Origin of the sequence: Paracoccus liaowanqingii, assembly GCF_004683865.2 — a bacterium.
Classification (GTDB): domain Bacteria; phylum Pseudomonadota; class Alphaproteobacteria; order Rhodobacterales; family Rhodobacteraceae; genus Paracoccus; species Paracoccus liaowanqingii.
Window position 1 is genome coordinate 56,883 of the sequence record NZ_CP040761.1, and the last position, 112,236, is coordinate 169,118.

Sequence of the window (112,236 nt, forward strand, 5' to 3'; positions counted from 1 at the left end):
CTGCGGCGAGACCCCAAGCCGTTCTAAACCATGGACAAAGTCAGGCCAGCAGCCGTTCCGCGGTCGCTTCCGAGGTGATCAGCCCGGTGATCAGCCGTCCGACCAGTGCCGCGCGAATCGCCGGCAGCTTGGACTGGCCCGAGGCGACGGCGATCACGTCGCGGGCGGGCCGGCAGGGCAGGGGGGCCGAGGCCACGCGCCGGTTGAAGGCGCAGTCGATGATCCGGCCTTGGGCGTCATAGACCCAGCTGGTGATCTCTCCGACAGCACCCGCGCGCGCCAACTCGGCCATCTCGACGGCAGAGAGGAACCCGTCCACATGCAGGGGCGCGGTCATGTCCATCTGCCCGATGCCCACCAGCGACAGGTCGGCCCGCGCGCACAGGTCAATGGTGTTGCGCGCCGCCTGCTGGGCCTGCATCGCCGCCAGTTCCGCCGGATCGCGGGCCAGCACCGGCAGCGGATAGGGGAAATGCGGCGCGCCGATGCGCTCGGCCAGCCGGATGGTGGCGTTGTAGGGCGTGGCCGAGCCGTCCTCCATCATGTTGCCAAGGCGCGAGACGACGACATGCTGCGGGCAGGACATGCGGGGCAGCTGTTCCACCATGGCGCGCAGGTTGCGCCCGGTGCCCAGGCTGACGATGCGCCGTTCGGGCGATTTCAGCACGCGCTCCAGATGGGCGGCGGCGGCGATGGCGATGCCCGCCAGCAGGTCCGGTGCCTCGGGGTCCGAGGGCGCGACTTCGGCCAGCGTCAGCCCGTAGCGGTCGGCCAGCGCCGCGGCCAGGTCCATGCAGCGCCCGATCGGATGGTCCAGCCGCACCTTGACCAGCCGTTCCGACAGCGCCATCGCCACCAGCCGCTGCGCGGACTGGCGGCTGACGCCCAGCTTGCGGGCGATCTGGTCCTGCGTGTTGCCCGCCACGTAATACAGCCACCCCGCGCGGGCGGCGTCGTCCAGGCGCGTGGTCTCCGGGGTGAAGCGGTCGGCGCTCATCCCGGCACGCCCTCGATCCGGGCCAGCAGGGCGGGAAAATCGCGCCAGTCGGCGAAGCTGTCATGCCCTTCGGGCGCGGGCTGGCCCGCCAGATGCGCCCCGCCCGCATAATGCAGCACCCGCATCCCGGCGGCGCGGGCCGCGGCGAGGCCCGGGGCGCTGTCCTCGATCACCAGCGCATGGGAGGGCTCCGCGCCCATTTGGGCGGCCGCGAACAGGAACAGGTCGGGGGCGGGCTTGCCCTGCGCCACCTGGCTGGCGGTGAAGACATGCGGGCCGAACCGCGTGGAAAGCCCCAGCACCTCCAGGGTCCGCGCCACCCGCGGCGGGCTGGAGGAGGTGGCCACGCAGACCGGCCGGTCCAGCGCCGCCAGCAGCTCGACGATGCCAAGCGTGGGCGCCAGGTCGGTGGCAAAGCGGTCCAGCAGCCGCGCGCGATAGCGGGCCTCGAAATCCTCGGGCAGCACCCGGGCCAGCCGGTCGCGGATATGGGCGGCGACGGTCGGAAAGCTGCGGCCCAGGAAATCGCGGCGCACGTCGTCCAGCGTCAGCGCGATGCCCAGACCCGCCAGCTGGTCGATCAGCACCTCGGCCGACAGGATCTCGCTGTCGGCGATCACGCCGTCGCAGTCGAAGATGATCAGATCCACCCGCATCGCGCCGCCTCCTGTCGGTTGCCGCAGCCTTAGTCGCATTTGCGCCCGTGGGAAATAGCCCAGCATCGCCGCCACGGAACCGCCCCGCCCCGGCCGGGTTGACGGGCATGAGCACAACCGACCCCGCCGGGACCCATCCCGCCCGCCATGTCCGCCCCGAGGATCACGACCGCGCCGTCTGGCTGCGCGCCGGGGCGTGGCTGGCACTGGCGGCGGGGCTGCTGGCGCTGCCCTTCATCGTCATCCTGATGGGCGACCCGCCCGCCGCGCGGGGTCTGACGCGCGACCTGTCCCTGGGCCTGGGCTTTGCCACCCTGTCGCTGGCGGGGATGCAGTTCGCGCTGACCGGACGGCTGAAGCCGCTGTTGCATCCTTTCGGCGCCGACATCGTGGTGGTGTTCCACCGCTTCCTGTCCTGGGGGCTGGTGGCGCTGATGCTGGGGCATTTCGGCATGCTCTACATCTGGCACAAGGACGATCTGGGCGTGCTGAACCCGCTGCAGGCGGAACTGCATATGACCGCCGGGCGCGTGGCGATGGGCTGCTTCCTGGCGCTGGTCGTCAGTTCCGAGTTCCGCAAGCGGCTGAAGCTGGACTATCTGTGGTGGCGGTACCTGCATGTCGCGCTGGCGATCACCGGCTTCGGCATGGCGATCTGGCATGTGCTGGGCGCGGGGCATTTCACCGGCCAGGACGGCACGCGCGGGCTGTGGCTGGCGGCGACGCTGGCGTGGCTGGGGCTGCTCCTCTGGACACGCCTGCTGCGCCCGTGGCAGCAATCGCGCAACCCTTGGCGCGTGACCGAGAACCGCGACGAGGGCGACGGCGTCCATACGCTGGTCCTGGCCCCCGAGGGCAAGCCGCTGCGCGGCTGGCGCCCGGGGCAGTTCGCGTGGCTGGCCATTGGCAACAGCCCCTTCGCGCTGCGCGAACACCCCTTCACCATCTCGACCGCGCCCGACAAGGGCAACCATGTGCGCTTTTCCATCAAGCCCCTGGGCGATGACAGCAAGCGTCTGTCGCAGACGCCGGTCGGCGCGCGGGCCTGGGTCGACGGCCCCTATGGCACCTTCTCGGTCGACCGCGAGGCCGATGCGGGCGGCTTCGTGATGATCGCGGGCGGGGTCGGGGTGACGCCGGTCATCGCCAACCTGCATGCGCTGCAGGAACGCCGCGACCCGCGCCCGGTGATCCTGCTTTATGCCAACGACGATTGGGACCAGATCGCCTTCCGCGACCAGCTGGCCCGGATCGCGCAGGACATCGACCTGCGCGTGACCCATGTGATCAAGACCCCGCCCGATGGCGGCGACTGGCCGCCCGAGGATCACGTGACGCGCGACGGCATGATCGATGCCGCGGCCCTGGCCGATCTGCTGCCCCCCGAAAGCCGCGACTGGCCGCACATGCTGTGCGGGCCCCCGCCGATGCTGGACGCCGTCCGCACCGCCCTGCTGCAGATGGGCGTGCCACGCCGCCGCATCGACAGCGAAATCTTCGAGATGGTCTGACAGATGCGCCCGATCCTTGCCCGCGTTCTTGCCGCCGCGATGGTGGCCTTGGCCTTCGGGCTGGCCTTGGCCTTCGCGCTGGCCCTGCCCTCGGCCTGACCCCCTCAGCCCGGCATCTGCAGGATGCCCTTGTCGGCCAGTTTTGCGTCGGCCTGCTTCGCGTCTGGCGAGGCCTCGACCTCCAGCCGGCGGCGGGGCAGGGCGCCCGGCTGGTCGTGCTGCAGATAGGCCAGCAGATGCTCGCGGATCTCGCAGCGCAGATCGAAGGCGCGGCCCGCATTGCGCGCGCTGGCCAGGATCCGCACCTCGGTCACGCTTTCGCGGAAATCGGTGACCTGCAGCGCGAAGACGTCCTTGTCCCACAGCGCCGAGGCGCGCACGATCCGCTCGGCCTCGGCCCGCAGGTCGGGGATGCTGACGGCATAGTCCACATACAGCATCACCACCCCGATCAGCGTCGCATCCGAGCGGGTCCAGTTCTGGAAGGGCTGTTCCATGAAATAGCTCAACGGCACGATCAGGCGGCGCTTGTCCCAGATGCGGATGACGACATAGGTGCCGCCGATCTCCTCGACATTGCCCCACTCGCCATCGACGATCACCGCGTCGTCGATGCGGATGGGCTGGGTGATGGCCAGCTGGATCCCCGCAAACAGGTTCCGCAGCACCGGCTGCAGCGCCAGACCCACGACCAGGCCCGCGGCGCCGGCCGAGGCCAAGAGGCTGACCCCGTATTGCCGCACCCCGTCGATGGTCATCAGTATGGCGCTGATGCCCACCGCCAGGATCAGCATCGAGCCCACCTGCTGCAGGATGCGCGACTGCGTGACATGCTTGCGCGCCAGCAGGTTGTCCTCGACATCCATGCGGAAGCGGCGCAGGTGCAGCGCCACCCAGATTTGCAGCGCCGCCCGCGCCACCATCGTCAGGCAGGCGATGAAGGACAGCAGCAGCACATGGCGCAGGGTCGCGGTCTGATCGACCGTCAGGGGGGCGATGCGGGCGGCCAGCGACAGGCCGACGATGATCAGCGCTAGCTGCACCGCCATGCGGGTGCGCGCCAGAAGCGGCCCCCAGAAATCGCTGCGCCTTGAGATCAGGCGCAGCACGACGCGCTGGATCACCAGCCAGCCCAGCCATGACAGGCCCAGGGCCACCAGAAAGATCAGCGCGGTTTCAGTCCAGCGGTCCATGCAATCCTCGTGCGTCTTGGGATCCTCGGGGGCGCGTGTCGCGCGCCTCCGTCCCGGGCGCAACCCCCGCGTGCAACCGCCCGTTCCGCACGGGTCCGCCTTACGGGCAGGGGGCCCGCCCCCCGCCGCCGCGCAGGCAGACGGTGCCGCCCTGCCGGTCGATCTGCCCGCCGGGCAGGCAGGGTGCGGTTCAGTCCGGTGCCCCCTCCGGTGCCGCCCCGTCCAGCGCGGCCGAGATCGCGTCGAAGACCAGCAGCGGATCGACGGGCTCGCGGCCAAGCGGCTTGGGCTGGGCCATGTGCGTGGCGATCACCACGCCGCGCGCGGGGTTGATGTAGATGTTCTGTCCCTGGATGCCGATCGCCGCATAGGCGCCGTCCGCGATCGAGGGCTCGGTCCAGCCCGGCCACCACATGTAGCCATAGTCGATCTGGGCCCCGCCTGTCAGGACCTGCGGCTGGCCTGCCGTCTCGGTCCAGCCCTCGGGCAGGACGGGCTGGCCGTCGATCATCCCGCCCTCCAGGAAGAACTGGCCGAAGCGGGCATAGTCGCGCAGCGTGGCCGACAGGCCGCTGCCGCCGATCTCGGTGCCGTCGGGGCTATCCAGCCACCAGTTGGCATCGGCCTCCATCCCGTAGGGCTGCCAGATCTTCTGCGACAGGTAGTCCGACAGCGGCTGGCCGGTGGCGCCGGTCACGATCTCGGCCAGGACCTGCGTCTCTCCGGTGGAATAGGTGTGGTGGGTGCCGGGCTCATGGGCGCGGGGCAGGGCGGCCATCACCTCCATCGCGGCGCCGGGGCGCTGTTCGATCTGCGCGCGCAGCAGGGCACGGCGGTCCGAGGTAGGGTCGGTATAGGTCTCGTTCCACGCCACGCCCGAGGCCATCAGCAGGATGTCGTGGATGCTGACCCCGTCATAGGCGCTGCCCGCCAGCGCGGGCACGTACTCGGTCACCATGTCGTCCAGGCCGCCGATATGCCCGTCGCGGATCGCCGCGCCCACCAGGGTCGAGGTGACGGACTTGGCCACCGACATCGACATCCAGCGCGTGTCGGGCGTGTTGCCCCGCTGATAGGTCTCATAGACCACCGCGCCGTCCTTCAGCACGATCATCCCCGCCACATTGTCCAGCGACAGGAAGTCGTAGAGGTCATGGGTCGCCTCGCCCACCTGATAGGTCAGCGTGGCTTCCAGATCGACCGGGGCCTGTGGCAGGTCCCGGGCCGTGTCGCCCGCCGCGATGGTGCGGGTCGGGAACAGCCGGTCGATGTTGCGGAAGGTGCTGACGGCCAGATCGGGGGTCAGGTGGCCGTCATAGACATCCTCGATCGTGCCGATGGGCTCGTCGGCATGGGGATAGCCCTGGGCCGCTGCGGACAGCGGCAGGGCAAGCCCCGCCAGCAGCAGGGCCAGGGGGGTGGGCAGGCATCGGGTCATGGGAACCTCCATCCGGTCGGCGCGGGGGGCGTCCCCGACATGGAAGGCCAGATCTGCGCGTCCTGCAACAGAAAGCTGCGGGCGCCCCCGTCAGTCCACGGCCCCGGGCAGGGTGCCGCCGATCCGCGCCGCGATATGGGCCGCGATCATCGTGTCCAGATGCGCGCCCCCGCCGTTCTTGAAGACGGTGATCTCGTCCGACGCGGCCCGCCCGCAGGTGCCCGGCACCAGATCGTAGAGATCGCCGATCACGTCGGCCTCGGTCAGCACGCCCGCGGCGATGGGGATGGTCAGCTCTCCGATATGGTGGATCGTCGTCGCGCGGCTGTCCACGAAGACGCGGGCCTCGCGCATCAGGGCGTCATCGGCCTCGCGCATGTCCGCCTTGTAGGCGCCGATCAGGTCGACATGGGTGCCGGGCCGCACCCAGTCCCCGTGCAGGACCGGCTGCCGTGCCATCGTCGCGGTCGAGATGATGTCGGCCTGACCCGCCGCCGCCGCCAGGTCGGTCACGGCGGTGACGCCATAGCCCTCGTCGGCCATCTGCCGGGCCAGCGCCTCGGCCTGCTCGGGGCGGCGGGCCCAGACCTGGATGCGGTCGATCTGCGGCATCCCGGCGCCATAGGCGCGGACCAGCCCCCGCGCCAGCGTGCCTGCGCCGACGATCAGCAGGCTGGTGCTGTCGGGCCGCGCCAGCAGCTGCGCGCCCAGCACGGAATCCCCCGCCGTCTTGAACTCGGTCACCAGCGCGCTTTCGATCACGGCGCAGAGGGTGCCGTGGTCGGGCTCGAAGAACATCATCGCCCCCTGCACGGTGGGCAGGCCATGGGCTGGGTTCCGGTCGAAGACCGTCACCGCCTTCACGCCGTAGCCCACCCCCGGCAGATAGGCCGCCCGCGTCAGCATCGTCCCCTGCGCGGGCCCCAGGAACAGATCGCCCAGTTCGGGGCGGCCCGCCTTGTGGCCTTCGCGCAGCGCCGCGATGGCGCCGGTCCAGTCGATCCGGCCATGGGCCGCGGCATAGGTGATCAGGTCGAGGGTCATGGCCGCTCCTTCAGGTGGGATCAGGCCAGGTGCTGGCGGAACCAGTTGATGGTACGGGTCCAGGCCAGCTCTGCCGCCTCGGCGTCGTAGCGGGGCGTGGAATCGTTGTGAAAGCCGTGGCCGGTGCCTTCGTAGATATAGGCCTCGTAGGGGGTCCCGGCCGCGTCCAGCGCCTGCTGGTAGGCGGGCCAGCCCTCGTTCACGCGCGGATCCTCCTCGGCGTAATGCAGCAGCAGGGGTGCGCGGATGCGAGGCGCGTCGGCCGGATCGGCCTGCCGCCCGTAGAAGGGCACCGCCGCGCCCAGATCGGGAAAGGCCACCGCCGCCGCATTGGCCACGCCGCCGCCATAGCAGAAGCCCGTGATGCCGACCTTGCCGGTGACATCCGCATGCGCCGTCAGGAAGTCGATGGCGGCGAAGAAGTCGTTCATCAACTTCTCGCCATCGACCTGCTGCTGCAACGCACGGCCCTCCTCGTCATTGCCGGGATAGCCGCCCAAGGGCGTCAGCCCGTCGGGGGCCAGCGCGATGAAGCCCGCCTTGGCCACGCGCCGCGCGACATCCTGGATATAGGGGTTCAGGCCCCGGTTCTCGTGCACCACGACGACGCCCGGCGCGGTGGCCGTGCCGGTCGGGCGGACCAGGTAGGCGCGCACCTCTCCGTGGCCCTCGGGCGAGGGATAGGTGATCCATTCGGCGCGGATGTCGGGATCGTTGAAGCTGACCTGCTCGGCCAGCGCGTAATTCGGCGACATCATTCCCAGGATCGCCACGGCGGTCAGCCCGGTCACCGCGAACTTGGCCGCCCGGTCCAGGAACTGGCGCTTGGTGATCACGCCATGGGCGTAGAAATCGTACAGCTCCCGCAGCTCGGGGCTGAAATCCTTGGCGGTCAGGCGCGGGCTCATCGGCGTCTCCTGGGGCTGGACTGGGAAGTGCAGAGTGTCGGCCCCCCGCCCGCCGCGTCAAGGGGCAGCTTGACCCACCCCCCTCTCAGGGCGCCAGCAGCCGCCGCGCCGCCCACCAGCTGGCCGCCGCCAGCACCCCGGCGGTCGCCAGGCACAAGGGCAGCCCGCCCAGCTGATAGCTGAGCCCCGACAGTAGCGTCCCCATCAGCCGCCCCGTCGCATTGGCCATGTAGTAGAAGCCCACGTCGCGGGTGATCCGTTCGGCCGCGCCGAAGGCCAGGATCAGGTAGGAATGGACCGAAGAGTTGATCGCGAAGACGAAGCCGAACAGAAGCAGCCCCCCGATCAGCGTCACCGTCAGCCCCGGCGTCGGCTGCGGCACGATCCATGCGGCGGCGGCCAGCGCCAGCGGGATCGGCACCAGATAGGCCGCCCACCTGACGGCCTTGGCGGTGATCGCCGCCTCGGGCTGCTGGCGTCCGCCCAGCAGGCGGGGGGCCGCGGCCTGGACCGCGCCGTAAAGGATGATCCACAGCGCCATGAAGCTGCCGACCAGGAAGAAGGCCTCGCGCCGCCCCTCGGGCGTGCCGTCCGACAGGACCGCCTGGAAATAGATCGGGATGCCCACCACGAACCACACGTCGCGGGCCGCGAACAGGAACATCCGCGCCAGGCTGAGCCGGTTGACGCGGGCATCGCGCGACCGCCAGCCCGACCAGCCCTCGGACGACTTCATCCGGCCCGGCAGGCCCGGCGGCAGGAACAGCGCCACCGCCAGCAGGATCGCGGCCAGCACGGCCGCCATGGTCCAGATCGCCGCCTGGAACCCGGCCAGCCCCAAGGCGGCGGCGCCCAGAAAGAAGCCCAGGCCCTTGACGGCGTTCTTCGATCCGGTCAGCGCCGCGACCCATCGGAAAAGACCCCCGTCCTCGGCGGGCGCCAGCACCTTCACGGCGGATTTGGACGACATCTTGGACAGGTCCTTGGCCACGCCCGACAGCCCCTGCACCGCCATCACGAAGACGACCGAGGCGCCCACGCCCCAGGCCGGGTCCAGCTGCGCCAGCGCCGCCAGCGCCACGATCTGCAGCCCCAGCCCGGCATAGAGCGTCGCGGCTAGCCCGAAGCGCGCGGCCAGCCAGCCCGCCGCTAGGTTGGTGACGATGCCCGCGACCTCGTAGAAGACGAACAGATAGGCCAGCTGCACCGGCGAGAAGCCGAGCGCGTTGAAATGCAGCAGCACCAGCATCCGCAATGCGCCGTCCGACAGCATGAAGGCCCAATAGGCCGCCGTCACCGCCCCGTAGGCGCGCAGCGGGTTCGCGGCGACGCTCATGCAAGCGACCCCGCCACCAGGCGCGTCACATCCGCCAGGCGGCAGGCATAGCCCCATTCGTTGTCGTACCAGGCATAGATCTTGACCTGCGTGCCGTTCACCACCATCGTCGAGCCCGCATCCACGATCGCGCTGCGCGGATCGTTGACGTAATCGGTCGAGACGAGGGGCCGCGTCTCGTAGCCCAGGATCCCCTGCAGCGGGCCCTCGGCGGCGGCCTGGAAGAGGGCGTTCACCTCGTCCACGGTGGTCGGGCGCTCGACCTCGAAGACGCAATCGGTCAGCGAGGCATTCAGCAGCGGCACCCGCACCGCATGGCCGTTCAGACGGCCCGCCAGTTCGGGATAGATCAGCGTGATCGCCGTCGCGCTGCCGGTGGTGGTGGGGATCAGGTTCATCAGCGCGGACCGCGCGCGGCGCATGTCCTTGGCGGGGCGGTCCACGATGGTCTGGGTGTTCGTGACGTCATGGATCGTCGTGATCGATCCGTGGCGGATGCCAAGCGCCTCGTGGATGACCTTGACGACCGGCGCCAGGCAGTTCGTCGTGCAGCTGGCCGCAGTGACGATCCGCTGGCTGCCGTCATAGAGATCGTGGTTCACCCCATAGACCAGGTTCAGCGCGTCGCCGTCCTTGACGGGCGCGCTGACCACGACCTTGGCCACGCCCGCGTCGAAATAGGGCGCGATCCGGGCGGCGGTCTTGAAGACGCCGGTGCAGTCGATGACCAGATCGACGCCCATCTCGCGCAGAGGCAGGGCCTCGATCGTGCGCGCATGGGTCAGGCGGATGGACTGGCCGTCCAGCACCAGATGGTCGCCCGCAGCCGCGACAGGCGTGGTCCAGCGCCCGTGGACGCTGTCGAATTCCATCAGCAGGGCGTGCTGGTCGGCGTCGCCCTCGGGGTCGTTCAGCAGCACGATGTCGCCTCCGGCACCCTGGTCGATGAGGGTGCGCAGGGCCAGCTTTCCGATGCGGCCAAGGCCGTTCACTGCAATGCGGGTCATGTCCGGGATCAGTCCTTCGTCAGGGCGTCGGCGTCGATGCGGTCGACGCGGGTCTGCAGCGTCAGCCGGTCCAAGCTGGCCACGGGGAGGGCGGCGAAGGCCTCGATCCGGCGGCGCAGGCCGCCATAGGTGCGCGCGAAGGCCAGCGCCTTCTCGGCATCCGTCCCCTCGGCCTTGACCGGATCGGGCAGGCCCCAATGGCCGGTGATCGGCTGGCCGGGCCAGGGCGGGCATTCCTCGGCCGCCGCCGTGTCGCAGACGGTGAAGACGAAATCCATCACCGGGGCGCCGTCCTCCTGGAACTCGGACAGGTGCTTGGACCGCATCGCGCCGACGTCGTGGCCGTTGCGGGCCAGCACGTCCAGCGCGAAGGGGTTCAGCTGGCTGCCCGGGCGGGTGCCGGCGGAATGGGCGACGAACTTGTCCCCGCCCAGGTCGCGCAGCAGCGCCTCGGCAAAGATCGAGCGGGCGGAGTTGCCCGAACAGATGAACAGCACATGATAGCCGGTGTCACGCATGGTCGTTTCCCTGGATGTCGGAAGGGGGGACAGAAGATCGGGCCGGGCGCGGCCCAGATCCAGCGCCAGATAGCCCAGCAGCGCCTCGGCCACCGCAAGGTCGACCGAATAGAACAGCGACCGGCCCTCGCGGCGCATGGCGACGAGGCCGCAATCGGTCAGGTCGGAGAGGTGATGGGACAGGGTGTTGGCCTTCAGGCCCAGGGCCTGCGCGATCTCGGTCGGGCGCACGCCGCGCGGCGCAAAGCGCATCAGCAGCCGGAAGACCGCAAGGCGGCCGGGATGGCCGAGCGTGGCGAAGGCATGGGCGGCATGTGTCTGTTCCATGTTTCCTGAATACAGGAAACGACGTGGAACGCACGTGAAGTTTTGATGTCGGCCCGGTGACGGGGTCCAAAGGCCGCGCGGGCGGGCGCGGCCTTCGTCGGCAGGGTCAGGGCTTCTTGGGCGTCTCGGTCTTGGGCTCGTCCATCTTGGCGGGATTCATCACGTCGAAATCCTCGGGCTTGTGGGGGACGCCGTGATGCGAGCCCTGGGCGTTCTCGTGGCGGGGCTCGCGGTCCTTGCCCATGCCGGTCTCATTGTTCTTGGTCATCGCCGTCTCCTTGGATGGGGTCGTCCCCGGGGCCTGCTCGTGAGGAGGGAGGAGGCAGGCCCCGGGGACGGGAGCGTTGAACGGCCCACACCCCCGGATGTTCCCGACGATCCTGCGGGAAGATCCGCCGCCTTGTGCCACAGCGCGCTCAGGCCTGCGGCGCGGGTCCCGGCGCCTCGGTCGCGGCGCGGCACAGGGCCTCCAGCAGGTGGCGTTGGTGGATGGGCTTGTCGACCCGCTGCACGTCGGCAAAGATCCCGTGGCGCCCGGTGAAATCCGCCGAGGCATAGGCCGAGGCCAGGATGAAGGGCACGCCCAGATCCCGCAGACGCTCGGCCACCGGCAGGACCAGCTTGCCATGCAGGTTCAGGTCCAGCACCGCCAGATCGGGCTGCGCGCGGTCCAGCAGGGCCAGCGCGGCCTCGACCGATCCGGCGGGGCCGTGGACGCCATAGCCGTGTTCCTCCAGCATCATCTGGATGTCCAGGGCGATCAGCGGCTCGTCCTCGACCACCAGGACGAAACGGCCTGCCGGAAGATCGTCGTCGTTCATCTGGTCATCCGTGCTGCGGAAAGGTCAGTTCGGCCCGCAGGCCCTCGGGCCGGAAGTCCAGCCGGGCCTGCCCGCCCAGCTCGTGTTCCATCGACACCTCGATCAGCTTCGTGCCGAAGCCCTGGCTGTCGGGCGGCGCGGTCTCGGGGCCGCCGCTCTCGTTCCAGTGCAGCCGCACCATCGGCATCCCGTCGGGATCGTCCTCGGGCGTCCATCCGATGCTGACCTGCCCCCCGTCGCCCGACAGCGCGCCGTATTTCAGCGCATTGGTCGCCAACTCGTGCAGGACCATCCCCAGGGACATGGCCTGTGTCGGCAGCAGCGGCACCTGCGGGCCCGGCACGACCTCGATCCGGCTGGCACCGTCGCGATAGGGTTCGATCATCTGTTCGGTCAGCTCGGTCAGGCTGGTCGTGTCGCGATGGGCCGCGATCTGTAGCGACCGGCCCAAGGCATCCAGGCGAGAGATCAGGTCGTCGCGATACTCGACCGCCGAGCGGTCCTTGACCGAGGTCTGCCGGGCCAGCGCACGGGTCACCGACATCAGGTTCTTGATGCGGTGGTCGAATTCGCCGATCAGGATGTCCTTTTCCGCCTCCTTGCGGCGACGCAGCGTTGCGTCGACGATCGAGACCAGCAGGATGCGGTGGTGGCGGTCGGGATGCTCGACCCGCTGCGCGGTGATCAGCATCGTCTTGCTACCCACATGCGGGAAATCCGCCGTGACCTCGTAGTCGTAGATCGAGGCGCTCTTGGGCACGACCTCGCGCAGCAGCTGGTTCAGCTCGTCGATATCCCACTGCCCGTCGCCGAGCGCGGTGAAGGACTGACCCACGGTTTCGTCGGCGCTGGCCTCGAAGGCGCGGTAGAAGGCGGGGTTCGCGCTGATCACGGTCATATCCGGCCCCAGCACCAGCAGGGGGTCGCGCAGGGTGTCTACAATGCCCGTCGCGCGCACATGCGAGCTGCGCAGCAACCGATAGAGTTCATCCAGATCCAAGCCAGGCCTCCGTTGCCGTACATTGTGGCCGGAGTGTCGCACCACCCGGCAGTGGGTGACAGATGGAATCTGCCGATCCAAACCCGAGGGGCCTGGCCCAAGTTCCCACGCGGCCACAGAGATGACCACCTGCCTGCCGAAGGCACGGGCAGGGCAGCGGGGCGGTCCGTGCAGGGTGTAGATCTGAAGATCCCAAAATGCTATACGATAATAATGAAGATTATGTCTCACCACCCACTAGCAACCCATGCAGGTCGATGTTGTGGGGCAGGGGTCTTTACCAAGTTGGTACACACCCCACCCCGCGTTGTCGGTTGGATTGGTCATCGCCTGCCGGTTTGACGTTCGATCCGCTGCTGCTGCGTGTCGGCCCTACCCTGGGACTTCACGCGGACCACGGACAGCGCCGGGATGCCCGCCGCGCCGCACAAGCTGCACTTTGCGCGGCTCATCATGTCCTTTGCCTTTTCCCAGTCATCATAGGCCAAGTCCGCACTGTGACCGCATCGGCATCGGAGGATGAACTGTACGGGCATCGATGGCATCCTGTTTATGGAGCCGAAAACGGCAGAAGGTCGGGACACTGAAAAGGCTATGACAAAGGATATCAGATGACCGACTATTCGGCGATCTTCATGATTATTTCTATGATGGGCGTCAGCTCTCGCACCCTCGTCTCTGTGATGCGCCGCCACCGTCCCGCCGCGCCGGTGGCCGAGCAGATCCTCGATGGCTTGGTATGGGGGGCGCTTATTGCCGTGGGGCTGATCGCGTTCGGAGCGCGTGTCACCGGATAGGCAATTGCCTTAATCGGTTCTATGCGCAGGGGTGAGCGGATCAGCCGGGGGTTGTGGCGCAGAGGGGTCAAGCTCCCACACGTCGAGCCATGCTAGGAAGGCCGGGTCGCCGTAATCCTCGCGCCCGGTTTCGTCGAAATATTGCTGCCGCAACAGGCCACGCCATTTCCGGGGTTTGTAGAACAAGCGCATTTCATAGTTCTTTCAGGATGATAAGGGTCTCATGACCAGCGGGTGTGGCCCACCGAACCTTCATATCATGCTTAGGTTGTACATTTAAGACGTTTGTCGTTCGTATGACGCGCGCAATGTTTACCTTCGGCTCACCTGCAGAATTGCTGTCCCTTGATTGACATGCATCTGCTTAAATAAGTAAGTTTCTCCATGCTCACTGAATTTAAGCGTTTGTTTCGCAATCATCGCCTCAGCAAAGGCGCTGTACGATGACACGGGAATGTTGAAAGTGCGTGGGTTTTCTCCCCGCACATCCTCAACTTCTGCGGTTTTTCCTCCGCTGAAATAGACAGTGGTCATGCGTTTCTCCTCCGCTTTCCCATCGTAGGTTATCCCCCCATCAGCGCATCAAACAGCCCCGCCGATAGCGGCGTGCTGGAAAAAGGCCCCGGCACCATTCGATGCCGAGGCCCCTTTGCCCTGACGCGGGCTGCGCACGTGCTCGTGCGGTGACTGCCCCCGGATTGCGCCGTGACAATCTGCGCCGCGCCCCCCAATTGGCAAAGGGCCGCGCCGTGACGGGGTTTTTGGCCATGTCAGCCGGGCACTCACCGTCTAATCCCAGATGCTTCACAGGTGAAAATCTTAAGCCCCGCAAGGCGCATCCAGGCCTTATCTCGTCATCCCCCGGTCATCGCATCAAACAGCCCCGCAGACGGCGGCGTGCTGGAGATTATCGGCGCGGCGGACGTTCCTCGTGTCTGATGGGCCATCCGTCGAACAGCATCCTGCATCCATACATCGTCCAGGGCTATGAAGATTTTAGCATGGTGCGGGAAAATGGGGCGGCGGTTTACCTGCGTAGGTTGCAAGCGCCTCCTAGGTGACTCAAGCCATGCAGCCCTGATCTGAAATAAGGGCATCGACCATGATCTGCCAGATCAGTTCAAAGCCGCTGGTCCATCGCGTCGGGGCGCCAGCGGTAAATCTGGGGAGGCGTTGTGCCACGGTCCTTCACTCATGCGAAAATCTCCAATTCGTCCATATTTTGCGCATTTGCCCACACGCCGGACCCCGCTGAGGGGGCAAAGTTGACGACTACCCTCTCGTCATCACATTCTCTTGACTATAGAGAACGAAAGACGCACAACTCAACCTTAAGGTGAATGCATCTCCTTTGGAGGTTTCCCGATGTTCTTCATTTCCATGGCAACTGTAGCGTTCGCAATTGTTCTCACTGCGATGCGGATGGAAGGGAGGAGCGGACGCTTCCGGGACAGCCATTTCCCCAAAGAGGATATGCTCTACCTCAAGCTTATTGGCATCAGCCTTCTAATAGCAGTCGTGACCTTGGTGTTGTCCCGCGAGTTCTGGAGATAACGTTAAAGGATCATACTGCGGTTAGCTCCCGTTCGATCAGGCCGCTATAAGCGTTGTATAGGGAGTGTTATAAATCCGACCAGCTGGAATTGAGCCAACGACTGGTTCACAGGCTGCTGAATGATTTTTAGAGCGAAGGACCTTATGAGGCGCTCTGGCCAGACACCTCACCTCAAGAAACCGATGACTGATGGCTGCCCAGGGGTGGTCACCCCAAATTCAGGCATAGTCCGGGTTGCCCTCGTTCTCAGACGAAAACCGACTTTCGTTCGGATGGCTACGCTGCGCCTCAGTCGTGACGCCCCGGCAAAAAATCTACATGATGCGCTTCCTGCCTTTTGTTACTCTTGATATTGTATTTTTGAGATGATCCGGAGACTGGTGTCGATGTGTGACGAAATGGGCCAACTCGAAGTATTTCCTGATCGCGCTTACCTGCGTCGGAAAGACCCCTCACGCAATATGCATCGTTTTTATCTTATGGCTGTGCAGCGTGATCTTTTTGGGCGCGCCAGCCTCATCCGGGAGTGGGGTCGGATTGGCAGCCCCGGAAAGCTGTGTGTCGAACACCATCCGGACGAAGGGCGCGCAGTGGATGCCCTATCGGCATTGATGGCCGCGAAACGCAAGCGGGGCTACGCGTCATGAGCAGCTGGCACAATCAGGCGGAGCTCAAGCGCCTTGATGACGCGCTTCTCAAAGCGGCGGAGACCAATGACGACATCATGTTTCTGTCGGAGCTTGACGGCTTTGTCGCGGGTCTCCTGGTCTGCCCGGACATGATCCCGCCAAGCCGCTGGCTCAAGGAAGTCTGGGGAGGGACGGGTGAGCCGACTTTCGACAGCCTGGCAGACATGCAGGCGCTTCTCGACCTCATGATGGGGCACTACAACCGCGTGGCCCGGATGCTGACCGCGCCCGCCTCCTATGGCCCGGTTATGGATAAAGATCACAGCGGTCAGGTCATCGTTGCCGATTGGGTGGAGGGGTTTGTCCGTGCGGTGCGGCTTCAGCCGTCCAGTTGGCGGCGCTTGAGTGCGAGCGACGATCAGGAGGCGATTGCAGCCTTTTCACTCATGCTCGAAATACCCTTGGTGGGGACGGGAAAGGGCGATCTTGATGATGTAATGGCGGCAAAGCTGGTCGAGGATGCCTCTGAGATCATCCCGGGCCTTGTGCTCGAGATGAACCGCTTCACCAAATCGCTCCCCTTTGAGGCTCCGGGAGGGGTGCTTCCATTTCCGGCGAATCTTTCCGGCGAGCCTGTCAGAAGTCAAACAACAGGGCGCAATGACCCTTGTCCCTGCGGATCAGGGCGAAAGTACAAGAAATGCTGCGGAGCAAACTGACCTTTTGCCCTTTTCCAGCGCTTTGCCTTTGCTATGAATGTCACACGCGCCTGTAGCTCAGCGGTTAGAGCAGGCCGCTCATAACGGCTTGGTCGGGGGTTCGAATCCCTCCGGGCGCACCACAGGAGCTTGCGTGATGGAGCGGTGGACATATCAGACTAAAAAATGCGGGGCCTTCGGGCGTCCGGGTTCAAGTGCCGGCGCGGGCACCACCTCCCTGACACCTCTTCGCGACAGCTGACTTTTCGTCAAGCCAGGTCCGTCTGTGCAAAGTCATCCTCCTTATAGAGCAGGGGAACATGATGCGACTTCGCACAGGCGTAGGACAGCGCGTCGCCCATGTTCAACTGCGCCGGATGCCCGACGAGCTTGCCGTAGGTGGCAAGCGCCTCGACTGCGGCGCGGCCCATGCTGGAGGAGATCATCATTTCCTGCGCCTGGATTGCGTCGAGTAGGTCGTCGACAAGATCACTCGCGATCTGAACGTCCTCAGCCGTCGCCGGGCCTGCGCTGCGCAAATCCCTGCGCGTTCTGGCAATGGCCAGCGTGGCCTCCAGGCGCACGATGGGCGAGACCCGCAGCTTGCCCCGCGCCGCCTCCATTGCCTCCATCAAGGCAGGCGCGTCAGGTTCGTTCTTCAGCACCGCAACCAGCGCGCTCGCGTCGATGAACATCAGTCTTCCCCCCACATGCCGTCCATGAATGCCTTGTCATCACGGCCATCAGCCACAATGCCAGATGCCGCTGCGCGCCTCTGGATCGCGGCGACGCGGTCAGCGAGGCTTTCCTTTGCAGCAAGGGCGGCAATTTGCGCCGCAAGTGCCTGACGCACCGCTTCGCTCTTGTTCTTGACGCCTGTCATCGCGCAATATTTTGCAACGAGGTCGTCGATTTCGTTGCCCTTGATGAGCATGGTCATGGGTCTATCCTTTAAGGGTATCTCTATATATACCTCTTAGGGATATACCTAGGCAAGCGTTGGCTTGGCCTGTCATCAGACGCCATTGAACAAAGGTGTCCGATATGACGATGCAGTGCTCTCGATGCGGTATGGATTCTCATTGTGCAACGGTCTGCCATGCATATCTGGGTCCGTTGGAGACCATCCCGGAAAGCTCGGACAAGGAGCGAAACACGGGGGGAGGCTTCTGGACAGTGCTTTTCATGATCGCTGGTCTGGGCCTTCTGATGCAGGTGTCTGCACTGTTTTTGTAGCTTGCCCGGGCGTCCCCTTCGGGCCGCGCCCCCGGTTCCTGCCGGCTGTGCCGGCCTCCACCCGATCTTGTCAGGGCGATGCGCCCGGCTGCGCTGCACGGTTGACTGTCTTGTCCCAAGCCATCCCCCGCACACCGGTCCTGGGCGCCCTGCCCTGCCCATCTCGTCCCTGACGGGCGGGACCGCTGACGCGAGGTGGGCACCTGGTTGTCCAGTCGCGCGCTGAAACGACCTTGGGAGTGAAGGCGCGGGACCGGAGCAGGCTGTGAGCGAGACCACGGGGATCGAGCGTCAGCCTGTGGGCAACCGGGTGCCATGTGACAGCCGATGTCGCAGAACAACGCCCCTTCTCCTGAAGAAGACTGAGATCCCCGCACAGGCGCGGTGATCGCGATGCAGGGGGGATTTGGACAAGCCAAACGCCCCCTGCCATTGCCCGGGCCGCGCCGAGGCGCGTCCGTCAGGGGGCCGCAAGCCCCCCACCGCAACAGGAAAACACTGCACATCCTGCGGGGCCGTGTCCTCGCGCTTTGCGCTGCGGTCCGCACCACCCCCTTGTCCGTTTGATTTTCCCATTGCGGCGGTCCCCCCCTGCCCTCGCCGGGAGGCAAGGTTTCAGGAGAGGGGCGCGCTTCGCGCTTCCTCGCCAGAAACCCCGCCCATTTTGGGCACCCGAGCACGGCGCAGAGACCGGGCGGGACTGTCGCAAGAGAAGGAAAGCCACATGGCCAAAGCGTTCGATCTTTATCAGCACGTCACCGACAGCATCATTGCCAGCATCGAGTCCGGCACCCCGGCATGGCGCAAGCCCTGGACCGGCGACAAGGGCGGCGCACCCTTCCCCCTGCGCAGCAACGGCGAACCCTATTCCGGCATCAATGTCCTGATGCTGTGGCTGGCCGCCGACGCCAAGGGCTATCGGTCCCCGTTCTGGTTCACCTATCGGCAAGCGAAAGAGGCGGGCGGGCAGGTCCGCAAGGGCGAGACATGCGCCACGGTTGTCAAATACGGCACCTTCGAGCGTGAAGACGAGGCCACCGGCGAGGACCGCCGCATCCCCTATCTGAAATCCTACAGCGTGTTTAACGCCGAACAGATCGAGGGGTTAGCGGTGGAATACTATGGCACCCCCGCCGAGGCATCCCGCGACCTTGGCACCGAGGCAGACCCGACGCTAGACGCTTTCTTTGCAGCCACCGGGGCCGAGATCCGCACCAGCGACGAACCGCGCGCCTACTACGACCCCGCCGCCGACCATATCCATATGCCGCCGATTGCCACCTTCCACAGCGCGGCGGGTTATTATGGGACGCTGGCCCATGAGGCTTGCCACTGGACCGGACACAGCACCCGGCTTGACCGGTTTTCGCGCTTCACCGACCGCAAAGCGTATGCGTTCGAGGAACTGATTGCGGAAATCGGCAACTGCATGGTGTGCGCCCAGATTGGCCTAACCCCGGATTTTGAACAGTCCGGCGCCTACCTGAAAAGCTGGTTGCGGTTATGCTCACCTCGTCATAACCGCAGTTATCCGCAGCAGCCCATAATGCGAAGGAGCGCGGCTTTACCGCTTGAAACCCGCGGCATTCGGCGTCCGGGGAAGGAGTTTGCTCAGCATTATTTTCTGCCAGACCTTTGTTGTCGTTTTGACCAGCAAAGGAATCGATGATGTTGAATGCTAATTACGAGCTCATTGCTGAGCTCAGAATTGTACTGACCAAGCAACGGTACAGCCCCGTTGTGATCGGGAACTACTGCGCCTATGCGCGAGGGTTCGTCGAATACCTTGTGCAGCAGAACATCGAGATTGCTGAGGTAACAGAGCCGCAGGTGGCTCAGTATCTGCAATATGCGATCGCGATGTTCCACAAACGCCATGGTCGGGCGCCGGCGCGGGAGTGGCACTCAATTCCGCGTTCCGGAATCCATGCGTTGCTGCGGCTCGCTCAAGGTCAATGGCCATCCGCACCGAAAGCGACCTGCACTGCAGACGCGTTGCGCTTTGCGATTTGCGACGAGTACGAGACCTGGCTGCGAGAGGAGCGAGGTCTTGCTGCGGCTAGTATCGACGTGTTGGTGTGGGAGGGCCGGAATTTCCTGACCTGGCAACTCGATCGACACGGCCCCGACAGTTTGATGACAATGACCGTGGCCAACATTGATCGTTACATGGATACGCGTACCCCTCACCAGACCCGCAGGTCGGTAAAGGATGTCGCGGAACGCCTTCGCTCGATGTTGCGCTATCTGCACCGGACGGGGCGCACCGCAATTGACTTGTCGCGGCACGTCATCGCCCCCTTGCTCTATGCCTACGAGGGCGTCCCCTCGATCCTTGAGCCGGATCAGATTGCTGCCGTTTTGCAGTGCTCGGGGATGGACAAGACGCCCGCGGGGCTGCGGGACCACGCCATCCTGCAATTCCTAGCCACCTATGGCCTGAGATCGGGCGAAATCTGCAACCTTCGGATTGAGGATATCGACTGGCGGGCGGAAGCGATCCGCATAAGGCATACCAAGACTCGGGCCAACTCATTCCTGCCATTGATGGCGCCGGTGGGCGAAGCGGTGCTCGCCTACCTTCAGACGGGGCGGCCTGTAACCGATGCCCGCGAGATCTTCGTCCGCACATGTGCGCCCTATCGCAAGCTCGGCTTGCTGGCAAACATGGTGCGGCGGCGACTTGCAGCCGCCGGGGTAACACCGGCTGGCAAGAACGGCTCCCATATCTTCCGCCATGCACGTGCAGTCGAAATGCTGCGCGCCGCTGTCCCCCAGAAGGTGATCGGTGACCTGCTTGGGCATCGCTCGGCAGAATCCACGGCTCCCTATCTGAAGCTTGCAACCGAGGATCTCCGGGCCATCGCGCTCGATGTACCGGGACGGGAGGTGCGGTCATGACGGACTGGCCCGACCCTGAGCGCAAACTGATCCCGCGGTACATTGCAGGGCTCAATCTGCGCACCACGAACAGTCCCATCTACTACAGGCAGGCGCTCAACATCTTCCAAGATGTCGCCGAACGTCACGCCAAACTCGACAAGGACATGCTGGTGGCATGGCTGCATGTATCGCCGGGACGGTGGGCCTCGACCACACGGCTGCACCGCACCCGGATTATCGACCGGTTCCTCGATCACCTTGAGGAAACTGGGGCCATCGAACGCAATCCCATCGCCGCGCTGCGTGAAGCTTGCAATATCAAGCAGTGCATGCCGGTGTGGCGGGCGCTGGCCTCCCGGGATCCGGATAGCGCGCTTGCCGAACTGTACCAGCCCAAGCCATTCGGCAGCGTCCACGGCGAGTTGATGGCCGAGCACGTCACGTTGATGCGCAATCGCGGTTACAAATACACTTCTCAAGCGGTGTTGCTCTCGCGCTTCGACAGGTTCGTGCAGTTGAATCCGGCGCTTCAGGGGCAGCCAATCGGGGTTATGCTCGATCACTGGTCGGGGGCGAAAACAACGCGCAATCACCTGAACGAGTGCGAAAAGCTAAAGCGCATCCTTGCAAAAATCCTCTGCCATCAGGATCCATCATTGCCGTCACGCCGACCCGACCCCCGTCCTGGAAAGGAAGTGGCCAAGCAATGGCGCAAACCGTATATTTACACTCCGACCGACGTAGGGTGCATGCTCGACGTCGCTCGTTCATACCCTTCACCACGGGCGCCGCTTCGGCCATTGAGTATCTACACAATGCTGCTGCTCGCCTATTGCGCAGGTCTGCGGCGAAGCGAACTGGCCCACCTCGATTTTGGTGACGTTGACTTCGAAGGCGGCACGATCACGATCCGCCAGACCAAGTTCTACAAGACCAGGATACTACCGCTTCCTAATAGCGTGATGGTCGAGCTTCGAGCCTATACCGAAGCGCGACGCCGCGCCGGTGGATCTCCTGATCGGCACTCTGGCCTGTTCTGGCACGAACAGCGTGGTGACCGCTATACGAAGGGGGCGGTTGCCTGGTTACTCGTCGACGTCATACGTCGCGCCGGGTTGAAACCGCCTCAGGGGCGAACGGGTCCTCGCCTGCACGACTTGAGGCACTCGATGGTCGTGAACCGGATCCTCGAATGGTACAAAGCGGGCATCAACCCGCAGGATCGTCTGCCGTTCCTCGCAACCTATCTTGGCCATCGGGACATCAACTCGACCCTGGTCTACATCACCGTCACGCAGGACCTGCTGCATCACGCCAATGAGCGGTTCCGTGTGGTTGGCGCGCCATGCCTCGAGATCGGGCCGGAGGTGCGGGCATGACCAAGAACAATCGGTTCCCATACCTGATGCGCGCGTTCTTCTACGAATGGCTGGTCGAGCAGCGCAATGCCTCCATCCATACGGTGCGTTCGTATCGCGATGCCTGGCGGCTCTTCCTCCGGTTCGTTGCACATCGCTCGGGCAAAAGGGTGGCGATGATTGCGCTGGCCGATCTGACCGCTGGAGAGGTCATCTCGTTCCTCGGTCACGCCGAGCGCGAACGCGGCGGCACGGTCGGCACGCGCAACTGCCGGCTTGCAGCGATACGCAGCTTCTTCAACTTCGTTGCGACCAAAGATCCCGGATCAATCGCGCAATGCGTCGAAATCCTCAACATTCCGGTAAAGCGCGGACCAGTCTCGGAACCCTGTTATCTGGATCCGGCGGAAGTGGCTGCAATCCTGGCTCAGCCTGATCGTTCGACACGCGAAGGTATGCGCGACCATGCCCTGCTCTCGTTCCTCTACAACAGCGGCGCGCGAATACAGGAAGCACTCGACCTGTGCCCCGATGCGGTCCGCTTCGAAAGCCCAAGCTGCGTGCGCCTGACCGGAAAGGGCCGAAAAGAACGTATCTGCCCGCTCTGGCCGGAAACCGTGACGTTGTTAAAGAAGCTGCTCGAACGGCAACCGCGTGCGCCAGACCAGAGGCTGTTCGTCAACCGCTACGGAAAACCGCTCAGCGCGTCGGGGGTCCGGTTCAAGCTCGCCGCCTATGTGAGGGTCGCGGCTAGGACCACGCCAACGCTACGCGACAAACATGTGACACCCCATGCCTTCAGGCATGCCACCGCCGTGCATCTCATATCGGCTGGCGTCGACGTCACGGTTATCCGTAGCTGGCTCGGGCACGTGAGCCTCGACACGACGAACCACTATGCCCGAGCCAACCTCGAAACAAAGCGCAAGGCATTGGAACAGGTGGGCGTTCCCGAAACGCCCGGCGGTCAGCCCTCGTGGAAACGCGATACGAGCATTCTCGCCTGGCTCGATACGCTCTAAAATAATGCGGAGGAATGTGGCCGGAAACCGCGAACACTGGCCGATCTGGCCACGTTCCTTCACATTATAGACTGCTGCGGATAATTGCGGGCATTGAACGACGACAAGCGGCTGATCTTCAAAGCTGCCAGCGAGGCCCAGAAAGCCGCCGATCTGCTGACAAAGCGGCAGCGCGTTGAAGAAGAACGCGCGGCCGCGTGAATGCCGCCATCCCCCTGCCGGACCTGTCCTGCCGCAAATGCGGCAGGACCAACCCTTGGGTTCACCTCGCGCCTGTCATCGTCGGGGGAACAGGAACGTGTATCTGCTTGGATTGCGAAGAGGGGCGGTTCAGGCTGGTCAGCGACGGAAACCCAAAGCCGGGGGTCACGCTATGACTAGTTTTGAACTTCAGACGGCCCCGACGACCTGCCCATTCCATGCGCCACCTTGGCCGAAGCGGAGCGGCGCGGCAGACGCCGCGCCGTCCGGATCGGATCGCCCGTTCTGATCTATGAGATCGACAGTCGGGGTGGCGAAAGGTTTGTGGGGTGTGCTGGCCCCCCTGCCCTCTGTCCTGGCGTGCAGGGAGAACGCCGGGCGGGCGGATCTGACAGCTGCGCCGCCAGGTCCGCCCGCCCGGGGCTTCGCCTTACATTGCAGCGCGGGCAAGCCACGCCGCACGATCCTTATGCGTTTCACGCCGACGCTGCCTGGCGGCGGCTTCGCCGCCACGGAAGCGCGAGGGAAAGGTGCCCCTTTACAGGATGGATTTGACCACCGCTCCCTCACGCCCCTTCGCTCCATGGGGGCCGTTCCGCTCGTGATCTGCAAGCCCCTGGCCGAAAGATCGGCCGCGGGTGGACAAATCCAACTTGGGCAAGACGGTCATACCGGAAAGAAGCAGAGAATAAGCGCGGTTGATAAGCCCTTGTTCAGACTTCCGCGCCACAGGTCACAGGGAAAGGCGACCCTGCGTCCAGTTGGTAGGTCTAATTGCCAGCGGTCAGGTCTCAGTAGCTTTTTCTCATGCAAATGCAGGTGCTATGTAAAGAGCCAGGATGCCTGCCGTAATCAAGGTCTTCATTCTGTATAATCCTTGATCATGGCGTCCAGACTCGAAAACCATGCTGGCTCGATCTGCCCAAGCAGCAATGCCGATTTGGGGGCTTTGTTTCCATTCCTGACCGTTGCCGCAATCGCCCGGATAACCTGAGGCTCAACCTTCATCGTGATCCGGTGGCTCCATTCTGCTGGGCCACTCACCTCCATTGATTGGGGAACATAGCGCGGCTCTATCGTGATCGTGGGCATGTTGGCGTAGGCAGCTTTCAGCACCGTTGCGCGAGGGGTGCCTTCGGCCTCTAGTCTCTCAAGCGCATCGGCATGGCGCTGGAGCACCCTCAGGCGGAGGGTATGCGGCGCACCTGGCTTTGATCCGGCACGCCGTGGAACGACGAGATGTGCGAGACGATGGGGTGACGGATTGGCCTTTGCCTTGGGTGATGGGCCTGTCTCGCGGTCGCCGCTGGAAGACGCTTGTTCGACTTCCTTCTGAGTCACATCAGGCTCCGCATGGGCATGTCCCATGTCACCGTCGCGATTGGTGCTTTCCAAGGCAGGCGGAGCAACCGCTGGCTGCGCCTTGAAGCTGTTGATCGCATCGTCGCTGATCGTTCCCAGCTCGGGCCGCTGAGACCCGGCAGTGACGGCTTTTCCAAAGCCGGTCGCATCGGGGCGAAGGGTCTTTATTCTCTCACGCGCCATGGGACGGCTCCATTTTTGTCCCCTCGATGATGTTGTTCATCAGATCGATGGCATGGGCCAGGGCGCTTTCATAGTGAAGTGCTTGCCCCTTGTCGCTCCACTGCCCGTTGCGGCACCTGTTCATGATGCCGCCAAGCAAACCTTGCTCATCCATTTCCCGATACTGCGGTCGCTCCGGGACCATCGTGGACAAGGGATTGAACTCGGCAACAATCTCATAATGGCGGTGGAAATCGCGGGTCGTGATGTCTTTCGGCTTCGGCAGGTCTCTTTTGCGGCGGACCATGACCGGAGGGACGCGGGTGAGGACAACCTGCAAGGGAGGGATCTGATCCGCGGAGACGACGCGTTTCTTCAGGTCATCGTGCCAGGCAATCGTTTCGCGGGTGCGGTCGCGATCAGGGTTGGCATTGGTGCAGGGCACGACGATCCGATCCACGACACCGGCAAGGTCATCCGCCCATTCGGCACCCTCTCCTTTGGTGTCGATAATGATGAAATCGACCGTGTCATCATTCTTGGCCACGATCTCGTAGAGATCCTCTGCAACAGTCGTGGCGCGAACCATGATCTTCTCATCGTAGTGGCCGTTGCTCTCAGCCCTGGTCCACCATTTCAGAATATCCTCGGCGGGATCGAGATCGATCACCAGACACTTCTTCTTGGAGTGCGCTATGGCTGATGCCAGCAGCTTCGTGAGTGTCGATTTTCCGGCTCCGCCCTTGCGGTTCATCAGTCCTATGACAATCGCCATGATGTGTTCTGTCCCTGTTCATGTCCGCGGCGAGACAATCAAGCGCACGCTGTGCATCCATCATCCTGCTTTCCGCTCTTCATTTTGACATGGTAGCAGTTTGTCAAGGCGCACAGGTTCGTTCAGCCATTTGATCATGCATGTTGTCAGTCAGGCTGTCATGCCGTCAGTCATTTAATACGTCATCGGTTGTGTCATTCATTAAGTAGCTCGAATGTATGCCGATTGTCGTGTTGCTGGGCTCTGTGATCGCCTGTCTGCTGGACAGAAGCGCGATCACGCGGCCCGCGAGGTTTGATGGCCCGCCCTGAGGGCTTCGACGCCCTTATTTTGGCCTAGGAGCGGCTACATAGGCCTTTCTCTACCCCAGCCCAACTAAAATCGCGACCTGCCCCCTGAGAGCCCGCTGCGCGCCTCTGCGGCGGCTCTTCGGCCGCATGCTGTGCTGCGACCTCCGTCCGAGCGAAATTGAATTCATTTATCGGCTCCGCCCAGGCTTCCTTGACAGTCCCCCGGTCAGAGCCGATAGATGAATGGAGATGTGGCAGGAAATGCAATTGTAATTTTTTACACTGTGATCATGGTCGGAAGAACGAAGAAAATCACGCCTGGCGACGAGAAGAAGATCGTCGCTTCCGTACGGTCGGGCGTCCCCGTGGCCGTCCTGGCAAAGACCTATGGTGTCACGCGGCCCACCATCTATCGGGCCATCCGCAGCTTCCACGACAAGGCGCAGGAGGTTCATCTCGAGACTGCCGCTGTCTCGTTCACCGTCGATCGGAGCACCCTTCTGGCGTTCGATGCCTTCACCGAACGGCTTGGCTTGAAGAGCAGGGCCGATGCGTTGCGTCGCGTGTGTCGGGTTCCCGCCGGCTTTCTGTCCCCCGATCCGGACCTTGCCGACGCTCTGCGGGACGTTGCCCTCGAGCTTTCCGCCATCGGGCGGAACGTGAACCAGCTGGTGGCCACCAAGAACTATGAGGTCCGCAGGGGCGCGAGGCTCAAACTGACCCGTCCGCAGCAGCAGTTGCTGAGTGATCTGCTGGTCCATATCGACGGGGTGTCGGCGCAGGTGCGCCAGTTGGAGGCCAAGCGCGCCTCGGAAACCTTCCAGCGCTTTGTGGATGGCATGTCGGGGGTGGTTGATGGGCCGGAGTAATGCTGTCGCCGGCGTTTCCACTCGGCTCTTCGAGGAGGGTTGGGAGAAGATCGGCGGGGGGCGTCCGTTTGCCGACGCCCGGCATATGGCCCGTGCGGCACAGGGAGCGTCCCCTGCGGTCTTCAAGATGATCCGTACCGGTGGCTGTGCGTCAAAGGGTCAGCTGACGGCGCAGTTCACCTACCTGTTCAGCAAGAGCGTGGATGTTCATGATTCACGTGGACTTCTGGACGGCGAGAAGCGTCTGACGCCCGAGCAGATCGAGCGTGCCGTGTCGCGCTGGACGGAGGACTGGCGCGGCCAGATGAATGCGGCCCGCACCAGCCACATGATCATGTCGTTTCCGCGCGGGGCCAAATCCAATCATGTCAGCCTGATTGCCGGGGAAATCTGCAAGGAAAAGTTGGGCGGGCGGTTTGATTACATGATCGCCGTACACACGGACAGCCCGAACAAGAACCCGCATGCCCATGTCATCGTCAATCGGCGGGGAAGGGAACCGGGGGATTATTTTACCCTCCGTCAGGGCACGGAATACACCTACCAGGCCTTCAAGGAGGCGATGGTGAATCATGCGGCCCGCTATGGCATCCAGCTGGAGGCCACATCGCGTTTGCAGCGGGGGCATCTCCATTACCCCCCTACGGACGGCGAATGGCGGCGGGCACAGGAGAAGGCGGCCGAGACCGGCACCGCCTTTGAGGCCCCTTCGGGCAAGCCGCGTACCGGCGATGCGCTCCACCGGGCTGCCGAGGAGATCCGCGACTGGTCGCTGCGCTATCGCGACCTGGCGAGCTACGCCTCGCTGGCAAATCTGCAAGATCTGGCGACCGCATTTGAAAAAGCATCCGCCGTCCTCGCCGAGGGCGGCGCCATTATCTCGATAGGAGACCCCTACATGTCTGTAGAGGAAGATTTTGACAAAGCCGCAGCGAATTTGAGGCGCGCGGTCGATGAGGCTGAAGTGCGGATTTCCGACGCCGCGCCGAACCAGCGTCCTGCCATGGAGCGCAAGCTGTCCGAGGCGCTATCCTCGGTCGCGCATCTGCAACCGCTTGGCGCCCGGTCGCGCGACCTGAGCGAAGCGGCCAGTGCAGAAGGTATTTACTCTGCGCAGAACGTTCAGGAAGTGAACACCCGTTTTGCGCTGGAGGGTCGCGACAAGCTGAGTGCCGCACTGGACGGCACCGGCATCGATCCGATCGAGGTCGAGGCCCGGATGCGGGTGGCGGCCAATTCCGCGGCGCTGGAAGCCCGATGGGTTCAGCAGGATCTGCAGAGCGTGGCCGATCTGCGCGGCCTCGACCTGCACGACAACGCCCAGCTGCAGCAGGCCATCGCGGTGGTCGATACCGCCTATGACCGGGTGGCCGCAGACTACGGTGTCGATGACGCCATCCATCAGCGTGCGAGCGCCCAACGCGGCGCGGCGCTTGAGACCTCCGAGCAGGGGCATGAGACCACCGATCAGATCGAACGGGCACGTGAGGCCGACGCACAGGATCGCGCACCGGTCACGTCCATCGGGTCGCGTGATGGCGTAGGCCCCGATCATGCCGACCTGGCGCGCTATGCCAATCCTGTTGGCGCCGAGGACGAACGTCGCCTGCGCGAGGCTGTTGAGCGGTCCCTGTCCCGCGAGGAACTTGCGGCTCTGAAGAATGGCGACGCGGCGGTTCTGCGCGGCATTGGCGATCGGGAGGATCAGCTGACCCTGGCCCGCGATTACCTGCGTGCCAGCAACGATCCGACTGCGCTCGAAGGCATCGACCGGGTGAACGACGAACTCACCGCGGAGCGCGACCGTGTTCGACAGGAACGCGGTCATGAGGGAGGCGGGCATGAATAGGTTGCGCATCCTCGGGGGCGCGTTGCTCTTCGCCCTGATCGGCACCGGCTTTGCCTATGTCATCGCGACCGGGTTTCTCTCCTTCCGGTATGGGCTGAACGGGCAGTATCTGGACTGGACGCTGATTGCGCGCGAAAATCTCGCAATGCGCTACAAGGACCCACAGGCGTTTCAGATCATTGGATTGATCTGGGGCGGCTTCATTATCCTGTCGCTGCTGTTCTCGGCCAAGGTTCTGACGGAAGGCTTGACCACGTTCGGGCGTGCCCATTGGCAAAGCCGGCGCGAGCTGAAAGCCAACACGTTTTTCCAAAAGCCCGGACGAGGTTTTGTCGTCGGGAAACTGGGATCTCCAACGGGACGGGGAAAATTTCTCTGCTCGGCCTCCTTTCCTCACTGTCTTCTGGTGGCCCCCACAGGCGCGGGTAAGGGTATCAGCTTCGTGATCCCGAACCTGTTGCTGTTCCAGGGCAGCGCCGTGGTCCTGGACGTGAAGGGCGAGAACTTCGAACTGACCAGCCGGCATCGGCGGTCCATGGGCGACAGGATCTGGCGCTTTGCGCCCCTCGATTGGGACAAGCCGAGCCATCGGTATAATCCCCTCGACCGGATCAATGCCCTTCCCAATCCAGATCAGCGACAGATGGAAATCCGCCTGCTGGCCGAGCTGTTCCTGCAGACCGAGGACGACAGTGCCAAGGGCTTGCTGGACGGTGGTATCGACCTGTTCGTGGCCTGCGGTATCTTTGCGATGGAGCGGGGCACGCCGACCCTGGGCGAGATCTACCGTCTGGCGTCCGCCGGGGGCGACAAGCAGAAGCAGTATCTGTCCTATGCAGACAAGGTGCAAAGCCCTGCCGCGCGACTGATGTTCGAACGGCTCGCATCCACCAATGACAAGACGTTGACGTCCTACCTGTCGCTGTTGATGACCTCGGGTCTCAGCCTGTGGTCGAACCCGGCAATTGACCGGGCGACCGAGACGAGCGATTTCAGTTTCCACGATTTCCGCCGCACACCGCAGACTGCGTATTTCGTGGCACCGCCGCACGACAAAATCAGGGCGGTGGCACCTCTGGTCCGGCTGTTCTTCTCTGACCTGCTTTCCAGCCTGCACAGCCATCTGCCCGGCGCGGAGGAGCTATGGCCGGTGATGATCATGCTGGACGAGTTCGACATGCTCGGCCGCATGCCGAGCGTGACCGACAGCATCAAGACGTTGCGCGCCTATGGCGGACACCTGGCAATCGTGACCCAGACCATCCCGGCGTTGGACAAGATCTACGGGGAAGATACCCGGCTGTCGCTGCAAGGCGGGGCAGGTGTGAAGATCTATCTGGCCCCATCAGAGCAACGCACGAAATCGGAACTGTCCGCTGCGGTCGGCAAGACTACGCACCGGGTGACCTCGAAGTCAAAGACCATTGGGAAGGGTCCCTTCGCAGGGGTCAACGTTTCCGAACGAAGCGAAGATCGTGACCTGCTGACCGAAGACGAAGCAGGCCGGCTGCATGAGGACACGGTGATCATTCTTGCCAACGGTCAGCACCCGATCAAAGCCCGCCGGATCAAATATTTTGACGACAGGGTGCTGAAACCCATCTTCCGGTCGCAGAAAGGCCAGCTGCCGGCGCCGGATCCGAAGGACGCGGAAATCCGTGACCTGCACGGTAACCTGGTTCGCGCGACCGCGCGAATTGATGACCTGTCGGAGCGTGTGCAATCACTCTCCCAACAGCGCAGCCGTATCCGGCCAGTCCTGCCCGAAGGCCTGCTTGGTCAAGGGTCGCAAAAATCGGACGAGGTAAAGCAATCCGAAGGTGCATTGGTTGCTGCAAAGGAAACCCGCAAAGAGCCACCGACCCTCAAGCGGATGCGGAAGGTGAATATGTCGATCCGACAAGAGGACATGATTGGGAGCGGCGATGACAATGTCCGTGCACTCAGCCGAGCGACTGGCGAAGTCGACCAGATCACTGCCCAAGATGATAATGGCAGCACAATGGTAGCTGCCGAATAAAAAAAGGCGGCCGAAAGGCCGCCTTTTTACTCACCGTCGATCCGATTACTTGATCAGCAGATCGTCGAGGTTGCCACCGGCATCCAGATGACCCTTCACCCAAAGTGGTTGACGCCCGCGGCCCGTCCAGGTCGCAGAGGCATCCTCTGGGTTGGCATATTTGGCCGCGACGGACGATTTGACAGATTTGCTGGCCCCAAGCAGCTCCTTCAACGAATAGCCATGCTCTTCAGCAGCCTGTTGAACCGCCGCCTTGGCTTTGTCTTTCTGCTTTGTCTCATAACCGTCGATCTGCCGACCAACCGTCTTGTGCAGGTCCCGAAGTTCCTTGAGCGACATGTTCTCGAGATCAATACTCATGTGAGTTCCTTTTGATAAAATAAGGACAGCCAAGGCTGCCCTTCTGTCTTTCGCTAATGCGATTATTTCTTTCCAAGCATTCGGGCTTTGTCTTGCATCCTATTTATAGACTCCGCAACCCCTGTCGAAGCCTGAAAAACTGTTGGATGGGCGGCGAACGCCTGACCGGCCCGACCAACAGCATTCTCACCGCGACGGGTTTGCCCTGGCGCGGAGGCGATAGCCGAGCCTGCAGAGCCAATAGTTTTACCTGTCGATATAGCCCCCTTGCCGGCATTCATGACGCTTCTCCCCTGCCCCATGAATTTGTTGCCCGCAACGACAACGCCGAGCAATTGCAGGTTTCCCGAAACACTTCCTACGATCATCGGCAAGAAACCAATACAAAGCAAAATCAGGATCATCAGAACCATGAACGGGAGAAAGTCCCCAATGCTTGCATAACCGGATGTACCGATACGATTGATCAAGTCATTACCCATGGAAATCATGATCGAGAAAATCGATGCGATGAAGATGGGATAAAGAGACCAACTGATGCAGGCGGACAGCCAACGTTCAAAAAAGCTTTTGGTTGCCTCGAATAATGTCAGAGCAATCATGATCGGGGCGAGGCCCAAGAGCACGGTGATGACGACCTTGGGAAAAAGGATCATCAATGCGGATGCCGCCGAGATAAAACCCATGAGGACCAGACAAATCCCGGACACGATGCCTGTCACGAACCAGCCGCCCATTTCAGCTGCAATATTCGTCGCCGCCTCTGCAAATTGATCCATCATGCGATCAATAGCGGCCGCAAACCCGTCGGTAATGGTGGCCCCGCTGAGGCCATTTCCACTCGATGCAAGTATGCCCCCGGCGACCGCCTCAATTGCGGCCAGGATCCCGTTCGCGACGGTCCAGAACTGATTCCAATTCCAGGCAAATATCCCAATCAGTGACAGCTTGATCACCAGGCTGAGACATTGGACCCACGCCATGGGCCGCAGCTGCACCATCATATTGACGCCGACCAAAGCGACCGCGAGAACCGCCATGTACCCGACAAGGGTTCCAGACGCTTCGACAAGTCCCAGAAAAGTTGATCTGGCGGCATTCTCCAGAAACCTTTCTGCTGACTCTATGATCGGTTGAACAGCTGGCATGTCAGCGACCTCGCCATGCCTTGCAGGTATCGATGGACGCTTTCAGGTTTCTGCGCACCAGGCGGCTGACTTCATCTCGCATGACAGGGATTTCGTCCAAACCCCGACTTGCAACCAGCCGTTGATATGAGGCGTCGGCTTCGTCCCATGATGGATACTCAACTTCGCATGGGCAGCTGTTTGTCTGGACGATATTTTCGTATCTGAAATTGTCGTAGAGAGCTTTCAGCAAAAGGACTTGCTGCGCGTTTTCTGGTGGGACGTTGGCCGCCCAAGTCGGTTCCTCAGGCTTGACGCATCCGTGTCGTGTCAGGTTTTGGCCCGGCGCAGCTTCAGCCAGATCGGGCGTGGTGAAGTCCATGAAGTTGCGATCTGCCCGGGACACAGGCGCGTCCATCTGGATCTCTGTCATTTGTGTGTCGGACATTCCGTTGGTGGCAGCCAGCATCGAGTCCCTTTCCGTTTGGGTCAAAGACGATGGTTCTGCGCGCGACGGGGAGCCGCCATAATAAAGAACCCCTGCACCGCCGATGATCGTGGCAAGGATTACTGTTGCCGCGCCTGCCAAGGCTGAGTTGCGATCAATCATGGTTTTGCTCTCCATTGTCCCCGCTCTCGGGGATGTAAAATTCCAGCACGCCCCGATCGCCGCCGGCGCGGCCGGTCTGGATCACCACGTCGATCGAACTGCCGATGTAGCGCAGCGTGTCGGTGTAGGTCAGCGGCAGCTCTGATTTCAGCGCCATGATGGCCAGTTTCGACAAGGCCAGCCTCGGGGTTTCCGCATGGATCGTGGTCATCGATCCGCCGTGGCCGGTATTGATCGCTTCGATAAAGGTCATGGCCTCCTTGCCGCGAACCTCGCCCACGATCAGCCGGTCGGGCCGCATCCGCAGACAAGAGGTTAACAGGATGTCCGGTGTCCTGGTCCGGCTGTCGCGATCCGCGATCAGCGTCACCACGTTGGGCTGTGTCGGGACCAGCTCGGAGGCGTCCTCGATGGTGATCATCCGTTCGCTGTCGCTGACATAGGACAGCATCTTGCGGGCGAAGACCGTCTTGCCGCTGTCGGTCGCACCCGCGATCAGGGCGTTCATCTTGTGGCCGACGATGAACGCCATGGCCGCGTCAATATCCCCGGAGGCCGTCAAGTGTTTGAGTTCGCGTTTGGCCTCTGCGCGGGCCTTGTCCACCGAGTATTCCTGACCATGCAGGTATTTCACCTTGATCTGGTCGAGAGGCAGAGACGAGAAGAACCGCATCGAGATGGCCGCACCCGACAGCACCGCAGGTTCTGCCACGACCTGCGCGCGGATCGGACGGCCCCGGTAATCCACGGAGGTCGAGATGATCGGGGCGTCCCTGCCCAGGGTCAGCTTGCCCGCACTGGCAATGATCCGGCCGAGGTCGGTGACCTCCTGCCGGTTCATCGGGTGGCGGGCTTCCAGCTTCATCGCCGGATCACCATGTTCCAGCGACCAGATGCGGCCGTCCGGGTTGATGGCGATTTCCACCAGGGCGGGGCTGTCGATGACAGCCCCGATCCGGGCCAGGGCTTCGTCCAGATAGCTGCCATGGGTCATGTCGTTCATGATCAGAATATCTCCAGATCGCGGTCCACCATGACGGTGATCCGGGTGCCCTGGGCCACACTGATGGTCGGCGGCATCGACACATACTTGCCGATGGCCGAGTTGGTCGCGCCGCTGAGGGCGTCTGTCACGCCGGATGCCAAATCATTGGACCCGCCCGTGGAAATGGTCACGCCGCCGTCGCTGCTGTTATCTTGCAGGGCCGAGGGGATGGCCGAGATCGTGGAGATCAGCGCCGCCGCCCCGAAGCGGCGGACAAAGTGGTTGTTGACCCTGCCGGTGGTCCCGGAGCGGCCCAGAGCATCGCCGCCGAACGAGCTGATCTGCACCGACTGGTCGTCGGGCATGATGATGCGTTCCCAAGCCACCAGAAGCCGGTTTTGACCGGTGTTTACATCGGCGGAGTAGCTGCCGATCAGGCGCGAGCCACGCGGGATCAGGATGCGCGAGCTGTCATAGGCGACCACATCGGTGGTCACCAAGCCGCGGATCGGACCTTCCAGCGTCGAGTCGATGGCGGTTTCCAGCACCGCCTGAATCATCGTGCCCTGCGTGACGGTGTTGGACGGATTGACGATGATTTCCGCGCGCTGCACCTGAACCGGACGACCGGCATCGCGCACGAACTGCGCGTCACTGCTCAGCCGTGCTGCCTGCTGTGCAGCTGCCCCGTCACCCAGACCCGCCTCTCCCGCGCCAGCACCCGCCGCGCCACCGCCACCCCCGCCAAGTGCGACCATGGACGATTGCCGCCGCGCCTGTTCCAACTGCGCGGCCTCATCCGCCGATTGCCGGCGCTGCGTCAACAGATCGTCATTGCTGCCTGGCATCACGCTTTGCCCGCTTTGCAGGCGCATCATGTCCATCTGGTTGTTCAGCCCGGCGATTTGCAGGTCACGGCTGCTCAACGCATCCCGCAGTTCCTGTTCGCGGGACTGCGCCTCCTCGCGCAGCTGTTCCAACTCACCGCGCATCTGCTCGAGAGCTTCGGTATCCACGATAGGTTCGGCTACGCCCTCCTCTGCCGGAGCATCCGACAGACGGTCGATCTGGTCTTGCAGCCCGCGGATCAGGTTAGCCAACTCGGAATCCTCGTTGCCCTCGGAACCCTCGTTGACCGGGGCAGGCGCAGGGGTGGTGTCCGGCGCAGCCACCAGCACCGGTTCCGGGGCGGCGCCGGGAGCCAGACGCGGCGCGCTGTCCAGATCGCCAAAGCCGCTGCCTTCGCGCTGAAACTCGCTGGCCCTGCTGACATCGAGGTCCGCCGCACCTTCCGGCTGAGAGTAGACATAGACCAACCCGGCAATCAGCGCCCCGCCGCAGAGCAACCCGGTCATCCTGGCGGCATTTGCGGCAGGACGCGCCTTCTGCGCTGCCTTGGGGTCCGATTTTTCCAACCCCGACAGACGCTCGCGCAGGTCGATGCTGTCCTGATCGCTCACTGCACCAACCTCACGGCTTTCATCATCCCTACGGTGGATTCAACCGAACCCAAGCGCAGCATCCAGAACGGGCTGGTGCCCGTCACCCGCACCACGCCGTCGGGCAGGGTCTGGGAATTGACGGTGACTTCCTGACCCGCCGTGACCTTGAAGATCGCCGGCAATTCGCCGTTGCGGCGGAATGCGAAGTAGGTGAAGGCCCCATCATCCCAGACTTCCGTGGGCGTAGTGCCGTTCACGATGCTGCCGCCGTAATCATGATTGAGAGGCCCGCGGGCCACGTGGCGGTTGGCGGGTGTAGTGCCGCCCGAGCCGTGCGGATAGGTGAAGCGGACCACCGAGAACTGCGCTGAGGCGGACTCAGAGACTTCGAAGTAATATTGCCGCTTGTTGGTATAGACATTGATGTTCGTGGCCGCCCCGCTGGTGGTGGGCTTCATCACGAAGGCGCTGCCGCCCGGCACCGCATCGAAGTTGAAGCTGACGGTATCGCCTGCGACAACAGAGGTGATCTGTTCATCGGGGCCGAACTCCACAGACGTCACCCGGCCAACCTGCGTCTGGACCCGGTAGACCTGTCCATCGACCCATTGGGCATAACGCACGCGAGCATCGAGATTGCCCGCCCGGGGGGTGACTTCGGCCAAGGCGACCGAGGCCCCCATGCAGACCGCGCACAAGGCCACGGCAAAACGAATGCCCCGCATCACTGGACCTCCAACCTGTCAGAGGTGATTGCGTATTCGTAGACGGAGAACCCGAACGGGTTGGTCCAGACCTCTTCCAGCGACCGGGCCTCGCTGGTGTCGTAGCGGAACGCCAGGGTGACGGTGAACAGCCCCTGGGTCTCCCCGGCATCGTCTTGCAGCCGCTTGCGCAGCCGCACCTGTGCCCGGTCATTGGTGATCAGCGTGACCGAGAGGACCTCCACATCCATGCGGGCGCGCGGCCCGTATTTGCGCTGCGGATAATCCGGGTTCTCCGAGGCCCAGAGGCTGCGCATGGAGTGCAGGGCTACCCCAGAGGACCGGGTCAGCACCGAGCGAACCCGCAGATCGTTGTCGAGCATGCTGTAGGTTTCCCGGTCGCGGACATAGGCATGGACCAGCGACTGGACGACCGCATCGCGGTTGCTGACGGAGATCGTTTCCAGATTGACCATCGGCAGGGCCATGCCGCTGCTCGGATCGAACGGCACCAGGACCGGGGCCGGGGACTCGAAGCTGGCCGCGATCACCGCCGCCATGATGCAGCCGACAGCGCCGAAGCCCCAACCCGCCATCCCGAACTTCTGCCAGAAGGCCCCGCGCCGGCGCTCGCCGTAGATCAGCTCTTCCTCGGTTTCGCTGACCCTCCGGGGGGCCGCGGTGGCGGCGTGTGCCCTCTTCCTCGCCAAATTGAACATCGGTAACCTCATTGCAAATCCGGCATGGTAAAATCGAGCATCTGCTGCTCCTGCGCCCAGGCACTGGCCTGCGACACGTCCGACATGCCCATCCCGTAGCTCTGGATGGCGAGCAGCTGGTTGTTCCTGATCAACTCGCTGACCGCCTCGCCCATCATCCGGGTGTTCAGATCGATGGCCGCCTTGATGCCGGTCTGCTCAGGGATTTCTCCCACCAGACTGTCGAGGCGTTGCAGGCTGACCGCGGTTTCCCGCTGCGCGGTGTCGGCCGAGGCCGCCACCAGCGCCCCGGTCGTGGCTTGGGACGCCGCGCGCCTCTCGGCCACGGTGCCCTCCCGGCCCATGTCTTCGACCCGGGCCGGATCGAGCCCCGCGCCGATCATCGTCGATTGCGCGGCGGCCTGGATTTGCGCACGGTAGCCTGAAGACAAGCCCGACCAGTCGCCCGAGGATGCCGAACTGGCCGCTTGCAGAATGCTGGTCATCTTTGGATCAAGAACCGCGTCCAGCCCGCCGCCCATCAGCAGCCCTTGAATGTCGGCACCGCCCGTCAGGACGGCATAGATCTGCTGCAGTTCTGCAGTCTGTGATTGCAGCTCTGCCAACTGCTCGACGAGCTGGTCCAGCATATCGGTCTGGATGCCATAATCCTCCAGCATCCGCCGGATCTGGGTGATCTGCTGGGCGATGGATTGGGTGTCCACGGTCGGCACCCCCTGCGCCGTGACCGGCGTGGGCACTGCCAGCGTCAGAGACAGGCACAAGCCCGCGCCGGCGATCAGTCCATTGGCTGCGTTCCGCATCTTACAATCCCCCTTGAAAGTTCATGAAGGCGCGTTCCTGCGCAAAGGCCGAGGCTGCCCCGACCTCAGTCGCGGTCATCGGCTTGGAACGGGCCGCGACCAGCCGTGTGCGGATGATCAGCAGGCGCACGAATTCGGCCCGCACATAGCTGTTCAGCGCCATCGCCTCAGCTGCATTCGTTGTGTCTCCGAGGCGCGACATTGCCTCGTTCAGGCGGTCCATCGCCAGCCCCATGTCCTGCCCGGCCTCATCCGCATATTCCGCCGTGGCCCCACCGATCATCGCCCGGTCGGCATTGGCCATATAGCTGGCCTCGATGGAGCCGATCTGGTCGGCGGCACCGAGGGCGGCCATGTATTCGCGATACTTGGTCGGGATGATCTGGACGTATTTCCGGGTTTCCGGGAACGGCGGCACGCCGCCGTGCCTGCGCACGTTGCCCGCCCCGGCATTGTAGGCCGCCAGTGCCAGGATCATCTCGCCGTCAAATTCGTTCAGACGCTGCGCCAGATAGCGCGCGCCGCCTTCTGCCTGAATGTAGGGGTCATTCCGATAGGTGCTCCTGATGCCCAGATCACCTGCCGTATCAGGCATGATCTGGGTCAGGCCGTAAGCCCCGACCGGCGATTGGGCATGCGGGTTGAACCGGCTTTCCTGCCAGATCAGCGCCTGCAACCAGCACCGCCACTGGATCGGCGACAGCCCGGCACGCTGCATGTGATGGGTGTCTGCTGCCGCCCGGATGATGATCTGTTCGACATTTTCGCGCGCGCCACTGAACAGGCGGTCGGCAGCGGCGCTGTTCTCGGTCGCGTACACATCGGCAGCCGGGGCGGCGCCGTCCTCAAGGCCACGTGCCATGTCCTCTGCCCCTGCCCCATCGTCAGGCAAGGTCATCCCCTCAGTGACGGTCTCCAGTGCCGCGACCTGCTCACGGTCGGCCTCAAGACGCCTGCGCCCTTCCTCGGCCTTCTGCCGTTGCAGAACCAGGTCCGCCTCCAGCCGCAGGGTGATTTCCGCCTCACGGGCATTCTTGGCCGGATCGACCACCGGCACCCCCTGCGCCATCGCAGTGCTGGACAGCATCAGGGCTATGAGCGGAGACGCTAGGGCGAGGGGCCAGCTGCAACCAGGCCATTGCGCGATCCTTGACGTCTCGCGCGGGCCTGCCCCAAACGTGGGATTAGGATCACCGTTGCGCATAGGGACCGTCCTCGACCGCGCCCTCATAGACGCCCACCTGCCGCACGGCATCCTGGCGGGCTTCGCCCCAGAGTTCAGGCAGGGGGCGAAGATCGCAGGTCAGATCGCCGCGCGCGTTGAAGCACGCGCTGCTGACCGGCTTGGCTTGGGTACCAGCGCAGGCCGACAGGGCCAGGGTCGCCAGAACGGCGCAGAGGGCATGCTTACGCATCGTCAAATCCTTTCCAAAAATCGGGGCGGGTTCGGTAGTCCGCGCCCACCAGCGCCTCACCGGCCTTCATGCCGCCAAGGATGGTCAGGAACGGGCCGAGAGCCGACAGATCGGTGTCGATGACATGCGAGCCGTCATCGGAGCGCAGCAGGGCAATCCGCGATCCGGGATTCACGCCCATGAGGATTTCCAGCTCTTTCTGGTTCAGACCGAGCCCGGCATAATCTTCAGGATTGGCTTCCTTGTTCGGCAGTAGAATCTTGGTGGGCAGCGCCTGCAACAGGGTCCGGCCGTGGGCGGAGGCGTTCAGCTGATGCGCAAACTGCGTCATCATCACCACGACCGTGTTCTGCTTGCGCGCCGTCACCAGCCAGTTCTCGATCCGGCCTGCGAAGTAGGTGTTATCCAGCGCCTTCCAGGCTTCATCGATGATGATGATCGTCGGGCGCTTGTCCTCGATCTGCCGTTCGATGCGCCGGAAGATGTAGGACAGCACCGCCATGCGGGCCCTCGGATTTTCGCTGTCCAGAATGTCGGTCAGATCAAAACCCACAAACTGCCCGTCCAGCGAGAAGTTGTCCTCGACCTCGTGCCCGAAGATCCACCCGAAGCGATGCCCCTCTGTCCATTCGTTCAGCCGGTCTGCCAGTGCCCCGCCGTCATGGGTGGAGCCGACCAGCTGCGCAAACTGTGTCCATGTCCGCAGGTTCGGGTTTCGCGCCTCGGCGTTCTGACGCACGGCGTTGCGCACCGCGCGGGATTGTTCGGGCTGGAGTTGGCTATGACCGGTTTCCATCAGGTGAATGAGCCAGTCGCTCAGCCATTCCTGCCCGGACGTGTCCGTCTCCACCCAGAGCGGGTTGAGACCGGTCCGTTCGCCTGCCTTCAGTTCCGAATACCGACCCCCCAAGGCGCGCACGGCCATTTCCAGGCCCCGGCGATAGTCGAAGACAAACACCCGCGAGCCCACGCGCTGCGCCTGCGCGGCCAGAAACGCCGCCTGCACCGATTTGCCCGACCCCATCCGGCCCAGGACCAGCGTATGGCCGTTGCTCGGCTCCTTGGTCGGATCGCCCGCCTCGTGGAAATTGAACCGATAGGCGCTGCGCGAGATGGTCGGAAACCAGGTGATCGGCGTGGCCCATGGCACATTGTCGCCGCTCTTGCCCATCGCCGCACGATGCAGGGCCGCGAAGTCGGCAAACTGTTCGTTGGTGATTGCACCCTCCCGGATGCGGAAGGCCCGGTTGCACGGATGCTGGCCGAAATAGACGGTGCGCGCCGTGTAGCCCTGCGACACCAGCTTGACGCCCGCGGTCACCGCGATGTTGCGGATCATCGAACTGATGCGGGACAGCTCTTCCTCGCTATCCGCATAGACGGCCACGGCCATCTGATGCTGTCCAAAGGAGATTTCGCCCGAAGCCAGCCGGTTCTGCGCCTCGCCCAAGGCATCGATCAGATTGGCGGCCTTGTCGTTGATCGCGGCGCGGCGGCGCAGTTCTCGCGAGATCCGCTCTTCCATGATGCCGTTGTTGACCGGGACGTAGTAGTTCGACACCACCATATCGACGGGCAGGTCCAGTTCATCGAACATGGTCACGAAGGAGTCGCGGGGAAATTCCTTGATCGAGTAGATCATCCCCACCCGGTCCGGCAGGCTGCCCCCGGTCAGGTAGATCTTGTCGCCCTTGAAGGTGACGCGCGTGTTGGACACGGTTTCTGCAATGGACCGGTCCAGCGCCGTGTAGAAGGTCGGAACCTCGATGCCGGTATTGATGCTCTCCAGAAACCCGAGCAGCTGACCGCTTGATGCGGTCAGGACCTGCGGGTCCATGTGCGACAGGGCGGATTGCAGAAACGCCACGACCTCTTGCAGCTGGCCCACCTGGCCGTCGATCTGCCGGGCGAGCAGTTCCTGCGATTTGCGCGGCGTGTAGGGGATTTTCGACAGCACGTCAGGACGTTTGATGACGGTAATGGTGATGGTGTGTTCGCGCAGGTTGGCCCGGCGCATATGTGCCTGCCAACGCCGATCGATCCGGGCCGCAAGCCCGTCACCCGTGACGAGCGGCAGGTCGGTCTCGATACGGCGCGAGACCTTGTGGACGGTATAGGCAAACTTGTCGCCAGTCTGGGCGATGATGCTGGCGAAGATCTCTTTCATCCGGTCCAGCATCTCGTCGGCCACCGTCAGGCTGTTCAGCCCGGAGATGCGGATGCACTGGAACAACTCGTTGCCCCTGGTGCGGATGGTCAGGTCATCGATCAGCGAGACATAGGGCAGCATTGAGGCCACCGACTGTTCCCGGCTGGCCCATGCGGGCAGGGCATCGAGGGCGGCAGGCCCGATCCGAAGATCACGGTTCATAGCTGTCAGCCCCCCATTGCTCGCGGTTTGTGGTTCGGCGGGTCTTCTTGCTCACCACCGTGACCACATCGAAGAAATGCGGGTCCCATTCGGCAGCAAGCCAGAAGGCCGGATAGGTCAGCGCCGTGAATGCGAGGGTCCAGAAACTTTGGACCCACACGAAAGCCAGGACGGACCCCATCGACCAGATCACGAAATAGAACATCGGCAGGCCCATGACGCGGGCCGGACGAATGAGACCGAGAAACAGCGGGGACCGTTTGACCATGAGGATTACTGACCCCACATCGCGTTCACGATGACGCTGGCACCGGCGACGATGGCGATACCGGCAACGACATAGACGACGGTGCGGAAATCGACGTAGCCCATCAGCCAGGCAGCCCCGATGCCGATCACCGCCAGCGTGGCCATGGCCCGACCAAGCGGGCCGGTCAGTGTGGTGGCGATACCGGTCAGAATGTTGGTGATCGGGCTGAGGTCCACCGTGCCCTGGGCCAATGCAGGCGAGGTCATCAGCATGAGAAGCCCGACCGCCAGCAAGGAAAACAGCAAAAGGCTCATTGCCGGAACCGGCAGGGATCTGGTCATAAGGTATCTCCGTTCAATCGGGTAAAGACGGCCATGACCTTGCGGACGTGACCTTGGGTCTCGCGGTAGGGCGGAATGCCCCCGTGGCGCGAAACAGCTTCCGGGCCAGCGTTATAGCCAGCCAGCGCCAGCTCCTTTGATCCGAAGCGGTCGAGGAGAAGGAGCAGGTATCGGGCAGAACCATCGAGGTTCTGATGCATGTCATGAGGGTCCACGCCGAGCGTGACGGCTGTGCCCGGCATCAGCTGGCCGAGGCCGATGGCCCCGACATGGCTGCGCGCCCGAGGATTATAGGCACTCTCGATCTCGATATTGGCGCGATAGAAATGCCGCCATTCCGTGACCGACATGTCCGCTTTGCGCAGGGCGACGTGACCGCCGTAGCGCACTGCCGTCTGGTCAATGGCGTTGAGGACGTCTTCGCGTCCGAAAACAGCGCGCGGTGCAACAAAACCGCCCTCCGGTTCTGCAAGAAACGACATGGTATCTTGAGAAGGAGAGGCCGAGCGTTCCGCCTCTGGGATTATTGGTTGCCCGTCTAATGCGAAATGGCGGGCAAAACCGTTACTCTGTTCCCGGTATTGAAAGGTCCCATCGGACCCCGGCACAAGGACCATGCCCTGCCCGAGGCATGCAGATGCATTAACTGTCAGCCCCGCGAACAGGCAGGCAAATGCCGCCGGGGAGAGGCCATCGAGAAAACGCCGTGTTGGGGCTTCAGCTCCCGCTCTTGTCCGAAGGGTTTTTGGGAAGTGCCTGGATCGTTCGGCCCCCGGAGAGGAAGGGAATATCCAGATGCGTGAAACCAGCTTCGTGCATGAATGACGACAGGCCGTTAATGGTTTTGAAGACCCTGATCTTGATTTCGTCCATGTCATCGACCCGCCGCGGCGTGGTGACAAGAAGTTTTTCGATCGTCCTGTCGGGATTGACGACACGGACGGTCCATTCGCCATACCAGACGGACGCTTTGCGATATGCCGCAACCTGGCACACCACCTCAGCGAGGTAGCCGCTGGCGATAAGCTTTCTGAACCGAGGTTCGGTAACCACATTCGGCGTTTCTTTTTCTAACTCTATTTCCACGCCGGTGGCCCCCCCATTGGTAGGACCCGGCACCCTTCTCGAGTGCCCGTGTCCTACGATATTATAATATTGGCAGCAACCCTATAGAGTCACTGATTGCAAATTTCAGATCGCGCGGCCATCAGTAGGGTGAAGCACTCTGAAATCAAAGCTCTTTCGAGAGACGTGGGCTGCGCGGGCAAAGAGAATGGCGGCATGCAGGCACGCCTGCCTCCTGCCGCTGACGTCCTTGCCACGATCCTGGGATTTCCCCTGTGCCGCTTCGCCGGGTCGATCTAATCGATGCCCCGACGGCAAGGACGGTGGCAGGTATTCTGAAACATGATTTATGATTAAATTTCAGTAATCTAGTGCCGGCTCTGAGGTCTTTCTAGAAGACGGTCGCTGATCCCCGCAGGCGCGAAAAGCTCAGAAGGATAGGGTTAAAGTATTTGAAACAGCATCGAAGCAGGCCGGCCCGCAGAACCAGCCTCCTTCTTATGCGTCCGGACTTACGCCCTGGAGATCATAGCATCCGTCACTCGTAGATGACGCTTTCGCATCTCTCGCCCTTCCACATCACTGCGACCTGACCGGTGTTCCACCTGTAGAGCCATCCCACGACTTTCCGCGACTCCTGATCGAGGACGCGCTTGATCGGGTATGCCTGTTCTCGGACACCGGGCACTCCCACCATGTCGCTCTCGGCGGACATCATCTTGCTGCCTTGTAGACCCATCTTTCAGCTCCTACGGGTTTTGCGGTCCGGCGACACAGCGCGCGCCTCGGACAAGCCATTTGTTCATTGCTGGTTAATGAACTATGGCTTCTGCCCTGATCACGGCATGATGCGAAATTGAGCGAAATACAACGAAATGAAATCTCGTAACACACTGTCAAACAGGCAAAGATTTTATGTTCCTCCCGATGGTGATGGCAAGGATTTCAAGACGCTCTTCAACCATCTCGCAGCTGCCGGTGCCGGGCGACCTGTCGACGAGCACGGGTTTCCACAAGGTCCGTGGACCCCAGACCTTCTGACGGAGGCTATCTCACAGATCGACGCGAACCAGGCCGGGATCGAGCTGCGCACTGTCCAGCTCTGGTTTCAGGACAATGACAAAGGCATCAGCCCGGACAATATCCGGTGGCTGGCGCGCATCTTCGGATGCGACAACCCCGAGGCCACAAGCGCATGGCAAGTTGAACTGAGCAGCTCCCAAACGCGATTGATCGCCCAAAGGCGGCAGCGGCGACAGCCACCGGCCAGTGATGATCAAGGCAAGGACAGCAGCGAGGAACCAGCAGCCGCCGGTGACGACACGATTGTCCTGGAGGCAATAGATGATCGGTCGTCTGACGTCCGGCCAGTCAAAGGCTTCAGCCTTGCTCGGAAGTCCGAGGCAATCTTTGGCGGGGGATCATTTCTGGATCTGCCGGCATCGGTCTTTGCGGGGGCAATTGCGCTTGGATTCATGTCTGTCTTCCTGGGCGTCCACAGCATCAGCTATGCAGAAGACAACGGTGCACTCAGGCAGGTCGGATTTCTTTGGGCCCCCAACTGGACCCTCCTGTTCATGATCTTCATGCCCCTCTTCCTCGGCTTTTCGAGGGAGATTTTGACCTACTGGAAGAACGAGGGCCGGGCGCAGCTCGTTGCATCCAATGGCGGCGCAGGGGGCGATGACGGGTGGAGAGCGAAAGTCGAGGCTTCCCCCCTCACCTACTGGGCGGTCTTTCTTGTTTGTGTTGGGTTTGCAGGTATTTTTCAATGGATCAGCGTCCGATTGATCCCCTTGTTGGAAGGCGGTGGCGATTATGCATTTGATTGGGGATTCATCGGTATCTTGAGGCCTGAAGTCGTGTCCATCGCCGCAGAGGCAATATTTACCGCACTTGCCTACCTGTATATGTGCCTGTGTTTTTACCTCTTTTTTGTCGGCCTTATTCTGATTTACACGATGGTGTATGATTACAAGAATATCAGGAGATTGGTGAATACGTCACGCGACAGGATATTTCCGGATATCGGCAGATCTATCGGGGAGAGGATCATGCGCGGCATTTTCAGATGCACTCTGTCGGGTGTCCTGATTGCAATTTGCATGAAGCTTCAGGCCATCTACCTTTTAACGAATAGTGAGAATATTCTGGAGTGGCTAACGCAGGACTTCACGTCGGTGGTGATTGGACAGGGCCATGGAATCAGCTTGCACGATTTTACGGCCCCAACACAATATACAAGCCTTCTGATCATTTTGGTTACCTGCTTCGTCTTCGTCTCTGCCCTTACCCAGATAAAAATTATTGCTGACGGAGGTGCAAGCTCCATGAAAATGGCGGCAATCATCGCGCTGTTGGTCGTATCTTATATGACGATCGGTGCATTCCAGGGTTTCTCAATACTGTTGGGAGCTTCGGTTCTTCTTGCAATTTACGGGCTGCTTGATCCGAGGCTAGGATCAGGGCCCAAGAGCAATGGAGCACGCGTCATTGTATCATAGCTGGCTGGATCGTTGGGACGACCGGCGCGCGCAGCGGGGAAACGCGGTGAAGGAAAGAACCGCGTTCCGTCTGGATCCGGAAGTCGCTTTCCCTTCTTTCGAAAAGGAAGAAATTGGCATTGAAGGCTTCTGCGATCTTGCAGACCAAGCCGTGGCAGACGCTTCATTCTTCGATCAACCTACAGGGTCTGGTCTGATCTTCGAGTGGCAGAATGGTTGGATTGAGTTTCCATCCGATATTTCCACGGACACCGCGGAAAACAACCTTGTCAGGGCCAAGGTAACCGAGAGTAAGTCACAAAAACACGCGCTGATTATTTTCCATCATTGGAATGCAAGCGCGCGATATCGTCAGATCGCCAGATTTTTCTCGAGACGGGGTATCACGGTTGTCGAGATCGCGATGCCCTATCACTTTGAGCGCAGTCGCCCGGGGTCCCGACATGCGGATTATATGCTCAGTCCAGACCTGGGTCGGACCATCCAGTCAGTCCGCCAGGCGGTCCTGGATGGACGGAAGCTCATACGCGTCCTGGAGCACCGAGGCTATGAGCAGATTTCGGTCATGGGCCTGAGCCTGGGATCCTGGGTGGCTGGCCTCGTCGCAGCCAATGACTCGGCAGTCCAAAAGGCTGTGCTGTGTCTTGCGGCCGGAAGTCTCGCCGATATGGTCTGGACCGGGCGCGCCACAGAGCACATTCGCGCCAGCCTGGCAGGACAGATTGATCTGACCCAGCTCAACCGAGCATGGGGTTCGTTGAATCTGGAGAACTATGCAGAACAGTTGGCGCGGCCCGATCTAAGGCTTCAAATCGTGCTGGCGCAACGAGACACGGTGGTGTTGCCGCATCTGTCACAGCCGCTGATAGCAAAGCTGACGCAGGCAGGAGCCCGGGCTGACGTCCTGGAGCTGAACTGTGGACACTATTCGTTTGCCCTTCCGCCCTACATCCTGCGCAGCGGCCTCCGCACCTTGCGGCTGCTGACAGGATGATCCGTCAAAGAATGACTTCCTAGGCGTTGCCAAACCGCTCCCCAGGGCCCTATACGATCTTATACTGATGACAGTCATCGTATAAGTTCGTCCGTTCTGGGAGAGTGGCTATGCGTCGAAACCTGAGCCCAGGCATGTTGGGTGTGATGACTGTGGTGGCAGCGGGGTTCGTGGCGCCATCAAGTGGCGTCGCTCAGCCCTACCCTATCGACTGTGCGATCCTCCTGTGCATGGCCGGTGGGTTTCCGCCTTCGGCCGAGTGCACAGCGGCCCAGATCGAGGTCATCCGGCGCGTGACCCCTTGGCCGATCGAGCCGCCGTTGCAGCTTTGGAATTGCCCAATGGGTGGGGGTGGATCGATGCCCGGTCCCAATCTGGGCTCTGATGGACTCACGCCCCAGGTCAGGCGATATCGTGACGCTGTTGAGGTCTGGGAGCTTTCCAAGCGGATCGAGAACAGCAGTGGTGGCCGCAATGTGTCCGCGACTGCGATCCGGAATTTCTACAACAGTGACGGCGAATTCGTCCGGCAGGCTCAGAGCAATGTTCCAGCTTGGGTGAGCGCAGCGGTTGCGGAGCATACAGGGAGCACTTTCACATCCGACCATGTGAGCTTCCGGGCCATTCTGCTCCGGATGCAGGACCATACTGGTGCGTACTCCACGCAGTGGGTCAGCTACTGATGCATGTAGGTCGCCGCCGACCGCAACACAAAGGACCGCTGCATTCGTGAGGCGACCGGCAAAATGCCTGCAAAAGGACGAGGAATGAACATCACCAGATAAACCACGACCCCAAAAGTAAAACCCCCCGCGCGGGGGTCCGCACGAGGGGGCTTGGTTTTGGTAACACAGGTTTGGCGACCTGAATTAGCACCGTTCCAAGTGCTATAGTTACCCTCCAACTCCCGAAAATCAAGAGCAAAAACGCATCTGTGCGAACGGATGTGGCTTGCCTGCGGACACCGCGCTTCTTGAATTCGAGGAGCAACAGATGACTACCGGGATGACCGCTACGCGCGGCAGATTTTTCCAACGCATAGACAGCGTTATTGATGACACGCGCGCCGAGGGCCGCGCAAAGGAACGTCCGCCCTTGCGCCGTAACTCGCGCCGGGCAGGATCGTGTGAAGCGTCGTTCTGGCGCGGAACGTCACGCCAGGATATTCAGAAGGTGCTTATGGCTGCTCAGAAGTATGAGCGGGCGAACCGCGCACCTGGCAAGCGCAACGGGCCCCTCGGCGGCATTGCCCTGGAGGTTCTCGCCCTGTTTGCCAATCTGGTGAACTTCAAGTCTGGGCGACTGGACCCATACCTGGACTATATCACCGAGAAGTTGCGCCGGTCGCGGGATGCGGTTGTGCGGGCATTGAAGGCGCTGCGCGATCACGGGTTTCTCGATTGGTTGCGCCGGTTCGAGCCGGTGCCAAACGAAGGCAGGGGACCGCAAGTACGGCAGGTCAGCAATGCCTATCGGCTGTCCGTCCCGAGGCGTGCCCTGGCGCTTCTTGGACGATGGGCTGGACGCCCAACGCCACCGGATGATGACCAAGGTGCCCGCGCTGATCGCGCCGCCATGGAAGCCGAGCATGTTGCCACGCTCGATCTGGCCGGATTTGCATCGTTCCATGTTGAGGATTCAGACCTAGCGAAGGCGCTGGCCCATATGGGCAGAGCCATCGATTTACGCGAGTCTGCCAAGCGGACTGAATCCCAATCTACCTCTTGTTCTTATACTGGATCATGAAGCAGACGCTGCGCACATGAAGCCTCATGCTTGCCTGCGGAGGTTCCAATTCGTGAAAGGGGGCCGGGCAACGGCACCCAAAGCACCCTATACTCAACCGTTAGCTGCGACGGCACTGTCGTATGGCTGAGGAAAACAATCTGTTGAGAGGATGGCACTGTAGCGATCGACCTCACCGCGTCCCCCCCCTCTGGCCTCGGATCTTTGATGTAAAATCACCCTCATCCTGAGAAGGCTGAAGGAGATCGGCGACACCTTGCGGTTAAAAGACCAAAGCGGCCTTGCGAACGGGACATTGCACTGCATCCGCCCCGCCCGCTTGCCTCAAGGGCACGTCTGGTCATGCAAGAGACAGGTTCACCGCGCTCTCGCGATTGTCTCGGCCAGCTTCGATATCAAAGCTGACCTTCTGTCCATCTGCCAGAGAACGAAGGCCAGCGCGCTCGACAGCTGAAATATGGACGAAGATGTCCTTGTTGCCGTTATCGGGCTGGATAAAGCCAAACCCCTTTGTTTCGTTGAACCATTTCACAGTTCCGGTTGCCATTTTGTCTTCCTCGATTAATTTGTGCAGCAAAGCTGCTTCTCTCAAGAAAACCCGTTGATGAACAGTTGTCGAGACGCAACATGCAGAGGATCGCAAGCCGGAAGTATTATTCCGGAGCGGACGGCAGACTAAACTCGGACGCCGCGCATCTCGCTCTGGATAGATCGATCCGGCCTCAGGGTGACCACCCGCCCCTGCAGTCTCTGGTCGCGGGTGGGCACTGGCCGCGCCAGAGAGGACGCCACCGCCCCTCCGCTCAGCCCGGCTTTGCGGCAGCCAGCCACTCGTCGAGCTTTGACCAGCGGCGGCGCCCCGAGGTGTTTTTGACGGCGATGGCCACGGCCCTCTTCTGACCCACCAGCACGACCAGCTTCCTGCCGCGGGTGACGCCGGTGTAGATGAGGTTGCGCTGCAGCATGGCGTAATGCTGGGTCATGACCGGGATGACCACCGCTGGATACTCCGAGCCCTGGCTCTTGTGGATGGTCGCGGCGTAAGCCGGCACCAGCGTGTCCAGTTCCCCAAAGGCGAAGACGACCGTGCGGCCGTCGAAGTTGACGGCCACCTCGCCTTCATTCAGATCAACGTCCTCGATCGATCCGATGTCTCCGTTATAGACCTCTCGGTCATAGTCATTCTCGATCTGCATGACCTTGTCGCCGGGGGCGAAGGTCCATCCGAACCGCTCGACTTTTTTGTCGCCTGCCGGGTTCAGGACGGCCTGCAGTTCGATGTTGAGCGAGCGAGCGCCCACACCGCCCCGGTTCATTGGGCAGAGCACCTGGATGTCCCTGATCGGATCGAGGCCGAACCGGCGAGGGATGCGTTTGCTGACAAGCTCCACAATGCGCTGTACGGCCTGCTCCGGATCCGCCGCCGGCACAAAGTAGAAGTCAGCCTCTGCGTCCGGTGGTGTGAGATCCGGCATCCGGCCGGCGTTTATGGCGTGTGCCGTGGTGATGATCTTGCTTTGTGCGGCTTGTCGGAAGACTTCCGTCAGCCGAACCACCGACACGGCACCGGAGCCGATGATGTCTGCAAGGACCTGCCCGGGCCCGACAGAGGGAAGCTGGTCGATGTCGCCGACGATCAGGAGCGCTGCCCTGCCCGGCACGGCCTTCATCAGTGACTGCATCAGGAGCACGTCGACCATCGAACTCTCATCGACAACCAGCAGATCGCAATCAAGCGGGTTCTCGTCACTGCGCTTGAAGCCAAAGGCCTTGGGGTCGAACTCCAGGAGCCGGTGAATGGTCCTGGCCTCCATGCCCGTGGCCTCGGACATGCGTTTGGCGGCGCGTCCGGTCGGCGCGCAGAGCAAAAGCTTCACAGCCTTCGCGGCCAGAATGCGGAGGATCGAGTTCACGATCGTAGTCTTGCCCACGCCGGGTCCGCCGGTGATCACCAGGATCTTGGACCTCAGCGCCAGGCGAATGGCCTCTGCCTGGCTGGCCGCAAGGGTCAGGCCCGTCTTCTGCTCGATCCATGGCAGGGCCTTGTCAGCGTCGATTGCCGACCAGGGTAGAGGCGCCCTCCGGATCCGCTGGAGGTGCTCTGCGATGGCGCGCTCTGCCTGGTAGAGCCCGGTCAGGAAGATGCACTCCGCATCCCCAACCCGGTCTGCGATGACCGTGCCCTCGGCAAGCTCCTCGTGCAGGGCGCTCTCGATCAGCGTCGCGGGCACGTCGAGAAGCTTTTCCGCAAGCGCAATCAACTCCAGGCGTGGCAGGCCGCAGTGGCCGTTGCCCATTGCCTCTGCCAGCGCGAACGACACCCCCGCGCGCAGGCGTATCACCGCAGTTTTCTCGATCCCGAGCTTTTCTGCGATTGTGTCTGCCGTGCGAAAGCCGATGCCGCGGATGTCCCTGGCCAAGCGATACGGGTTCTCGCTCATCACCTGCACGGCGTCGGTGCCGTAGGTCTTGAAGATCCGCACCGCGCGCGCTGTCCCCACAGCGTGCTGATGCAGGAAGACCATGATCTCGCGAATGACCTTCTGGTCCGCCCAACCGGTGGTAATCTTCGCCGCCCGGAGAGGACCAATGCCTTCGACCTCGCGCAAACGTTCCGGTGTCGCTTCGATGATATCGAAGACGTCGGTGCCGAACTGCTTGACCAGCCGCCGGGCATAGACCGGCCCGATCCCGCGGATCATGCCGGAGCCCAGGTACTTTTCGATCCCCTCACGGGTGGAGGGTGCATGGGTCTTCAGAAAGTGCGCCTTGAACTGCAGACCATGGGTGCGGTCGTTGAGCCAGATGCCGGACGCCGTGATCCACTCCCCCGCGGAGATCATCGCGGCATGGCCCACGACGGTGACAAGATCCCGATGCCCGCGCGCCTTGACCCGCAGGACACAAAAGCCAGTCTCCGCGTTGTGGAACGTGACCCGCTCGACCAGGCCGGCCAACACTTCCGTTCCGCTGTCGGCCTGCGGCGTCATGCGCGGCACATCCCATGGCTCCCCTATTCGGCCGCGTCAGTTCCTTCGGCGACCACCTTCGGTTTACGGCCCCGCTTTGCCTTGGGAACATCGCCCTCTTCAGCCACGGCTTTCGGCTTGCGGCCCCGGGTCGCTTTCGGGGCATCTGGAGAGGGCTCGGTGGCTGCCTCGGCTGCCGCTTTGGGCGGCCGGCCGCGCCTCGCTTTCGGTGCGTCCGCGACCTCGCTCCCGGCTGTCGTCGCCTTGCGCCCCCGGCCCCTGACCTTCGCGGCCGGGGCGGACGCCCCTGCGTCTCCTTCTGCCGCAATCTCGCGCTCGGCCTGTGACCAGTGTTCGGCATCCTGACCCTGTGGACGGCCAGCTTGCTCCCAAAGAGCGTGCGCCCGATCCCGGACCTTTTGTGTGCGTTCGTCATCCATGATGAAACTCCATCTTTACCACCGCAACCATCCCGTTTTTCTGCCCAGACCGCAGGATAGCCACGCCTCTCGTTGAAGATCTGCAGTTCAGCGTGCCACGGTCACACGGCTATTCCAATAGATCCTCCAGCGCGAAGCTAGTCGTGATCCTGCAGTGCACCGTGCTGCTGCATTACCTCCTAGGATACGGCGAACCGTCACCGGCCTTCCCGGCAAGATTGCCTTGAGGCACCGGCGCTGAAGGTCGTATCATGCTTTCGCGTAACAATTCATCTTCATCCATCCCCACCAGCACGGGTCAGATATTTTCGGGTTGCTCTCCACACTATGAGGGAACTTGGGCGGCCGCGTTTGCTCGAAGCCATAGTGTTCCAAAGGCGGGCAACTCGATGCTGATCGTGCCGTCCCTGGTGATCTCAAAGCCCCCGTCGCCAAGGATCGCAGTCATGCCATCAAAAGCGTCGGCGCCATCAAGCTGGCACTCGGTCTTGCAGGGACGCTTGCCCAGATTGTGCAGAAGCAAGACGGTCCGGTCTTCCCAATCATAGCGCAGCGCAAAGATCGCAGCGTCGGGAAACGGGATAAAGCTCCACTGGCCGAACGCGACCTCCGGCATTTCGCGCCGTCGACGGATCAGGCGCTCCATCCAGTTCAGCATTGAATCCGGTTCGTGTTCCTGCGCGGCAACATTGATAGCCTTTGGACCCCATTTGGGGCCTGAAACAACTGGCCGAAATACATCGTTCGCTGGTGCCGTGGAAAAGCCGCCATTCGGCCCGTCGGACCATTGCATCGGGCTGCGCACGCTCATCCGGCCAGGGATATCCAGATTTTCGGCCATGCCGATTTCCTCTCCGTAGAACAGGACCGGTGCTCCTGGCAGTGCAAAAACAAGGCTGTAAACCAGCCGGATGTGGTCGTCGTTTCCCTTCAGCATGGTCGGGATGCGCCGGCGAAGCCCGCGGCCGAACAGTTGCATGTCCTCCTTGGGGCCAAAAGCACGAAACACGTCCTGACGCTCGGCCTCGGTCAGCTTGTCCAGGGACCATTCGTCATGATTGCGCGCGAAATGCGCCCAGCCATCATCGACATGCAGGCGCGGCATCGCCCGAAGGCAGTGGACCAAGGCCCCTGCATCTTCGCGCACCAGTGCCAGCGCGAGTGCCTGATTCATGTTGAAATCGAGGCACATGTTCAACTCGCCCCCGCCGTCGTTCCCGTAAAAGCGCCGGACGTCCTGATACGGCAGATTGACTTCGCCCAGGAGGAGGGCGTCTCCACAGCGCCGCACGATAAAACTGCGCAGGTCACGCAGCCAGTCGTGAAAGTCCGTTTCGACCGGCGTGTCCAGTCCGTGTGTTTCCAGAAGAAAGGGAACGGCATCGACGCGGAACCCCGACAGCCCAAGCTGGAGCCAGAAGCCGACGATCTTGCAGATCTCGTCCCGGACGTGGGGATTGCTGATGTTGAGGTCGGGCTGGTGGCGGTAGAAGCGATGCAGATAGTATTGACCTGTCCCCTCGTGCCATTCCCAGTTGCTGTTTTCCTCATCCGGGAACACCAGGTCATCAGAGCCGCCCGGTGGGATCTCGTCCCGCCAGACATACCAGTCGCGGTAGGGTGAGGTTCGATCTTCGCAAGCCGACAGAAACCAGGGATGCTGATCCGACGTATGGTTGACCACGAGGTCCGCGATCACGCGGATGCCCCGATCGCGGGCGGTGCGCAGGAAGACGGCAAGGTCACCCAACGTCCCGAGGCGCCGATCGACACCGTAGTAATCAGTGATGTCATAGCCGTCATCCTGATGCGCTGTCGGATAGAAGGGCATGAGCCAGATGCAGGTTACCCCGAGCCCCGCCAGATAATCGATGCGGCGCGTCAGTCCGGCAAAATCACCGATGCCATCGCCGTTTCCATCCTGAAAGATCTCGACGTCGAGGCAGTAGAAGATGGCGTTCTTCCACCAGACATCGCCTGTGCGGCTGATATCCATGCAGGCTCCTTTTCCGTGCGATCGCGGCCACGCCTGACGCGCGGCACCCCTGCGTGAACGCGATCGCCGCAGCACAGGTTCATCGACACCTTCGAAGACATGCGCGAACCCGCAGCCAGCCCCGGGCGTTGGCCCGAAACGGCAGACAGGAGACTGAGCATGAGTGACAGCAGCAGACGTCCCCGCGTCGTGGTCATCACGGGCGCCTCGGCCGGTGTCGGCAGAGCGACAGCACAGGAATTCGCGGCCCATGGCTGGTGCGTCGGGTTGGTGGCGCGGGGCCGCGCGGGCCTCGAAGGCGCACGGGCGGATGTCGAGCGCCGGGGAGGCACCGCATTGATCGTGCCCGCCGATGTCGCAGATGCCGAAGCAGTCGCGCAGGCAGCACAGACCGTCATGGACCGTTGGGGGCGGATCGATTTGTGGATCAACGCCGCGATGGCGACCGTGCTGGCGCCAGTGTCCGACATCACGCCCGACGAATTCAGGCGCGTGACCGAGGTGACCTATCTGGGTCAAGTCTACGGAACGCAGGCCGCCTTGCGACACATGCACCGCCAAGGTCGCGGGACGATCGTCAGCATCGGTTCAGCCCTGGCCTATCGGGGCATTCCCCTGCAGGCGCCGTATTGCGCTGCCAAGTTCGCGACGCGCGGCTTTCTGGATGCCCTTCGGGCCGAGCTTTTGCACGAGAACAGCCCGGTGCGGCTGACCGAGATACATCTGCCTGCCGTGAACACCCCCCAGTTTGACTGGGCGCGCAACAAGATGCCGTACAAGGCGCAGCCGGTGCCGCCGATCCACCACCCTGAGGCAATCGCCCATGCGATCTATCGCGCGGCGCTTGAGGCGCCAAGGGAGGTCTGGCTGGCGGGTTCGGCCGTGCAGGCCATCCTGGCAGATGCCGCCGCGCCTGCGCTTGTTGACAAGGTCCTCGCACGCCAAGCGTATTCCGGGCAGCAGACCGAAGAGCCGGATGACGACAGGCCGGACAACCTGTTCGAGCCGATGGACGATCAGGTCGACTACGGTGCGTCCGGGCGGTTTGGCGAGGCTGCGCGGACGTATGTCTCAGCCTACCGCCCGGCCCGCCTGCGTGCGGGAGCAGCTGCGATTGCATGCCTCGTCACTTATGGCGTCGTCAGGACGCTGTTTGATCTCAAGGAGAAGGACCGGAACACCCGGTCTTCACCGTGGTGAGACGATCGTCCGGTCGAGGAACGCGTGGCCCATTTCAATGCCGACCGCATCCTGGCGCAACGATGCGGATGATCGCCCTGCGAACGATGACCAGAATGCCCGCAGGACTGTTCCCGAAGGAGGCCGAATGACCCGACAGGCGCCGTGGTGGCTGGACCGCACCGTATATCAGATCTATCCGCGCAGCTTCGCCGATGCCGACGGCGACGGAGTGGGCGATATCCCGGGCATCATCGGGCGCTTGGATCATCTGGCGGACCTGGGCATCGGCCTGATCTGGCTGTCGCCGGTCTATGGCTCGCCGATGGCCGACAACGGCTATGACATCTCGAATTACCAGGATATCGCGCCGGATTTCGGCACCTTGGAGGACTTCGACCGGCTGGTCGCCGAAGCGGATCGGCGCGACATCGGCATCATCATGGATCTGGTGGTCAACCACAGTTCTGACCAGCATCCGTGGTTCCTGGCGGCCAAGCTGGACCGCGCATCCGCCTATCACGATTATTACTACTGGCGCGATCCCGCGCCGGATGGTGGCGCCCCCGATGATCGACGCGCCTATTTCGGTGGTCCGGTCTGGACCTACGTTCCGGAAGTCGGACGCTATGTCTTCACCCTCTTTTCGCCACAGCAGCCGGATCTGAACTGGCAGAACCCCGCGGTGCGCGATGCGATCTACACCATGATGCGGTGGTGGCTGGACCGGGGCGTGCGCGGCTTCCGCATGGATGTCATCGACCTCATCGGCAAGGATATCGACCGCGACCTGATCGTCGAGGGGCCCTATCTGCACGGGTTCCTGCAGGAGATGCACCGTGAGGTTCTGGCAGGGCGCGATGTCGTGACGGTCGGCGAAAGCTGGAACGTGACCCGGGAGACGGCATTGCTGTACTGCGGACGCGACCGAAAGGAGCTGGACATGGTGTTCCAGTTCCAGCACATCGTCGCGGGCTGGGACGCCAAGCACGGCAAGTGGCGCCCGCAGCCGCTTGATCTGGTGGCCTTCAAGAAGGTCTGGACGGACTGGCAGCAGGCTTTGGAGGGGGACGGCTGGAACTCGCTGTTCCTGAACAATCACGACCTGCCGCGCTCCGTCTCTCGCTATGGTGACACGGAAAAGTGGCGGGACCGGTCTGCCAAAGCCCTCGCCACGGCCATCCACCTGATGCGCGGGACGCCCTTCGTCTTCCAGGGCGAAGAGATCGGTATGACGAATGCGGGGTTCACCCGGATCACCCATTACCGCGACATCGAACTGATCAACATGCATCGCGAAACGCGGGAACAGGGCCTGCCCGAGCATCAGTTTCTGGAGGGCGCCGCCGTCACCGCGCGGGACAATGCGCGCACGCCAATGCAGTGGGACGCGTCGCCGGGTGCAGGGTTCACCACGGGCGACCCATGGATCGCAATCAACCCGAACAACGCCACGATCAATGTCGCGGCGCAATGCGATGATCCAATGTCGGTCCTAGCGCATTATCGACACCTCATCGCCTTGCGCAAGCAACACGACGTGATCGTGCGGGGCCGTTTCGTGCCTTGGCTGGAGGATCACCCGCAGATCTGGGCCTATACCCGCGAATGGGAACACCAGCGGCTGTCGGTCCTGTGCAACATCTCGTCCCAGCCAGCTCACGCAGAGATCCCGCCAGGCCTCGCCGGCGGCCAGACATGCCTGATCTGCACCGTGCACCCACGCGAGGCAATTCCGGCCGGCCCTATCGTTCTCGACCCATGGGAGGCGGTCGTGACTCTGGGCGACATCACTTGATATTGCAGCGGGCGTTGGGAAGTGCTGGAACGTGCTGTTCGGTTTTCCAAAGGTAATGCAAAACAGGATCAACTGTTCAAAGGAGATTTTTGCAGAGCTGCAAAGGTGCAGCAGCAATTACAAATGCTCGTTCTGTGGTAGCTGCCGTGAGGTCTTCAGCAGGGCTAGCAATCAACATTGGGCCAGCCACGTTTGGAAATGCAACTGTCGCCTAGTGGTCATGAATTTTCAGTGGATCTTTCAATTCATTTTTTGCTTGGTGTCGAAACTCACCTTAAGAGTGCCAAGACACGTCAACTCGGCATAGAGCTGTTAACGTAGCGACCTATAAGATGTCGGCCAATCCGATATGCGCCCTCATCTATAATACCGGTTGCAGACTTTACATCAGGCTAGGAAATAACTATCTAGGATAGCTTTTCTCGCAGAACAAAATTACAGCCATATGATGTCATCGTTAGAAAGTAAAATTGCTGATCGGGCACAAGGGCTTAAATATACTAGACTAACTCGGAAATGAATGATCCCGGCCAAGTAGCCGGGATCTCTAATGACGCTATTTCCAGCGATTTCGACTACTGTGGGGTTCGGGTCCGCGCTAAATAGATAACCCCCCCAAGGATCGCACCAATAAGCCACGCGTAGCCGGAAAGCTGGCTTAGAAACGGCATCCAGACCGCTGCTACCGAGAAGATCGCGGCAACCCCAAATGCGACCAGCGCATTGTCGTTCCAGCCGTTGCCATAATGATAAAGCCCGCCGTCAGTGCGGTAAAGGTCGCCTAGGTTCAGCTGTTGCTTTCGAACTAGATAATAGTCGACGATCAGGATCCCGTAAAGAGGCGCCAAAGTTGCCCCAAGCGTGTTAACGAAACCGTCGATGCCGACTTGGCTGATAAAGCTGGTCCAGAATCCACCGATGACTAAGGCGAAGACGGATGTGATCATTCCGGCAGTTCTGAAGCCGATGCGCGTGGGGGCCAGGTTCGCGATACCGTTCACTGCGGGAATGAAGTTTGCGACAAGATTGATCCCGACGGTGGCGGCAAAGAACGTGATTGCTGCGACGATTGCTAGGACGACACTGTCGGTGCGCTCGACGATCTCGGTCGGATTGATTAGAGCCTCTCCATAGACAACCGCAGCGCCTGCCGTTGTGAGCAGTGCAAGGGCGGAAAACAGGATCATGTTCAGGGGCAGCCCGGTCAGGTTGCCCAAGGTCATCGCCCGCTTGTTCCGAGCAAAGCGCGCAAAATCGCTAAAATTGATCATCACCGCTGCAAAGTAGGCTACCATTGTGCCGACGATGGCGATAAACCCCGCGATCTCTGTCCCCCATGTTCCCTCGGGGTTCGAGAAAATGGTTTGGGTCTGCGCAAGTAGTTGTCCGTCCGACCGGTTCCAAAGCACGATGACAAGACCGATCATCACCAGATAGACGAAGGGTCCAGCGATGTTTAGGAATGTCTCAACCCAGCCCATGCCTCGCCAGAAGATGAGAATGTGAAAGATCCATACCAAGAGGAACGATATCCAGTCGATGCTGCTTAACCCCATGATCGGCGCACCGTCCGTTACTCCGGTCAACGACTTTATTAGCAGGGCCAGAGCGGTGGAAGCAAAATAGACCTGCACACCGTACCAGAAAACTGCCACAATCGCGCGAAGTAACGCAGGTAGTCGAGCACCTTTTATCCCCATGCTGGCACGAGCAAATACGGGATATGGTATGCCGTATTTTTCGCCTGCAGCCCCGGATAGATTTACCAGAAACATAACCAATAAGCCGGCGGCAATCAGGGCCGCGAAGGCTGTCCACCCGCTGACGCCATATGAAATAAATAGGGATGCGACTAGGCTGTAGCCGAACAACGACTGCACGTCATTTGCCCATACGTTAAATATGGCGAACCAGCCCCAGGTCTTTTCGTGAGGCGAAACCGGACTTAAAGTATTGTGGTCTGAAGGAAGTGGCTGTGCTTCAGGCGTGGCATTATGCATAGAACCCTCACTGATGGATCCCTTCTCGGGGCTAGCCCAATGGGACGGTTCGGGAAAGCGTTACCCGTTCATCAGTGGTACAGATGAACATATCATTCGCAAGTAGAAGTGATTGCTAGCATCCTGATTTATAATTGTCTGTACGGATACCGCAATCGGGACCAAGACAATTCCCAAAAATTTCGGCTTTTTTTATTGCAGTCGATGATCTTGCGTACAAAACACTGATCCGAAGGCTTTGTCTTCACATTCACGTTTTCTGGCGGGTTGATCCGAATGCGTATGGATGAAGATATTCATTTCTCGATCAGGGACGCGGACAAATTGCTTTGTCGTGCCAAGGAAGAAGGACGTGTTCGCGTGCTCTGTTAATTTTCACCTGTCTCAGATGCATGCCGTATCCGATTTGCGCTCAACAGTAAATCAAAAGCACGGGCGCAAATATGGGTTCTAGTGACTGGTAGACGGGTAGTGACCCCTCTTGTGCTGCGTTGCCCTACCGGCTTTGTCGTGAAGTTGCGGAGTTGGAGGCCTTGCCATTTGATCGTTGAAACTCTAGCTTGCTCCATATGCGCCCTTATCAACGCTCTCCGCGCCGATGCCCTATAGCGATTGGCGATAATCACGGTTTGCAGAAAGACTGCTTCGCAGCCCTTGTTTCTATAAAACAGGGCGAGCCAGCAAGCCCGGATCGCCCATAAGTTGTCAGTGCAGATCTTCCGGCAACAAAGCCTCAGGCAAATTCTGGTAGCAAACCGGACGCAGGAAGCGCCGGATTGAGAGGGTGCCGACCGAGGTGGCGCCAAAATTGGTACTGGCCGGATAAGGGCCGCCGTGAACCATACTGTCGGCCACCTCGACACCGGTCGGGAAACCGTTGGCCAGCACGCGGCCGGCCATGCGTTCCAGCACCGGCAGGAGACTGCGGGCCAGAACGGTGTCGCCGTCATCCATCTGCAGCGTCGTGGTCAGCTGGCCCCCGAAGCTGCGAGAGACCTTTTCCATTTGCATCGCGTCGCGCACACGGATGATCAAACCGAGCGGTCCGAAAACCTCTTCGGCCAGATCGTGGTTCTCCAGCCAGTCCTCGGCCGAGACCTCGAAGAGATAGGGCGAGGCCTGACGGGCCTCACAGGTCGTCGTCACAAGAGAGCGCACGCCCTTGCCCGCCCCCACGCGCGCGGCACCGCTGCGATACGCCTCTGCCATGCCGTCGGTCAGCATGACCTGCGGAGCCGCGCCCGCCAGCGCCTCCTTTGCGGCGTTGGCGAAGGCATCGGCGTCGGCCCCATCGATCACGACGGCGATGCCCGGATTGGTGCAGAACTGGCCCGCGCCCATGGTCAGGCTGGCGGCCCAGCCCTGGCCGATCTGGTCCCCGCGCGCGGAAGCGGCCTCGGGCAGAACGAACATCGGGTTCACGCTGCCCAGCTCTCCGAAAAACGGGATCGGCTCGGGGCGGCTGGCGCAGAGGTTATAGAGCGCCCTGCCCCCACCTAGGGATCCGGTGAAGCCCACGGCCTTGATGCGCGGATCGGTGACCAGCGCCTCGCCCACATCCCGCTTGCCGCCTTGCACCAGACTGAAGATCCCGGGGTTCAGACCGCAGCGGGAAATGGCCGCGACGACGGCGTCAGCCACGACCTCACCGGTGCCCGGATGGGCGCTGTGGCCCTTGGCGACGACCGGGCAGCCGGCGGCGAGTGCGGCGGCCGTGTCCCCACCCGCAACCGAGAAGGCCAGCGGAAAGTTCGAGGCGCCAAAGACCGCGACCGGGCCGATGGGTCGCTGCATCATCCTCAGATCGGGACGGGGCAGCGGCTGGCGGTCGGGCAGCGCCACATCGTGGCGGCGGTCCAGATAATCGCCCTTGCGGATATGGTCGGCAAACAGGCGCAGCTGGCCGGTGGTGCGGCCCCGCTCGCCCTGCAAACGTGCCGTCGGAAGTCCGGTCTCAGCGCTTCCGATTGCGGTAATGGCGTCCGCCCGGGCCTCGATCTCGTCGGCGATGGCGTCCAGCAGCGTGGCCCGCTCTTCGCGCGTGGTGGCTGAGAACTCCTCGAAGGCGGCATGTGCGGCAGCACATGCCTGCGCGACCAGTTCGGGATTGCCGACCGAGAACTCATGCGCTTGCCCTTCAGCGGGCGCCGAGGAAAAGCGGGTCTCGCTTCGGATCTTCTCGCCGGCGATCAAATGGTCGCCATGGGGGGTATGGGTCATGTTCAACGTCCTGTCCGTTCACGCCATTCGGCGTATTTCGTCAGATTTGCCTCATCCGTCGCCGGATAGAGACCGATGATCGCCGCGCCGTTGTTCACCTGCTCCAGCACAAAGTCCTCGAAGGACTCCATTCCGCTGCACTCGTCCGCGATCTCGTCCGCCAGATGGGCGGGGATCACCATCACCCCGTCGCCATCGCCCAGCATCACGTCTCCCGGAAAGACCGGTGCGTCGCCGCAGCTGATCGGCACGTTAATATCGATGGCCTCGTGCAGGGTGAGGTTCGTCGGCGCCGAGGGGCGGGCGAAATAGGCCGGCATGTCCAGCGCGCCGATGCCCGTCGCATCGCGCACGCCGCCGTCCGAGACGACCCCGGCCGCGCCGCGCAGGGCCAATCGGGTGATCAGGATCGACCCCGCAGTGGCAGCGCGGGCATCCTTGCGGGCATCCATGACCAGCACATGGCCCGGCGGGCAGGTCTCAACCGCTACGCGCTGCTTGTGATCGCGGTCGCGAAAGACGGTCAGCGGATTGCGGTCCTCGCGCGCCGGAATATAGCGCAGGGTAAAGGCCTGACCGACCATGGTGACAGGCTTGCGTTCGACCGGCAGGACGCCTTGCACGAACTGATTGCGCAAGCCCCGCTTGAACAGGGCCGTCGCGACCGAGGCTGTCGACACCTTCTTCAGCTTGTCACGGGTGTCGTCAGAGAGGATGTAATCGCTCATTGTCTGTCCTTCAAATCAGGTGATTGGCGGCCAGAAAGCCATCCAAATCGGATTGCTGCCCGGCCGTCAGGGGCCAGGCCGAGGGGGCCCGGGTGGGGCCGCAATCATGGCCCTGCGCGATCAACGCGGCCTTGACGCCGGTGACATTGGTGCCGTTCATTTCCTGCGCGCGGATGTCTTCGAAGACACGCATGCGGTCGATCAGGGCATTGGCGGCGTGATAGTCGCCGGCCTCTAAGGCCGCATGGATGGCCACGGAATGTTCGGGCCAGACATTGATCAGCCCCGAGGTGAAGCCCCGCGCGCCCACCGCATAGAAGGTCGGCGCCCAGACCTCGGCCAGCCCGCCGACCCAGACAATCGACGGATCGCAGGCGGCGCGGGCCTCGGCCAGCTTCTGCGGGTTCGGCGTGGCCCATTTCACGCCGCGCACGCCGGGCACGGCGCAGAGATCGGCGATGGCGCGGGTGCCGATGGCATCGTTGCGCAGATAGATCATCATAGGCAGCCCGCCCGAGGCGTCCGACATGGCATGCAGGTAATCCACCACGCCGCGCGGGGCCACGAAGGGATCGGGCGGCTGATGGATCATCAGCGCCGCAGCCCCCGCATCGGCCGAGGCGCGTGCCAGCCGCTGCGCATCGCGCAAGCCCCGACCCACGCCTGCCAGCAGCGGCGCGCGACCGTCGATCAGCCCGGCGACCTCCCGGACCATCGTGCAGGCCTCGTCCGTGGTCAGGGCGTAGAATTCGCCCGTATTGCCGTTCACGACCGGCATGTGCAGGCCCGCCGCTAGGGCGCGGTCCAGAAGGGGCGCCAGCCGCGCGGGCGCGACATCGCCCGCCGCGTCATAGGGCGTCACGAGGATGCCCGAGATGCCTGTCAGGGCCTGATCCAGCGTCATCATCAGAAGATCTCCGGCTCGCCTGCCGAGGGGCCGAAGCCACGCTCGAGGAAATCGAAATCGCAGCCCTTGTCGGCCTGCGTCACATGTTGCGAGAACATCCAGCCATAGCCACGTTCGTAATGAGGCTTGGGCGGGGTCCAGGCGACGCGGCGGGCCGCGATCTCCTCCTCGGGAACCAGCATGTCCAGACGCCGCGCGGGCAGATCCAGCCGCACGATGTCGCCGGTCTTCAGCAATGCCAGCGGGCCGCCGATATAGGCCTCGGGGGCGACATGCAGCACGCAGGCGCCGTAGGAAGTGCCAGACATGCGCGCATCCGAGATGCGCAGCATGTCGCGGTGGCCCTGCCGGATCAGCGCCTTGGGGATGGGCAGCATGCCCCATTCCGGAAAGCCGGGGCCGCCAAGGGGCCCGGCATTCCTCAGCACCATCACCGTGTCGGGCGTCACGTCCAGATCGTCGTCATCCACCGCCGCCTTCATCTCGGGATAGCTGTCGAAGACCAGCGCCGGGCCCTCGTGGATGTGGTATTTCGCGTCGCAGGCAGCGGGCTTGATGACCGCACCGTCGGGGCACAAATTGCCGCGCAGCACCGCAAGCGAGCCCTCGTGATAGACCGGGTTCGACAGGGGCCGGATCACATCGTCGTTGTGGACCACGGCGCCCTCGAGGTTCTCGCCCATGGTCTTGCCAGTGACGGTCAGGGCGGTCAGGTCCAGCCGCTCCTCGATCTGCTTCATCAGCGCGCGCAGGCCCCCCGCATAGAAGAAGTCTTCCATCAGGTAATCCTTGCCCGAAGGGCGGACATTGGCGACCAGAGGTGTCTCGCGGCCAAGTGCGTCCAGATCGTCCAGCGTCAGATCGACGCCCGCGCGCCGTGCCATGGCGATCAAGTGGACCACGGCATTGGTGGAACAGCCCGTGGCCATTGCCACGATGGCGGCATTCCTGACGGCGGCGGCGGTGACGATGCGGTCCGGCGTTAGATCCTCCCACACCATGTCGACGATGCGGCGCCCGCAATCGGCAGCCATGCGCTGATGGCCGCTATCGACCGCCGGCACCGAGGAGGCGCCGGGCAGGGTCAGCCCCATCGCATCGGCAATGGCGGTCATCGTGCTGGCCGTGCCCATGGTCATGCAGACGCCCGCGGACCGCGCAATGCCGCCCTGCAGCCCCTGCCATTCGGTGGCGCCGATATTGCCCGCGCGCCGTTCGTCCCAGTATTTCCACGCATCCGAGCCCGACCCGAGACGCGCCCCTGCATAATGGCCCGACAGCATCGGGCCCGCGGGCAGATAGATCATCGGTACGCCCGCCGTCAGCGCGCCCATGACCAGCCCCGGCGTGGTCTTGTCGCAGCCGCCCATCAGCACCACCCCGTCCAGCGGATGGGCGCGGATCTGTTCCTCGGTCTCGATCGCCAGCAGATTGCGATAGAGCATCGAGGTCGGCTTGTTGAAGCTTTCATCTACTGACAGAGAGGGCAGCTCGACCGGCAGACCCCCCGCCTGCAGCACGCCGCGCTTCACATCCGCCGCGCGCTCGCGGAAATGCGAATGACAGCTGTTCAGTTCGGACCAGGTGTTCAGGATGCCGATGATCGGGCGACCCATGAAATCGGCCTCGGAATAGCCCAGCTGCATCATCCGCGACCGGTGGCCGAAGCTGCGCAGGTCGTCGGGGGCGAACCAGCGGGCGGAACGCAGGTCGGCGGGGGTCTTCTGGGTCATGTCATCTCCGGAGGTGGCGGGGGCGGTCATTCTTCACCGCCGAGTTTCAGGGGATTGTCGGCATCCGGACGCCGCGACATGCGGTACTCGCCATAGAGCTGCCAGAGGATCGACAGCACCGCGAGCACGAGGAAGACCCCCGAGATCGGGTTGGTCAGAAACCCCGTGTAGTCGCCGCGCGACAGTTGCAGCCCGCGGCGGAAGCTGGTTTCCGCCATCGGGCCAAGGATAAAGCCAATGATGAAGGGCGCTGTCGGAATGCCCGCCTTGACGAAGGCGAAGCCAAGCACGCCAAAGGCCAGGATCGTCCAGATGTCGAAGATGCGGCTGGCCAGGCCGAAGGCGCCGACCGCGCACAGGACCAGAATGACCGGCAACAGGATATGCTTGGGGATGGCCAGCAGCTTGATGAAGATGCGCAGGCCCCAGAATTCCAGCACCAGCATCAGGAAGGCCGAAACGATCAGCGCCGCGAAGATCGTATAGACGAGCGGCGCCTGCGTGATGAACAGCATCGGTCCCGGCTGGATGCCGTGGATCATCAGCCCGCCCAGCATGATCGCGGTGACCGCGTCGCCCGGAATGCCAAGCGTCAGCAGCGGGATCATCGCGGCGCCGATGCCGGCGTTGTTCGCGGTCTCGGGGGCCACGATGCCCTCGATGGTGCCGGTGCCGAACTTCTCGGGGGTCTTGGACCGCTTCTTGGCCGCGATATAGGCGATGATGTTCGACGTGCCCGCCCCGATGCCCGGCAGGATGCCGATGCCGATGCCGATCAGGGCCGAGCGTGTGGCATTGGGGATCTGGCCCAGAAATTCGGCCATCGTGAAGCCGAAGCCCTTGATCTTGACGATCATCGGCGCGGTCCCGGCGATCTGGCTGCGCGAGGTCTCGGCCACCTTGATGATCTCGGCCACGGCGAACATGCCCACCAGCACGGTCAGGATGGAAAAGCCTGCGTTCAGCTCGACTTGTCCAAAGGTGAACCGGGTCGTCGCATCGACCGGGGCGATGCCTACGGTGGACACCGCAAATCCCAGCACGCCTGCAAAGATCCCTTTGGCCATCGAGCCCGAGGACAGCGTGGCGATCAGGGTCAGCGAAAACACCGCAATGGCGAAGTATTCATGCGGCCCGAAGGTCAGCGCGATCCGCGCCAGTGACGGCGCAATGAAGGCCAGCGCGGCGATCGAGGCAATGGTGCCCAGAAACGAGAACACGATGCCCACGCCAAGCGCTTTGGCACCCTCGCCCTTTTCCATCATCGGGCCGCCCTCAAAGGTTGTGGCGATCGACGACGGAGTACCGGGGATCTTCAAAAGGATGGCCGAGATCAGACCACCGGATGTCGCGCCCACGAAGAGTGCGATCAGCAGGCTGATGCCGGCAGCCGGCCCCAGCCCATAGGTCATGGGCAGGCACAGCGCGATGGCCATGACGGCCGTCAGGCCGGGCACGGCCCCGAAGATGATGCCCACCACGGTGCCCGCAACCATCAGCGCGAAGATCTGCGGCGACAGGACGGCCGCGAAGCCCTGGATCAGAAGATCGAACATGGGTCCACTTTCAGTTCAGCCACGCGACCAGCGGGCCGGCGGGCAACAAAAGGTCAAAGCCGAAGCGGAAGGTCATGAAGATCACCGCGGCAGAGGCAACGGCCAGCCCTGCATAGAGCGGCACCGGAGGACGGGTTTCGCGCGGCGTCAGGACCAGGAACTGCAGGAACAGGTAAAGCGCCGTGGCCAGCGGAAAGCCCAAAGGCCGCAGCGCGGCGATGAACCCCGCGATCAGCAGCAGGGTCAGCATGACGGTCACGATCCCCTCGCGCCCGGTTCGCGCGGTCGGGGAAGGCTGGCGCCGCCACGCTCCGACCATCTCGATCAGCCCGAGCGCAATCATCATCCAGGCCAGCATGCCCGGCACGGTGGCCGCATCGACCCCCTCGCGTTCAGGCAGGTTGCCCGCCATGCGCAGATAGGCGATGCCCGCGCCGGTCATCGCGGCGCCCACGATCACATCCTTGAGCCGCATGCGGCTGCCCTCCCCTAAATGGTACATCAGCCTGCGGCGCAGACCTTGCCGCGCCGCAGCCTGCGGATCAGCGTGCGGCCTGCAGCGCCTCGCGATAGGGCATGTAGGCGTCGCGGATCTCGTTCAGGCGGGTCATCGCCTCGTCCTGGGGCAGGAAGGCCACGGGCTGCTTGAAGCCCTGCTCCAGATCCTCCGCATATTCCGGAACTTCGGCAATCTGGGCCATCACTTCACCCATCTTGGCGACGATCTCCGGATCGGTGCCATCGGGGAAGGCGATGATATACGGATTGTTCATGATGAAATCGACGTCCTGTTCGGCGAAGGTCGGGACATCGCCCAGCAGCGGATTGCGCTCTTCGTTGGGCTGGCCCAGCACGACCATCTGGCCCGCCTCGACATAATCCTGCACCGCACCATAGGCGATGCCCGCCAGATCGATGCGACCGCCCAGCAGCGAGGCGATCTTTTCGGAGGCCGAGCCCGTGTCGACGATGGTCATCTCCGCCCCTGTGCCTTCCTGAAAGATCAGGCCCTGCAGATGCGAATAGCCGCCGAATTCGGTGCCGAAGGTCACGCTGCCTGGCTCGCGCGCCGTGACGTCGGCGACCGAGGTCAGTTCCGACGCGGCGCTGGCCACGAAGACGGCGCCTTGGTCGATGGCGGGGATGCAGCAGATCTCGAATTCGTCGATGCCGTAATCGGCAAGGCCCGAGACCTCGGTCACGATCAGGTGGCCGGTATGGCCGAACAGCATGGTATAGCCATCGGGATCGGCCTCGCGCACGGCTGACGTCGCGATGGTCGCGCCGCCGCCGGGCATGTTGGTGATGACCATACCGGTGCCGGTGATCTCCTCGAAATACCGCGCCATGGTGCGGGCGTTGAAATCGGTATCGCCGCCGGGGCTAGCACCGATGATGACGTTAATGGTGCGCTCGGGCCATGCCGTCTGCGCCAAGGCGCCAGTTGCCATGACGCCTGCCGCCGCAGTCGTGAGTGCCAAAAGAACAGTGGTTTTCATCGCAACTTCCTCCCTGAAGATCGTATGGGCCTCTCCCCACAGATAACGCACTAGTATATTTGTGCGTGATGCGCAACCGTGTTCAACGTTGCGCAGCGCACGGAATGCTGGCAGCGGTCGGAGTGTTGGACGGGAGCACGAAACGAAGATGCAGATGCAGGCACGGCGACGCACGCGGGCGGATCTGGTCCATGACCACCTGCGCCACATGATCGTGACGCAAGATCTCCAGCCTGGCCAACCGCTGATCGAGAAGGATCTGTGCGAGACCTTCGGCGTCAGCCGGACGCCCTTGCGGGAGGCGATCCTGCGGCTGGCCGAACATGGCTTGATCACGGTGGCGCCCCAGCATGGCACCTTCGTCGCTCAGATCTCGCCGCGCGACGTGCGTCTGGCGCATTTCCTGCGCGAGAACCTCGAGGTCCCGGTAATCCGGCGCCTGACGCTGCAGCCCCGGCGCGATCTGGACGCGGTGCGCGCCATCCTGCTGGACCAGAAGATCCTGGCCGCGCGTGACGACCGGGCGGGGTTCATCCTGTTGGACGACCTCTTCCACGAGGCGCTGTTCGACGCCTGCGGCCTGGCCGAACTGTGGGGGGTGATCCATGCCAAGAAAGGGCATCTGGACCGGGTTCGCTTTCTTCAGGGCAGCTTGCGCGGCGGAGTGACTGCCCCCCTGGCGCAGCACGAGGCCATCGTCGAAGCAGTGGCCGCGGGCGATGCTGATCGCGCGGCCTCGCTGCTGCGCGCACATGTCGCGGGGTCGCTGGAGTTCATGGAACGCCAGCTGCGAGAACGGCCCGAGCTGTTCCGCCCCGGCCCCGACGGGCAGCCGGATCTTGAGCGATGAGGCCCGAGGGATTAGGATTGATCGTCGCCATCGTGTTTTGCACCGACCCATGAGAACCAAACCATGAATGTTCAGCCCGGCCCGGGGATCATCGAGGATCTGCGCGCCCGCATCCTGTCGCTTGACCTTGCCCCCGGCGCGGCCTTGTCGCGGGCGGACCTGTCGGCGCGCTATGGCATCAGCTCCACGCCCTTGCGCGACGCCCTGCTGCGGCTCCAGGACGAGGGGCTGGTCCAGATCCACCCTCAGGCTCGCACCTCGGTCAGCCGGATTGATCTGGATCTGGCGCGGCAGACGCACTTCCTGCGCAGCGCCGTTGAGGTCGAGATCGCTGCGCAACTGGCGGCAAGGCCGCCGGCGGGACTGGCCGACGAACTGTGGCAGCTGATCGACTTGCAAGCCGTCGAGGCGGCGGAGGACCGGCTGAAGGCGTTCGGCACACTGGATCAGGCCCTCCACGACGCGCTCTTCCGCCACGCCGGGCTGATGCAGGTGCAGCGGATGATCCGGCGCGAGAGCATCCATATAGACCGCCTTCGCGCGCTGCACCTTATGCAACCGGAGAAAGCGCGCCAAATTCTGTCCGATCACCGCAGTATCGCTCAGGCAATTGGCCAAGGAGACCCGGCAGGAGCAGCCCAAGCGATGCGCCAACATCTTTCGCAGTCTATTCTCTTCGGTGAACGTTTGACCGCTCAGGATCCGCAATACTTCACGTCCGCCGCGCGGTAGCAGGCCGATCCCTCGACCCTGGCCGAAATCACGACGGCTTCCGTCACCCGTTTCTAGAAGATCAAAAAAGCCGAGAGCGAGCCAGTCCTCATTATTGCAGCTCTGACGCCGCGCGTGGTCGTTGCGCTTCCGTGACAACCTAGAGGTGGTCCATCCCCGGAATTGGTCCGGTTTCGGCGGCCGTGTTGATCGCTGAAATGCCGGAACTCGGCGGGATGACCGCAGGAGAGGCTGCAGCCATGTTAGGTCTTGCTCCCATGCCGCATGACAGTGGCACAATGGGCGTCAAGCGTAAGATCGCCGGAGGACGGCGAACTCTGCGGCATGTTCTCTTCCAAGCCACAATCGCCGCCGCGTCTCACAACCTCATCCTCAAGCCACTGGCGAAGCGCTTCAAAAAGCGCGGAAAGCGCCACAAGATGGTCATCATTGCAGTCGCGCGAAGGCTGGTAACAATCGCGAACACGATTCTCAAAACAGCCACTCCATGGCGAACTAACCTAATTGGGTCAGCACAGGTGCCTGCGAGTGGGGCCTTCCCGGTGGGAACCCTCGTTGTCATCTTCCGATCACCGGCGGCATCCCAAGACCGTGCACCGATGTATGCTGTTGACGCTGCGGCTTACGGGCGTTTGCCGAACTCGGCATCGGCGCGCTTCCAGGCTAGAGCTTGATCCGACAGGGTGAAGCCGAGCCCGCGACGGTTAGGCACGATCATCCGGCCGTCCCGGTTCTCGAGCCGCTCATTAAACAGCGGGTCCAGCCAGTCGAAATGCTCTACCCAAGGTTCGAGCTCATAAGCGGCGGCCAGATGCAGGTGGATCTCCATGGCGAAATGCGGGGCGAGCTTCAGCTTCTTCTGCTCGGCCAGCGCGCAGATCCGCAGAAACTGGGTGATACCGCCGACGCGCGGCGCATCGGGCTGGATGAAATCGACCGCGTTCTTCTGGATCAGGTCGATATGCTCGGCGACGCTGGCCAGCATCTCACCAGTGGCAATCGGCGTGTCAAGCGCTGCGGCCAGCGCGGCATGGCCTTCGCTGTCATAGGCGTCCAGCGGCTCTTCGATCCATACAAGGTTGAAGGCCTCCAACTGGCGGCAGGCCCGCATTGCGGCCGGGCGGTCCCATTGCTGGTTGGCGTCGACCATCAGCGACGCCCGCCCGCCGATCCGGTCGTTCACCGCCGCTACGCGCCGCAGGTCTTCGGCCATGTCGGGCTGGCCGACCTTGATCTTGATGCCGCCGATCCCCTGCTCGATGGACCGCTCTACATTGTCCAGCACCTCTTCCAGCGGCGAGGACAGGAACCCACCTGAGGTGTTATAGCACTGGACGGATTCGCGATGCGCGCCCAACAGCTTGGACAGCGGAAGCCCGGCCCGCTTGGCCTTCATGTCCCACAGCGCGATGTCGAAGGCCGCAATCGCCTGCACCGCCAGCCCGCTGCGCCCCACCGAGGCACCGGCCCAAGCCAGCTTGGTCCACAGCCTAGAGATGTCGTTGGGGTCTTCCCCCAGCAGCACCGGCGCGATCTCCTTTGCATGTTCGAGCTGCCCCGGCCCGCCAGCCCGCTTGGAATAGCTAAAGCCGATGCCGGAATGCCCGTCCACCGTCTCCATTTCAGCAAAGAGGCAGGCGACTTCGGTCAGCGGCTTCTGCCGACCATTCAGTACCTTGGCATCGCTGATCGGCGTTTTCAGCGGCAGATGGATCGCCGAAAGGCGGATCCAGGCGATCCTATCGCCCTGCGATGTCTGCGATGCGGCCGAGAGGTTGGCAAGGTGACTGGTCATGTGCGCGAGCCTTTAACGATCTGATTTCGGCAGAGGCTATTGCGATCCACTCCTCTATGTCCAAGATCATTTTTAGCAAGAATCTATACGGATACAGAATGGATGATCGAACTCCTGCAAGTCCGCTACTTCGTGATTCTGGCCGAGGAGCTGAACTTCAGCCGTGCGGCTCTGCGGCTAAACATCTCGCAACCACCACTCAGCCGGCATATCCAGCAGCTGGAGCAGCAGTTGGACGTCCGCCTGTTCGAACGCACCAGCCGCCGGGTGACCCTGACACCTGCCGGTCTGGCCTTCCTGGTGGAAGCGAAGCGCCTTCTGGCTCAGACCGATGCCGCGGTCATCGCCACGCGGAGGGCGGCGCGGGTCGTGCTGGGCAAGCTGACCGTGGGCTTCGTCGGGGCGGCAACTTACGAAGTCTTGCCGCAGCTGGTGCACATAACCCGGACAGAGCTGCCCGGGGTGGAGCTGGAGTTGATCCAGTTGGAGACTGCAGAGCAGAACGAGGCCCTGCGCGCCGGGCGCATCGACCTTGCCCTCTCACGCCCGTTGGAGAGCGGGGCGATGATCGACTGCATCCGCATCGCACATGAGCCGATGATGCTGGCGATCCCGCAAGACCACCCCCTTTCGATCCGTCGCCGCCCGCCCGCCGAGACGCTGGAGGGTGAGCCCTTCATTATGTTCGCCCCGGCCGCTCGCTATCTGCACGACATGCTGACCGGGCTTTTGCAGAAGGCCGGCATTGCCCCGCGGGTAGTGCTGCAGATGACCCATTCGCAGGCCATTCTCTCGCTGGTCAGCACCGGGATCGGACTGGCCATGGTGCCAGCGTGCGCGCGCAATGCCAGCTTCGACAACATCGTGTTCCGTCCCCTGGCGCGTCCTCTCGCCTGCCATGCCGATATGTTTGCCAGCTGGTCACGCGATAATGACAACCCCGTCCTGCGCCGGACACGCGAGATGCTGCGGCCCTGCTGATGCATCGGGACGCGCTGCTTGCTGAGATGCCGCCGTGGCCGCTCAGGCGGCGGCCGGTAACGGGAGCCCTGCGGCATGGGCTAGCCCTGCCAGCCGCTGCCACAGGGCATCCGAAACCGGCACGCCCTCGGCCAGTGCGCGCCTTCGCTTCGCCGCCGCTGCATCCCCCGGCACCCGCACCGGCCCGCTATTGCCCGCTGCAAGCGGGCTGCTGCGGCAAGCCTCCGCCAGATGGTCAGATTGCGCGGTAAAAGCATCAAGTCCTGCAAAGGCCTCAGGGTCAATGACTTGTAGATAGGCGCTTTGCGCTAACGGCCCCGGCGGCGTATTTGCCCGGCCGCGGCCCGACAGCCCCTGCCCCAGCAGTTCCACCATCAGCCCCAGCCCATAGCCCTTGTGGCCCTTGAGAGCCCCGCCGAGCGGCATCATCGATCCGCCCCGATCGGTCACTTCGCGCGGATCGTCGGTTGGCTCGCCCGCGGCGGTCAGCGCCCAGGCCTCGGGGAAGCGCTCGCCGCGCGCGGCGAGGCTCTGAGTCATGGTGGTGGTGGTGATCGAGCAGGAGACGTCAATCAGCACCGGATCAGCCGAAGTCGGGAAGCCCGCCGCAATCGGGTTCGGCGTCAGCACCGGCTTTGTCCCGCCATAGGGCGCAACGCGGGAGGCGGCGGGGTTCGACACATTCATCTGCACGATCAGCCCACGCTCAGTCACCCGCCGCATGAAGGCCGACAACGCGCAGGTGTGATGGGCATTGCCGATCACACCCGTCACCACACCGAACTCCCGCGCCCGCGCGCAGGCTAGATCCAGCGCCCCGGTCAGCAGCCAGGCTCCGGGCAGGCTGTTGCCGTTCCACACGAAACTGGCGCCGCGATCGGTGACCACGTCATAGGTGCCAGCCCGGGCCATTCGGCCCTCGGCCAGCTCGTCGAGATACCAGGGCAGCAGGCCGACACCATGGGTGTCATGCCCGATCATATCTCCTTCCACGAGCACGGTGGCGGTGGCTGCGGCCTTGTCCGCCTCCATCCCCCCCTGCGCAAGCAACTCTTGCGCAAAGACAACCAGCGCGCCATGCTCGATCCGGGCCATCAGCTGCGCCCGGCGATCAGGTCCTGCATCATCTCGACCTCTTCGCCGGTCAGGTCGGTCAGCGGGGCGCGCACCGGACCGGTGGTAAAACCGCGCAGCGCGACGCCGGCCTTGACCGCCGACACGGCATAGCCGGCCCGGCGGTCGCGGATGGCGGCAAAGGGATAGTAGAACTCGCGCAGCAGCTGCTCACATGTCGCATCGTCGCCCTTCATCAGCGCACCGTGAAACGCCAGCGCGGTCTCGGGCACGAAGTTAAACACGGCTGAGGAATAGGTCGGCATTCCCGCACCCTTGTAAGCCTGCGCAAACAGCTCATGCGTCGGCATCCCCCCGATATAGGACAGCCGGTCCCCCAGCATCACGGTCACCCGGCGCACCATGTCGATATCACCGGTGCCGTCCTTAAAGCCGACGAGGTTAGGGCACTCGTCCGCCAACTGCGCAAGCGTTTCGGCTGAGACCCGGGCCTGCCCACGATTGTAGACGATGACGCCCATGTTTGTGGCCCGGCACACTGCGCGGATGCGGTTCGCCACGCCCTCCTGCGGGGCCTCGGTCAGATAATGGGGCAGCAGCAAGATGCCATCGCCGCCCGCCGCCTCGATCTCACGCGCCATGTCGCAGGCGATCCTGGTGCCATAGCCGCAGCCGGCAATCACCGGCGCGCTGCCCGAGACGGAGCGCGCGGTGCGCACCACCTGGACCACTTCGGCGGGGGTCAGCGAAAACAGCTCGCCGGTGCCGCCCGCCACGATCAGCCCCGCGACAGGAAAGCTGGACAGCCATTCCAGATGCGCTGCAAAGGGCGTGGGGGCGAAATTATCCTCGCCGTCGAACGGGGTGACGGGGAAGGACAGAAGGCCGTGGCGGATGATCTCGCGCAGTGCATCTGGGGCGATCATGGGGAATACTCCTGAAGAAAGGGGAAAAGGGGGTCAGCCGCGCAGGTCTTCCGGCAGCAGGGCCTCGGGAAGGTTCTGGAAGCACACCGGGCGCATGAAGCGGCGGATGGAGAGGGTGCCGACGCTGGTGGCACCGAAGTTCGTGCTGGCAGGGTACGGGCCACCGTGGACCATCGAGTCGGCCACTTCGACGCCGGTTGGGAAACCGTTCACCAGCACCCGGCCGGCTTTCTGCTCCAGCACCGGCAGCAGGCGGCGGGCGAGGTCGATGTCAGCGTCCTCCATGTGAAGCGTAGCGGTCAGCTGGCCTTCAAAGCCTTTGGCCAGCGTCTCCATCTCATCGGCGCCGCTAACGCGGACGACGAGGCCAAGGGGGCCAAAGACTTCCTCGCCCAGAGCATGGTCCTGCAAGTAGCTGGCGGCGTCGGTCTCATAAAGGTTCGGTGCGGCGGTGCGGCCCTCGCTCTCGGTCACCAGCACCGGCTTCACGGCGTTGCGAGTATCGAAGCGCGCCTTGCCGCCCAAGTAGGCCTTGGCGATGCTGTCGGTCAGCATCACCTGGGGCGCGACCTTGTCCAGTGCTTCGGCGGCGGCCTTGACAAAAGCGTCCCCGGTTGGGCCCACCTCCACGACCGCGATACCGGGGTTGGTGCAGAACTGGCCCGCACCCATGGTCAGCGATCCGGCCCAGCCAGCTCCGATGGCGGCACCGCGCGCCGATGCTGCCTCGGGAAGGATGAACATCGGGTTGACGCTGCCAAGCTCGCCGAAGAACGGGATCGGCTCAGGCCGCTGCGCGCAGAGGTCGAAGAGCGCGCGCCCGCCGCCCAGGCTGCCGGTGAAGCCGACGGCGCGGATCTGCGGATGCTGCACAAGCGAGGTGCCGACGTCGCGCTTGCCGCCCTGGATAAGGCTGAAGACGCCCATAGGCATGTTGCAGGTCTCGATGGCCGCCAGTACGGCTTCGGCCACGATCTCGCCGGTGCCGGGATGCGCCGAATGGCCCTTCACGACCACCGGGCAGCCGGCCGCCAGCGCCGCGGCGGTGTCGCCCCCGGCGGTGGAAAAGGCGAGCGGGAAGTTCGAGGCGCCGAAAACGGCGACCGGGCCGATGGGCCGCTGCATCATCCGTAATTCCGGCCGCGGCGGGGTGCGGTCCGGCTGCGCCGTGTCATAACGGCGATCGAGGTAGTCACCCTTGAGAATATGCTCGGCGAAAAGGCGCAGCTGTCCGGTGGTGCGGCCCCGCTCACCGTTCAGGCGGGCTTCGGGCAGGCCGGTCTCCTGTGTGCCGATCTGGGTGATGGCAGCAGCCCGAGCCTCGATTTCATCAGCGATGGCGTTGAGGAACGCCGCCCGTTCAGCGCGTGTCATGGCCGCATAGGCTGTGAAGGCCGCAGCAGCGGCCTTGCAGGCCTGATCGACCAAATCCGGCGTGCCGACAGCGAAGTCATGCACCGGGCCGGAAGCGGGCTCCGACCGGAAGGTCGCCGCGCCGGCAACCCACTTGCCAGCGATCAGGTGCTTGCCATGGGGGGTGAAGTCCTGTGTCATCGGGCATTCCTTCTCGGTTTTTAGAACTATTGGGCGCCGTTCAGTGCCCGTTGGAGTTGCGCCATTCGGCAATGAGAGCGAGGTTGCTCTCATCAGTCGCGTGATAGAGACTGATAGTCGTGGCGCCGCCTTGACCCGCTCCACCCCGAGATCTTCATAAGGCGGTCATCTCCACCGCCTCATTGGCAATTTCCGCCGGGATCACGATCACGCTGTCATCGTCGCCGACCACGATATCGCCAAGGAACGCCGGCACGTCACCGCACCCGATCGGCACGTTGATGTCGATGACTTCGTGCTGCGTCTGGCTCGTCGGGCTTCACCAATTTCTTGGACAGCGAAAGCGCTGGCAGCTTCTTCAGGAAGCCGCTCGCGTGCAAGATCCCCCGCTTCACCCATCCCGCCCGGTCGCGGAAGAGCATGCGGCCGGGCTGCGCCTCAAACCAGGTTTTGAGGATCGCGATGGTCGGCTTATCGTTCCAGTCTTCCGGCCGATAGCCCGTCTGCACGGTGCGTGAGCGATGCCCGGACAAGCGCATATCAGAGGGGCCCGTCCAGCGAGCGGATCGCAGCTCTGCATAGGTTCTCCTAGTGCTCATGGGATCCTCCCGACAAGTCTTGGCGCGGATTCGGCGGAGCCACACCTGTATTAGTACTAATATTTCAGACGTTCAGGTATATCAATAGCCATTGTGCTGAGAAGGTAGACGACCTACGCTTCGCACAAAGAGGATGGTGCCATGAACAGCTCGCTCGCCGCCACATTCGGTCTGGCCGATACCGGCCATTCACCACAGGGCGGCAGCACGGTGCAGCGGGTCTATGACAGCCTACGCCAGCAGATCATCACGCTGCAGTTGCCGCCCGGGACTACCCTGTCGCGCACCGATCTGACCGACACCTACGATGTCAGCCAGACCCCGATCCGCGAGGCTTTGCAGCGGCTCAAGCAAGACGGGCTGGTACAGATCTACCCGCAGTCCAAGACCGTCGTCACCCGCATCGACGTGCCACAAATCTACGAGGCGCATTTCCTGCGCGTCGCTTTGGAAACCGAGGTGGTGCGTCGGCTAGCTGAGGATTGCGAGGCCGCTACCCTCACCCGCGCCCGGTCGATCATCCGCATGCAGGAGGCGGTGGCCGAAGATCCTGGCCAAGTGGCGATTTTTCAGGAACTGGACGAGCTGTTCCACCAGACCCTGTTCGCCGGGCTCGGCCGCTCTGGGCTACACCAGCTGGTGCGCGAGCGCTCGGGGCATCTTGAAAGGGTGCGGCGGCTGCATCTGCCCGAGGCCGGCAAGATCCTGACCATCCTCTCCGGCCACCGCCGGATCATCGACGCCATCGTCGCCAAGGACCCCGAGGCCGCCATTGTCGCGATCCGCGACCATCTGAGCCGCACCGTCGCCCGGGTGGAAGAGTTGCGCCGGGAAATTCCCGACTACTTCGCCTAATCAGGCGCGGCAGGGCCGCGCCCCCTGCGTTTAGTTGACTGGCGTCAGCAGCGCGCGCCCGGCGAAGAACGCGGCCAAATTGTCCACCACTAGCTGCGCCATCTTGTCCCGCGTCTCCTCGGTACCGCTGGCGTGGTGGGGGTATAGCACGACAGTGTCGAGCTCGCGGAACGCCGGGTCCGGGTTCGGTTCGTTCTCGAACACGTCGAGCCCGGCGCTTCCAAGCCGCCCCTCCTTCAGCGCCGCAATCAGCGCCGGTTCATCCACCACTGACCCGCGGGCGATATTGATAAAGCTGCCTTCGCGCCCCAAGGCCTCCAGCGCCGCGGCGGACACGATGGCGCGGGTCCCTGCCCCGCCCGAGGTCGCTGCCACCAGAATGTCGCACCACTCTGCCAGCGCCACCACATCCGCGAAGTAGCGATACCCTGTGTCCGGCTTCTCGCTACGCCCATAATAGCCGACCACCAGCCCTAGCGCCGCGCAGCGCTTAGCGATCGCACTGCCGATCCGCCCCAGCCCGACAATACCCACAGTCTTGCCAGCCGTGCTCTGCGTCAGCGGGATCGGGCCGCTGCGGCCCCACTCCCCCGTGCGCACGTGTCGGTCGCCCTGCACCAGCCGGCGCCGCGCCGCCAAAAGCAGCATCAGCGCGGTATCGGCCACATCATCGGTCAGCACATCGGGCGTATTGGTCAGCCGCACCCCGGCGCGGGTCATCGCCGGCACATCCATCGTGTCGTAGCCAACCGAGGAGGAGGCCGCGATCTTCAGGTTCGGCAGCTGCGCCAGAAACGTCTCGTCCACCGTCACATGGCCGTTGCAGACCATCGCCTTGCAGCGCGGGCCGACCTCGGCCAGCATTGCCGCCTTGTCCTCGGCAAGGTCAAGCCGGTGCAGGGTATAAGCTTCTTCCAACTGCGCCATCTGGCGAGGACGGACCGGGTAGGCAATAAGGACATCGGGTTTCATGCGGTCAGCAATCCTTCAACATGGCGTGCCTCGCGGCGACGTGCCTGCACCTCGGGATCGGGGTCCAGGCTCGCAGCCAGGAGCGCGCGGGTATAGTGCTCACGGGGCGCATCGAAGATTTGCCGGACAGTGCCCTCTTCGACGATCTCACCCTCTTTCATCACGATTACGCGGTCCGCGAAATCGCGCACCACCGGCAGGTCATGGGCAATGAACAGGTATGATAGGCCAAACTCGCGACGCAGGCCCTCCAGCAGTTCGATCACCTGCGCCTGAATGGACACGTCCAGCGCCGAGACCGCCTCATCACAGACGATCAGTCGCGGCTCCAGCGCCAGCGCACGGGCGATGGCGATGCGCTGGCGCTGCCCGCCGGAAAACTGGTGCGGATAGCGCTGCGCCATCTCGGGCGACAGACCAACCTTGGTCAGCAGCTCCGCCACCCGCGCGCGCCACTGGCTCCGCGGCAGGATCTCCGGATGGATCGCCCAGGCTTCGGAGATCAGCTGATAAACCGACATCCGCGGGTTCAGTGACTGAGTAGGGTCCTGGAATACCATCTGGATCTCGCGCCTGAGCCCGAACAGCTCCTTGGGTGCCATCGTCACCAGATCGCGGCCCTTGTAGAAGGCCTGCCCGCCCGAAGGCTCCTCCAGCCGCAGCAGCGCCCGCGCAAGCGTCGACTTGCCGGAGCCGCTTTCGCCGACCACTGCCACTGTCTCGCCGGGCATGATGGTGAAGCTGACACCCTTTAGCGCATGGAATGAACCGTAATGCTTGGATAGCCGCTCCACCCGCAACAGCGGTTCGCCGCCGCGGTCTCGCTCTACCGGCATCGTGCCCTTGCCGGGGGCAGCACCGATCAGCTTCCTGGTGTAAGGATGCTGTGGGTTACGGTATACTTCGGCCGCATCGCCCGTTTCAACAATGCGGCCGCTGTTCATCACCACTACGCGGTCGGCAATCTCTGCCACCACGCCAAGGTCATGCGTGATCAGCAGCAACCCCATCCCGGTTTCGGCCTGCAACTCTTCCAACAACGCTAGAACCTGCGCCTGCACAGTCACGTCCAGCGCGGTCGTGGGCTCATCAGCGATCAGGATGTCGGGCTTGAAAGCCAGTGCCATGGCGATCATCAACCGCTGGCGCTGCCCGCCGGAAAACTGGTGCGGGTACTTCACCATCGCCTCGGCGGGCTGGGGAATGCCCACCCGGTCCAGCAGCGCCAGTGCCCGGTCACGCGCTTCGGCGGCGGGGGTGCCATGCGTCGTCATCATCTCGGCGATCTGCCAACCGACCGTATAGACCGGGTTCAGGTGCGCCAGAGGATCCTGAAAGATCATAGCAATCCGCGCGCCGTTGATGCGCCGCCGCTCCTCAGCGGTCATCTTCAGCATGTCCTCGCCGTTCAGCAGAATGCGCCCGCTGGTGATCTTGCCGGGCGGCATGTCGATCAGGTTCATGATCGCCGACGCAGAAACGGACTTGCCCGATCCGCTCTCCCCCAGGATCGCCAGCGTCTCGCCGCGGCCAAGGTGCCAGCTGACATCCTGCACCGCCTTCACGGTGCCGCCTGCGGTGTGAAACTCCACCGACAGATCGCAGACTTCCAGCAAATGGTCAGTCATTCTTGCGCCCCCCCATTTCGAGCCGCCAGCGCTGCACCGGGTCCAGCGCGATCCGCATCCAGTTCGACAGCAGGTTCAGCGACAGTGTTGTCAGGATGATCGCCAGGCCCGGCCAGAACGACAGCCACCACGCATTTGTCAGGTAGGGCCTGCCTTGAGCAACCATCAGGCCCCAAGTGATTTCTGGCGGCTGGATGCCGATACCGAGGAACGATAGCGAGCTTTCCGCCAGCATCACAAAGGCAAAATCCAGCGTGCCGATGGTCAGCAGCGTCGGCAGCACCACCGGCAGGATATGGCGGAACACGATACGCATGTCGGATGCGCCCATGACCTTGGCCGCCTGCACAAACATCCGCTCGCGCACCTCCAGCACCTCGGCACGCGCGGTGCGCAGGTAGACGGGGATCCGGGTGATCGCCAGCACGATGATGATGTTAAAGACCGAAGGATCGAGCATATAGAGCACGATCACCGCCAGCAATAGTGAGGGAAAGGACATGATGACGTCCCCCAACCGCAGGATCACCTGACTTGCCCGCCCGCGCAGCCAGCCCGCCGCAAGGCCGAGGGTGGAGCCGATCAGGGCTGAGAAGAACACCGCCCCTGCCGCGATCATCATGGTGTTCTGCGCGGCGACGATGATCCGCACGAGCAGCGGCCGGCCAAGCGCATCGGCGCCAAGGACAAACGTCCAGTCGCGGGCCATGTCGAAGGGCGGCGCATTGCGGCCGCGCAGGTTCTGCTTGGTCGCGGCATCTTCTAGCAGCAATGGGCCAATCAACGCGCAAGCAACCACCATCAGCAGAAACAGCACGGCGCAGAAAGCGAACTTATCGCGCCACAGCAGGCCGATGACGATGGCGAGGCCGCTTTTACGGTGCGGCTGGCCGGTATTCGGGGCAGTCTGGGTCATGGTCATTACTCAATACCGGATGCGCGGATCGAGCAGCGCATAGGCCAGATCGATCAGCAGGTTCATGAGGAAAATCGCCAGCGCCGAGACCATGATTGCGGCCAGCACCACATTAAAGTCGCGCTGCAGGATGCTATCGATCATCAGCTTGCCGATGCCGGGAAAGCCGAAGATCGTCTCGACGATCACCGCGCCGTTCAAAATGCCGGCAGCCTGATCGCCGAGCACCGTGATCACCGGCAGCATCCCATTGCGCAGACCGTGCACGAAGATAATGGGGCGGTTGCGCACGCCCTTTGCACGGGCAGTCTTCACATAGGCCGAAGAGAGCACCCCAATCATCGAGCCGCGCACCACTTGCAAGATCAGCCCGAACGGCCGGATGAACAGCACTGACACCGGCAGCACCCAGTGCCAGATCGTGCCCGTGCCAGATGTCGGCAACCAGCGCAGGTTCACCGCGAAGACGACGATGGCGACAATGGCCAGCCAGAAATCGGGGGCCGAGGCGCCGATCAGCGAGAAGAAGGTGGCGATGCGGTCGAAGATGCCACCAACGCGGAACGCCGCCAGCGAGCCGATGACAATGGCGAAGAAGGTGACCAGAAGCATAGTCACGCAGGCCAGCCGCAAGGTCCACGCAAATCCCTCCAGCACCACATCGATAGCCGGGCGCGCCTGGCGCAGCGACATGCCCAGGTCCAGCACCGCAAGATCGGCAACATAGCGGCCGAACTGCACCATCATGGGATCGTTCAGACCGTTGAGCTCGCGGAACTGCTCGCGGGCCTGCAGCGAGGCATCGACGGGCAGGTAGAGGTCAGTCGGATCGCCGGTCAGCCGCGACAGGAAGAAGACCATAATCACCAACCCGACCAGCGAGATTGCGCTGGCCACGGCCCGTTGTCCGATGAATTTTTTCATGCCTGTCCCTCCCACCAATGGCAACGGGGCGGCAGATGCCGCCCCGTCCCGGGTCTTACTTGAAGCCGATCTGCGACAGTTGCAGCTCGGAGTTGGTCGCAATGGTGGGCTTGAAGTCCAGGCGCGGGCTCACGCGGCTGAAGCCGACCATGTGGAACAGCAGCACGTCGCCGATATGCTCTTCATGGATGCTGGTCATCGCGTCAGACCAAAGAGCCGTACGCTCTTCACCAGTCGCCGCGGTGGCCTTGGCGATCATCTCGTCAAGCTCAGGGTAGACAAGGCCGGACTGCTGCCCCTCGGTGCCATACTTGAAGTACATCGAGAAGACCGGGTCGCCCTTTGCATTGTCATGCTGCGCGCTGACCATCTGCGGACCGCGATCCTCGGCGAAAGGGCGGTTGTAGTAGGAGTTGTATTCACCCACTTCCAGCATCTCGAGCGACACGGTGAAGCCAACGTCCTGGAACATCGCCATCAGCGCCTCCAGCACCTCGGCATCGTTCGGGAACAGCCCGATGCGGCCGATGATGCGGATCGGCGTATCCACCGTCACCCCGTCGGCCTTGGCCTCGGCCAGCAGCTCGCGGGCGCGATCCGGATCGAAGGCGTAGGGCTTGAGATCGGCGTTGTAGCCAGCCGTCGAGGGCGGCACTACGGCCGTGGCCAAGATCGCCTCCAGTGCCATCAGCGTGCCGATGAAGGCCTCGCGGTCGACGGCAAGGTTTAGCGCCTCGCGCACCCGGCGGTCATTCAGGGGGGCCGTGGCATGGTCGAGCCGCAGATAAGTGGTTTCCGAGTTCGGGTAGGCGAAATCGGTGTCGGGGTTGGTCGCTTCCAGCTCGCTGATCACCGGGGCAATGTCGGCCTCACCCACTTCGACCATCGCAGCGCGCACTGAACTGTCGCTGCGGAACACATAGGTCGCCTTGGCCACCGCAGGCATTTCGCCCCAATATTCCTCGCGCCGTTCCAGGACAATATTAGTGCCCATGTTGCGCTCTGTCATCTCGTAGGGGCCGGTGCCGACCGGGGTCTGCACATATTCCAGCGGGGTCTCTTCCGGGACGATGGTCAGCGAGGACATCAGCAGCGGCAGAATCGGCTGCGCCGGGTCGGAGGTGATGTCGACGGTGGTGTCATCGACCGCGACGGCCTTGATCTCGAATCCACCGAAATACTTGCCGCCGATCTCGCAGCTGATCTGGTCGCTGATCGAGCGTTCCAGCGAATGCACCACATCGCTGGCACCGAACGGGGTGCCGTCCGAGAAGCTGACACCGCTGCGCAGTTTAAAGCGCCAGGTGCCGGCCTCGGTCTCTTCCCAGCTTTCTGCCAGCTTAGGCAACAGCTCGGCCGTGCTCGGCTGAAACACGGTAAGCGTTTCCGAGATGTTCTGCAGCAGCACGCGGCCAATGTTGGACTGCGACGCCATGCAGGGATCGATAAGCTCCAGCTCTTCGCTGAGCACGATGGTCACGGCATTATCGTCCTGCGCGAAGGCCGCCGTTCCGAGAAAGGCCCCCAGCAGCAGGCTTGTAGTACATGTCAGTTCACATGTCATGGAATGTTTCCTCCCCAAAACTTCCGGTAAATGCCGGCCCGCCCGCACGTTTGGGCAAATCGACGGACCGAAAAGACGAATCATCTCTTAGGGCCCAATTGAAATATTAGTTCATCTGAGATTTTTGTGAACTACTTATTTGCAGGATCTTACTGCTGTTGGCGGTTTAGGAACCGTCCGGCGGCATCCGATGGCGCCCGTAACGCGCCCCGCCCGCGGCGATCAGCGTGGCGCTGAAGATCACGGCCGCACCGATCCAGGTCGAGACCCCGGCAACCTCGCCGAAGAACACGAAGGCCATCGCCGCCACCACCGGGAGTCGCAGAAAATCCAGCGGTGCAAGGAATGAGGCTTCGGCCAGTGCGAAGGCCCGCGTCAGCAGCGTCATGTTCAGCGCCCCAAGTGCGCCTTGCAGTGCCAGCAGCCCAAACTGCACGGGCGTCGGCGTCTGCCAGACGAACAGTGCCGCCAGAAGGCCAAGCGGGGCCATCGTCAAGAGGTTCCACGCCACCAGCCGGTCAGTCGTGTCGCGCAGCGCCATGCGCCGCAGCATCAGCTGGATCACCGCCGTCAGAACCGCCCCCGCGAGTGCAAAGGAAAGCGCGGGGTTCATCCCGCCCTCCCCCGGCCGGATCACGATCAGCATTCCTGCAAAGCCCGCGACCACTGCCAGTAGCTTGGGCAGCGTCATCCGCTCTCCCAGCACCGCCCATGCCCCCAACGTCAGGAAGATCGGCATGGTAAAGTTGATCGCCACCACATCCGACAGCGGCGCATGGGCAAAGGCCACAAAAAAGGCCACCAGCGAGGCCAGCTTCAGCCCTGCCCGCACCAAATGCAGCCAGCGATACGGCGAGGCGGCAAGGTCCACCCGCGTCAGGATCCAGGGCAGCACTACAGCAAGGCCAAAGGCAGCGCGGGTGAAACCGATGATCAGCGGATGCACCTCACCCGCCAGGAGCCGCACGATCACCGCATCGGCCCCGTTCAGTACGGCCGCAACCCCCATAAGTGCCGCCGCGATCGGAACGGCACGCCCGTCTGTCTGAACCGGCACTGGCATTACTCCTCGACAGCGGCACTCAAAACAGGATGATTTAAAATGCTAATATACCAAATTAAGTAACTGCAAAAGCTGCCGCTCTCCGGCACATTGCTTTCAGGGGGATGCGCCTCGATCGTGGCGGCTATCTTTCTCTGATGGCAGGACTTGGCGGGATAAGCAGCGAGCGCTCTCGCAGGTCCGGCTCGACGACGACGCGATGACCCCGTCGCTTGATCCTAGAACCGACCGCAGTCTTCACCCGCATACTTCCGGTGCCGCTGCATGGAGCTGGTGGGAATGATCTGCAAGCTCCAGTTTTGGCCCAAGCTGCGGCCCTCTCAGTAGTGCTGCCAGCTCGCCGCCTAAGAACTCACCGGTTATTTGTGTCATGCCGTACGGTTTGCAACAGAACCGCACAGACCGCCTATCTGAAGATGAGCGCCGAGGAGGGCAATCTGATCACCCCAACCAACAACATCCTGACGCCGGCCCCGGTCCTTCCAGCCTGCCAGACCACATTGCGGGGGCGCATCGAAACTTGCCGTGCTGGCAAGTCGGTCCTACGTCGTGCGACCGGAACATCGTACGGCGTGCCTGGGGACATCCCGGACCCCGAATGATGCCCGCCACTAGGCCATCAGACGATTTGCCATATCTGGCTACCCTGTATAAGACATGTTGGACAGGTGGAGATATTTTAATGGCCATACCCAAGGAACGACTTTCCGCCAAAGTCGCGGATGCACTGCGCAGCGAGATCGCCGAGGGACGGGTCAAGCCCGGCGACCGCCTGCCCTCGGAATCCCGGCTGACCGAGATCCATGGCGTCAGCCGCACCGTCGTGCGCGAGGCCATCGCAACACTGTCCTTCGAGGGACTGGTTGAGGCCCGCAAGGGTGCTGGCGTCTTCGCGCAAGAGGCGCGGTCCGGCCCCTTTGTCAATTTGGATGCCGGGCGTGTCTCCTCGATTATCGAGTTGCTGGAGCTGCGTATCGCGGTCGAAGTGGAAAGCGCGGCTTTTGCCGCATTACGCCGTAGCCCAGTGCAGGAAGAGCGAATAGCCACCGCCAATCGCGCCGTCATTGACTGCCTGGAGGCCGGGCAGCCTACCCGGGACCTGGATTTTGCCTTTCACCTGGCTATCGCAGAGGCAACCAACAACCCCCGTTTTGCCGAGTTTCTGTCGCTGATCCGCATCGGGATCATTCCGCGAGGCAAACTGCAGACCGGACAGGATGACGTGCGCCCGCGCGACTACAATGTTCATCTGCAGGGCGAACATGACGCCATTTGCCGCGCCATCTTTTCAAGCGACGAAGGCGCTGCGCGCGAGGCGATGCGCACCCACCTGAGGGGTAGCCTTGCCCGGTATCGAGCCCTTCTTCACGATACCAATCATACAGGTTCTTGACATATGTAGAACAACTTTTCTATGGTCCTCGCAATCAGCGGAGGACAAGATGATCATCACAGACGTGCAGGTGCGCCATTTTCTCAGCACCACGCGACGGCATTCCGACAGTGCCGGTCACGCCCATCCCGGTCCGCCGCATCAGGTCAAGACGTCGATCTTGACGATCCGGACCGAGGACGGCCATGAAGGCCACAGCTTTACCGTTCCCGAAATCGTCCGCCCGCACCTGATAGACAAGTTCGTCCGCACGGTCCTGATCGGCCAGGATCACCGGGACCGCGAACGCCTGTGGCAGGAACTGGCGCATTGGCAGCGCGGATCGGCCGCCCAGCTGAGTGACCGCACGCTGGCTGCTGTCGATGTGGCGCTGTGGGATCTGGCCGGACGCGCACTGAACCAGCCGGTATACAAGCTGATCGGCGCCTATCGCGATAAGGTCCGGGCCTATGGCTCGATCATGTGCGGGGACGAGCTGGAGGGCGGGTTGGCAACGCCCGAGGATTACGGCCGCTTCGCTGAGACGCTGGTGGCGCGCGGCTATACCGGGATCAAGCTGCACACCTGGATGCCGCCGGTCAGCTGGGCGCCCGATGTCCGCATGGACCTGAAGGCCTGCGCCGCGGTGCGCGAGGCGGTCGGACCCGACATTCATCTGATGATCGACGCCTTTCACTGGTATTCACGCGTCGATGCGCTTGAGCTGGGCCGGGGCTTGGAAAAGCTGGGCTTCGACTGGATCGAAGAGCCTTTGGACGAACAGTCGATGTCCTCCTACAAATGGCTGGCGGACAATCTGGACATTCCGGTGGTCGGCCCCGAAAGCGCGGGGGGCAAACACTGGCACCGGGCGGAATGGGTCCGCCAAGGCGCCTGCGACATCCTGCGGACCGGGGTGAACGATGTCGGCGGCATCACGCCCGCGCTGAAGACGATGCGCATGGCGGAAAGCTTCGGCATGGATTGCGAGGTTCATGGCAATACGGCGATGAACCTTGCGGTCTGCGCCGCCTCGCGCAATTGCCGCTGGTACGAGCGTGGGCTGCTGCACCCGTTCCTGGAATATGACGACGGCTTTGATTACCTCAACCAGCTGTCCGATCCCATGGATGCGCAAGGCTGGGTCCATGTCCCCGACCGCCCCGGCATCGGCGAGGATATCAACTTCGACTTCATCGAGAACAACCGCGTCACATGAGAAAGGCGATCGCCTGCTGTTGAACCTCTGGCGGGCAGACATGCCCGCCGGGAAAGATCTCCGCATCCAGCCGACCGCCCCAAATGCCGTGCAGATGCGCGAATGCCGGGGCGACGGCCGCCAGCGGCAGGTGTCGGTCGGCATCGCCGGATCGCAGGAACAGAGGCTTCGGCGCGCCCGCCATGGCCAGATCGGGCAAATCGGCCAGCCCGGTCAGGGACGGATGCAGCATCCAGAAGGCGGCCTGCCCCGCGCTGAGGGGCGCCCCCAACCGCAGCAAGTCCCGCCGCCACGCCATCCACGAGATCGCGACCGCCGCCGTGACATGATCGCTGGTGGCAAGCGCCTGCCAGGCTCGGAACGCGCCGAAGGAAAACCCCCATGCGGCAAGGCCACGCCGCGCCTCTGGGCGGGCGGCGATCCAGGCGGCGATGTCGCGATCCTCGCCCGCGACCAGCCCGGCAAGGCTGGTGCCCAGGCCCATCGCCGTGCAGGCCAGCGCCTGCTGATCCCCCGGCATCTGCCGGTCCCCCCAGCCCAATGTATCAAAACAGAAGACCGGATGCCCCGCCGCGACCAGCCGCTGCGCCGGCGCTCCGCCATAGAACCCCTGCGGGTCGGTGACCATCTTGCGCCAGCCCTGATCGAACCGTCCTCCATGATCGTGCAGCAGCAGGACGGCGCAGCCGGTGATGCGGTCCGGAACCAAGACGATACCGCGAACCTGCTTGCCGCTGGCAAAATGCAGCGTGCCGTCCTGAAAATTGGCAACGGGGTCGGGGGCGGGCAGTGCCGCCGTCCATGCCGCGCGGATGCGGCGGCGCCAGTCCGGCGCGCCATGCGCCAGAGGCAGCGGAGCCTTCAGTCGCCGCCGCCAGTCCTCAGGCCAGTCGTCACATGGCGCGGTCATAGGCGATCGAGGCGTCGATCAGCTCGCGGGCATAGGGGTGGCGGGCCTGTTCCTCGGGGATGCCGGTCAGGGCGCCGCGGGTCAGGGTCTCGACCAGATGGCCCTTCTGCATGACCGCGAACCGGTCGCACATATGGTCCACCACCGCCAGATCATGACTGACCATGATATAGGTGAAGCCCCGCCGCGCCTGCAGATCGGACAGCAGGTTCAGGATCTCGGCCTGAACCGACACGTCCAGCGCACTGGTCGGCTCGTCCAGCAGCAGGATCTCGGGTTCCAGGATCAGGGCGCGGGCAATCGCCACACGCTGCCGCTGGCCGCCCGACAGCTGATGCGGAAAGCGGTCCAAAAAGGCCAATGGCAGGCCCACATCGATCATCGTGCGGGTGATCCGCGCCTCGCGGTCGGGCATGCTGTGGATGCGCAGCGGCTCGGACAGGGTGGTGCGGACCGACTGGCGCGGATGCAGCGAGCCGTAGGGGTCCTGAAACACCATCTGCACCGTCTTGCAGCGGCGGGCCAGAGGCATGGCGCGCAGGTTTTCGCCCCCGATCAGCACCTCGCCCTGCCAGGAGGACATCAGCAGCGACAGACAGCGCAGGATGGTGGACTTGCCCGATCCGCTTTCGCCGACAAGACCAAAGCATTCCCCCGCCCTGACGTCGAAACTGATGCCATGAAGGATCTGCACAGCGCCAAGCGTGATGGACAGATCGCGGACGTGGATGGGGTTCATGATGGCTCCTCGGCCCATTCGGGACGGCGTTGCAGGACTGGCAGAGGTCGGCGCGGCCCTCCGATGCGGGGTTGGGCGGCCAGCAGGCCCTGCGTATAGGGATGCTGCGCGCGATCCAGATCGCAGGCCGCCAGGCTTTCGACCACGCGGCCCGCATACATGATCAGCACCCGGTCGCAGAAATTGCGCACAAGGTTCAGGTCGTGGCTGATGACGATCAGCCCGATGCCCCGGTCGCGCACCAGCCGGTCCAGAATGGACAGGACCTGCATACGCACGGTCACGTCCAGCGCACTGGTCGGCTCGTCCGCGATGACCAGCTGCGGGTCGGTCAGCAGCATCATGGCGATCATGATCCGCTGCCCCATCCCACCCGAAACCTGATGCGGATACATGTCATAGACCCGTTCAGGATCGCGGATCGACACGCTCGTCAGCATCTCCAGCGTCCGGGCGCGGGCTTCCTTGTGCGAGGCGCGGTTATGGGCCAGCCAAGCCTCGGCCACCTGATCGCCCACCTTGCGGATCGGGTTCAGCGAGAATTTCGGGTCCTGCAGGATCATCGACATCCGCTTGCCGCGGATGCCCAGCATCTGCCGCTCCGATGCGGCCAGCAGGTCCACATCCTGAAACTGCATCCGGTCCGCAGTTATGTCGGCGCTGTCCAGCAGCTTCAGCAGCGCCCGGCCCACGGTTGATTTGCCCGATCCGCTTTCGCCGACGATGCCCAACCGTTCCTGCCCCAGCTGGAACGAGACGCGGTTGACGGCAGGAGACAGGGCGCCGCGATAGGCGACGGACAGGTTCTGGACGTCCAGGATCACGCTCATGTCACCTCCGGTTCATCTGTTTGGGGTCAAGCGCGTCGCGCAGCCCGTCGCCGATCAGGTTGAAGGCCAGGCTCACGCACAGGATCGCCACGCCGGGGAAGGTCACCAGCCACCAGCTGTCGATCATGTAGCGCCGGCCTGTGGCGATCATCGCGCCCCATTCCGGTAGCGGCGGCTGCGCGCCAAGCCCCAGAAAGCCCAGACCTGCCGCCGTCAGGATCACCGTTGCCATGTTCAGCGTCAGCCGGATCATGACCGAGGGCAGGCACATCGGCACGATGGACTTGCAGATGATGCGCAGATCGGACGCGCCTTGAAGGCGGGCGGCGGACACGTAATCCTCGTTGCGGAAGGTCATCGTCTCGGCCCGCGCCAGCCGCGCGACGGGCGGCCACGAGGTCAGGGCGATGGCGATGATCGCGTTCCTCAGGTTCGGGCCAAGGGCGGCCACGAAGGCCAGCGACAGGATCAAACTAGGAAAGGACAGAAAAATGTCTGTGATGCGCATCATCACCGTGTCGATGCGCCCGCCGTAATAACCCGCGACCGTGCCCACCGCCAGACCGATGGGCCCCACCACGATCGTCACCAATGCGATGATCGACAGAGTGATGCGGCTGCCCCAGACAAGGCGGCTCCAGATATCGCGGCCCAGCTCGTCGGTGCCGAACCAGTTCTGTGCCGAGGGGGGCGCCAGCGTGTTGGACAGGTCCTGCGCATAGGGCGCATGGGTGGCCAGCAGCGGCGCCGCGATGGCCGCCAAAACCAGCAGGGCGATGACCGCCAGCCCGAAGACGGAGGTCGGCTGGCGCATCAGAAAGCGCAGGATGCGGCCGAGGGGGGCCAACGCGGCAAAGGGCACGCTGCGGGCCTTGGGCAGGTCGTCGGTCATCATCAGCGCGTCCTCGGATCAAAGACGCGATAGAGCACGTCGGACAAAAGGTTCAGCGCGATGAAGATCACGCCCACCAGCAGCACGCAGGTCATCACCGCATTCATGTCGCCGGTCATCAGGTTCGAGGTCAGATATTGTCCGAAACCTGGCCAGGAAAACACCGTCTCGATCAGGACCGCCCCCTCCAGCAGGGCGCCGTAGGCGAGCGCCACGATGGTCACCAGCTGCACCCGGATGTTGAGAAACGCATGCCGCCAGATCGTCTGGCGCCGGGACAGGCCCTTGACCCGTGCGGTGGTGATGTATTCCTGATTGATCTGATCCAGCATGAAGCTGCGCGTCATCCGGGTGATATAGGCCGACGAGGAATAACCCAGCAGGCTGGCCGGGAGGATCAGGTGGTTCAGCGCGGATCGCACCACATCCCATTCCCCGGCCAGCATTGCGTCAATGACGATAAAGTTCGTGACGGGCGGCACCAGCCCGATGTAATAATCGCTGATCCGCCCGCCACCGCCGACCCAGCCAAGCGCCGCATAGAAAATCAGCAGCGCGATCATCCCGGTCCAGAAGATTGGCATCGAATGGCCCATCAGACTGAAGATGCGGATCACATGGTCGGGCCAGCGGTCCTTCTTGACCGCCGCCAGCACGCCCAGGGGAATCCCCAGACCAGCGCCGATCAGGATGGCCAGCGTCGCCAGCTCCAGCGTGGCGGGCATCACCGCCATGATGTCGTTGATGACCGGCTGGCCGGTCCGGATCGAGGTCCCGAAATCGCCGGTCAGCACGTCGCGCAGATACATCAGGAACTGCACCGGCAGGGGCCGGTCGAACCCCAACTGGGTGTAGACCTGCATATAGGTGTCCTGCGTGGCCTCTTCGCCAACGATGGCGCGGACCGGATCGGCAGGCATCAGCCGTCCGATCGCGAAGGTCAGGACCAGAAGGCCCAGCAATGTGATGACGATGGTGCCAAGTTGCCGGGCGAACCCGGTCATGCGCGATGTCGGTGACATGCCTGCCTTCCCTCCAGAGGTTGTGGACGGGGGCCAGAAAGGCCCCGGTCCTTTAGCGGGTCTTGGTCACGGTCGCCAGATCTGTGGACCACGAGGGGTTCAGAACGAACCCGTTCAGATCATCGCGATATGCGACCGAGGTCACCACCTCGGAAAAGGGAATGATCGGAGCCACGACCTCTTCGATACGGTTCTGGATGTCGGCATAGAGCTGTCGGCGGACCTCGTCATCGGCCTCGGCGGCGGCGGCGTCGATCATCTGGTTCAGCTCGGGATCGCTGAAGCTGGTGCGCCAGCCTTGAAAATTGGTCAGCCGCGCCTCGTCCGAGTTGTCGGGGTTATAGATCAGCGCGCGCATATTGCTGTCCGGATCGGGCAACTGCCCGCCGCCCCCGCGCCCGACGATCATCTCGAAATTGCGTTCCCGCATGGCGCCATAGATCTGTTCGCCCGATCCGGTGATGACCTCGGCCCGCACCCCGCCCTGAGCCAGCGATCCCTGCATTGCGGTGGCCAGGTTCAGGAACGGATCGTCCGACAGCGCGCGCAGGGTCACGTCGATGCCGTCGGGATATCCCGCCTCTGCCAGCAACGCCTTGGCCTTCTCGGGGTCCAGCGTATAACCGGGATCGTCCAACAGGCCGAAGAACCCGCCCGAGATGGGCCGCTGATGCATCTCGCCGAAATAAGGCAGGATCGCGTTGTTCACCCCTTGATAGTCGATCAGATATCGCATCGCCTCGCGCAGCTTGGGGTTCTGGAACCGCTCGTCCGCCATCGACATGGCCAAGTAATAGAACCCGGCCGAGGGTGTGGTCTGGATCTGGACCCCTTCGGTCGTCTCCAGCGCGGCCAGATCGGCAGGCGCCAGCTGGAAGGCGATGTCCAGATCGTGCTGGTCCAGCTGCAGTCGCTGGCTTTGTGATTCGGGGATGTGGCGCCAGATGATCCGGCGCATGGTCGAAGGCTCGCCCCAGAAATTGTCGTTGCGGGTCAGCAGGGCAAGATTGTTCGACTGCCATTGCTGCAGCGTAAAGGCCGCCGACCCGGCTGAGTTCTGCGCCAGCCATGCCGCTCCCAGATCGCCATCCACCTCGTTTTCGGTCACCAGAACTGAATCGATGATCGAGCCGGGGCCAACGATGCCAAGCGTTGCGATGATCAGCTGCGGGTTGATCTTTTGTGGCAGGGTCACGACGACAGTGCGGTCATCAGGTGCGGCAAATGCCTGTTCGGCCCCTTCGGCGGTAAAGCCATAGGTCTTCAGGAAGCTGGCCTGCGCCAGGTTCAGCGTCAGCAGGCGGCGGAACGACCAGACCACATCCTCGGCCCGGACCGGGTTGCCCGACGCGAACTCGGCCCCGTCGCGCAGGGTGAAGGTGATCGACATGGCATCGGGTGCGACTTCCCAGCTTTCGGCGAGGTCAGGCTGCACTTCGGTACGGTTCACGGGGTCCAGCTGGACCAACCCGTCATACACGTTGGCAAGGACCTGCACCGTTTCCTTGCCGGTGATCGCAGCGGGATCCAGTGTCAGAATGTTGGTCATGGAAAACCCGACGACCAGCTGGTCGTCAGGTGTTTCCGCCAGCACCACCGGGGCCGACAGGCCCAAGGCAGCAGCCGAGACAGTGGCGATCAAGCGCAGACGCACGAGTTTGGTCATCATATCCTCCCAAATCTTCTGATCACCCGATCCTCCCGAGATGTCAGACAGCATCGGCAATATGTTATACACTTGGGGTGCCTGTCAACGGTTTTGCGTACGCTACCTCGTTGCTCGACAATGGCTGCATGCTGTTTCACGAACAGGGCAGCAAATTCGCACCGGCATCTACAAGTGGAGGAAGCATTGCAATCACCGCCGGCCCCAGAAGCCGGTTGGGGGGCTGACCACCGCCGGTGGTCCAACTGCTTCAAAGCAAATTCCCCAACCCATGAACAAAATAAAAAAAGGCTTAAAAGAAACGAAATCCTTTCAAAGCAATAGAAGCAGAGCAAAAGGCCTCCGTGGATGTACCCCACCCCCTAGTTCATCTTCACAGCAGCCATATGATGCACGAAATATACACACTATCTGCACATCGACCATGGAGGGCATAAGATGAGCGTGCGCATGAACCTGGTTCTATCTGACGATCTAAATCGTGAGATCGAACGTCTTGTGAGCGAAAATGAGACGAACAAATCAGAAGTTATTCGGAAGTCGCTGCAGCTTTTTATTGCGGCGCAAGACGGCAAGAAGCGGGGCTTAAAGCTAGGGCTCGTTGAGCCAAAAACCGAGCGGATGCAGACTGAGTTTGTTGGTCTGTGACAAACTTAATCGATCTTTCCAATCCGGCTGCCGGGCACAACTATAAAGTTAGCGTGCAGCCGGATGAATCACGTGCCGAACGAAATATTCGACTGTTTAAGGACGTGGTATTATTCCTTTCTGCGATTGCATTCATTGGTTTCATCGCATGGTTTTGTATCGTCACGCTCATCACGCCAGGCCAGCCGCCTGAATCGCAGAGGTGGGCTCAGTCGGTGCTGTCAGCAGCGGCAGGTGGTCTCACTGGTTATCTGATCCGCCGGTAGCGAAAAGTGGCGCGGTGCTCGACTGTCGTCAACTATTCTGGCAGTCAAGTTGCTTAGCTCTTTGCTCTTGTATGCCTTAATTTATGAGCCGGTGTATTTGAAGCTTACCGCAGCCCTGCGTATCGCCGAGCATTTGACTTCACCGCGACCCCAATTGCGCATTGTTCGGTGTCCTGCAAATAAATGAAGTAATTCAACTCAGAATTGTTTATCGTAACTTGCTAAATGGTAAGAGTTTTTAGTAACTCCTTCGCAGCAGGAGGCTAAATTCGTTGTAACGACCGCCTCAAGGCTGGTGTCCTCGCTGAAGAAAAAGGACGGTCTCAGCAGAGAAAATGGATCAGGCATAGAACCTCTTCCGATACTCTCCCGGCGTCAAACCGACAATGCGGTGGAAGACCTTCCGGAATGCTCCCGGGTCGGAATAGCCGACCTGCCAAGCCACGCGCTCCACAGGTTGCTGGCCAAACTGCAGCAGCTCCTGCGCCTTGGCCACCCGCAGGCGCTGTGCGTAATCAGTCATTGTCAATCCGGTGGCTTTCTGGAAGCGGCGCAGAAATGTCCGCTTCTCCAACCCTGCCTGCTCTGCCAGAATAGCCAGACGAGCCTCTTTGCCTTCCTGCGCCTGCAGGTAATGCTGCGCCTTGAGGATGGCAGCATCGCCATGGGACAGGCGCGGCACAAAGCTGCTGTAGAACCGCTGCTCGCGCCCTGGCAGGTCGACGAGCATCATCCGTGCGGTCCTGGCCATGGTGATAGGGCCGAGGAACCGGTTCACAAGGATCAGACCAAGGTCGATCCAGGACATCAGGCCCCCGGCGGAGATGATGTCGCCCTGATCGATGATCAGCCGGTCCGCATCGACCTGCGCATCCGGGCAACGATCCTGGAGCGCCTGCGCATAGGTCCAGTGCGTCGTGACGGTCCGCCCGGCAAGCAGTCCCGTTTCGGCAAGGACGAAGGCGCCGCCGCAGACGGAAGCCAGCACTGACCCCTCCGCATGACGCTGGTATAGCCAGCGCGAGATGGGCGCGGCGGCCTTGGCAACAATTGGTGGCTCCAGAGAGGGCGGCAGAAGCAGCACGTCGCAGCGGGTCGACCCCTCATCACCGGATGCTTTGTCGCTGTCAAACAAGACCTCGGGCTCTGCGGCGGCATTGAAACGAAGATGGCGGACGCGCAGGCGTGGCAGCCCCGCGCTGCCATTCTCGGCGAGGGCGAAAAGGTCCGTCAGACCGAGAACGGCCGACATCTGGACGTCCGGATACAGAACGATCCCGATCGTCGCTTGTGTCATTGTCGTTATTGCCCTTGTTTATGTCCATCGCGCCAGTGGTCAGCGCTATCGCGCGGGACAATATTCAATTCAACCGTGAACCAAACCCATGGAGGCTCTCATGTCCAATCGCGCCATTCTCGTTGTCGATCTTCAGAATGAATACTGGCCGTCCGGCAACCTTCCCCTGCAGGGGATCGAGGCTGCGGCGGAAAACGCCGCGCGCGTGATCGAACATGCGCGGTCCAAGGGCGACCTAGTGGTGAACATCCGCCATGAAGTGCCGGGCGGACCAATCTTCGTACCGGGCAGCGAGGGTGCCGAGATCAACAAGGTCGTTGCGCCCCAGGGCGACGACGTCGTCATCACCAAGAACTTCCCCAACTCGTTTCGCGAGACCGGTTTGAAAGCCCTTCTTGACGAAGAGGGGATCAAGGATGTGATCGTGATCGGCGCAATGAGCCATATGTGCATCGATGCCACCACGCGCGCTGCTAACGACCACGGCTTCAGCACGACCACGATCCACGACGCCTGTGCGACCCGGGATATCGAGTTTGGCGGGCAGACTGCCCCCGCCGCACATGTTCATACGGCGATTATGGGGGCCTTAGCCTTCCTCTATGGCGACGTCATCAGCACCGAGGACTTCGTTCGCAGCTGACACTGTCGTCCGGCACATGCGGTCAGCCAACCCGCGGCGGGTTAGGCGACTGCATGCGCAGACCTTCTGTTGATCAGGAATTTTGACGGCAGTGCGATGCGGCGGGAAAGTGCCCGCCCGCGTCGGCCCATCTTATTCACCCTCCTATCACCAACCCTCACCGGACCTTGCCATCTGCCAGCGGACAAGGCAGCGAAAGAACTGGATTATGGACTATAAAACAAAACACGGACTGACGCGGCGCCAGGCGTTTATGATGACGGGGGGCGCGATCGCCACAGCCTCTTTAATGAGCGCGACACAAGGCACCGCCAATGCTGCCAGCGCATCAAAAACCGTTAAGATTACTCAGGTCCGCAATGCGACCATCCTCGTCGAAGTCGCCGGCGTAACGTTCCTGATCGATCCGTTGTTCGCCGAGCAGGGTAGCCTGCCTGGCTTCCCCGCTTCGGCCAGCAGTCATCTCCGCAATCCGCTGGTTTCCTTGCCCCTTCCGCAGGAAGACCTTGCTGCTGCGGATGCGGTCATCGTCACGCATCTGCATTTGGATCACTGGGATGATGCCGCAAAGGCGGCGATTGCACGCGACAAGCCGATCTTTGCGCAAAGCGAGCATGATGCGGGGCTTATCCGTGCGGATGGCTTCACCGACGTGCGTGTCCTGACCGAGACGACGGAGTTCAACGGCGTCCGCCTTATCAAGACCGGCGGTCAGCACGGCACAGACGCGACACTGGAGGCATTCCCAACCATGGGCGATGTCTGTGGCGTGGTGTTTAGCCACCCCCAGTTTCAAACCGTCTATGTGGCCGGCGACACCATCTGGAACGCGCAAGTCCAGGCTGCCATCGACACCCACAAACCCGCCGCCATCGTGTTGAATGCCGGAAACGCTGTCTTGATGGGGTTCGACCCGATCATCATGGGGACCGAGGATGTGCTGTCCGTTCATCGTGCCGCACCCGAAGCTATTCTGATCGCGAGCCATCTAGAGGCCATCAACCACTGCATCCTCAGCCGTAAGGTTCTGCGCGATTTCTCGGTTCGGGAAGGGTTCGAACAGAAGCTGCTGATACCGGCAGACGGCGAAGCTGTCACAGTCTGATCCAGCTTGATCGTCGATGAACCCGGCTCCGTCAGGCGATGCGCTTTTCCTCGCCCTCCAGGATCAAATGGCCTGACGCGAACTGCGCCCCTTCGGAGCCCTTGAGCGGACGGGCCAGCTTGACGCGATAGGTCTTTGTAACGTGGTACTTGGGGCTGATGACACGGTGCAGCAAGTCACCATTGTCAGTCAGCAAAAGAAGGCCGGACGTCTACTTGTCCAAACGGCCAATGGTGGAGATCGCTGGATCACGCCCTCTCCAACGCTCGGGCAGGATGTCATAGACCAGTGCGCCGTCTTCATTGTGTGAACAGGTCATGCCCTTGTTCATAAGGATGACCATTCCCGCGAGGGGATCGAGCGCCAGGCGGCCGATCTCCATTCGGAGCGGCAAATCTGGCGTGATAGGTATACGTTTGCTGACGTCCAGGAGGTCGGCCGCGTCCAGGGTAATACCGCCAGCCTTAGCCATTCGCGCCATTTCGGTGCGCGAGCCATACCCCATGGAGGACAAAAGCTTGTCAACGCGGGAGGTTGGGATCTTAGCCATTACTTTTGGTCCTTCAGGTTGCCAGAAAGGGGCTGCAACTGCTGTGGCCCGCTGCCCAGCTGAACTGGGCCGACGACACGCTTCTGCCGCTGTCCTTGATCCGGAATGGGCAGGAGGAGCCTGTCGACATCCTGTCCGCCGGTACGCAAGAGAAGATCGCCTTCCTCGTGCGCCTCGCCTTCGCGCGGTTTCTCGCGAAAGGCGGTCGGCATGCCCTAGTGATCCTCGACGATAGGCCACACCCACCACCGCCATGTTCATCGTTTCCAGCATCGACCAAGCGATCACGTCCAGTTTCGAAATCCATTGCGCTGTATCTCGCGCAACGGCGAGCGCGTGCCCTTCATCGCACCGGTGCACAGCTCCACCTCCAACTCCATGATCCAGTCGGCCGCAAAGGCCAGCATCTCGCACCAGATCCATGTTGGCCTGCTTATTTATCGATCAATCAGTGCCATTCTCTCGACGGTCATCGTCATCTCCATCTGGTTCAAGGTCTCGCAACCCAAACCATTCCGAAGACCGGTGATGACCACCAGCGTCACCGTCGGCCGCGCGCTACGCCGGGGCGCCGCGCGCGGCTTCCTAAACCAACTGCTGGGACACGGCCGCTTCGCGGGCCATTTAAGTGAAGTAAAGCTGTCTGGTACAGTCTATAGTTGTGTCAGTGGCTGATTGCTTATCGCAGGGTAGAGCAAATGACAGAGGCGGAAAAATTTCTGTTGCACGGGAAATGGAATAACCTTCCAGAACTCGTTCATAATTCGAAGGATCTGATAGCTATTTTTGACGGAAGCTATCGCCTTAGAGTGGCGAATTCAGCTTACTGCCAAGCATATTATTGCGACCCGGACACAGTAGTATTCTGGCCGGATATTATGCGCGCAAACTACTTAAATAATCGCGGACCGGTTGTCGTCACCGATGACATTGACGCATGGCTCGTCGAAGCTCTAGCGCGACGGGCCATTCAGACATATCGATCCTTCGAGGCAGAGCTGCACGGAGGTAAGTGGATTTGGATTACCGAAACCGTCTCCCATGAGGGCATGACGCTTTTCTATGCCACCGACATATCGACGGTTCGCACGTCGAGTCGTCAACTTCGATTGGAGCGGGACGCGGCGCGGCGGGCTTCATGGACCGATCCGCTGACAGGGGTTCCTAACCGCCGCTACATCATGGACCGATTGGAGGAGTGGCATGAAAGCCAGTCGAGCCAGGCTGAGTTCGGCGAGCATGTTCTTGCGGTTGTCGATCTGGACCATTTCAAAAGAATAAACGATCTGTACGGACATGATGTGGGCGACGAAGTTCTCCAGTCATTTTGTCAGCATTCTGTAAAGAGCATTCGTCCATTCGACCTTTTTGGTCGGATTGGCGGAGAGGAGTTCCTGTTTCTTATGCCAAACTGCTCTCCCGAGGTCGCCCAGCTCCGGCTCAGTTTATTGCAGTCGATGATCTTGCATCCGAAACACTGCTCCGAAGGCACTGTTGTCACATTCACGTTTTCTGGCGGGCTGGTCCGAGTGCGTAAGGACAAAGATGTTCACTGCTCGATCAGGGATGCGGACAAATTGCTTTACCGTGCCAAGGAAGCAGGGCGTGTTCGCGTTCTTTACTAATTTTCCACTGGTCTCAGATGCAGGCGGTCTAAGATTTGAGATCAACACTCAAGCAAAAGTACGGGCGCAAATACGGGTTCTGGCAACCGGTGGTCGTGTAGCGACCCCTTTCGTGCTGCATTACCCTATCGGCTTTGGCGGACGTTGCCGGGGTGGAGACCTTTGCGTTTGATCGTTGAAACTCCGGCTTGCTCCATATGCGCCCTTATTCTTCTAAGGTGGCAAGTTGCCTGCACCGGTTTAACGTCCCTGACTGATCTTTTGGGCACAAATGATCGCGTGGCCCTGAAAATTTTGATCGGAGAAATTTTCTCCGGTCAAGTCACTTTTAGGCTCAGGTTTTTCCGCGGATACACTGGTTTTGGTCTATCTCTGCCTGCCAATGGCAAGCTGAGCGCGCTTGAGTGTGTCCTCAAGAACCTGACCAGGATTTGCGCTGCTTTCGGTATGAGTAGTCTTGGCAAGGTTTTGCAAAAACCTACACATGTCTTTATTGATGATCGTCATGGTCACCTCCTCTGACCTGAACGTACGACGCCTAATATAGCACACGCATAAGTAGATTTACAGGCTGCATCTCTGCGGAGTGTGATCCAGCGTGTATGGAAGTCTAACCACCGTCGTCCACAGCTACAGCATCTGATGGTTGGCGAAAGCCTGTACTCCGCGCTGAATGGGGGTCGGTTTAGCCGGATCTCCACCGGGGCCACGTCAAGGGGCAGGTCGCGCAGAAGCAGCGACCGGCGGGGATTGCCGGCAGTGGCCTCGGTGTCGCCGCCCTGGATTTGCAGAGCGTCGGGACGATCAGCGGCGGCCGACCAGTCCAGCACGGCGTTGCGGTCAAGAAAGTCGTATAGGTAGTGAACCAGGCGCGGCCCTCGGCAGCCCGTCGCGAGGGCGGCAGGTCGCCCAAATCGAGCAGATGCGCGGCGGCAGTCCAGTCCTCGGCATCGGCGGCCCGCAGAAAGCTGACCATCGTGGCTCCGGGGGTGTTGCGGTCGATCCGGTCGGGCATGAAGCCCAGGCCGGTATTCAGCGCGGGGGTCTCGAAAATCGCACCTTGCGCGAGGGCGGGACGGCTAGCGGTCGCCACGATCAGAAGGATAACAAAGAATTTCGATATAAGGGCATCAAGCCCGCTCAAGCGTGTAATGCTCCGCCCACGCCCGAGCGGCGCTAAGATCGTCCCCGTGGGACGCATCGCCCAGATGTCGCCCCAGTATAGCGAGCGCGGCAACCAGTTCTGAACCTTCCGACAGTGTGCCGTCCCGGGCCAAATCGCATAGTTTGGCGATAGCACTGGGGAAATCCATCGCGGGATCATGGGGAACAAAAACCCCGGGCAGGGAAGAAGCACTCAGCATGACCACGACACTGGACAGGTCCGGGCCTAGACTTTCGATGCGCGCGGCGGTGTCCTTGTCGGGACCACGAGCGCTGATGATCCGGAAGCGGATGGCAAAGGTCCGGGCGCTGTTCGTCGTCTGCAGGATATTCAGCAGAAAGCTGACAGACAGAGTCAACAGGACCATCCCGTTTACTGCGGCGATCATCGACAGGACGTCCCACCATTCCCCCGTCACCCGAACCGTAGAGGCGCCAAGGGTCGACAGGGTCGATCCCGCAAAGGCTACCGTTTGAAGCCAGGTGGCAGGGTCGCCCGTCTTGGTCTGCTCCAGCGACAGGCCGCCCCGCAAGATGAGCACATAGCCCGCCAGATGCATCAGCACCCAGGCCCCTGCGAGAACAATCAGGATCGCGGGGCCCAGCACTCCGCGCAGAGACAGCCCGGTACGCTGTTCGAGGATCGCACTAAAACCGGATCCAGCGCGCCACAACCCGCTGGCAAGTGTGCGGCTGATAAAGCCCAAACCGCTCAGGCTGATCGTCGTGCGCAGGAAATCATAAAAGGAGACAAGGACCAGTGCGATGCCCACCGTGATCATCAGGGGCTCAGTCATGCGGCCCTCGCCGTGTCGACGGTCGAATTATACATGGCGTGCGGACCTTTAAGGAGCGGAAATGCATCACTGGCAACGGGCTGATCGTGATGCTGACGCTGGAGAGGTGCCTCGGCAACGTCCCCTGCCGGGCGCGGTTCCGTGATCTTTGCGATGATAAGCTCGTCATTGATTAGCGCATTCCTGTTCCACAGAAAATGTCTCGGTCAAGCCGGGCGCAGTAGGGTGTGGATGCGCAAGGTTGGAGACGGAACTGAGACGACGGTTGGCAACTCCATACGCAGATTGGCTACCGCATGGCCGTGGTTTTGTCTCTGGGCTACCTTGCTCTAGATAGCGAGCGTCGAACGTGTCGGCTCCGAGCATTTCCCGAGGATCCCCCACCGCGTTCCGTCCCCAACCTTGCGCATCGGCTTGATCAAGGGGTTTCTTCTTTTCCCAACTTTGGGCGTTACCGTGGTGCCCGTGTGCAGGCGTAGGCATCACCGTTACGGCAATGGCCCAGATGATGCCGACCATCTCGCGGGCGATCGCCGTGGTGACGACCACCTGTTTCTTCCCCGACGCGCCCAAGTGGCGATAGCGTTGGCACATTGGCAGCTGTCCCTTCCATGCGATGTCACGCACGGCCTTAGGCAAAGATTCGATACGGTCGGGAAGCTTGCGGCTGACACGTGCCTGCATCCGGTAGCTCTAGGCGCCTGCGATCAGCACGCGTCGGGCGAGCCAGCTGCCGGCCCTCGTGATCCCCCCGCGCCGGATGCGGGAACCGCTGGAGTGTTCCGACGACGTCAGCTCCAGATACGCCATCAGCTGTCGGGAGTTCTTGAAGCGATGGAAGTCCCCGACCTCGGCCACCACCGAGACAGCAACGATGACCGCGACCCCGCGCCCGGCCTGTACGGCTTTCTAACACCGGCACCAAGTTCCAGCTCGGCAGCAGGTCGCCAACTTGGCCAATCAGGCGTTTGACCAGAGCTTCGGCATCATCTCGGTCAGGCGGGGACCCAGGAGATCATCCTGCTCTTCAGCGCGGGGGCGAGGCCTCATCACGGCTCCAGAATTCGCAAGGTTTCGAATACCAACATACGAAACCTTGCAATTTCCCGCTACCATTTTGGCACAATCGACGAGCAAATTCATATATTTTAGAGTTATTCAGGCCAAGCTATATAGTTTATATTCTATCCAGTCCTTTTGTTTCCAGAGAGTTAAAAATTATTTTAGATTTAACAGGCTCAAACCTTTTTGATTGGTCGCGTTATATTCGTTCGATCTGCGCAAGGTTTTTGGAGGTGACGTCGGAAGTCGGCCCGCGGCGGGTTAGTCTAACTTAAAAAGGGCAACTTGTGTCGGTGCGCTGCCCACCTTTACGAAGACCGCAAACATTGGAACATTCGCCGGGTCAACTGGTTGGTCCGAATAGAAATTCTACACTTCCATAAATGCATGTACAGGAGGAACAGGTTTGGCTCAGAATGCGCAAAGAGAGGCGGGGTATCGCTGGATCGGGATCAGCGTGGTCGCGGTGGCATTGCTTGGTTGGCTGCTCGCCCTCTATTTATGGTCTGCATCGGCGGAGACAGAGGCCGAACTGGAACGGCAGATCGCACTTAACGGCGAGGCAACGGAACTGGATGCCCGCATCGTTGCGCTTCGGTCTGAGGTGACGCAGACTGAAACGACACGGGAGGAAAGCAGCAGCGAGCTGGATAACCTGCAGCAACGGTTGATCGAAGCGCAAAAGGCCGTCGCCTCGTCGGAGGACCAGGCTCAGACAATGCAGGAAGAGCGTGACGCTCTCGAAGCAGAAATCGCCGAAATGACCAGCCAGCAAAACACTCTGCAGGATGATATCGCGCAGGCACAGGCTCAGGTCGCAGAGACGTCGCAAGAGTTTGCCGATGTCGGCGAGCGGCTGGAGCAAGCCAGACGTCAGGAGGTCGATGTTCAGGGAAGCGTTTCTGATCTGACCTCCGACGTTGCCAGATTGACCGAAGAGGCATCTGGGGCAGAGAGCCGGGTGCAGGCGGCACGGGAAGCTGAGGCCGCGCTGGAGCAGCGGGTAGCTGCAGCCCGCCAGGATCTGGAAGAAATCGAGACTGCGCGGAATACAGTCGAGCAGTCAACGGAGACGCTGGTTCAGCGTCGAGACCAGTTGGCCTCCCAGACCGCTGAAGCCGAAGGCCAGATGCAGCATCTGCAGGAACAGATCGTCCAGCTCACCCAGGACTTGGCGGATCGAAGCGAGCGACTTGTCGAGTTGCAGACAAGTATTGCTGACATGCAAGAAGAAGCAGCTCAGCCAGCGCGCGCTGCCGCATCCGGCCTCATTCTCGGGGAACGTTATGAAGCCGGCCCAGTGCTGGCCACGTTTTCTGATCAAGGTACGTTTGAAATGGCCAATGCTAGTTCAGGCGAAGAAGTGTCGGGTGACTACTCTCTTGAAGAGGAAATGCTGACATTAAGCGATGCCACAGGTGACCTCGGAAACGCCAATTTTCCAATGCGCTGCAATATTGTGGCAGACGCGGCAGGCTTCACGCTTGAGAGCGAGGACGGGTCTTGCGAGCTTCTGTCAGGAACATCGTTCTCCCGCGTCAGTCCGTGATTTCACGAGGTCTGGGTGCTTTTAACTGAGCACCATCCTCTATCCACCACGTCGGGATCGTATCTGAACAATGGCTCAAAAATAATAGGAAAGGGCGATCCCGCTAATGCAGGCCGGGCATTCAGGTCGCGATCTTGTTTACCTCGGTGACGCAGGTATTTCGCTTCATTCGTTCTGGCGTGGAGGACAAGCCCAAGGAGCATCCTTATGATATGGCATTTTCAGATCAATACTCATTCTATTGCCAGTTGTATCTGTAAGTAGAGTAATTGAGCATTATCCCTCATCGATCGAAGATCGTATCGTCGCATCGTTTAGGTCCGGGAACATAAATAGCAATATTCTGTTGTACCATAGATATAGATGTCGCGACCCGGGGGAGATCGCGCTCCCTCGGCATTTTCCAGCTTGCCATTTTCTGCTCCCCATTGAGGCAGAGTGTTCGAGCTATCGCTGGCTTGGAGAGTGACTGGTCACAAGAAAATTGACGGGAGATGACAATGAAAGAACACACAGGTCAGAGCAAATCGCTTGACGATCTCGAGCGCGATGCAGAGCGTGATCGAGCTGCACTCGCCGGCAGCGTCGCGGAATTGCAAGGACGTCTTGGCGGTGACGGAGGTGGCCTGTCCGGCTTTGTTTCGAACCGTGCACGCGGCTATGTAGAAGAGCGCCGTTCGGCTGCTGTGGAAGGTGCCTGGAGGCGGATGGAAGACCACCCGCTGCAAACAGTCGCGATGGCCGCGGTGGTCGCTTATCCGGTCGTCCGCATCGTCACGAAGATACCGGCCCCTATCCTTCTGCTCGGGGCCGGAGTGGCCCTTACGGGACGCGGTGGCTCCGGTCAGTTCAATGCGGGGCAGTCCGAAGAGCATGAAAAATCCAGGACCATGATCGCACCCGGCGCGGTAGAGACGACGTCTGTGCCGGAGAACGAGCTGACAGAGCTGGAGGTGTCAACCCCCGTGAGTGCGCGTACAAGCGTCGGAGCAACGAACCTTACGTCATCGGGGCTGAAAGCGAGCGCGGGTCACACAAGATCCGACACTCTTCACCGTGTCCGGGACGGTGCGACCGAGGCCGGCCGGGCAGGTGGAAAGACGATGGTTGCGGCGATCCGGCGTAACCCGGCGATCGCCGGAGGCGTCAGTTTGGCGATCGGCGCGGCGCTTGCAGCAATCCTCCCCCGGACACGGGCCGAGGGGCGGACCCTTGGCGAAGCGGCGAAAGATGTCCGTGAACGGGCTCGATCATTGTCCGCAGAGGGCGTCGAGGCCGGACGTCAGGCAGTCGAAGCGGCGATCGATGCTGCTGCCGACGAGGGGGAAGAGCAAGGTCTTACCGGAAAAGACGCACGAAATACGATCCGTGAAGGGGCCGACAAGGTGGGTAAGACGATCCACAGTGCTGCGGATAACGCGAAGGATGCCATCGAAGGGGCCACCGGGCGCGCATCGGATGGAAAATCCGAGAGCAAGTCCAGCTAAGTAGCAATTTTTTGCGAACCTGACGAGATAAACGATCGAAATTGAAGGAGCGAACGATGCCGGATGACATGAAAAAGGACGATGCAAAAAGCCGGGGATCCGAGGGCGCGGGCGGTACAAACAAAGAAGATACCAAGGCCAAGACGAATGCTTTGGAAAAATCGGCTGAAAAGGCGAAAGCAGACGCACAGTCGACAGGCACGAAGGTGAAAAAGGAGGTCGGTACTGTCGTAGAGGAGGCCCGCAAGGCCGCAACTCACGTGAAGGAGCAGGCCGGGCAAGCTGCTGGCGATGTCGCTGGAAAAGCCCGAGACGAGATTCACGGTGCGATTGACGAACAAAAGAATGCCGGGGTCGAACGTCTACAGAGCATTGCCGGGGCGATCGGCCGGGCCGGGGATGAACTGGGAAAGGAAGTTCCGTTCGTCGGTGAGGCGCTGGACCGGGCTGCACGAGAGCTCGATGACCTTGCCGAGGCAGTTCGTGATCGGGAGCCGCGAGAGCTTCTGGACGTGGCGCAAGATTTCGCTCGGCGCCAGCCAGTGCTGTTCGCAGGCGCCCTTGGACTTGTCGGCTTTGCAGCTGTGCGGTTTTTCAGGGCCTCTCCGCAGTCGAGTGGCAAAAGCTACACGTCGTCGTCTGGATCGGATCGAGCAAACACAACGTTCGTGCCTGAAGGTGCGCCGAAACCGAGCGGTGCGGCTTCGGGTGATCCTGGGGGCGTTGACCCCGCCGCGCCGGGCTTCGGTGCAGTGAATAAAGAGACCAAGGGAGCAACGTAATGCAACCTTTTGAAACATCGCGCCGGGGACAACCTTCAGGGTCATCCCCGACCGCGGAGCCGTCGGTTCCTGATCTCATGTCCAATATCCTCGGTCACGCATCGAAACTAATGCGGACCGAGTTGCGATTGGCGCGGGGCGAGGTCACGTCCAAGGTCAAGGAAGCCGGTATTGGGCTCGGCCTTCTCGCGGGAAGCGTGGTCCTGGGGCTAGCAAGTGTGGTGATGCTACTCGTAACGATCATGGCCGTCCTGGCAGCCCTCGGCGTTCCTGTCTGGCTGGCAGCGTTCCTTGCGCTCCTCCTGGGGCTTGGCGGGACGGCCGGGCTGGCTTGGGCAGGTTTTCAGCGATTGAAAGCCGATGAAATGCTGCCGGAGCGGACATTGCGACAGTTACAGCGTGATCGGCAGATGGTGAAGGAGGAGGTGCAATGAGTGATGTAACGACAGGAGGTCCGACAAATCCTCGGGCGATCGTGATCGATGGACCGAAGCGGGATTTCGTCGGCAGTCTTGGCATAGCCGCGCGCGACAATCCTGCAGCAGCTGCTCTGATCGCTATGGGGGCTGTATGGCTCTTCGCCGGCGGCAGCCAAGTCTCGATATTGGGCAGCCAGAAAAGTCCCCGCTCCAGGCGGTCTAAGCCTGTCGGTGGTTCCCACGCACCTGCCGTCGTTGGGCTGTATGCTCAGGGCGCCTTGGCCGCCGCTGAGGATGCAGCAGGCGGTGCGCGGCAGACCATTCGACGTGCTGGAGAAACGACGGGCGACCTCGTCGGACGTGCAGAGACCTTGGGGAAAGATGCCGTCGGCACAACTGTCGATGTGGCTGGAACCATGAGGGAGAGTATCTCGTCAGCCGTAAGCCACACCGGATCTGCCGTATTCGAAGCGGGAACGGCGACCTCACGTGTCGTTCAGAATACTGCCGACACAGCTTGGAACGAGGTCGTGGATCTCGGCCTTTCGGTCCGCGAGATGCTGGAAGATCGGCCGCTTGCCATCGCCGCTCTGAGCCTTGCCGCCGGTGCCGGCCTCGCACTTGTTCTTCCACGCACCCAGGTCGAGCAAGACCTCGTGGGCGAGCAAAGCGAGGCATTGCAGGGGCGCGTGGGTTCCTTGGCGTCGGAGCGGATCGGCGATGTCCGGGAAGGTGGAGAGGCGGCGTTCGCGCAGGCAATTCGTGAGGCCCGGGCGAACGGTATTACCGAGGACGTCGTTAAATCCGCGGTGGAGGACTTCACCGCGAGATTGGGAAAGGTAGCTCGCGCTGCACGTGAAGGGGCAAGTAGCTAAAGAAATCTAAAAAGTCTCGATTGCTTGACCAGAGGGTCGGCTGGAACAGGCTGCGCCATGACGGGCAAAGCCTATTCTTTAGTTCAGGCTGAACAACGCTGCCCATGAGCGAGATAGCCGTTTTCTGTCCTGATCACTTGCAAGATAGCGGCGAGAATGAAGGCCAGCAAAGCCCTGAGGTGGGCCAGGATCTTGCGGATGTTATGGCCGCAGCCGCAGAGCACGGCGAAGATGGCGTCCCCGGACGTGCCCTTCAGCGGGCAGCGGGATAAGCGTCCGTCTGTCTTCATATGTCCGATCTCGGGCTCGATGGCGCTGCGTCGCCTCAGCAGCGCTTTCAGCTTTTGCGTCAGGCCGCGGCGGGTGCCGCTGATCAGCACCTTCGTTTCCAACATCCCATGGCCGCGATACCCGCGGTCCACGACCGCCAGATCCGGGATCTGACCGGTCAGGATCGCAACCTGCTCCAGCGCTTCGGGCAGGGTGTGGCCATCGTAAGGATTGCCCGGCAGGGCACGCATGCCCACGACAAAGCCCTCGTCGATGGTGGTGGCCAGACTGACCTTGGTGCCGAACTCATAGCGCTTGCGTGCCTTACCCTTGGAGATGCAATCGACCTCGGGCTCATGCAGGGCGTAGATCTTGCCGTGGCTTTTTGGGGACTGATGCAGCAGACGACCGACGAGCACGAGAGTGTCCAGAACCCGTTCGCGGAAGGGCCCCTCCGCAATCCCGTCCAACTGCCGGCGAATATCCCGCAGGACACGACCGGTGTATCCCTTCAGCTGTTTCAGAGCCTTGCCCATGCGTTTGAACTGCCTGGCATGGGCGTAGCGCCCAATCCGCACCGCCAGGCGCGGGGCCAGGCGGTTGTAGTTCTGCCGCAACGTGATCCCGCCTTCATCGGCAAGGGCGACAAGCTGATGACGGGCCCTCTCATAGAGACGTGCATCGGTTGGGTGGGCAATGTTCTTTTCCATACCGGGAGCGGGACTGGGATACGCGTGCGGGTCGGATCGCGCTGGAGATCCCGAAGCTGCGCAAGGGCAGCTACCTGCCGAGCTTTCTGGAACCCCGGCGCACGGCCGAGAAGGCCTTGGTGGCGCTCGCCATTGTCCTCGAACCGATGGCGGACAAGGCTCGCTCCAGGAGGCATATGTTCAAGGCATCTCCACCCGCTCGGTGGACGACTTGGTGAAGGCCATGGGCGCTGGCGGCATGTCCAAGAGCCAGGTCAGCCGGCTTTGCGGCGAGATCGATGAACGGGTGAACGTCTTCCTGAACCGACCGCTGGAAGGCGCATGGCCCTATCTTTGGCTGGATGCCACCTATCTGAAGGTCAGGGAAAGTGGCCGCATCATCAGCCGTGCCGTGATAGTGGCCGTTGCCGTGAATGAAGACGGCAAGCGGGAGGTTCTGGGTATCGCCGCCGGTCCATCTGAAGCGGAGACTTTTTGGACAAACTTCCTGCGCTCGCTGGCCGACCGCGGCCTGCGCGGCGTCAAGCTGGTGATTGCTGACGATCACAAGGGCCTGAGGGCCGCTGCTCGCCGGGTTTTCAACGCCAGTCAGCAAAGGTGTCGCGTTCACTGGATGCGGAATGCACTGGCGCATGCTCCCGCCAAGAGCCGCGCAGCGGTCGCCGCGATGTTGAAAACGATTTTCGCCCAGGAAACCAAGGCCGAGGCCCAGTGGGGTGTTGTCGCCGATGCCCTTGGCGAGAAGCAGCCCAGGCTCGCAGCCATGATGGACGCCTCCCGCGACGACGTGCTCGTCTACATGGACTTCCCGCGCGGGCACTGGACGCAGATCGCGTCCACGAACCCGCTTGAACGGCTGAACCGCGAGATCAAGCGTCGCGCCGACATTATCGGGATCTTTCCGAACGACGGCGCCATCATCCGCTTGGTTGGCGCGCTCATGCTGGAAACCAACGATGAATGGGCGGTCGCACGACGATACATGAGCCTTGAAACCCTAGCCCGCGTTACCGACAATCCCAATGTCAGGCTGCCCGCCGTGGCAACCTGATCAGACTCGGACCTTTCCGGAGGTCGGCGCTCTTACACCAGTCGGTGGGACAGTATCAAACGACCCCGAGCGCGTCCGATCAATATCTACTCGTGAATACGCAAAAACCGGTCAATATTTAGCGCCATTGGTTTGATTGCATGATTTTCTTTAATTGCGCCATTATGTAAGCAAAAATATCAGCAATCAGAAACAAATGTTATTGACAGCCTGTCTGCGCAATTTCTTGGCAGTTTCAGGAACAATATTTCTCAACGTTAGTTAGCCTGTCATCAAGACAAATTGGTAACCGTTGGAAGGGTATAGAAACATGCTTATGAAGCTTTTGGGAAGCGTAGCTGCCACGGCAATTTTTGCGACCACCGCTCTGGCTCAGGACACAGGAACGACGGCACCGGTCGCAGGCGGCGAGGTCGTTGTCGATCAAGCCGATCCCCAAGTCGACGTGATCGTTCCCGCACCCGATGTGGACGTGACACAGCCGGCGCCCGAGGTGACCGTGGATCAGCCCGAGCCTACCATATCCGTTCAACAGGCACCTCCTCAAGTGACCGTCGAGCAATGCGCGCCGACCATCACGGTCACGCAGGCGTCCCCGACTGTCACCGTAGATATTCCTCAGCCACGCGTCGCGGTTCGCATGGCGGATCCTACCGTTCAAGTGTCCCAAGGTGAGCCGCAGGTCATGGTTGACACACCAGAACCAACCATCAATTACATCGCGCCCGAGCCCAACATCGTTGTCAGCGATGCAGAAGCGCAGGTCAATATCAGGGAGACGGAGGCTAATGTCGAAGTCGACGCTGCCGAGGAAGCACGGGTCAATCTGACCACCGAAGAACCCAACATCAATGTTCAGGAAGGCGGCGAGGCGGACGTGACCGTTGCTGCAGCACCCGAGCCAAATGTTGAAATCCAGGATGGGGGCGCGGCGAATGTCGATGTGAGCCAAGGCGAGCCTGAAGTCGATGTCACCGGAACTGGTATGTCCGGCATGCAGATGCGGGAAGGTTATCAGGCAGCAGATACAGCGATGTTGACCGCAGAAACCGTCGAAGGCACGGATATCTATTCGGCAGATGATGAAGTTGTTGGCCAGGTGAATGACCTGGTCATGACGGCAGACGGTCAGATCGAGCAAATCATCGTCGGCGTGGGGGGCATGCTTGGCGTGGGGGACCGTAACGTCGCCTTGACCATGGACGAGGTTACCTTCCAGCAATCGGTGGAGGGTGACGAACTGCGCGGCTATATCGCGGCGCAGTCCTCGGAAATCGCAGACATGCCGGAATATGAAGGCGCCAACTGATAGAGAGCTCATGGCTGCTGCGCTTTTTTCGCAGCAGCCGCTTTCACCGTCGCATCTGTCGGTGTTTCAGACGATGGGTTTGGTGAGCTTTGTGTGACTATCCCCTGGTATTTTCTCAACGGTTTTTTCGAAATGTCCGCGTGGGGGGTCAGCGTTAATCGACCCTCATATTATTATATCCAGGGCGATGGTTGGAGCCAAGAAGAGCTGTAGCCATAACAAGACAATTGTTTTCTTCGCAAGTACCTTCGGTGGTTTAAAGAGCTGCTGACCGCTTGGAAGACTATCTTTAGGAGAGTGGAATGTACCGCAACGTTACAACAATCTACCGTGCATTTGCGACCGCAGATTTAGTGCGGCAGGAGTTGATCGATCTGGGTATCACGTCCGACAATATTCACGTCATTCCCGATCAGGACGATCTGGTCGGAGCGGATGGCACTCGCTCAAATCAGAAATACTCTGATCAGCTTCATGACCTGCATCTGCCGGAAGACGATCTAAGGACATATCAGCAGAGCGTCCGCCAAGGGGACTATGTCGTGTCCGTGGAGGTCGATGAAGACAGGCTTGTGCATGTGCAAGACATCATGCGCCGTCCGGAGCAAGAAGCACATAATCTGGGTCAACGATCGAGCGAGTTTCAGGATGCAAGTATCGACCCCTACAGCGATCCTCAAATGGACCGAAATAACTCCGAAATTCTCGCGAAGCGCGACGTGGATCATGATGATCCCTATTCGCGCTCATACACCCGCAGCAATCGTCTGGCTAAAAAGCCGCGTTGATCGGTCCTTTTTCGTTGACGATATCTGAAAGGAGAAGACATGGCTGAGTATCGCGATCCAAAAGTCACCAAGCCGACCGGATCAAAGGGCAGCAGTATCGGCAAGTGGATTGGTATAGCAATTGCCGTTCTTGTCGTTCTGTTTCTTCTGGGCTGGCTCCTCGGGTGGTTTGCCGACGATGACGCGACTGTCGCAACCGAGGAATCACGTGCCCCGGTGATCGTGGAAGACACCGTTCCCGCGACGGGTAATGATGCCGATAGTGATATGTCGGTGGAAATCATCGAGCCCGGTGAAGCACCTCCGGTGGCAGCTGATGGGGCGAATACGGAGACGACAACCGTTCCGATCCAGGATCCTGCCGGCACTCCAGCCAACTGATCTTGTCAGTCAAGTTAATCGCTACTCCTGGGTCCAACGCGCCGGCGTTGGGCGTATTTCTGATGTCCGTCATTAAAAAAACGTAAGGCCCGGTCATCTGGCACAATGTCGGGCTTCGGCAGCGCGTAGCGCATGCACAAATCACATTGGGACGCCCCCCCGGATGCAGTATCCTCGTCATCGATAAGCTCGCATCCCGCACCGTGGCTCACCCGTCAAGCATCATCCACGACCACCAATCTGGCCAACAGCCAGACTGAGAAGCTGGAGAACAGCATGGATGCCCACCAGTTCAAGGCCGCCATCGGGGGGATGTCGGAGGCCAATACTCGTGAGATCCTCGACCCACTCGACCGGGCGCGCGCGCATGCGATGCTGCTGCGGATCAGACTGCGCCTTCCGGAACGCGCCGCATTCGGAGCGATTGCAGAGGATCTGGACTACGCCTTGAGCATTATCCCCCGGGTTGTCACCTCTATAGCATGCCGCCGAGATCAAGGATGGGTGAGAACGGCGGTGCAAAAATCGGCCACGGTAGCGGCGGGATGATCCCAAACCATTCCGAAGATCGACGGTGACCACCAGCGTCACCACCGGCCGCGCGCTACGCTACGCCGGAGCTCCGCGCGCGGCCTCTTACACCAACTGCTGGGACATGGCCCAGCAACCGATCCCCGTGGGCGCCGGCACCCGCTGATCGATCATCGCATCATGGGGGGCTTCTGGGCCGCTTGCCGATACAATCGTGCCCGCTTGTGTCGGCCGCCTGTCAGCTCTCAGAGCAACCAAAGCACAACCCCGATGGCCGTGATGCCCGCCGAGAGAAGCACGATCAGGACTGTGATCCGACCACCGGGTTGCAGTCGCGCCATGTGGGTTGTCAGTCTGCGCCGAGATTTGCGGTTCTCCAGCCAGGCACTCAGGAAGATCAGCTGCGCGGCGAGCAAGAATACGGTTGCGGCGACCTTTGGAACCCAAGTGGGTTGAAAAAGACCGAAGACGGCGTGGAGGCCAATAGCCACGCCTGCAGTCGCCAAACCTGTGCGGATCCAGCCCGAGAACGTCCGCTCGACCGCCAGGATCGTCCGATCTTCAGCGAGGTCCGTACGGTCTTCGGCAAGCTGTTCCTTGGGGGCCATAGCTTAATCCTAGGCGCCGTAATGTAGGCATTCAAGGAGCTCTGGAGTGGCCCTCGACGGAAAAAACCCAGACAACACGTCGGGGCACACGCGTGGCTTTATGGCATCGACCTGTTGGAGACTGAACCGGGGAGGAATGTGTCCGCAACACTTGTCATCGCAATCAGTTGCTGCAACGCCCACTGTGTGCACAGGGCCAATGGCAGGTACGGCAGCATTGCCGCAACCTGTAACGCCCGGCCTAAAAGACTAGATGCCTTGATGGTTTCCCCCCGCTAGGCGGCGGCATGATCATACCATTGAAGAAATGGGG

General features: G+C 62.1%; 106 protein-coding genes, 2 tRNA genes and 6 pseudogenes. 41 read left to right on the plus strand and 73 right to left on the minus strand.

Features of this window, described 5'->3' with window-relative positions:
• Positions 1-40 precede the first annotated feature (40 nt).
• On the minus strand, positions 41-997 hold the full coding sequence (locus E4191_RS17810; protein ID WP_135816865.1) for a sugar-binding transcriptional regulator: 957 nt from the start codon (positions 995-997) through the stop codon (positions 41-43).
• A complete protein-coding gene (locus E4191_RS17815; RefSeq protein ID WP_135816864.1) occupies positions 994-1,653 on the minus strand; it encodes an HAD family hydrolase in 660 nt (219 codons plus the stop codon). Before E4191_RS17815 ends, E4191_RS17810 begins: the two co-directional genes overlap by 4 nt.
• A 107-nt stretch (positions 1,654-1,760) precedes the next feature.
• Here E4191_RS17815 and E4191_RS17820 point away from each other — a divergent pair, with 107 nt between their 5' ends.
• Complete coding sequence (locus E4191_RS17820; protein ID WP_139615796.1) at positions 1,761-3,164, plus strand: ferredoxin reductase family protein; 1,404 nt, start codon at positions 1,761-1,763, stop codon at positions 3,162-3,164.
• Between the two features lie 104 nt (positions 3,165-3,268).
• Here E4191_RS17820 and E4191_RS17825 read toward each other — a convergent pair whose 3' ends face one another.
• The 10 genes from E4191_RS17825 to E4191_RS17865 all read right to left on the minus strand — a co-directional run bounded on the left by E4191_RS17825 (position 3,269) and on the right by E4191_RS17865 (position 12,756).
• A complete protein-coding gene (locus E4191_RS17825; protein ID WP_139615797.1) occupies positions 3,269-4,357 on the minus strand; it encodes a mechanosensitive ion channel family protein in 1,089 nt (362 codons plus the stop codon).
• Positions 4,358-4,547: 190 nt separating this feature from the next.
• Positions 4,548-5,795, minus strand: coding sequence for a serine hydrolase domain-containing protein (locus E4191_RS17830; protein WP_228461837.1), 1,248 nt, complete (start codon positions 5,793-5,795; stop codon positions 4,548-4,550).
• 90 nt (positions 5,796-5,885) lie between these two features.
• Positions 5,886-6,839, minus strand: coding sequence for an ornithine cyclodeaminase family protein (locus tag E4191_RS17835; protein WP_139615799.1), 954 nt, complete (start codon positions 6,837-6,839; stop codon positions 5,886-5,888).
• Positions 6,840-6,859: 20 nt separating this feature from the next.
• Complete coding sequence (yghX, locus tag E4191_RS17840) at positions 6,860-7,747, minus strand: YghX family hydrolase (RefSeq protein ID WP_139615800.1); 888 nt, start codon at positions 7,745-7,747, stop codon at positions 6,860-6,862.
• An 85-nt stretch (positions 7,748-7,832) separates the two neighbouring features.
• A complete protein-coding gene (gene arsJ, locus E4191_RS17845) occupies positions 7,833-9,083 on the minus strand; it encodes an organoarsenical effux MFS transporter ArsJ (RefSeq protein ID WP_139615801.1) in 1,251 nt (416 codons plus the stop codon).
• Entirely contained in the window at positions 9,080-10,090 is a 1,011-nt protein-coding gene (locus tag E4191_RS17850) for an ArsJ-associated glyceraldehyde-3-phosphate dehydrogenase (RefSeq protein ID WP_139615802.1), read from the minus strand. The genes arsJ and E4191_RS17850 overlap by 4 nt, the downstream gene beginning before the upstream one ends.
• 8 nt (positions 10,091-10,098) lie before the next feature.
• The gene (locus tag E4191_RS17855; protein WP_139615803.1) at positions 10,099-10,935 is read right to left on the minus strand and encodes a metalloregulator ArsR/SmtB family transcription factor; all 837 of its coding nucleotides are present in this window, start codon (positions 10,933-10,935) and stop codon (positions 10,099-10,101) included.
• 106 nt (positions 10,936-11,041) lie between these two features.
• A complete protein-coding gene (locus tag E4191_RS23880; protein ID WP_176562797.1) occupies positions 11,042-11,203 on the minus strand; it encodes a hypothetical protein in 162 nt (53 codons plus the stop codon).
• A gap of 148 nt (positions 11,204-11,351) precedes the next feature.
• Positions 11,352-11,756, minus strand: a complete 405-nt coding sequence (locus E4191_RS17860) for a response regulator (RefSeq protein ID WP_139615804.1) — start codon at positions 11,754-11,756, stop codon at positions 11,352-11,354.
• A gap of 4 nt (positions 11,757-11,760) precedes the next feature.
• Positions 11,761-12,756 (minus strand): HWE histidine kinase domain-containing protein, encoded by a 996-nt coding sequence (locus E4191_RS17865; RefSeq protein ID WP_139615805.1) that lies wholly within the window; start codon positions 12,754-12,756, stop codon positions 11,761-11,763.
• A gap of 611 nt (positions 12,757-13,367) precedes the next feature.
• Between E4191_RS17865 and E4191_RS17875 the strand changes: the two genes are divergently transcribed.
• The gene (locus E4191_RS17875) at positions 13,368-13,553 is read left to right on the plus strand and encodes a hypothetical protein (RefSeq protein ID WP_139615807.1); all 186 of its coding nucleotides are present in this window, start codon (positions 13,368-13,370) and stop codon (positions 13,551-13,553) included.
• 312 nt (positions 13,554-13,865) lie between these two features.
• Here the strand turns inward: E4191_RS17875 and E4191_RS17880 are convergent, their stop codons facing one another.
• Positions 13,866-14,087, minus strand: a complete 222-nt coding sequence (locus E4191_RS17880; protein WP_135819386.1) for a hypothetical protein — start codon at positions 14,085-14,087, stop codon at positions 13,866-13,868.
• A 1,419-nt stretch (positions 14,088-15,506) separates the two neighbouring features.
• Here E4191_RS17880 and E4191_RS17885 point away from each other — a divergent pair.
• The 4 genes from E4191_RS17885 to E4191_RS17900 all read left to right on the plus strand — a co-directional run bounded on the left by E4191_RS17885 (position 15,507) and on the right by E4191_RS17900 (position 16,668).
• On the plus strand, positions 15,507-15,755 hold the full coding sequence (locus E4191_RS17885) for a WGR domain-containing protein (RefSeq protein WP_407947088.1): 249 nt from the start codon (positions 15,507-15,509) through the stop codon (positions 15,753-15,755).
• Positions 15,752-16,456, plus strand: coding sequence for a UPF0149 family protein (locus E4191_RS17890; RefSeq protein WP_139615809.1), 705 nt, complete (start codon positions 15,752-15,754; stop codon positions 16,454-16,456). Before E4191_RS17885 ends, E4191_RS17890 begins: the two co-directional genes overlap by 4 nt.
• A gap of 46 nt (positions 16,457-16,502) precedes the next feature.
• Positions 16,503-16,578 (plus strand) — tRNA-Ile (locus tag E4191_RS17895).
• Between the two features lie 5 nt (positions 16,579-16,583).
• Positions 16,584-16,668, plus strand: a tRNA-Phe gene (locus E4191_RS17900).
• 36 nt (positions 16,669-16,704) lie between these two features.
• Here the strand turns inward: E4191_RS17900 and E4191_RS17905 are convergent.
• On the minus strand, positions 16,705-17,130 hold the full coding sequence (locus E4191_RS17905) for a type II toxin-antitoxin system VapC family toxin (RefSeq protein WP_139615810.1): 426 nt from the start codon (positions 17,128-17,130) through the stop codon (positions 16,705-16,707).
• Positions 17,130-17,375, minus strand: a complete 246-nt coding sequence (locus tag E4191_RS17910; RefSeq protein ID WP_139615811.1) for a type II toxin-antitoxin system VapB family antitoxin — start codon at positions 17,373-17,375, stop codon at positions 17,130-17,132. Before E4191_RS17910 ends, E4191_RS17905 begins: the two co-directional genes overlap by 1 nt.
• A gap of 1,020 nt (positions 17,376-18,395) precedes the next feature.
• Here E4191_RS17910 and E4191_RS17915 point away from each other — a divergent pair.
• Genes E4191_RS17915 through E4191_RS17930 form a run of 4 tightly spaced genes read left to right on the plus strand, consistent with a single transcriptional unit; the run spans position 18,396 to position 22,934 of the window.
• Positions 18,396-19,340 (plus strand): ArdC family protein, encoded by a 945-nt coding sequence (locus E4191_RS17915; RefSeq protein WP_139615812.1) that lies wholly within the window; start codon positions 18,396-18,398, stop codon positions 19,338-19,340.
• Positions 19,340-20,572 (plus strand): site-specific integrase, encoded by a 1,233-nt coding sequence (locus E4191_RS17920; RefSeq protein WP_139615923.1) that lies wholly within the window; start codon positions 19,340-19,342, stop codon positions 20,570-20,572. The genes E4191_RS17915 and E4191_RS17920 overlap by 1 nt, the downstream gene beginning before the upstream one ends.
• Positions 20,569-21,933 (plus strand): tyrosine-type recombinase/integrase, encoded by a 1,365-nt coding sequence (locus tag E4191_RS17925; RefSeq protein ID WP_139615813.1) that lies wholly within the window; start codon positions 20,569-20,571, stop codon positions 21,931-21,933. The genes E4191_RS17920 and E4191_RS17925 overlap by 4 nt, the downstream gene beginning before the upstream one ends.
• Positions 21,930-22,934 (plus strand): site-specific integrase, encoded by a 1,005-nt coding sequence (locus E4191_RS17930; protein ID WP_139615814.1) that lies wholly within the window; start codon positions 21,930-21,932, stop codon positions 22,932-22,934. The genes E4191_RS17925 and E4191_RS17930 overlap by 4 nt, the downstream gene beginning before the upstream one ends.
• Before the next feature lie 1,062 nt (positions 22,935-23,996).
• Here E4191_RS17930 and E4191_RS17935 read toward each other — a convergent pair.
• Positions 23,997-24,680: a hypothetical protein gene (locus tag E4191_RS17935; RefSeq protein WP_139615815.1), complete on the minus strand. Its 684-nt coding sequence runs from the start codon at positions 24,678-24,680 to the stop codon at positions 23,997-23,999.
• Positions 24,670-25,434 carry a ParA family protein gene (locus tag E4191_RS17940; protein ID WP_139615816.1) on the minus strand — a complete coding sequence of 255 codons (765 nt, stop codon included), beginning with the start codon at positions 25,432-25,434 and terminating at the stop codon, positions 24,670-24,672. Before E4191_RS17940 ends, E4191_RS17935 begins: the two co-directional genes overlap by 11 nt.
• A 529-nt stretch (positions 25,435-25,963) precedes the next feature.
• Here E4191_RS17940 and E4191_RS17945 point away from each other — a divergent pair.
• The 3 genes from E4191_RS17945 (at position 25,964) to E4191_RS17955 (ending at position 30,462) form a co-directional block, all read left to right on the plus strand.
• Positions 25,964-26,593, plus strand: coding sequence for a helix-turn-helix domain-containing protein (locus E4191_RS17945; RefSeq protein WP_139615817.1), 630 nt, complete (start codon positions 25,964-25,966; stop codon positions 26,591-26,593).
• Between the two features lie 127 nt (positions 26,594-26,720).
• Entirely contained in the window at positions 26,721-28,442 is a 1,722-nt protein-coding gene (locus E4191_RS17950) for a relaxase/mobilization nuclease domain-containing protein (RefSeq protein WP_176562798.1), read from the plus strand.
• A complete protein-coding gene (locus E4191_RS17955) occupies positions 28,420-30,462 on the plus strand; it encodes a type IV secretory system conjugative DNA transfer family protein (protein ID WP_228461838.1) in 2,043 nt (680 codons plus the stop codon). The genes E4191_RS17950 and E4191_RS17955 overlap by 23 nt, the downstream gene beginning before the upstream one ends.
• Before the next feature lie 45 nt (positions 30,463-30,507).
• Here the strand turns inward: E4191_RS17955 and E4191_RS17960 are convergent, their stop codons facing one another.
• The 16 genes from E4191_RS17960 to E4191_RS18035 all read right to left on the minus strand — a co-directional run bounded on the left by E4191_RS17960 (position 30,508) and on the right by E4191_RS18035 (position 43,372).
• Positions 30,508-30,822 carry an H-NS histone family protein gene (locus E4191_RS17960; RefSeq protein ID WP_139615819.1) on the minus strand — a complete coding sequence of 105 codons (315 nt, stop codon included), beginning with the start codon at positions 30,820-30,822 and terminating at the stop codon, positions 30,508-30,510.
• A 62-nt stretch (positions 30,823-30,884) separates the two neighbouring features.
• Positions 30,885-31,970 (minus strand): type IV secretion system protein, encoded by a 1,086-nt coding sequence (locus tag E4191_RS17965; RefSeq protein ID WP_139615820.1) that lies wholly within the window; start codon positions 31,968-31,970, stop codon positions 30,885-30,887.
• Between the two features lies 1 nt (position 31,971).
• Positions 31,972-32,559, minus strand: a complete 588-nt coding sequence (locus E4191_RS17970; RefSeq protein ID WP_139615821.1) for a hypothetical protein — start codon at positions 32,557-32,559, stop codon at positions 31,972-31,974.
• Positions 32,552-33,562 carry an ATPase, T2SS/T4P/T4SS family gene (locus E4191_RS17975; protein WP_331459657.1) on the minus strand — a complete coding sequence of 337 codons (1,011 nt, stop codon included), beginning with the start codon at positions 33,560-33,562 and terminating at the stop codon, positions 32,552-32,554. Before E4191_RS17975 ends, E4191_RS17970 begins: the two co-directional genes overlap by 8 nt.
• Before the next feature lie 2 nt (positions 33,563-33,564).
• Positions 33,565-35,004 carry a TrbI/VirB10 family protein gene (locus tag E4191_RS17980; protein WP_139615822.1) on the minus strand — a complete coding sequence of 480 codons (1,440 nt, stop codon included), beginning with the start codon at positions 35,002-35,004 and terminating at the stop codon, positions 33,565-33,567.
• Positions 35,001-35,711 carry a TrbG/VirB9 family P-type conjugative transfer protein gene (locus E4191_RS17985; RefSeq protein ID WP_139615823.1) on the minus strand — a complete coding sequence of 237 codons (711 nt, stop codon included), beginning with the start codon at positions 35,709-35,711 and terminating at the stop codon, positions 35,001-35,003. Before E4191_RS17985 ends, E4191_RS17980 begins: the two co-directional genes overlap by 4 nt.
• Entirely contained in the window at positions 35,711-36,409 is a 699-nt protein-coding gene (locus E4191_RS17990; RefSeq protein ID WP_139615824.1) for a virB8 family protein, read from the minus strand. The genes E4191_RS17985 and E4191_RS17990 overlap by 1 nt, the downstream gene beginning before the upstream one ends.
• An 8-nt stretch (positions 36,410-36,417) precedes the next feature.
• Complete coding sequence (locus tag E4191_RS17995; RefSeq protein WP_139615825.1) at positions 36,418-37,212, minus strand: type IV secretion system protein; 795 nt, start codon at positions 37,210-37,212, stop codon at positions 36,418-36,420.
• Position 37,213: 1 nt separating this feature from the next.
• A complete protein-coding gene (locus E4191_RS18000; protein WP_176562799.1) occupies positions 37,214-38,299 on the minus strand; it encodes a lytic transglycosylase domain-containing protein in 1,086 nt (361 codons plus the stop codon).
• A gap of 103 nt (positions 38,300-38,402) precedes the next feature.
• Complete coding sequence (locus E4191_RS18005) at positions 38,403-38,627, minus strand: hypothetical protein (RefSeq protein WP_139615827.1); 225 nt, start codon at positions 38,625-38,627, stop codon at positions 38,403-38,405.
• Complete coding sequence (locus E4191_RS18010; RefSeq protein ID WP_139615828.1) at positions 38,620-40,998, minus strand: VirB4 family type IV secretion system protein; 2,379 nt, start codon at positions 40,996-40,998, stop codon at positions 38,620-38,622. Before E4191_RS18010 ends, E4191_RS18005 begins: the two co-directional genes overlap by 8 nt.
• Positions 40,988-41,266: a type IV secretion system protein VirB3 gene (locus tag E4191_RS18015; protein WP_139615829.1), complete on the minus strand. Its 279-nt coding sequence runs from the start codon at positions 41,264-41,266 to the stop codon at positions 40,988-40,990. Before E4191_RS18015 ends, E4191_RS18010 begins: the two co-directional genes overlap by 11 nt.
• Positions 41,267-41,271: 5 nt before the next feature.
• Positions 41,272-41,589 carry a TrbC/VirB2 family protein gene (locus E4191_RS18020; protein WP_228461839.1) on the minus strand — a complete coding sequence of 106 codons (318 nt, stop codon included), beginning with the start codon at positions 41,587-41,589 and terminating at the stop codon, positions 41,272-41,274.
• On the minus strand, positions 41,586-42,206 hold the full coding sequence (locus tag E4191_RS18025; protein ID WP_139615830.1) for a lytic transglycosylase domain-containing protein: 621 nt from the start codon (positions 42,204-42,206) through the stop codon (positions 41,586-41,588). Before E4191_RS18025 ends, E4191_RS18020 begins: the two co-directional genes overlap by 4 nt.
• A gap of 100 nt (positions 42,207-42,306) precedes the next feature.
• Complete coding sequence (locus E4191_RS18030) at positions 42,307-42,675, minus strand: hypothetical protein (RefSeq protein ID WP_331459658.1); 369 nt, start codon at positions 42,673-42,675, stop codon at positions 42,307-42,309.
• 517 nt (positions 42,676-43,192) lie between these two features.
• A complete protein-coding gene (locus E4191_RS18035; protein WP_139615831.1) occupies positions 43,193-43,372 on the minus strand; it encodes a hypothetical protein in 180 nt (59 codons plus the stop codon).
• 175 nt (positions 43,373-43,547) lie between these two features.
• On the opposite strand from E4191_RS18035, the gene E4191_RS18040 reads away from it, so the two are divergent.
• From E4191_RS18040 to E4191_RS18050, 4 genes are all read left to right on the plus strand, one after another.
• Entirely contained in the window at positions 43,548-45,158 is a 1,611-nt protein-coding gene (locus E4191_RS18040) for an RcgA family putative transporter (RefSeq protein WP_407947089.1), read from the plus strand.
• Positions 45,148-46,152 (plus strand): alpha/beta hydrolase family protein, encoded by a 1,005-nt coding sequence (locus E4191_RS18045; RefSeq protein WP_139615928.1) that lies wholly within the window; start codon positions 45,148-45,150, stop codon positions 46,150-46,152. The genes E4191_RS18040 and E4191_RS18045 overlap by 11 nt, the downstream gene beginning before the upstream one ends.
• A 110-nt stretch (positions 46,153-46,262) precedes the next feature.
• The gene (locus E4191_RS24285; protein WP_407947086.1) at positions 46,263-46,835 is read left to right on the plus strand and encodes a hypothetical protein; all 573 of its coding nucleotides are present in this window, start codon (positions 46,263-46,265) and stop codon (positions 46,833-46,835) included.
• Positions 46,836-47,103: 268 nt separating this feature from the next.
• Positions 47,104-47,898 (plus strand): helix-turn-helix domain-containing protein, encoded by a 795-nt coding sequence (locus E4191_RS18050; protein WP_228461841.1) that lies wholly within the window; start codon positions 47,104-47,106, stop codon positions 47,896-47,898.
• Positions 47,899-48,238: 340 nt separating this feature from the next.
• On the opposite strand, the gene E4191_RS18055 is transcribed toward E4191_RS18050, so the two are convergent.
• The 4 genes from E4191_RS18055 to E4191_RS18070 form a co-directional block, all read right to left on the minus strand.
• Complete coding sequence (locus E4191_RS18055) at positions 48,239-48,445, minus strand: cold-shock protein (protein WP_135816091.1); 207 nt, start codon at positions 48,443-48,445, stop codon at positions 48,239-48,241.
• 256 nt (positions 48,446-48,701) lie between these two features.
• Positions 48,702-50,888 carry an SF1B family DNA helicase RecD2 gene (gene recD2 / locus E4191_RS18060; RefSeq protein ID WP_139615833.1) on the minus strand — a complete coding sequence of 729 codons (2,187 nt, stop codon included), beginning with the start codon at positions 50,886-50,888 and terminating at the stop codon, positions 48,702-48,704.
• Between the two features lie 23 nt (positions 50,889-50,911).
• Positions 50,912-51,307: a DUF2934 domain-containing protein gene (locus E4191_RS24895; protein ID WP_139615834.1), complete on the minus strand. Its 396-nt coding sequence runs from the start codon at positions 51,305-51,307 to the stop codon at positions 50,912-50,914.
• 325 nt (positions 51,308-51,632) lie between these two features.
• Complete coding sequence (locus tag E4191_RS18070; protein WP_139615835.1) at positions 51,633-53,303, minus strand: alpha-amylase family protein; 1,671 nt, start codon at positions 53,301-53,303, stop codon at positions 51,633-51,635.
• Between the two features lie 99 nt (positions 53,304-53,402).
• Between E4191_RS18070 and E4191_RS18075 the strand changes: the two genes are divergently transcribed.
• Entirely contained in the window at positions 53,403-54,503 is a 1,101-nt protein-coding gene (locus E4191_RS18075) for an SDR family oxidoreductase (RefSeq protein WP_228461827.1), read from the plus strand.
• 127 nt (positions 54,504-54,630) lie between these two features.
• Positions 54,631-56,280, plus strand: coding sequence for an alpha-glucosidase (locus tag E4191_RS18080; protein WP_139615836.1), 1,650 nt, complete (start codon positions 54,631-54,633; stop codon positions 56,278-56,280).
• A gap of 575 nt (positions 56,281-56,855) precedes the next feature.
• Here the strand turns inward: E4191_RS18080 and E4191_RS18085 are convergent.
• The 8 genes from E4191_RS18085 to E4191_RS18120 all read right to left on the minus strand — a co-directional run bounded on the left by E4191_RS18085 (position 56,856) and on the right by E4191_RS18120 (position 66,923).
• Entirely contained in the window at positions 56,856-58,280 is a 1,425-nt protein-coding gene (locus tag E4191_RS18085; protein WP_139615837.1) for an NCS1 family nucleobase:cation symporter-1, read from the minus strand.
• Between the two features lie 705 nt (positions 58,281-58,985).
• Entirely contained in the window at positions 58,986-60,500 is a 1,515-nt protein-coding gene (locus E4191_RS18090) for an aldehyde dehydrogenase (NADP(+)) (protein ID WP_139615838.1), read from the minus strand.
• A gap of 2 nt (positions 60,501-60,502) precedes the next feature.
• Positions 60,503-61,228 (minus strand): ribonuclease activity regulator RraA, encoded by a 726-nt coding sequence (locus E4191_RS18095; protein ID WP_139615839.1) that lies wholly within the window; start codon positions 61,226-61,228, stop codon positions 60,503-60,505.
• 10 nt (positions 61,229-61,238) lie between these two features.
• Positions 61,239-62,135, minus strand: coding sequence for a dihydrodipicolinate synthase family protein (locus E4191_RS18100; RefSeq protein ID WP_139615840.1), 897 nt, complete (start codon positions 62,133-62,135; stop codon positions 61,239-61,241).
• Positions 62,135-63,868, minus strand: coding sequence for an L-arabinonate dehydratase (gene araD, locus E4191_RS18105; protein ID WP_139615841.1), 1,734 nt, complete (start codon positions 63,866-63,868; stop codon positions 62,135-62,137). The genes E4191_RS18100 and araD overlap by 1 nt, the downstream gene beginning before the upstream one ends.
• Before the next feature lie 26 nt (positions 63,869-63,894).
• The gene (locus E4191_RS18110; RefSeq protein ID WP_139615842.1) at positions 63,895-65,424 is read right to left on the minus strand and encodes a tripartite tricarboxylate transporter permease; all 1,530 of its coding nucleotides are present in this window, start codon (positions 65,422-65,424) and stop codon (positions 63,895-63,897) included.
• Positions 65,425-65,434: 10 nt separating this feature from the next.
• Positions 65,435-65,899, minus strand: coding sequence for a tripartite tricarboxylate transporter TctB family protein (locus tag E4191_RS18115; protein WP_176562800.1), 465 nt, complete (start codon positions 65,897-65,899; stop codon positions 65,435-65,437).
• A 67-nt stretch (positions 65,900-65,966) separates the two neighbouring features.
• Positions 65,967-66,923 carry a tripartite tricarboxylate transporter substrate binding protein gene (locus E4191_RS18120; protein WP_139615844.1) on the minus strand — a complete coding sequence of 319 codons (957 nt, stop codon included), beginning with the start codon at positions 66,921-66,923 and terminating at the stop codon, positions 65,967-65,969.
• A 154-nt stretch (positions 66,924-67,077) separates the two neighbouring features.
• On the opposite strand from E4191_RS18120, the gene E4191_RS18125 reads away from it, so the two are divergent.
• The 3 genes from E4191_RS18125 to E4191_RS24290 all read left to right on the plus strand — a co-directional run bounded on the left by E4191_RS18125 (position 67,078) and on the right by E4191_RS24290 (position 69,179).
• Positions 67,078-67,773: a GntR family transcriptional regulator gene (locus E4191_RS18125; RefSeq protein WP_228461828.1), complete on the plus strand. Its 696-nt coding sequence runs from the start codon at positions 67,078-67,080 to the stop codon at positions 67,771-67,773.
• A 63-nt stretch (positions 67,774-67,836) separates the two neighbouring features.
• A complete protein-coding gene (locus E4191_RS18130; RefSeq protein WP_139615846.1) occupies positions 67,837-68,505 on the plus strand; it encodes a GntR family transcriptional regulator in 669 nt (222 codons plus the stop codon).
• A 161-nt stretch (positions 68,506-68,666) separates the two neighbouring features.
• Positions 68,667-69,179: a transposase gene (locus tag E4191_RS24290; protein WP_228461843.1), complete on the plus strand. Its 513-nt coding sequence runs from the start codon at positions 68,667-68,669 to the stop codon at positions 69,177-69,179.
• Here E4191_RS24290 and E4191_RS18140 read toward each other — a convergent pair.
• Complete coding sequence (locus tag E4191_RS18140) at positions 69,128-70,300, minus strand: L-talarate/galactarate dehydratase (protein ID WP_139615847.1); 1,173 nt, start codon at positions 70,298-70,300, stop codon at positions 69,128-69,130. The two genes, E4191_RS24290 and E4191_RS18140, sit on opposite strands and share 52 nt — an antisense overlap.
• 102 nt (positions 70,301-70,402) lie before the next feature.
• On the opposite strand from E4191_RS18140, the gene E4191_RS18145 reads away from it, so the two are divergent.
• Complete coding sequence (locus E4191_RS18145; RefSeq protein WP_139615848.1) at positions 70,403-71,281, plus strand: LysR family transcriptional regulator; 879 nt, start codon at positions 70,403-70,405, stop codon at positions 71,279-71,281.
• Between the two features lie 42 nt (positions 71,282-71,323).
• Here the strand turns inward: E4191_RS18145 and E4191_RS18150 are convergent, their stop codons facing one another.
• The 5 genes and pseudogenes from E4191_RS18150 to E4191_RS18165 form a co-directional block, all read right to left on the minus strand.
• Positions 71,324-72,376, minus strand: coding sequence for an Ldh family oxidoreductase (locus tag E4191_RS18150; protein WP_139615849.1), 1,053 nt, complete (start codon positions 72,374-72,376; stop codon positions 71,324-71,326).
• The gene (locus E4191_RS18155; RefSeq protein WP_135816632.1) at positions 72,376-73,281 is read right to left on the minus strand and encodes a 5-dehydro-4-deoxyglucarate dehydratase; all 906 of its coding nucleotides are present in this window, start codon (positions 73,279-73,281) and stop codon (positions 72,376-72,378) included. The genes E4191_RS18150 and E4191_RS18155 overlap by 1 nt, the downstream gene beginning before the upstream one ends.
• A gap of 33 nt (positions 73,282-73,314) precedes the next feature.
• A complete protein-coding gene (locus tag E4191_RS18160; protein ID WP_139615850.1) occupies positions 73,315-74,835 on the minus strand; it encodes an aldehyde dehydrogenase (NADP(+)) in 1,521 nt (506 codons plus the stop codon).
• Positions 74,836-74,875: 40 nt separating this feature from the next.
• A pseudogene (locus E4191_RS24755) lies at positions 74,876-75,154 on the minus strand (ribonuclease activity regulator RraA); the annotation flags it as partial.
• Positions 75,150-75,434, minus strand: a pseudogene (locus tag E4191_RS18165) (dihydroxy-acid dehydratase); the annotation flags it as partial. The pseudogenes E4191_RS24755 and E4191_RS18165, both read right to left, overlap by 5 nt.
• A gap of 141 nt (positions 75,435-75,575) precedes the next feature.
• Here E4191_RS18165 and E4191_RS18170 point away from each other — a divergent pair.
• Entirely contained in the window at positions 75,576-76,289 is a 714-nt protein-coding gene (locus tag E4191_RS18170) for a GntR family transcriptional regulator (RefSeq protein ID WP_139615852.1), read from the plus strand.
• 30 nt (positions 76,290-76,319) lie between these two features.
• Here the strand turns inward: E4191_RS18170 and E4191_RS18175 are convergent, their stop codons facing one another.
• The 6 genes from E4191_RS18175 to E4191_RS18200 form a co-directional block, all read right to left on the minus strand.
• Complete coding sequence (locus E4191_RS18175) at positions 76,320-77,261, minus strand: 2-hydroxyacid dehydrogenase (RefSeq protein ID WP_135816628.1); 942 nt, start codon at positions 77,259-77,261, stop codon at positions 76,320-76,322.
• Positions 77,258-78,889 (minus strand): ABC transporter ATP-binding protein, encoded by a 1,632-nt coding sequence (locus tag E4191_RS18180; RefSeq protein ID WP_139615853.1) that lies wholly within the window; start codon positions 78,887-78,889, stop codon positions 77,258-77,260. The genes E4191_RS18175 and E4191_RS18180 overlap by 4 nt, the downstream gene beginning before the upstream one ends.
• Positions 78,882-79,805: an ABC transporter permease gene (locus E4191_RS18185; RefSeq protein WP_139615931.1), complete on the minus strand. Its 924-nt coding sequence runs from the start codon at positions 79,803-79,805 to the stop codon at positions 78,882-78,884. The genes E4191_RS18180 and E4191_RS18185 overlap by 8 nt, the downstream gene beginning before the upstream one ends.
• 9 nt (positions 79,806-79,814) lie before the next feature.
• Entirely contained in the window at positions 79,815-80,729 is a 915-nt protein-coding gene (locus tag E4191_RS18190) for an ABC transporter permease (protein WP_139615854.1), read from the minus strand.
• Between the two features lie 55 nt (positions 80,730-80,784).
• Positions 80,785-82,293, minus strand: coding sequence for an ABC transporter substrate-binding protein (locus E4191_RS18195; RefSeq protein ID WP_139615855.1), 1,509 nt, complete (start codon positions 82,291-82,293; stop codon positions 80,785-80,787).
• Positions 82,294-82,459: 166 nt separating this feature from the next.
• Positions 82,460-83,302, minus strand: a complete 843-nt coding sequence (locus E4191_RS18200) for a DMT family transporter (protein ID WP_228461844.1) — start codon at positions 83,300-83,302, stop codon at positions 82,460-82,462.
• A gap of 736 nt (positions 83,303-84,038) precedes the next feature.
• On the opposite strand from E4191_RS18200, the gene E4191_RS18205 reads away from it, so the two are divergent.
• Both E4191_RS18205 and E4191_RS18210 read left to right on the plus strand, forming a co-directional pair.
• Positions 84,039-84,749, plus strand: coding sequence for a FadR/GntR family transcriptional regulator (locus tag E4191_RS18205; RefSeq protein ID WP_139615857.1), 711 nt, complete (start codon positions 84,039-84,041; stop codon positions 84,747-84,749).
• 49 nt (positions 84,750-84,798) lie between these two features.
• Positions 84,799-85,947 carry a mandelate racemase family protein gene (locus E4191_RS18210; protein WP_139615858.1) on the plus strand — a complete coding sequence of 383 codons (1,149 nt, stop codon included), beginning with the start codon at positions 84,799-84,801 and terminating at the stop codon, positions 85,945-85,947.
• Here the strand turns inward: E4191_RS18210 and E4191_RS18215 are convergent.
• Genes E4191_RS18215 through E4191_RS18240 form a run of 6 tightly spaced genes read right to left on the minus strand, consistent with a single transcriptional unit; the run spans position 85,940 to position 92,006 of the window.
• Complete coding sequence (locus E4191_RS18215) at positions 85,940-86,857, minus strand: hydrolase (RefSeq protein ID WP_139615859.1); 918 nt, start codon at positions 86,855-86,857, stop codon at positions 85,940-85,942. The genes E4191_RS18210 and E4191_RS18215 overlap by 8 nt on opposite strands.
• Positions 86,841-87,596 carry an ABC transporter ATP-binding protein gene (locus tag E4191_RS18220; RefSeq protein WP_136886824.1) on the minus strand — a complete coding sequence of 252 codons (756 nt, stop codon included), beginning with the start codon at positions 87,594-87,596 and terminating at the stop codon, positions 86,841-86,843. The genes E4191_RS18215 and E4191_RS18220 overlap by 17 nt, the downstream gene beginning before the upstream one ends.
• Complete coding sequence (locus E4191_RS18225) at positions 87,593-88,426, minus strand: ABC transporter ATP-binding protein (protein ID WP_139615860.1); 834 nt, start codon at positions 88,424-88,426, stop codon at positions 87,593-87,595. Before E4191_RS18225 ends, E4191_RS18220 begins: the two co-directional genes overlap by 4 nt.
• 1 nt (position 88,427) lies before the next feature.
• A complete protein-coding gene (locus E4191_RS18230; RefSeq protein WP_136886868.1) occupies positions 88,428-89,318 on the minus strand; it encodes an ABC transporter permease in 891 nt (296 codons plus the stop codon).
• Between the two features lie 2 nt (positions 89,319-89,320).
• Positions 89,321-90,340: an ABC transporter permease gene (locus E4191_RS18235; RefSeq protein WP_139615861.1), complete on the minus strand. Its 1,020-nt coding sequence runs from the start codon at positions 90,338-90,340 to the stop codon at positions 89,321-89,323.
• 52 nt (positions 90,341-90,392) lie between these two features.
• A complete protein-coding gene (locus E4191_RS18240; protein WP_139615862.1) occupies positions 90,393-92,006 on the minus strand; it encodes an ABC transporter substrate-binding protein in 1,614 nt (537 codons plus the stop codon).
• A gap of 438 nt (positions 92,007-92,444) precedes the next feature.
• On the opposite strand from E4191_RS18240, the gene E4191_RS18245 reads away from it, so the two are divergent.
• Entirely contained in the window at positions 92,445-92,654 is a 210-nt protein-coding gene (locus E4191_RS18245) for a ribbon-helix-helix domain-containing protein (protein ID WP_139615863.1), read from the plus strand.
• 606 nt (positions 92,655-93,260) lie between these two features.
• On the opposite strand, the gene E4191_RS18255 is transcribed toward E4191_RS18245, so the two are convergent.
• Positions 93,261-94,217 carry a GlxA family transcriptional regulator gene (locus E4191_RS18255; RefSeq protein ID WP_139615865.1) on the minus strand — a complete coding sequence of 319 codons (957 nt, stop codon included), beginning with the start codon at positions 94,215-94,217 and terminating at the stop codon, positions 93,261-93,263.
• Positions 94,218-94,317: 100 nt separating this feature from the next.
• Here E4191_RS18255 and E4191_RS18260 point away from each other — a divergent pair, with 100 nt between their 5' ends.
• Positions 94,318-94,860 (plus strand): cysteine hydrolase family protein, encoded by a 543-nt coding sequence (locus E4191_RS18260; RefSeq protein WP_139615866.1) that lies wholly within the window; start codon positions 94,318-94,320, stop codon positions 94,858-94,860.
• A 208-nt stretch (positions 94,861-95,068) separates the two neighbouring features.
• Positions 95,069-95,965 carry an MBL fold metallo-hydrolase gene (locus tag E4191_RS18265; protein ID WP_407947085.1) on the plus strand — a complete coding sequence of 299 codons (897 nt, stop codon included), beginning with the start codon at positions 95,069-95,071 and terminating at the stop codon, positions 95,963-95,965.
• 34 nt (positions 95,966-95,999) lie between these two features.
• On the opposite strand, the pseudogene E4191_RS18270 reads toward E4191_RS18265, so the two are convergent.
• From E4191_RS18270 to E4191_RS24900, 3 genes and pseudogenes are all read right to left on the minus strand, one after another.
• Positions 96,000-96,515: pseudogene (locus E4191_RS18270) on the minus strand (pseudouridine synthase); the annotation flags it as partial.
• The gene (locus E4191_RS18275; RefSeq protein ID WP_139615867.1) at positions 96,515-96,727 is read right to left on the minus strand and encodes a hypothetical protein; all 213 of its coding nucleotides are present in this window, start codon (positions 96,725-96,727) and stop codon (positions 96,515-96,517) included. The gene E4191_RS18275 and the pseudogene E4191_RS18270, both read right to left, overlap by 1 nt.
• 81 nt (positions 96,728-96,808) lie before the next feature.
• A pseudogene (locus E4191_RS24900) lies at positions 96,809-96,988 on the minus strand (IS256 family transposase); the annotation flags it as partial.
• Positions 96,989-97,213: 225 nt separating this feature from the next.
• On the opposite strand from E4191_RS24900, the gene E4191_RS18285 reads away from it, so the two are divergent.
• Both E4191_RS18285 and E4191_RS18290 read left to right on the plus strand, forming a co-directional pair.
• Positions 97,214-98,140 (plus strand): GGDEF domain-containing protein, encoded by a 927-nt coding sequence (locus E4191_RS18285; RefSeq protein WP_139615869.1) that lies wholly within the window; start codon positions 97,214-97,216, stop codon positions 98,138-98,140.
• Between the two features lie 279 nt (positions 98,141-98,419).
• A complete protein-coding gene (locus E4191_RS18290) occupies positions 98,420-98,662 on the plus strand; it encodes a hypothetical protein (RefSeq protein WP_139615870.1) in 243 nt (80 codons plus the stop codon).
• A 163-nt stretch (positions 98,663-98,825) separates the two neighbouring features.
• On the opposite strand, the gene E4191_RS18295 is transcribed toward E4191_RS18290, so the two are convergent.
• From E4191_RS18295 to E4191_RS24300, 4 genes are all read right to left on the minus strand, one after another.
• Positions 98,826-99,284 (minus strand): hypothetical protein, encoded by a 459-nt coding sequence (locus E4191_RS18295; RefSeq protein ID WP_139615871.1) that lies wholly within the window; start codon positions 99,282-99,284, stop codon positions 98,826-98,828.
• Positions 99,271-100,101, minus strand: coding sequence for a hypothetical protein (locus E4191_RS18300; protein WP_139615872.1), 831 nt, complete (start codon positions 100,099-100,101; stop codon positions 99,271-99,273). The genes E4191_RS18295 and E4191_RS18300 overlap by 14 nt, the downstream gene beginning before the upstream one ends.
• Before the next feature lie 165 nt (positions 100,102-100,266).
• Positions 100,267-100,785, minus strand: coding sequence for a hypothetical protein (locus tag E4191_RS24295; protein ID WP_228461829.1), 519 nt, complete (start codon positions 100,783-100,785; stop codon positions 100,267-100,269).
• Positions 100,786-100,794: 9 nt separating this feature from the next.
• Complete coding sequence (locus E4191_RS24300) at positions 100,795-100,962, minus strand: IS110 family transposase (protein ID WP_331459653.1); 168 nt, start codon at positions 100,960-100,962, stop codon at positions 100,795-100,797.
• A gap of 607 nt (positions 100,963-101,569) precedes the next feature.
• Between E4191_RS24300 and E4191_RS18310 the strand changes: the two genes are divergently transcribed.
• From E4191_RS18310 to E4191_RS18330, 5 genes are all read left to right on the plus strand, one after another.
• Positions 101,570-102,712 carry a coiled-coil domain-containing protein gene (locus E4191_RS18310; protein ID WP_139615873.1) on the plus strand — a complete coding sequence of 381 codons (1,143 nt, stop codon included), beginning with the start codon at positions 101,570-101,572 and terminating at the stop codon, positions 102,710-102,712.
• A 500-nt stretch (positions 102,713-103,212) separates the two neighbouring features.
• On the plus strand, positions 103,213-104,199 hold the full coding sequence (locus E4191_RS18315; RefSeq protein WP_139615874.1) for a hypothetical protein: 987 nt from the start codon (positions 103,213-103,215) through the stop codon (positions 104,197-104,199).
• 56 nt (positions 104,200-104,255) lie between these two features.
• Positions 104,256-104,981, plus strand: coding sequence for a hypothetical protein (locus tag E4191_RS18320; RefSeq protein ID WP_139615875.1), 726 nt, complete (start codon positions 104,256-104,258; stop codon positions 104,979-104,981).
• 77 nt (positions 104,982-105,058) lie between these two features.
• Positions 105,059-105,415, plus strand: coding sequence for a phage holin family protein (locus E4191_RS18325; RefSeq protein WP_176562801.1), 357 nt, complete (start codon positions 105,059-105,061; stop codon positions 105,413-105,415).
• The gene (locus E4191_RS18330) at positions 105,412-106,275 is read left to right on the plus strand and encodes a hypothetical protein (RefSeq protein ID WP_139615877.1); all 864 of its coding nucleotides are present in this window, start codon (positions 105,412-105,414) and stop codon (positions 106,273-106,275) included. The genes E4191_RS18325 and E4191_RS18330 overlap by 4 nt, the downstream gene beginning before the upstream one ends.
• Positions 106,276-106,358: 83 nt before the next feature.
• On the opposite strand, the pseudogene E4191_RS18335 reads toward E4191_RS18330, so the two are convergent.
• Positions 106,359-107,255: pseudogene (locus tag E4191_RS18335) on the minus strand (IS5 family transposase); the annotation flags it as partial.
• On the opposite strand from E4191_RS18335, the pseudogene E4191_RS18340 reads away from it, so the two are divergent.
• The 5 genes and pseudogenes from E4191_RS18340 to E4191_RS18360 all read left to right on the plus strand — a co-directional run.
• Positions 107,255-108,306: pseudogene (locus tag E4191_RS18340) on the plus strand (IS256 family transposase); the annotation flags it as partial. The pseudogenes E4191_RS18335 and E4191_RS18340 overlap by 1 nt on opposite strands.
• Before the next feature lie 310 nt (positions 108,307-108,616).
• Entirely contained in the window at positions 108,617-109,615 is a 999-nt protein-coding gene (locus E4191_RS18345) for a PRC-barrel domain-containing protein (RefSeq protein ID WP_139615878.1), read from the plus strand.
• Positions 109,616-109,917: 302 nt separating this feature from the next.
• Positions 109,918-110,403 carry a hypothetical protein gene (locus E4191_RS18350; protein ID WP_139615879.1) on the plus strand — a complete coding sequence of 162 codons (486 nt, stop codon included), beginning with the start codon at positions 109,918-109,920 and terminating at the stop codon, positions 110,401-110,403.
• 39 nt (positions 110,404-110,442) lie between these two features.
• Positions 110,443-110,784 (plus strand): hypothetical protein, encoded by a 342-nt coding sequence (locus E4191_RS18355; RefSeq protein ID WP_139615880.1) that lies wholly within the window; start codon positions 110,443-110,445, stop codon positions 110,782-110,784.
• Positions 110,785-111,060: 276 nt separating this feature from the next.
• Entirely contained in the window at positions 111,061-111,333 is a 273-nt protein-coding gene (locus E4191_RS18360) for a hypothetical protein (protein ID WP_139615881.1), read from the plus strand.
• Between the two features lie 227 nt (positions 111,334-111,560).
• Here E4191_RS18360 and E4191_RS18365 read toward each other — a convergent pair whose 3' ends face one another.
• On the minus strand, positions 111,561-111,923 hold the full coding sequence (locus E4191_RS18365) for a YidH family protein (RefSeq protein ID WP_139615882.1): 363 nt from the start codon (positions 111,921-111,923) through the stop codon (positions 111,561-111,563).
• Between the last annotated feature and the right edge of the window lie 313 nt (positions 111,924-112,236).

What these genes read in the sequence shown, in the direction of transcription:
- E4191_RS17925 (WP_139615813.1), top strand. Translation starts at nt 20,569, where the DNA reads ATGACGGACTGGCCCGACCCTGAGCGCAAACTGATCCCGCGGTACATT.
- E4191_RS17910 (WP_139615811.1), bottom strand. Translation starts at nt 17,375, where the DNA reads ATGACCATGCTCATCAAGGGCAACGAAATCGACGACCTCGTTGCAAAA.
- E4191_RS17975 (WP_331459657.1), bottom strand. Translation starts at nt 33,562, where the DNA reads ATGAACGACATGACCCATGGCAGCTATCTGGACGAAGCCCTGGCCCGG.
- E4191_RS17875 (WP_139615807.1), top strand. Translation starts at nt 13,368, where the DNA reads ATGACCGACTATTCGGCGATCTTCATGATTATTTCTATGATGGGCGTC.
- E4191_RS17995 (WP_139615825.1), bottom strand. Translation starts at nt 37,212, where the DNA reads ATGCGGAACGCAGCCAATGGACTGATCGCCGGCGCGGGCTTGTGCCTG.
- E4191_RS18120 (WP_139615844.1), bottom strand. Translation starts at nt 66,923, where the DNA reads ATGAAAACCACTGTTCTTTTGGCACTCACGACTGCGGCGGCAGGCGTC.
- E4191_RS17960 (WP_139615819.1), bottom strand. Translation starts at nt 30,822, where the DNA reads ATGAGTATTGATCTCGAGAACATGTCGCTCAAGGAACTTCGGGACCTG.
- E4191_RS17970 (WP_139615821.1), bottom strand. Translation starts at nt 32,559, where the DNA reads ATGATTGATCGCAACTCAGCCTTGGCAGGCGCGGCAACAGTAATCCTT.
- E4191_RS18085 (WP_139615837.1), bottom strand. Translation starts at nt 58,280, where the DNA reads ATGCATAATGCCACGCCTGAAGCACAGCCACTTCCTTCAGACCACAAT.
- araD (WP_139615841.1), bottom strand. Translation starts at nt 63,868, where the DNA reads ATGACCCAGAAGACCCCCGCCGACCTGCGTTCCGCCCGCTGGTTCGCC.
- E4191_RS17830 (WP_228461837.1), bottom strand. Translation starts at nt 5,795, where the DNA reads ATGACCCGATGCCTGCCCACCCCCCTGGCCCTGCTGCTGGCGGGGCTT.
- E4191_RS17965 (WP_139615820.1), bottom strand. Translation starts at nt 31,970, where the DNA reads ATGCCAGCTGTTCAACCGATCATAGAGTCAGCAGAAAGGTTTCTGGAG.
- E4191_RS18070 (WP_139615835.1), bottom strand. Translation starts at nt 53,303, where the DNA reads ATGGATATCAGCCGCACAGGCGATGTCTGGTGGAAGAACGCCATCTTC.
- E4191_RS17835 (WP_139615799.1), bottom strand. Translation starts at nt 6,839, where the DNA reads ATGACCCTCGACCTGATCACCTATGCCGCGGCCCATGGCCGGATCGAC.
- E4191_RS18345 (WP_139615878.1), top strand. Translation starts at nt 108,617, where the DNA reads ATGCTTATGAAGCTTTTGGGAAGCGTAGCTGCCACGGCAATTTTTGCG.
- E4191_RS18100 (WP_139615840.1), bottom strand. Translation starts at nt 62,135, where the DNA reads ATGATGACGCTGGATCAGGCCCTGACAGGCATCTCGGGCATCCTCGTG.
- recD2 (WP_139615833.1), bottom strand. Translation starts at nt 50,888, where the DNA reads ATGACGCCGCAGGCCGACAGCGGAACGGAAGTGTTGGCCGGCCTGGTC.
- E4191_RS18055 (WP_135816091.1), bottom strand. Translation starts at nt 48,445, where the DNA reads ATGGCAACCGGAACTGTGAAATGGTTCAACGAAACAAAGGGGTTTGGC.
- E4191_RS18225 (WP_139615860.1), bottom strand. Translation starts at nt 88,426, where the DNA reads ATGAGCGTGATCCTGGACGTCCAGAACCTGTCCGTCGCCTATCGCGGC.
- E4191_RS17915 (WP_139615812.1), top strand. Translation starts at nt 18,396, where the DNA reads ATGGCCAAAGCGTTCGATCTTTATCAGCACGTCACCGACAGCATCATT.
- E4191_RS18125 (WP_228461828.1), top strand. Translation starts at nt 67,078, where the DNA reads ATGCAGGCACGGCGACGCACGCGGGCGGATCTGGTCCATGACCACCTG.
- E4191_RS18235 (WP_139615861.1), bottom strand. Translation starts at nt 90,340, where the DNA reads ATGTCACCGACATCGCGCATGACCGGGTTCGCCCGGCAACTTGGCACC.
- E4191_RS18160 (WP_139615850.1), bottom strand. Translation starts at nt 74,835, where the DNA reads ATGACACAGGACTTCACCCCCCATGGCAAGCACCTGATCGCTGGCAAG.
- E4191_RS18200 (WP_228461844.1), bottom strand. Translation starts at nt 83,302, where the DNA reads ATGGGGGTTGCGGCCGTACTGAACGGGGCCGATGCGGTGATCGTGCGG.
- E4191_RS18175 (WP_135816628.1), bottom strand. Translation starts at nt 77,261, where the DNA reads ATGAAACCCGATGTCCTTATTGCCTACCCGGTCCGTCCTCGCCAGATG.
- E4191_RS18365 (WP_139615882.1), bottom strand. Translation starts at nt 111,923, where the DNA reads ATGGCCCCCAAGGAACAGCTTGCCGAAGACCGTACGGACCTCGCTGAA.
- E4191_RS18315 (WP_139615874.1), top strand. Translation starts at nt 103,213, where the DNA reads ATGAAAGAACACACAGGTCAGAGCAAATCGCTTGACGATCTCGAGCGC.
- E4191_RS17880 (WP_135819386.1), bottom strand. Translation starts at nt 14,087, where the DNA reads ATGACCACTGTCTATTTCAGCGGAGGAAAAACCGCAGAAGTTGAGGAT.
- E4191_RS18010 (WP_139615828.1), bottom strand. Translation starts at nt 40,998, where the DNA reads ATGAACCGTGATCTTCGGATCGGGCCTGCCGCCCTCGATGCCCTGCCC.
- E4191_RS18205 (WP_139615857.1), top strand. Translation starts at nt 84,039, where the DNA reads ATGGCCATACCCAAGGAACGACTTTCCGCCAAAGTCGCGGATGCACTG.
- E4191_RS17955 (WP_228461838.1), top strand. Translation starts at nt 28,420, where the DNA reads ATGAGGGAGGCGGGCATGAATAGGTTGCGCATCCTCGGGGGCGCGTTG.
- E4191_RS18155 (WP_135816632.1), bottom strand. Translation starts at nt 73,281, where the DNA reads ATGATCGCCCCAGATGCACTGCGCGAGATCATCCGCCACGGCCTTCTG.
- E4191_RS17920 (WP_139615923.1), top strand. Translation starts at nt 19,340, where the DNA reads ATGTTGAATGCTAATTACGAGCTCATTGCTGAGCTCAGAATTGTACTG.
- E4191_RS18230 (WP_136886868.1), bottom strand. Translation starts at nt 89,318, where the DNA reads ATGACCGACGACCTGCCCAAGGCCCGCAGCGTGCCCTTTGCCGCGTTG.
- E4191_RS18145 (WP_139615848.1), top strand. Translation starts at nt 70,403, where the DNA reads ATGATCGAACTCCTGCAAGTCCGCTACTTCGTGATTCTGGCCGAGGAG.
- E4191_RS17850 (WP_139615802.1), bottom strand. Translation starts at nt 10,090, where the DNA reads ATGACCCGCATTGCAGTGAACGGCCTTGGCCGCATCGGAAAGCTGGCC.
- E4191_RS18150 (WP_139615849.1), bottom strand. Translation starts at nt 72,376, where the DNA reads ATGGCCCGGATCGAGCATGGCGCGCTGGTTGTCTTTGCGCAAGAGTTG.
- E4191_RS17810 (WP_135816865.1), bottom strand. Translation starts at nt 997, where the DNA reads ATGAGCGCCGACCGCTTCACCCCGGAGACCACGCGCCTGGACGACGCC.
- E4191_RS17860 (WP_139615804.1), bottom strand. Translation starts at nt 11,756, where the DNA reads ATGAACGACGACGATCTTCCGGCAGGCCGTTTCGTCCTGGTGGTCGAG.
- E4191_RS17945 (WP_139615817.1), top strand. Translation starts at nt 25,964, where the DNA reads ATGAATGGAGATGTGGCAGGAAATGCAATTGTAATTTTTTACACTGTG.
- E4191_RS18195 (WP_139615855.1), bottom strand. Translation starts at nt 82,293, where the DNA reads ATGACATGTGAACTGACATGTACTACAAGCCTGCTGCTGGGGGCCTTT.
- E4191_RS17930 (WP_139615814.1), top strand. Translation starts at nt 21,930, where the DNA reads ATGACCAAGAACAATCGGTTCCCATACCTGATGCGCGCGTTCTTCTAC.
- E4191_RS17950 (WP_176562798.1), top strand. Translation starts at nt 26,721, where the DNA reads ATGATCCGTACCGGTGGCTGTGCGTCAAAGGGTCAGCTGACGGCGCAG.
- yghX (WP_139615800.1), bottom strand. Translation starts at nt 7,747, where the DNA reads ATGAGCCCGCGCCTGACCGCCAAGGATTTCAGCCCCGAGCTGCGGGAG.
- E4191_RS18215 (WP_139615859.1), bottom strand. Translation starts at nt 86,857, where the DNA reads ATGACCGCGCCATGTGACGACTGGCCTGAGGACTGGCGGCGGCGACTG.
- E4191_RS18355 (WP_139615880.1), top strand. Translation starts at nt 110,443, where the DNA reads ATGGCTGAGTATCGCGATCCAAAAGTCACCAAGCCGACCGGATCAAAG.
- E4191_RS18170 (WP_139615852.1), top strand. Translation starts at nt 75,576, where the DNA reads ATGAACAGCTCGCTCGCCGCCACATTCGGTCTGGCCGATACCGGCCAT.
- E4191_RS17820 (WP_139615796.1), top strand. Translation starts at nt 1,761, where the DNA reads ATGAGCACAACCGACCCCGCCGGGACCCATCCCGCCCGCCATGTCCGC.
- arsJ (WP_139615801.1), bottom strand. Translation starts at nt 9,083, where the DNA reads ATGAGCGTCGCCGCGAACCCGCTGCGCGCCTACGGGGCGGTGACGGCG.
- E4191_RS18325 (WP_176562801.1), top strand. Translation starts at nt 105,059, where the DNA reads ATGTCCAATATCCTCGGTCACGCATCGAAACTAATGCGGACCGAGTTG.
- E4191_RS24295 (WP_228461829.1), bottom strand. Translation starts at nt 100,785, where the DNA reads ATGCAGGCACGTGTCAGCCGCAAGCTTCCCGACCGTATCGAATCTTTG.
- E4191_RS18180 (WP_139615853.1), bottom strand. Translation starts at nt 78,889, where the DNA reads ATGACTGACCATTTGCTGGAAGTCTGCGATCTGTCGGTGGAGTTTCAC.
- E4191_RS18320 (WP_139615875.1), top strand. Translation starts at nt 104,256, where the DNA reads ATGCCGGATGACATGAAAAAGGACGATGCAAAAAGCCGGGGATCCGAG.
- E4191_RS18185 (WP_139615931.1), bottom strand. Translation starts at nt 79,805, where the DNA reads ATGACCCAGACTGCCCCGAATACCGGCCAGCCGCACCGTAAAAGCGGC.
- E4191_RS18350 (WP_139615879.1), top strand. Translation starts at nt 109,918, where the DNA reads ATGTACCGCAACGTTACAACAATCTACCGTGCATTTGCGACCGCAGAT.
- E4191_RS17890 (WP_139615809.1), top strand. Translation starts at nt 15,752, where the DNA reads ATGAGCAGCTGGCACAATCAGGCGGAGCTCAAGCGCCTTGATGACGCG.
- E4191_RS18220 (WP_136886824.1), bottom strand. Translation starts at nt 87,596, where the DNA reads ATGAACCCCATCCACGTCCGCGATCTGTCCATCACGCTTGGCGCTGTG.
- E4191_RS18000 (WP_176562799.1), bottom strand. Translation starts at nt 38,299, where the DNA reads ATGCTGTCCAGCACTGCGATGGCGCAGGGGGTGCCGGTGGTCGATCCG.
- E4191_RS18360 (WP_139615881.1), top strand. Translation starts at nt 111,061, where the DNA reads ATGGATGCCCACCAGTTCAAGGCCGCCATCGGGGGGATGTCGGAGGCC.
- E4191_RS24895 (WP_139615834.1), bottom strand. Translation starts at nt 51,307, where the DNA reads ATGGATGACGAACGCACACAAAAGGTCCGGGATCGGGCGCACGCTCTT.
- E4191_RS18015 (WP_139615829.1), bottom strand. Translation starts at nt 41,266, where the DNA reads ATGGTCAAACGGTCCCCGCTGTTTCTCGGTCTCATTCGTCCGGCCCGC.
- E4191_RS18255 (WP_139615865.1), bottom strand. Translation starts at nt 94,217, where the DNA reads ATGACACAAGCGACGATCGGGATCGTTCTGTATCCGGACGTCCAGATG.
- E4191_RS18090 (WP_139615838.1), bottom strand. Translation starts at nt 60,500, where the DNA reads ATGACCCATACCCCCCATGGCGACCATTTGATCGCCGGCGAGAAGATC.
- E4191_RS18110 (WP_139615842.1), bottom strand. Translation starts at nt 65,424, where the DNA reads ATGTTCGATCTTCTGATCCAGGGCTTCGCGGCCGTCCTGTCGCCGCAG.
- E4191_RS18210 (WP_139615858.1), top strand. Translation starts at nt 84,799, where the DNA reads ATGATCATCACAGACGTGCAGGTGCGCCATTTTCTCAGCACCACGCGA.
- E4191_RS18035 (WP_139615831.1), bottom strand. Translation starts at nt 43,372, where the DNA reads ATGATGTCCGCCGAGAGCGACATGGTGGGAGTGCCCGGTGTCCGAGAA.
- E4191_RS17825 (WP_139615797.1), bottom strand. Translation starts at nt 4,357, where the DNA reads ATGGACCGCTGGACTGAAACCGCGCTGATCTTTCTGGTGGCCCTGGGC.
- E4191_RS17885 (WP_407947088.1), top strand. Translation starts at nt 15,507, where the DNA reads ATGGGCCAACTCGAAGTATTTCCTGATCGCGCTTACCTGCGTCGGAAA.
- E4191_RS17940 (WP_139615816.1), bottom strand. Translation starts at nt 25,434, where the DNA reads ATGGCGATTGTCATAGGACTGATGAACCGCAAGGGCGGAGCCGGAAAA.
- E4191_RS18330 (WP_139615877.1), top strand. Translation starts at nt 105,412, where the DNA reads ATGAGTGATGTAACGACAGGAGGTCCGACAAATCCTCGGGCGATCGTG.
- E4191_RS18240 (WP_139615862.1), bottom strand. Translation starts at nt 92,006, where the DNA reads ATGACCAAACTCGTGCGTCTGCGCTTGATCGCCACTGTCTCGGCTGCT.
- E4191_RS18025 (WP_139615830.1), bottom strand. Translation starts at nt 42,206, where the DNA reads ATGGTCCTTGTGCCGGGGTCCGATGGGACCTTTCAATACCGGGAACAG.
- E4191_RS18190 (WP_139615854.1), bottom strand. Translation starts at nt 80,729, where the DNA reads ATGAAAAAATTCATCGGACAACGGGCCGTGGCCAGCGCAATCTCGCTG.
- E4191_RS17985 (WP_139615823.1), bottom strand. Translation starts at nt 35,711, where the DNA reads ATGCGGGGCATTCGTTTTGCCGTGGCCTTGTGCGCGGTCTGCATGGGG.
- E4191_RS17935 (WP_139615815.1), bottom strand. Translation starts at nt 24,680, where the DNA reads ATGGCGCGTGAGAGAATAAAGACCCTTCGCCCCGATGCGACCGGCTTT.
- E4191_RS18275 (WP_139615867.1), bottom strand. Translation starts at nt 96,727, where the DNA reads ATGCCGACCGCCTTTCGCGAGAAACCGCGCGAAGGCGAGGCGCACGAG.
- E4191_RS18140 (WP_139615847.1), bottom strand. Translation starts at nt 70,300, where the DNA reads ATGACCAGTCACCTTGCCAACCTCTCGGCCGCATCGCAGACATCGCAG.
- E4191_RS18265 (WP_407947085.1), top strand. Translation starts at nt 95,069, where the DNA reads ATGGACTATAAAACAAAACACGGACTGACGCGGCGCCAGGCGTTTATG.
- E4191_RS17905 (WP_139615810.1), bottom strand. Translation starts at nt 17,130, where the DNA reads ATGTTCATCGACGCGAGCGCGCTGGTTGCGGTGCTGAAGAACGAACCT.
- E4191_RS23880 (WP_176562797.1), bottom strand. Translation starts at nt 11,203, where the DNA reads ATGACCAAGAACAATGAGACCGGCATGGGCAAGGACCGCGAGCCCCGC.
- E4191_RS18005 (WP_139615827.1), bottom strand. Translation starts at nt 38,627, where the DNA reads ATGCGTAAGCATGCCCTCTGCGCCGTTCTGGCGACCCTGGCCCTGTCG.
- E4191_RS17815 (WP_135816864.1), bottom strand. Translation starts at nt 1,653, where the DNA reads ATGCGGGTGGATCTGATCATCTTCGACTGCGACGGCGTGATCGCCGAC.
- E4191_RS18080 (WP_139615836.1), top strand. Translation starts at nt 54,631, where the DNA reads ATGACCCGACAGGCGCCGTGGTGGCTGGACCGCACCGTATATCAGATC.
- E4191_RS18095 (WP_139615839.1), bottom strand. Translation starts at nt 61,228, where the DNA reads ATGAGCGATTACATCCTCTCTGACGACACCCGTGACAAGCTGAAGAAG.
- E4191_RS17990 (WP_139615824.1), bottom strand. Translation starts at nt 36,409, where the DNA reads ATGTTCAATTTGGCGAGGAAGAGGGCACACGCCGCCACCGCGGCCCCC.
- E4191_RS18245 (WP_139615863.1), top strand. Translation starts at nt 92,445, where the DNA reads ATGAGCGTGCGCATGAACCTGGTTCTATCTGACGATCTAAATCGTGAG.
- E4191_RS18075 (WP_228461827.1), top strand. Translation starts at nt 53,403, where the DNA reads ATGCGCGAACCCGCAGCCAGCCCCGGGCGTTGGCCCGAAACGGCAGAC.
- E4191_RS18260 (WP_139615866.1), top strand. Translation starts at nt 94,318, where the DNA reads ATGTCCAATCGCGCCATTCTCGTTGTCGATCTTCAGAATGAATACTGG.
- E4191_RS18115 (WP_176562800.1), bottom strand. Translation starts at nt 65,899, where the DNA reads ATGCGGCTCAAGGATGTGATCGTGGGCGCCGCGATGACCGGCGCGGGC.
- E4191_RS18300 (WP_139615872.1), bottom strand. Translation starts at nt 100,101, where the DNA reads ATGACTGAGCCCCTGATGATCACGGTGGGCATCGCACTGGTCCTTGTC.
- E4191_RS18020 (WP_228461839.1), bottom strand. Translation starts at nt 41,589, where the DNA reads ATGACCAGATCCCTGCCGGTTCCGGCAATGAGCCTTTTGCTGTTTTCC.
- E4191_RS18130 (WP_139615846.1), top strand. Translation starts at nt 67,837, where the DNA reads ATGAATGTTCAGCCCGGCCCGGGGATCATCGAGGATCTGCGCGCCCGC.
- E4191_RS17855 (WP_139615803.1), bottom strand. Translation starts at nt 10,935, where the DNA reads ATGGAACAGACACATGCCGCCCATGCCTTCGCCACGCTCGGCCATCCC.
- E4191_RS24285 (WP_407947086.1), top strand. Translation starts at nt 46,263, where the DNA reads ATGCGTCGAAACCTGAGCCCAGGCATGTTGGGTGTGATGACTGTGGTG.
- E4191_RS18285 (WP_139615869.1), top strand. Translation starts at nt 97,214, where the DNA reads ATGACAGAGGCGGAAAAATTTCTGTTGCACGGGAAATGGAATAACCTT.